At 72.9% G+C, this 112,467-nt stretch carries 104 protein-coding genes, 1 pseudogene and 1 riboswitch (2 of these 106 only partly in view); of the genes and pseudogenes, 73 read left to right on the plus strand and 32 right to left on the minus strand.

Going from position 1 to position 112,467, the window contains the following annotated elements:
• Positions 1-374 carry the 5' portion of a hypothetical protein gene (locus LIX60_RS28150; protein ID WP_227961801.1) on the minus strand. 244 nt of this gene lie to the left of the window's left edge, so 374 of the gene's 618 nt are visible here — the first part of the coding sequence; its start codon is at positions 372-374; the stop codon falls past the left edge of the window.
• A 247-nt stretch (positions 375-621) separates the two neighbouring features.
• Between LIX60_RS28150 and rpe the strand changes: the two genes are divergently transcribed.
• From rpe to LIX60_RS28180, 6 genes are all read left to right on the plus strand, one after another.
• Entirely contained in the window at positions 622-1,308 is a 687-nt protein-coding gene (rpe, locus tag LIX60_RS28155; protein ID WP_227961803.1) for a ribulose-phosphate 3-epimerase, read from the plus strand.
• 170 nt (positions 1,309-1,478) lie between these two features.
• Entirely contained in the window at positions 1,479-2,483 is a 1,005-nt protein-coding gene (locus tag LIX60_RS28160; RefSeq protein WP_185831356.1) for a sugar-binding transcriptional regulator, read from the plus strand.
• A gap of 206 nt (positions 2,484-2,689) precedes the next feature.
• Positions 2,690-4,153 carry a GuaB1 family IMP dehydrogenase-related protein gene (locus tag LIX60_RS28165; protein ID WP_227961805.1) on the plus strand — a complete coding sequence of 488 codons (1,464 nt, stop codon included), beginning with the start codon at positions 2,690-2,692 and terminating at the stop codon, positions 4,151-4,153.
• Positions 4,154-4,355: 202 nt separating this feature from the next.
• Positions 4,356-4,811, plus strand: coding sequence for an Lrp/AsnC family transcriptional regulator (locus LIX60_RS28170; protein ID WP_019708705.1), 456 nt, complete (start codon positions 4,356-4,358; stop codon positions 4,809-4,811).
• Between the two features lie 247 nt (positions 4,812-5,058).
• The gene (locus tag LIX60_RS28175; RefSeq protein WP_227961807.1) at positions 5,059-5,862 is read left to right on the plus strand and encodes a carbon-nitrogen hydrolase family protein; all 804 of its coding nucleotides are present in this window, start codon (positions 5,059-5,061) and stop codon (positions 5,860-5,862) included.
• A 142-nt stretch (positions 5,863-6,004) separates the two neighbouring features.
• The gene (locus LIX60_RS28180) at positions 6,005-7,726 is read left to right on the plus strand and encodes an NAD(P)/FAD-dependent oxidoreductase (RefSeq protein WP_227961809.1); all 1,722 of its coding nucleotides are present in this window, start codon (positions 6,005-6,007) and stop codon (positions 7,724-7,726) included.
• 106 nt (positions 7,727-7,832) lie between these two features.
• On the opposite strand, the gene LIX60_RS28185 is transcribed toward LIX60_RS28180, so the two are convergent.
• On the minus strand, positions 7,833-8,519 hold the full coding sequence (locus LIX60_RS28185; protein WP_227961812.1) for a DUF5995 family protein: 687 nt from the start codon (positions 8,517-8,519) through the stop codon (positions 7,833-7,835).
• A 198-nt stretch (positions 8,520-8,717) separates the two neighbouring features.
• A complete protein-coding gene (locus tag LIX60_RS28190) occupies positions 8,718-10,130 on the minus strand; it encodes a uracil-xanthine permease family protein (RefSeq protein ID WP_227961814.1) in 1,413 nt (470 codons plus the stop codon).
• Positions 10,131-10,294: 164 nt separating this feature from the next.
• Here LIX60_RS28190 and LIX60_RS28195 point away from each other — a divergent pair, with 164 nt between their 5' ends.
• From LIX60_RS28195 to LIX60_RS28250, 12 genes are all read left to right on the plus strand, one after another.
• Positions 10,295-10,510, plus strand: coding sequence for a hypothetical protein (locus LIX60_RS28195; RefSeq protein WP_227961816.1), 216 nt, complete (start codon positions 10,295-10,297; stop codon positions 10,508-10,510).
• A 396-nt stretch (positions 10,511-10,906) separates the two neighbouring features.
• Positions 10,907-11,037, plus strand: a riboswitch (FMN riboswitch).
• 192 nt (positions 11,038-11,229) lie between these two features.
• The gene (ribD, locus tag LIX60_RS28200; RefSeq protein WP_227962955.1) at positions 11,230-12,372 is read left to right on the plus strand and encodes a bifunctional diaminohydroxyphosphoribosylaminopyrimidine deaminase/5-amino-6-(5-phosphoribosylamino)uracil reductase RibD; all 1,143 of its coding nucleotides are present in this window, start codon (positions 11,230-11,232) and stop codon (positions 12,370-12,372) included.
• A gap of 1 nt (position 12,373) precedes the next feature.
• Positions 12,374-13,042: a riboflavin synthase gene (locus LIX60_RS28205; RefSeq protein WP_227961818.1), complete on the plus strand. Its 669-nt coding sequence runs from the start codon at positions 12,374-12,376 to the stop codon at positions 13,040-13,042.
• Positions 13,039-13,734, plus strand: a complete 696-nt coding sequence (locus LIX60_RS28210; RefSeq protein ID WP_227961820.1) for a nicotinamide mononucleotide transporter family protein — start codon at positions 13,039-13,041, stop codon at positions 13,732-13,734. Before LIX60_RS28205 ends, LIX60_RS28210 begins: the two co-directional genes overlap by 4 nt.
• Before the next feature lie 116 nt (positions 13,735-13,850).
• Positions 13,851-15,155, plus strand: coding sequence for a bifunctional 3,4-dihydroxy-2-butanone-4-phosphate synthase/GTP cyclohydrolase II (locus LIX60_RS28215; protein ID WP_227961822.1), 1,305 nt, complete (start codon positions 13,851-13,853; stop codon positions 15,153-15,155).
• A 164-nt stretch (positions 15,156-15,319) separates the two neighbouring features.
• The gene (gene ribH, locus LIX60_RS28220) at positions 15,320-15,850 is read left to right on the plus strand and encodes a 6,7-dimethyl-8-ribityllumazine synthase (protein WP_019711914.1); all 531 of its coding nucleotides are present in this window, start codon (positions 15,320-15,322) and stop codon (positions 15,848-15,850) included.
• 5 nt (positions 15,851-15,855) lie between these two features.
• Positions 15,856-16,128: a phosphoribosyl-ATP diphosphatase gene (locus LIX60_RS28225; protein WP_019711913.1), complete on the plus strand. Its 273-nt coding sequence runs from the start codon at positions 15,856-15,858 to the stop codon at positions 16,126-16,128.
• Positions 16,129-16,339: 211 nt separating this feature from the next.
• Positions 16,340-17,188: an ATP phosphoribosyltransferase gene (hisG, locus tag LIX60_RS28230; RefSeq protein ID WP_019706495.1), complete on the plus strand. Its 849-nt coding sequence runs from the start codon at positions 16,340-16,342 to the stop codon at positions 17,186-17,188.
• Between the two features lie 99 nt (positions 17,189-17,287).
• Positions 17,288-17,779 (plus strand): PH domain-containing protein, encoded by a 492-nt coding sequence (locus tag LIX60_RS28235; RefSeq protein ID WP_227961824.1) that lies wholly within the window; start codon positions 17,288-17,290, stop codon positions 17,777-17,779.
• 271 nt (positions 17,780-18,050) lie between these two features.
• Positions 18,051-19,595: a hemolysin family protein gene (locus LIX60_RS28240; RefSeq protein ID WP_227961826.1), complete on the plus strand. Its 1,545-nt coding sequence runs from the start codon at positions 18,051-18,053 to the stop codon at positions 19,593-19,595.
• Positions 19,592-20,818 carry a hemolysin family protein gene (locus LIX60_RS28245; RefSeq protein WP_227961829.1) on the plus strand — a complete coding sequence of 409 codons (1,227 nt, stop codon included), beginning with the start codon at positions 19,592-19,594 and terminating at the stop codon, positions 20,816-20,818. Before LIX60_RS28240 ends, LIX60_RS28245 begins: the two co-directional genes overlap by 4 nt.
• Before the next feature lie 99 nt (positions 20,819-20,917).
• Positions 20,918-21,319 (plus strand): cupin domain-containing protein, encoded by a 402-nt coding sequence (locus LIX60_RS28250; RefSeq protein WP_227961830.1) that lies wholly within the window; start codon positions 20,918-20,920, stop codon positions 21,317-21,319.
• Between the two features lie 60 nt (positions 21,320-21,379).
• Here LIX60_RS28250 and LIX60_RS28255 read toward each other — a convergent pair whose 3' ends face one another.
• Positions 21,380-23,323 carry an AAA family ATPase gene (locus LIX60_RS28255; RefSeq protein ID WP_227961832.1) on the minus strand — a complete coding sequence of 648 codons (1,944 nt, stop codon included), beginning with the start codon at positions 23,321-23,323 and terminating at the stop codon, positions 21,380-21,382.
• A 471-nt stretch (positions 23,324-23,794) separates the two neighbouring features.
• Entirely contained in the window at positions 23,795-24,391 is a 597-nt protein-coding gene (locus LIX60_RS28260) for a uridine kinase (RefSeq protein ID WP_227961834.1), read from the minus strand.
• A gap of 338 nt (positions 24,392-24,729) precedes the next feature.
• On the opposite strand from LIX60_RS28260, the gene leuA reads away from it, so the two are divergent.
• The gene (gene leuA, locus LIX60_RS28265; RefSeq protein WP_227961836.1) at positions 24,730-26,493 is read left to right on the plus strand and encodes a 2-isopropylmalate synthase; all 1,764 of its coding nucleotides are present in this window, start codon (positions 24,730-24,732) and stop codon (positions 26,491-26,493) included.
• A gap of 66 nt (positions 26,494-26,559) precedes the next feature.
• Here the strand turns inward: leuA and LIX60_RS28270 are convergent, their stop codons facing one another.
• Positions 26,560-28,068, minus strand: a complete 1,509-nt coding sequence (locus LIX60_RS28270; RefSeq protein ID WP_227961838.1) for an MFS transporter — start codon at positions 28,066-28,068, stop codon at positions 26,560-26,562.
• Positions 28,069-28,206: 138 nt separating this feature from the next.
• Between LIX60_RS28270 and LIX60_RS28275 the strand changes: the two genes are divergently transcribed.
• The 12 genes from LIX60_RS28275 (at position 28,207) to LIX60_RS28330 (ending at position 38,958) form a co-directional block, all read left to right on the plus strand.
• Entirely contained in the window at positions 28,207-29,064 is an 858-nt protein-coding gene (locus LIX60_RS28275) for a helix-turn-helix transcriptional regulator (RefSeq protein WP_227962956.1), read from the plus strand.
• Positions 29,065-29,289: 225 nt separating this feature from the next.
• Positions 29,290-30,444 (plus strand): alanine--glyoxylate aminotransferase family protein, encoded by a 1,155-nt coding sequence (locus LIX60_RS28280; protein ID WP_227961840.1) that lies wholly within the window; start codon positions 29,290-29,292, stop codon positions 30,442-30,444.
• A gap of 145 nt (positions 30,445-30,589) precedes the next feature.
• Positions 30,590-31,489, plus strand: coding sequence for a 4-hydroxy-tetrahydrodipicolinate synthase (gene dapA / locus LIX60_RS28285; RefSeq protein WP_227961842.1), 900 nt, complete (start codon positions 30,590-30,592; stop codon positions 31,487-31,489).
• A 12-nt stretch (positions 31,490-31,501) separates the two neighbouring features.
• Positions 31,502-31,879, plus strand: a complete 378-nt coding sequence (locus LIX60_RS28290) for a cupin domain-containing protein (protein ID WP_227961844.1) — start codon at positions 31,502-31,504, stop codon at positions 31,877-31,879.
• A 5-nt stretch (positions 31,880-31,884) separates the two neighbouring features.
• A complete protein-coding gene (locus LIX60_RS28295; RefSeq protein WP_227961846.1) occupies positions 31,885-33,138 on the plus strand; it encodes a Gfo/Idh/MocA family oxidoreductase in 1,254 nt (417 codons plus the stop codon).
• Positions 33,138-33,686, plus strand: coding sequence for a VOC family protein (locus LIX60_RS28300; protein WP_227961848.1), 549 nt, complete (start codon positions 33,138-33,140; stop codon positions 33,684-33,686). The genes LIX60_RS28295 and LIX60_RS28300 overlap by 1 nt, the downstream gene beginning before the upstream one ends.
• Entirely contained in the window at positions 33,683-34,861 is a 1,179-nt protein-coding gene (locus tag LIX60_RS28305; RefSeq protein ID WP_227961850.1) for a hypothetical protein, read from the plus strand. The genes LIX60_RS28300 and LIX60_RS28305 overlap by 4 nt, the downstream gene beginning before the upstream one ends.
• 57 nt (positions 34,862-34,918) lie before the next feature.
• Positions 34,919-35,284: a putative quinol monooxygenase gene (locus LIX60_RS28310; protein WP_227961853.1), complete on the plus strand. Its 366-nt coding sequence runs from the start codon at positions 34,919-34,921 to the stop codon at positions 35,282-35,284.
• On the plus strand, positions 35,281-35,736 hold the full coding sequence (locus LIX60_RS28315; RefSeq protein WP_227961855.1) for a VOC family protein: 456 nt from the start codon (positions 35,281-35,283) through the stop codon (positions 35,734-35,736). Before LIX60_RS28310 ends, LIX60_RS28315 begins: the two co-directional genes overlap by 4 nt.
• Before the next feature lie 112 nt (positions 35,737-35,848).
• Positions 35,849-36,409 carry a thioredoxin family protein gene (locus tag LIX60_RS28320; protein WP_227961857.1) on the plus strand — a complete coding sequence of 187 codons (561 nt, stop codon included), beginning with the start codon at positions 35,849-35,851 and terminating at the stop codon, positions 36,407-36,409.
• Positions 36,410-36,483: 74 nt separating this feature from the next.
• A complete protein-coding gene (locus tag LIX60_RS28325; RefSeq protein WP_227961859.1) occupies positions 36,484-37,926 on the plus strand; it encodes an MFS transporter in 1,443 nt (480 codons plus the stop codon).
• 372 nt (positions 37,927-38,298) lie between these two features.
• Positions 38,299-38,958, plus strand: a complete 660-nt coding sequence (locus LIX60_RS28330; protein WP_227961861.1) for a class I SAM-dependent methyltransferase — start codon at positions 38,299-38,301, stop codon at positions 38,956-38,958.
• A 114-nt stretch (positions 38,959-39,072) separates the two neighbouring features.
• Here LIX60_RS28330 and LIX60_RS28335 read toward each other — a convergent pair whose 3' ends face one another.
• Positions 39,073-39,384, minus strand: coding sequence for an AzlD domain-containing protein (locus tag LIX60_RS28335; RefSeq protein WP_227961863.1), 312 nt, complete (start codon positions 39,382-39,384; stop codon positions 39,073-39,075).
• Complete coding sequence (locus LIX60_RS28340) at positions 39,381-40,220, minus strand: AzlC family ABC transporter permease (RefSeq protein ID WP_227961866.1); 840 nt, start codon at positions 40,218-40,220, stop codon at positions 39,381-39,383. Before LIX60_RS28340 ends, LIX60_RS28335 begins: the two co-directional genes overlap by 4 nt.
• 199 nt (positions 40,221-40,419) lie before the next feature.
• On the opposite strand from LIX60_RS28340, the gene LIX60_RS28345 reads away from it, so the two are divergent.
• From LIX60_RS28345 to LIX60_RS28385, 9 genes are all read left to right on the plus strand, one after another.
• Positions 40,420-41,403: a pyridoxal-phosphate dependent enzyme gene (locus tag LIX60_RS28345; RefSeq protein WP_227961868.1), complete on the plus strand. Its 984-nt coding sequence runs from the start codon at positions 40,420-40,422 to the stop codon at positions 41,401-41,403.
• A gap of 78 nt (positions 41,404-41,481) precedes the next feature.
• Positions 41,482-43,221 (plus strand): tetratricopeptide repeat protein, encoded by a 1,740-nt coding sequence (locus tag LIX60_RS28350; protein ID WP_227961870.1) that lies wholly within the window; start codon positions 41,482-41,484, stop codon positions 43,219-43,221.
• 135 nt (positions 43,222-43,356) lie between these two features.
• Complete coding sequence (locus LIX60_RS28355) at positions 43,357-43,827, plus strand: DUF2000 domain-containing protein (protein WP_227961872.1); 471 nt, start codon at positions 43,357-43,359, stop codon at positions 43,825-43,827.
• Between the two features lie 51 nt (positions 43,828-43,878).
• Complete coding sequence (locus tag LIX60_RS28360) at positions 43,879-44,898, plus strand: 2,3-diaminopropionate biosynthesis protein SbnB (protein ID WP_227961874.1); 1,020 nt, start codon at positions 43,879-43,881, stop codon at positions 44,896-44,898.
• Between the two features lie 159 nt (positions 44,899-45,057).
• Positions 45,058-46,251, plus strand: a complete 1,194-nt coding sequence (gene metK / locus LIX60_RS28365; RefSeq protein WP_227961876.1) for a methionine adenosyltransferase — start codon at positions 45,058-45,060, stop codon at positions 46,249-46,251.
• Between the two features lie 58 nt (positions 46,252-46,309).
• Positions 46,310-47,293 carry a carbohydrate kinase family protein gene (locus LIX60_RS28370; RefSeq protein ID WP_227961878.1) on the plus strand — a complete coding sequence of 328 codons (984 nt, stop codon included), beginning with the start codon at positions 46,310-46,312 and terminating at the stop codon, positions 47,291-47,293.
• Between the two features lie 76 nt (positions 47,294-47,369).
• Positions 47,370-48,275, plus strand: coding sequence for a methylenetetrahydrofolate reductase [NAD(P)H] (gene metF, locus LIX60_RS28375; protein ID WP_227961880.1), 906 nt, complete (start codon positions 47,370-47,372; stop codon positions 48,273-48,275).
• 120 nt (positions 48,276-48,395) lie between these two features.
• A complete protein-coding gene (locus LIX60_RS28380) occupies positions 48,396-49,223 on the plus strand; it encodes an IclR family transcriptional regulator (protein ID WP_227961883.1) in 828 nt (275 codons plus the stop codon).
• A gap of 287 nt (positions 49,224-49,510) precedes the next feature.
• Entirely contained in the window at positions 49,511-50,932 is a 1,422-nt protein-coding gene (locus tag LIX60_RS28385) for a peptidase C39 family protein (protein WP_227961885.1), read from the plus strand.
• A 141-nt stretch (positions 50,933-51,073) separates the two neighbouring features.
• Here LIX60_RS28385 and LIX60_RS28390 read toward each other — a convergent pair whose 3' ends face one another.
• The 4 genes from LIX60_RS28390 to LIX60_RS28405 form a co-directional block, all read right to left on the minus strand.
• The gene (locus tag LIX60_RS28390) at positions 51,074-51,340 is read right to left on the minus strand and encodes a DUF4190 domain-containing protein (protein ID WP_227961887.1); all 267 of its coding nucleotides are present in this window, start codon (positions 51,338-51,340) and stop codon (positions 51,074-51,076) included.
• Between the two features lie 3 nt (positions 51,341-51,343).
• On the minus strand, positions 51,344-51,526 hold the full coding sequence (locus tag LIX60_RS28395; RefSeq protein WP_227961889.1) for a hypothetical protein: 183 nt from the start codon (positions 51,524-51,526) through the stop codon (positions 51,344-51,346).
• 180 nt (positions 51,527-51,706) lie between these two features.
• The gene (locus LIX60_RS28400) at positions 51,707-52,375 is read right to left on the minus strand and encodes a cyclopropane-fatty-acyl-phospholipid synthase family protein (protein WP_227961891.1); all 669 of its coding nucleotides are present in this window, start codon (positions 52,373-52,375) and stop codon (positions 51,707-51,709) included.
• A 120-nt stretch (positions 52,376-52,495) separates the two neighbouring features.
• Positions 52,496-53,506, minus strand: a complete 1,011-nt coding sequence (locus LIX60_RS28405; protein ID WP_227961892.1) for an alpha/beta fold hydrolase — start codon at positions 53,504-53,506, stop codon at positions 52,496-52,498.
• Positions 53,507-53,669: 163 nt separating this feature from the next.
• Between LIX60_RS28405 and LIX60_RS28410 the strand changes: the two genes are divergently transcribed.
• A complete protein-coding gene (locus tag LIX60_RS28410) occupies positions 53,670-54,248 on the plus strand; it encodes a helix-turn-helix domain-containing protein (protein ID WP_227961893.1) in 579 nt (192 codons plus the stop codon).
• Between the two features lie 176 nt (positions 54,249-54,424).
• Here the strand turns inward: LIX60_RS28410 and LIX60_RS28415 are convergent, their stop codons facing one another.
• Genes LIX60_RS28415 through LIX60_RS28425 form a run of 3 tightly spaced genes read right to left on the minus strand, consistent with a single transcriptional unit; the run spans position 54,425 to position 57,569 of the window.
• Positions 54,425-56,050 carry a CotH kinase family protein gene (locus LIX60_RS28415; protein WP_227961894.1) on the minus strand — a complete coding sequence of 542 codons (1,626 nt, stop codon included), beginning with the start codon at positions 56,048-56,050 and terminating at the stop codon, positions 54,425-54,427.
• Positions 56,050-56,727, minus strand: coding sequence for a DUF4956 domain-containing protein (locus LIX60_RS28420; protein WP_227961895.1), 678 nt, complete (start codon positions 56,725-56,727; stop codon positions 56,050-56,052). Before LIX60_RS28420 ends, LIX60_RS28415 begins: the two co-directional genes overlap by 1 nt.
• Positions 56,724-57,569 carry a polyphosphate polymerase domain-containing protein gene (locus LIX60_RS28425; protein ID WP_227962957.1) on the minus strand — a complete coding sequence of 282 codons (846 nt, stop codon included), beginning with the start codon at positions 57,567-57,569 and terminating at the stop codon, positions 56,724-56,726. Before LIX60_RS28425 ends, LIX60_RS28420 begins: the two co-directional genes overlap by 4 nt.
• Before the next feature lie 420 nt (positions 57,570-57,989).
• On the opposite strand from LIX60_RS28425, the gene LIX60_RS28430 reads away from it, so the two are divergent.
• Positions 57,990-59,351 (plus strand): hemolysin family protein, encoded by a 1,362-nt coding sequence (locus tag LIX60_RS28430; RefSeq protein WP_227961896.1) that lies wholly within the window; start codon positions 57,990-57,992, stop codon positions 59,349-59,351.
• Between the two features lie 31 nt (positions 59,352-59,382).
• Here LIX60_RS28430 and LIX60_RS28435 read toward each other — a convergent pair whose 3' ends face one another.
• Positions 59,383-61,449 (minus strand): ABC transporter ATP-binding protein, encoded by a 2,067-nt coding sequence (locus LIX60_RS28435; RefSeq protein ID WP_227961897.1) that lies wholly within the window; start codon positions 61,447-61,449, stop codon positions 59,383-59,385.
• A gap of 351 nt (positions 61,450-61,800) precedes the next feature.
• Here LIX60_RS28435 and LIX60_RS28440 point away from each other — a divergent pair, with 351 nt between their 5' ends.
• The 3 genes from LIX60_RS28440 (at position 61,801) to LIX60_RS28450 (ending at position 65,101) form a co-directional block, all read left to right on the plus strand.
• Positions 61,801-63,822 (plus strand): NADPH-dependent 2,4-dienoyl-CoA reductase, encoded by a 2,022-nt coding sequence (locus LIX60_RS28440; protein WP_227961899.1) that lies wholly within the window; start codon positions 61,801-61,803, stop codon positions 63,820-63,822.
• Between the two features lie 168 nt (positions 63,823-63,990).
• Positions 63,991-64,524, plus strand: a complete 534-nt coding sequence (locus LIX60_RS28445) for a PadR family transcriptional regulator (RefSeq protein ID WP_227961901.1) — start codon at positions 63,991-63,993, stop codon at positions 64,522-64,524.
• Between the two features lie 136 nt (positions 64,525-64,660).
• Positions 64,661-65,101, plus strand: a complete 441-nt coding sequence (locus LIX60_RS28450) for a nuclear transport factor 2 family protein (RefSeq protein ID WP_227961903.1) — start codon at positions 64,661-64,663, stop codon at positions 65,099-65,101.
• A gap of 374 nt (positions 65,102-65,475) precedes the next feature.
• On the opposite strand, the gene LIX60_RS28455 is transcribed toward LIX60_RS28450, so the two are convergent.
• Complete coding sequence (locus LIX60_RS28455; protein WP_227961906.1) at positions 65,476-65,673, minus strand: hypothetical protein; 198 nt, start codon at positions 65,671-65,673, stop codon at positions 65,476-65,478.
• A gap of 574 nt (positions 65,674-66,247) precedes the next feature.
• Here LIX60_RS28455 and LIX60_RS28460 point away from each other — a divergent pair.
• Positions 66,248-66,688, plus strand: a complete 441-nt coding sequence (locus LIX60_RS28460; RefSeq protein WP_227961909.1) for a hypothetical protein — start codon at positions 66,248-66,250, stop codon at positions 66,686-66,688.
• Between the two features lie 131 nt (positions 66,689-66,819).
• Here LIX60_RS28460 and LIX60_RS28465 read toward each other — a convergent pair whose 3' ends face one another.
• Entirely contained in the window at positions 66,820-67,494 is a 675-nt protein-coding gene (locus LIX60_RS28465) for a response regulator transcription factor (RefSeq protein ID WP_043468427.1), read from the minus strand.
• Positions 67,491-68,726, minus strand: a complete 1,236-nt coding sequence (locus LIX60_RS28470) for a sensor histidine kinase (protein ID WP_227961912.1) — start codon at positions 68,724-68,726, stop codon at positions 67,491-67,493. Before LIX60_RS28470 ends, LIX60_RS28465 begins: the two co-directional genes overlap by 4 nt.
• Before the next feature lie 293 nt (positions 68,727-69,019).
• Between LIX60_RS28470 and LIX60_RS28475 the strand changes: the two genes are divergently transcribed.
• A complete protein-coding gene (locus tag LIX60_RS28475; RefSeq protein WP_227961915.1) occupies positions 69,020-71,197 on the plus strand; it encodes an MMPL family transporter in 2,178 nt (725 codons plus the stop codon).
• A gap of 225 nt (positions 71,198-71,422) precedes the next feature.
• Positions 71,423-72,262, plus strand: a complete 840-nt coding sequence (locus tag LIX60_RS28480) for an alpha/beta fold hydrolase (RefSeq protein WP_227961917.1) — start codon at positions 71,423-71,425, stop codon at positions 72,260-72,262.
• A 100-nt stretch (positions 72,263-72,362) separates the two neighbouring features.
• Here the strand turns inward: LIX60_RS28480 and LIX60_RS28485 are convergent, their stop codons facing one another.
• The gene (locus LIX60_RS28485; RefSeq protein ID WP_227961919.1) at positions 72,363-73,412 is read right to left on the minus strand and encodes a LysR family transcriptional regulator; all 1,050 of its coding nucleotides are present in this window, start codon (positions 73,410-73,412) and stop codon (positions 72,363-72,365) included.
• Between the two features lie 182 nt (positions 73,413-73,594).
• Between LIX60_RS28485 and LIX60_RS28490 the strand changes: the two genes are divergently transcribed.
• The 6 genes from LIX60_RS28490 (at position 73,595) to LIX60_RS28515 (ending at position 79,834) form a co-directional block, all read left to right on the plus strand.
• Positions 73,595-74,290 carry a type 1 glutamine amidotransferase domain-containing protein gene (locus LIX60_RS28490; protein ID WP_227961921.1) on the plus strand — a complete coding sequence of 232 codons (696 nt, stop codon included), beginning with the start codon at positions 73,595-73,597 and terminating at the stop codon, positions 74,288-74,290.
• 2 nt (positions 74,291-74,292) lie between these two features.
• A complete protein-coding gene (locus LIX60_RS28495) occupies positions 74,293-74,925 on the plus strand; it encodes a TetR/AcrR family transcriptional regulator (protein ID WP_227961923.1) in 633 nt (210 codons plus the stop codon).
• Between the two features lie 149 nt (positions 74,926-75,074).
• Positions 75,075-76,433, plus strand: a complete 1,359-nt coding sequence (locus LIX60_RS28500) for an aldehyde dehydrogenase family protein (protein ID WP_227961925.1) — start codon at positions 75,075-75,077, stop codon at positions 76,431-76,433.
• Positions 76,434-76,529: 96 nt separating this feature from the next.
• Positions 76,530-78,203, plus strand: a complete 1,674-nt coding sequence (locus LIX60_RS28505; RefSeq protein WP_227961927.1) for an MFS transporter — start codon at positions 76,530-76,532, stop codon at positions 78,201-78,203.
• Positions 78,204-78,246: 43 nt separating this feature from the next.
• Complete coding sequence (locus tag LIX60_RS28510; RefSeq protein WP_227961929.1) at positions 78,247-79,047, plus strand: ANTAR domain-containing protein; 801 nt, start codon at positions 78,247-78,249, stop codon at positions 79,045-79,047.
• A 79-nt stretch (positions 79,048-79,126) separates the two neighbouring features.
• Positions 79,127-79,834 (plus strand): AAA family ATPase, encoded by a 708-nt coding sequence (locus LIX60_RS28515; RefSeq protein ID WP_227961931.1) that lies wholly within the window; start codon positions 79,127-79,129, stop codon positions 79,832-79,834.
• A 59-nt stretch (positions 79,835-79,893) separates the two neighbouring features.
• On the opposite strand, the gene LIX60_RS28520 is transcribed toward LIX60_RS28515, so the two are convergent.
• Both LIX60_RS28520 and LIX60_RS28525 read right to left on the minus strand, forming a co-directional pair.
• Positions 79,894-81,360, minus strand: coding sequence for a glycoside hydrolase (locus tag LIX60_RS28520; protein ID WP_227961946.1), 1,467 nt, complete (start codon positions 81,358-81,360; stop codon positions 79,894-79,896).
• A gap of 302 nt (positions 81,361-81,662) precedes the next feature.
• On the minus strand, positions 81,663-82,097 hold the full coding sequence (locus LIX60_RS28525; RefSeq protein WP_227961948.1) for a peptidase inhibitor family I36 protein: 435 nt from the start codon (positions 82,095-82,097) through the stop codon (positions 81,663-81,665).
• Positions 82,098-82,338: 241 nt separating this feature from the next.
• Here LIX60_RS28525 and LIX60_RS28530 point away from each other — a divergent pair, with 241 nt between their 5' ends.
• From LIX60_RS28530 to LIX60_RS28545, 4 genes are all read left to right on the plus strand, one after another.
• Positions 82,339-83,793: a helix-turn-helix domain-containing protein gene (locus tag LIX60_RS28530; RefSeq protein WP_227961950.1), complete on the plus strand. Its 1,455-nt coding sequence runs from the start codon at positions 82,339-82,341 to the stop codon at positions 83,791-83,793.
• A 188-nt stretch (positions 83,794-83,981) separates the two neighbouring features.
• Positions 83,982-84,500, plus strand: coding sequence for a YrhB domain-containing protein (locus LIX60_RS28535; protein WP_308101897.1), 519 nt, complete (start codon positions 83,982-83,984; stop codon positions 84,498-84,500).
• Positions 84,501-84,626: 126 nt separating this feature from the next.
• A complete protein-coding gene (locus LIX60_RS31845; protein ID WP_308101899.1) occupies positions 84,627-85,487 on the plus strand; it encodes a DUF6879 family protein in 861 nt (286 codons plus the stop codon).
• Positions 85,488-85,951: 464 nt separating this feature from the next.
• Positions 85,952-86,857 (plus strand): endonuclease/exonuclease/phosphatase family protein, encoded by a 906-nt coding sequence (locus LIX60_RS28545; protein ID WP_227961954.1) that lies wholly within the window; start codon positions 85,952-85,954, stop codon positions 86,855-86,857.
• A 904-nt stretch (positions 86,858-87,761) separates the two neighbouring features.
• Here the strand turns inward: LIX60_RS28545 and LIX60_RS28550 are convergent.
• Positions 87,762-88,358 (minus strand): annotated as a pseudogene (locus tag LIX60_RS28550) (transposase); the annotation flags it as partial.
• Positions 88,359-88,745: 387 nt separating this feature from the next.
• Between LIX60_RS28550 and LIX60_RS28555 the strand changes: the two are divergent.
• Positions 88,746-89,882: an amidohydrolase family protein gene (locus LIX60_RS28555; RefSeq protein ID WP_227961957.1), complete on the plus strand. Its 1,137-nt coding sequence runs from the start codon at positions 88,746-88,748 to the stop codon at positions 89,880-89,882.
• Positions 89,883-90,020: 138 nt separating this feature from the next.
• Here LIX60_RS28555 and LIX60_RS28560 read toward each other — a convergent pair whose 3' ends face one another.
• The gene (locus LIX60_RS28560) at positions 90,021-90,926 is read right to left on the minus strand and encodes an AraC family transcriptional regulator (RefSeq protein WP_227961959.1); all 906 of its coding nucleotides are present in this window, start codon (positions 90,924-90,926) and stop codon (positions 90,021-90,023) included.
• Positions 90,927-91,157: 231 nt separating this feature from the next.
• On the opposite strand from LIX60_RS28560, the gene LIX60_RS28565 reads away from it, so the two are divergent.
• The 4 genes from LIX60_RS28565 to LIX60_RS28580 all read left to right on the plus strand — a co-directional run bounded on the left by LIX60_RS28565 (position 91,158) and on the right by LIX60_RS28580 (position 96,000).
• Positions 91,158-91,700, plus strand: a complete 543-nt coding sequence (locus tag LIX60_RS28565) for a (2Fe-2S)-binding protein (RefSeq protein WP_227961961.1) — start codon at positions 91,158-91,160, stop codon at positions 91,698-91,700.
• On the plus strand, positions 91,697-92,686 hold the full coding sequence (locus LIX60_RS28570; RefSeq protein WP_227961963.1) for a xanthine dehydrogenase family protein subunit M: 990 nt from the start codon (positions 91,697-91,699) through the stop codon (positions 92,684-92,686). Before LIX60_RS28565 ends, LIX60_RS28570 begins: the two co-directional genes overlap by 4 nt.
• A gap of 52 nt (positions 92,687-92,738) precedes the next feature.
• Entirely contained in the window at positions 92,739-94,916 is a 2,178-nt protein-coding gene (locus tag LIX60_RS28575) for a xanthine dehydrogenase family protein molybdopterin-binding subunit (protein ID WP_227961965.1), read from the plus strand.
• A 97-nt stretch (positions 94,917-95,013) separates the two neighbouring features.
• Positions 95,014-96,000: an XdhC family protein gene (locus tag LIX60_RS28580; protein ID WP_227961967.1), complete on the plus strand. Its 987-nt coding sequence runs from the start codon at positions 95,014-95,016 to the stop codon at positions 95,998-96,000.
• A gap of 77 nt (positions 96,001-96,077) precedes the next feature.
• Here the strand turns inward: LIX60_RS28580 and LIX60_RS31615 are convergent, their stop codons facing one another.
• The 4 genes from LIX60_RS31615 to LIX60_RS28595 all read right to left on the minus strand — a co-directional run bounded on the left by LIX60_RS31615 (position 96,078) and on the right by LIX60_RS28595 (position 98,446).
• The gene (locus LIX60_RS31615; protein ID WP_265584955.1) at positions 96,078-96,212 is read right to left on the minus strand and encodes a hypothetical protein; all 135 of its coding nucleotides are present in this window, start codon (positions 96,210-96,212) and stop codon (positions 96,078-96,080) included.
• Complete coding sequence (locus tag LIX60_RS28585; RefSeq protein WP_227961969.1) at positions 96,209-97,210, minus strand: NAD-dependent epimerase/dehydratase family protein; 1,002 nt, start codon at positions 97,208-97,210, stop codon at positions 96,209-96,211. Before LIX60_RS28585 ends, LIX60_RS31615 begins: the two co-directional genes overlap by 4 nt.
• 136 nt (positions 97,211-97,346) lie before the next feature.
• Complete coding sequence (locus LIX60_RS28590) at positions 97,347-97,559, minus strand: DUF397 domain-containing protein (protein ID WP_227961971.1); 213 nt, start codon at positions 97,557-97,559, stop codon at positions 97,347-97,349.
• Positions 97,556-98,446 carry a helix-turn-helix transcriptional regulator gene (locus tag LIX60_RS28595; RefSeq protein WP_227961973.1) on the minus strand — a complete coding sequence of 297 codons (891 nt, stop codon included), beginning with the start codon at positions 98,444-98,446 and terminating at the stop codon, positions 97,556-97,558. Before LIX60_RS28595 ends, LIX60_RS28590 begins: the two co-directional genes overlap by 4 nt.
• Positions 98,447-98,697: 251 nt before the next feature.
• Here LIX60_RS28595 and LIX60_RS28600 point away from each other — a divergent pair, with 251 nt between their 5' ends.
• From LIX60_RS28600 to LIX60_RS28625, 6 genes are all read left to right on the plus strand, one after another.
• The gene (locus LIX60_RS28600; protein ID WP_227961975.1) at positions 98,698-99,174 is read left to right on the plus strand and encodes an ATP-binding protein; all 477 of its coding nucleotides are present in this window, start codon (positions 98,698-98,700) and stop codon (positions 99,172-99,174) included.
• A gap of 157 nt (positions 99,175-99,331) precedes the next feature.
• Positions 99,332-99,937, plus strand: a complete 606-nt coding sequence (locus LIX60_RS28605; protein WP_227961977.1) for an ATP-binding cassette domain-containing protein — start codon at positions 99,332-99,334, stop codon at positions 99,935-99,937.
• Positions 99,934-100,800 carry an ABC transporter permease gene (locus LIX60_RS28610; protein ID WP_227961979.1) on the plus strand — a complete coding sequence of 289 codons (867 nt, stop codon included), beginning with the start codon at positions 99,934-99,936 and terminating at the stop codon, positions 100,798-100,800. The genes LIX60_RS28605 and LIX60_RS28610 overlap by 4 nt, the downstream gene beginning before the upstream one ends.
• Positions 100,801-100,815: 15 nt before the next feature.
• Entirely contained in the window at positions 100,816-102,681 is a 1,866-nt protein-coding gene (gene uppS, locus LIX60_RS28615; protein WP_227961981.1) for a polyprenyl diphosphate synthase, read from the plus strand.
• Between the two features lie 255 nt (positions 102,682-102,936).
• Positions 102,937-103,788, plus strand: a complete 852-nt coding sequence (locus tag LIX60_RS28620) for a hypothetical protein (protein ID WP_227961984.1) — start codon at positions 102,937-102,939, stop codon at positions 103,786-103,788.
• A gap of 360 nt (positions 103,789-104,148) precedes the next feature.
• Positions 104,149-105,300, plus strand: a complete 1,152-nt coding sequence (locus tag LIX60_RS28625; protein WP_227962958.1) for an alpha/beta hydrolase — start codon at positions 104,149-104,151, stop codon at positions 105,298-105,300.
• 152 nt (positions 105,301-105,452) lie between these two features.
• Here the strand turns inward: LIX60_RS28625 and LIX60_RS28630 are convergent, their stop codons facing one another.
• Positions 105,453-106,193, minus strand: a complete 741-nt coding sequence (locus LIX60_RS28630) for an SDR family oxidoreductase (protein WP_227961986.1) — start codon at positions 106,191-106,193, stop codon at positions 105,453-105,455.
• Between the two features lie 94 nt (positions 106,194-106,287).
• Here LIX60_RS28630 and LIX60_RS28635 point away from each other — a divergent pair, with 94 nt between their 5' ends.
• The gene (locus LIX60_RS28635; protein WP_227961988.1) at positions 106,288-107,160 is read left to right on the plus strand and encodes a LysR family transcriptional regulator; all 873 of its coding nucleotides are present in this window, start codon (positions 106,288-106,290) and stop codon (positions 107,158-107,160) included.
• A gap of 49 nt (positions 107,161-107,209) precedes the next feature.
• Here the strand turns inward: LIX60_RS28635 and LIX60_RS28640 are convergent, their stop codons facing one another.
• Both LIX60_RS28640 and LIX60_RS28645 read right to left on the minus strand, forming a co-directional pair.
• A complete protein-coding gene (locus LIX60_RS28640; RefSeq protein ID WP_227961990.1) occupies positions 107,210-108,088 on the minus strand; it encodes an LLM class flavin-dependent oxidoreductase in 879 nt (292 codons plus the stop codon).
• Between the two features lie 249 nt (positions 108,089-108,337).
• On the minus strand, positions 108,338-109,357 hold the full coding sequence (locus tag LIX60_RS28645) for an aldo/keto reductase (RefSeq protein WP_227961993.1): 1,020 nt from the start codon (positions 109,355-109,357) through the stop codon (positions 108,338-108,340).
• A 194-nt stretch (positions 109,358-109,551) separates the two neighbouring features.
• Here LIX60_RS28645 and LIX60_RS28650 point away from each other — a divergent pair, with 194 nt between their 5' ends.
• Positions 109,552-110,139, plus strand: coding sequence for a TetR/AcrR family transcriptional regulator (locus LIX60_RS28650; protein ID WP_227961995.1), 588 nt, complete (start codon positions 109,552-109,554; stop codon positions 110,137-110,139).
• 75 nt (positions 110,140-110,214) lie between these two features.
• Here LIX60_RS28650 and LIX60_RS28655 read toward each other — a convergent pair whose 3' ends face one another.
• Positions 110,215-111,012, minus strand: a complete 798-nt coding sequence (locus LIX60_RS28655; protein ID WP_227961997.1) for an inositol monophosphatase family protein — start codon at positions 111,010-111,012, stop codon at positions 110,215-110,217.
• Between the two features lie 413 nt (positions 111,013-111,425).
• Between LIX60_RS28655 and LIX60_RS28660 the strand changes: the two genes are divergently transcribed.
• Positions 111,426-111,821, plus strand: a complete 396-nt coding sequence (locus LIX60_RS28660) for an OsmC family protein (protein ID WP_227961999.1) — start codon at positions 111,426-111,428, stop codon at positions 111,819-111,821.
• A 255-nt stretch (positions 111,822-112,076) separates the two neighbouring features.
• Positions 112,077-112,467 carry the 5' portion of a pirin family protein gene (locus LIX60_RS28665; RefSeq protein WP_227962000.1) on the plus strand. 563 nt of this gene lie beyond the right edge of the window, so the window shows 391 of its 954 coding nt (coding positions 1-391); its start codon is at positions 112,077-112,079; its stop codon lies off the right edge, out of view.

Here is a 112,467-nt window from a genome sequence, read left to right on the forward strand (position 1 = left end):
ACCTTGCAGTTGAGCCCGACCTGCGCGTGGTACGCGAGCGATCCCAGGTTCGCCGAGTTGGTGGTCGGCTGGGCCCGCTTCACGACGCCGCTCGGGCTGATGACGGTGCCGTACGGCTGGGCCGGTGTCCCGACCTCCTCGCCGGCCCCCACCCCGCTGGTGTCGCTGTGGCCCGAGCTGACGACGCCGTCCCGGCCGATGACGTTCTCGTCTCCCACCGCGAAGTGGTTGTTGTCCCCGTTCACCACGAAGGTGGTGCCGCCGTGGTGGTCCTTCCCGTACCCGTCGTGGGCCTGGGCGGCCGACACGCCTCCGCCCGCCAGGGCCAGTGCCGCCAGGACCGTCAGGCCGAGCCGCATCCCGTTCTGCTTCACAGATGTTCCTTTCCATCCGGTGGAAATCGCACAGATCGGAACCGTATAGGCCGATAATCGGCTTAATGCCGGATTGGTTCGACGGTGGGCGTGTGGAACGCGGACGGCTGCGGCGGTTCCCGGTCCGCGCCGCGGACACCGGACGGACACCGTCACGAAATCGTTCTCGGGCGGTTGGGGAGGGAGGGTCACGGAATGCCGGAAACGGGCGTCGGCGGACCTCTCCCGCGCATGGCAGGCTGTCCCCATGGCCGTGCAGATCAGTCCCAGTATTCTCTCCGCCGACTTCTCCCGCCTCGCGGAGGAGGCGAAGGCCGTCCAGGGCGCCGACTGGCTCCACGTCGACGTCATGGACAACCACTTCGTCCCGAATCTCACCCTCGGCGTGCCGGTCGTCGAGTCGCTGAGCAGGGCGACGGACACCCCGCTGGACTGCCACCTCATGATCGAGCAGCCGGACCGCTGGGCCCCCGCCTACGTCGAGGCCGGCGCCGGCTCGGTCACCTTCCACGCCGAGGCCGCCGCCGCGCCGGTCCGGCTGGCCCGCGAGATCCGGGCCAAGGGGGCCAAAGCCTCGATGGCGCTCAAGCCCGCCACCCCCGTCGAGCCGTACGAGGATCTGCTGCCCGAGCTCGACATGCTCCTCGTGATGACCGTGGAGCCGGGCTTCGGCGGACAGGCCTTCCTCGACATCATGCTGCCGAAGATCCGCCGCACCCGGGAGCTGATCTCCCGGTACGGCCTGGAGATGTGGCTCCAGGTCGACGGCGGTGTCTCGGCGGACACCATCGAGCGCTGCGCCGAGGCCGGCGCCGACGTCTTCGTCGCCGGGTCCGCCGTCTACGGTGCGGACGACCCGGCCGCCGCGGTGCGCGCCCTGCGCCGCCAGGCCGAGGAGACCACGGCCAAGGCGGGGTGGGCCCGCGGGCACTGACACCCGGCCCCGGAGGACACGGAGCGATGAACTCCGGTGAACTCTCCGGTGGAGTGGAGCGCGAGGACCGGCCGGCGACCGCCGCTTCTGACAGGATGGCGGCGGGTTCACGAATGGGACAGTGAACAGTGAAGGAGAAAGCGGTGTCGACGGGCCGATCAGCCATGCGGATGGGACCCGCGGAGCTGGTGCAGGCGGCGGCCATGGCCCGCCGCTTCTATCTCGAGGGAAAGTCCAAGATCCAGATCGCCGAGGAGTTCGGCGTCAGCCGCTTCAAGGTCGCCCGCGTGCTGGAGACGGCGCTCGAACGCGACCTCGTCCGGATCGAGATCCGGGTGCCGGCCGAGCTGGACGCCGAGCGCTCCGACGCGCTGCGGGCCCGTTACGGCCTGCGCAACGCCGTCGTCGTCGAATCGCCCTCCGACGCCGAGGACGACGGAGTGGACCCGGAGAACCTCGGCGAGGTCGCCGCCGATCTGCTCGGCGAACTCGTCAACGAGGGCGATGTGCTCGGCCTCGCCTGGGGCCGCTCCACCATCCACATGGCCGCCGCCCTCAACCGGCTGCCGCCCTGCACCGTCGTCCAGCTCACCGGGGTCTACGACGCCGGCACCGCCGAACGCGGCTCCGTGGAGGCCGTCCGCCGCGCGGCGACCGTCTCCGGCGGCGAGGCGCACCCCATCTACGCGCCGATGCTCCTGCCGGACGCCACCACCGCCGCAGCCCTGCGCGCCCAGCCCGGCATCGCGCGTGCCTTCGAGTACTTCGACAAGGTGACCGTCGCGGCCGTCTCCATCGGCTCCTGGGAGCCCGGCATCTCCACCGTCCACGACATGCTGTCGGACGAGGAGCGTGCCCACTACGCCTCGCTGGGCGCCGCCGCCGAGATGTCCGCGCACCTCTTCGCCGCCGACGGCCGCCGGATCGGGCGCGACCTGGGCGAGCGCTGCATCACCGTCGAGGCCGACCGGCTGCGCCGCATCCCCGAGGTGGTCGCCATCGCCGGCGGGCGGCGGAAGGCGGCCGCGATCGACGCCGTGCTCCGCTCCGGCCTGGTCACCAGCCTGGTGACGGACACGGCCGCCGCGGACCACCTCCTCCAGGAGACGGGCCCCAAGCCGCGGCCCGCACTCGACCGCGCCGACCCCGACGGTGCGGAGCCCGCGAACACGTGACGGCCCGCGGGCCGGGCGCCCCGGGCCGCGTGCCCGGGCCCGTGGTCGGATGATCCGGTAAAATTCCGGAGCAAGGCAGGTCTCACTGCCTGGCACGGAAACCCCCGCCACGCCCGCCCCCGCGGAGGAGCGGAACGGAAGCCGGGGGTCCTTTGCCGTGTCCACGTGGGAGCCACCTGCGCCGTTCCACCCGAGAAGTGAGACCTATGCGTTTCCTCGAGCCCGGCACGGGGCGCCCCGTAGAGACAGCTCCGGTCCCCTACGACCTGACGTACGACGACGTCTTCATGGTGCCGAACCGTTCCGCCGTCGGTTCCCGGCACGGCGTGGACCTCTCCACCCCCGACGGCACCGGCACCACCATCCCCATCGTCGTCGCCAATATGACGGCGATCGCGGGCCGCCGGATGGCGGAGACCGTGGCCCGGCGCGGTGGTCTCGTCGTCATCCCGCAGGACATTCCGCTGGACGTCGTCACCGAGGTCGTCTCCTGGGTGAAGCAGCGCCACCGGGTCTTCGACACCCCGATCACCCTCGGGCCCACCGGGACCGTCGCCGACGCGCTCTCCCTGCTCCCCAAGCGGGCGCACGGCGCGGGCATCGTCGTCGAGGACGGCCGGCCCGTCGGCGTCGTCACCGAGTCCGATCTGAACGGGGTGGACCGCTTCACCCAGCTCTCCGAGGTCATGTCCCGGGAACTGGTGCTCCTGGAGGACGGCGTCGACCCGCGCGACGCCTTCAACCGGCTCGACGCCGCCCACCGCAAACTCGCCCCGGTGGTCGGCGCGGACGGACGCCTCGCCGGCATCCTCACCCGCAAGAGCGCGCTCCGGGCCACGCTCTACACCCCGAACACCGACGCGGACGGCCGGCTCCGCATCGCCGTCGCCGTCGGCATCAACGGCGGATCCGTGCGCCGCGCCGAAGGGCTGCTGGCCGCCGGGGTGGACACCCTGGTCGTGGACACCGCGCACGGCCACCAGGACAGCATGATCAGCACCCTGAGGGCGATCCGCGCCCTGGGCCCCCGGGTGCCGGTCGTCGCGGGCAACGTGGTCTCCGCCGAGGGCGTGCGCGACCTGGTCGAGGCGGGCGCCGACATCGTCAAGGTCGGGGTCGGTCCGGGCGCCATGTGCACCACGCGCATGATGACCGGTGTCGGCCGCCCCCAGTTCTCCGCCGTCCTCGAATGCGCGGCCGAGGCCCGCAGGCTGGGCAAGCACGTCTGGGCCGACGGCGGGGTGCGGCATCCGCGCGACGTCGCCATGGCGCTGGCCGCGGGAGCGTCCAACGTCATGATCGGCTCCTGGTTCGCCGGTACGCACGAGTCGCCGGGCGATCTGCAGCAGGACCCCGACGGCCGCTTCTACAAGGAGAGTTACGGCATGGCGTCCGCGCGGGCCGTGCAGAAGCGCACCAGCGAGGAGTCGGCGTACGACCGGGCCCGCAAGGGCCTCTTCGAGGAGGGGATCTCCACCTCCCGGATGTACCTCGACCCGGCCCGCCCGGGCGTCGAGGACCTGATCGACGCGATCGTCGCGGGCGTGCGCAGCTCCTGCACCTATGCGGGCGCGGGCTCCGTGGAGGAGTTCCACGAGCGCTCCGTCGTCGGCGTCCAGAGCGCCGCCGGCTACGCGGAGGGCCAGCCGCTCCACGCCAGCTGGCTCTGACCCGGCCCGCGCCGGAGCGACGGCGACGGGCCCCGCCGTTCCCGCGGACGCCGCGGCGGCGGCGCGGGAACGGCCGGGCGCCCGCCGTCGGCCGGGGCGGGGCGGACTGTGCTGTACTGCGGCTGCGGCGCCCGCCGCCCCGCGCCCGCCCCGCCGGGGCGCCGCGCGCGGCCCCACCGTCCAGAGAAGTGATCCATCCGCAGTGCGACTCAACGAGCTCGACGAACGCATCGTCCACGCCCTCGCCGGGGACGCCCGCCGCTCCTACGCCGACATCGGCGCCGAGGTCGGCCTCTCCGCCCCGGCCGTCAAGCGGCGGGTGGACCGGCTGCGGGCCGAGGGGGCGATCACCGGGTTCACCGTCCGGGTGGACCCGGCGGCGCTCGGCTGGGCGACCGAGGGGTTCATCGAGATCTACTGCCGGCGCCACACCACCCCCGAGGCGATCCGGCGCGGTCTCTCGCGCTACCCGGAGGTGGTGTCCGCCTCGACGGTGACCGGTGACGCGGACGCCATCGCACAAATCTTCGCCTCCGACATGCGGCACTTCGAACGGGTGCTGGAACAGATCGCGGGCGAGCCGTACGTGGAGCGCACCAAGTCCGTGCTGGTGCTCTCCCCGCTGCTGCGGCGCTACGGCAACGGGGCGCCCCGGTAGCGGCGGCGGGGGAGAGGACGGCGGTCGGCGGTCCCCGCCGCCCGGCGGCCGGAGGGTGCCCGGGGCGCGCACCCGGCGGGCGCCGACCGCACGCGGACCCCACCACGCAACGAATCGCCGGACCGGGCCCGGCAGGCGCAACGAATCGCCTGCCGGTGGCAACGGAAGCGGCTTGTCCGGCCGGATCGGGCGACCGTACCGTCTTTCCGTCCCCTCATCGCCCGTTTCGTACCTCCCGAGGACCTCCATGCCGCCGCTGCGCACCGCCCTGCTCCAGAGCTCCGGCCGCCCCGGCGACGTGCCGCACAACCTGCGGCTCCTGGCGGACGCGGCCCGCCGCGCCGCCGCCTCCGGCGCCCGGCTGCTGCTGACCTCCGAGCTGTTCCTGACCGGATACGCCGTCGGCGACCGGCTGCCCGGGCTGGCCGAGCCCGCCGACGGGCCGTCCGCCGACCGGGTCGCCCGGATCGCCGCCGACCACGGGCTCGCCATCGGCCTCGGCTACCCGGAGCGCGACGGTGACGCCGTCTACAACGCCGTCCGGCTGACCGGCCCCGACGGCACCCCGCTCGCCCACTACCGCAAGACCCATCTCTACGGGGAGTTCGAGACCACCCACTTCACACCGGGCGGTGAGCCGGTCGTCCAGGCCGAGCTGGACGGCACCCGGCTCGGGTTGCTGATCTGCTACGACGTCGAGTTCCCGGAGACCGTGCGCGCGCACGCCCTGGCCGGAACCGAACTGCTGCTCGTCCCCACCGCGCTGATGCGCCCGTATGAGATTGTCGCGCGCACGCTGGTCCCGGCGCGTGCCTACGAGAGCCAGCTGCACATCGCCTACGTCAACCGCTGCGGCCCCGAAGGGGAGTTCGACTTCGCGGGGCTCAGCTGCCTCGCCGCCCCCGACGGCACCGTTCCCGCCCGCGCCGGCTCCGGTGAGGACCTGCTCGTCGCCGACGCCGACCGGGAGCTGCTCGGCCGGTCCCGCGCCGCGAACCCCTATCTGCGCGACCGGCGCCCCGAGCTCTACGGATCGCTCACCGAGGGCTGACGGCCCCCGTTCCCGACCGGATCCGCTCCGTCCACCGGGCCCGCCCCCGTACGGGCCCCGCCCCGGCGCCGCGCGCCCGGCACCACACACACCGCACCCGCACCCGCATCCGCCGTACCGCATCCCCAGGAGACCCCAGCCGATGACGTCCGTGCCCACCGCCGTCCACGACGAGCAGCACGCCGAGGCCCAGTCCCAGCCGCCCATCACCATGTTCGGCCCGGACTTCCCCTATCCGTACGACGACTTCCTGGCCCACCCGGCCGGGCTGGGCTCCGTGCCCGCCACCGAGCACGGCACCGAGGTCGCCGTCATCGGCGGTGGCCTCTCCGGCATCGTCACCGCGTACGAGCTGATGAAGATGGGCCTCAGGCCGGTCGTCTACGAGGCGGACCGGATCGGCGGCCGGCTGCGCACCGTCGGCTTCGAGGGCTGTGACCCGGGTCTGACCGCCGAGATGGGCGCCATGCGCTTTCCGCCGTCCTCCACCGCCTTCCAGCACTACGTGGACCTGGTGGGGCTGGAGACCCGGCCCTTCCCCAACCCGCTCTCGCCCGCCACGCCCTCCACGGTCGTGGACCTCAAGGGCGAGTCCCACTACGCCCGCACCCTGGACGACCTCCCCGAGGTCTACACGCAGGTGATGAACGCCTGGAACGCCTGCCTGGAGGAGGGCGCCGACTTCTCCGCCATGCAGCGCGCCCTGCGCGAGCGGGACGTCCCGGTGATCCGCGAGATCTGGTCCCGGCTGGTGGAGAAGCTCGACAACCAGACCTTCTACGGCTTCCTCTGCGCCTCCGACGCCTTCCGGTCCTTCCGGCACCGGGAGATCTTCGGCCAGGTCGGTTTCGGCACCGGCGGCTGGGACACCGACTTCCCCAACTCCATCCTGGAGATCCTGCGCGTCGTCTACACCGGCGCGGACGACGACCACCGCGGCATCGTCGGCGGCAGCCAGCAACTCCCGCTGCGGCTCTGGGAGCACCGGCCCGAGAAGCTCGTCCACTGGCCGCACGGGACCTCGCTCGCCGAGCTGCACCCCGACGGGGAGCCCCGCCCGGCCGTGACCCGGCTGCACCGCACGGCGGGCAACCGCGTCACCGTCACCGACGCCCGCGGCGACATCCGCACCTACCGGGCGGCGGTCTTCACGGCGCAGAGCTGGATGCTGCTGTCCAAGATCGAGTGCGATGACGCGCTCTTCCCGATCGACCACTGGACGGCGATCGAACGCACCCACTACATGGAGTCCTCCAAGCTGTTCGTCCCCGTCGACCGGCCGTTCTGGCTGGACGAGGAGGTCGACGACCGGGGCGAGCCGACGGGGCGGGACGTGATGAGCATGACGCTCACCGACCGGATGACCCGGGGCACCTATCTGCTCGACGACGGCCCGGACCGGCCCGCCGTGATCTGCCTCTCCTACACCTGGTGCGACGACAGCCTGAAGTGGCTGCCGCTGGACGCGAACGAGCGGATGGAGGTCATGCTCAAGTCGCTCGGCGAGATCTACCCGAAGGTGGACATCCGGCAGCACATCATCGGCAACCCGGTCACCGTCTCCTGGGAGAACGAGCCCTACTTCATGGGCGCGTTCAAGGCCAATCTGCCCGGCCACTACCGCTACCAGCGCCGGCTGTTCACCCACTTCGTGCAGGACCCGCTGCCCGAGGACCGGCGGGGGCTGTTCCTCGCGGGCGACGACATCTCCTGGACGGCCGGCTGGGCCGAGGGCGCCGTGCAGACCGCCCTGAACGCCGTGTGGGGGGTCATGCGCCACCTGGGCGGCAGGACGGACCCGGCCAACCCCGGCCCGGGCGACGTCTACGAGGAGATCGCACCGGTCGAACTGCCGGAGGACTGAGCGGAGGTGCGCGGGGGCGGGCCGGCGCGGGCGCGGCGGGGACGGGACCGGTCGCGCGGCCCGGCGCCCGCTGCCCGCCGCGCCCGCGCCGGGCCGCCCCGCCCCGTCACCCCAGCGGGGTGAGAAGGAAGCGGCCGACCATGCCGGTTCCCGTGTCGAGCCGCTCCCGGAACTCCTCGCGGAGCCCGTCCGCCCCGCGCAGTTCCCACAGCACGCGGGCGGCGGCCCAGGCGCCCTCCCGGGCCCGGGCCAGACACCAGGAACCGGTGAGATGGGTCAGCGGGTCGGCCACGTCCAGCAGGTCCGGGCCGGGCATCAGCTCCTCCCGGATCCGCTCCTCCAGCTCGGCGAGGACCTCGTCCACCCGCTCGTAGTCGCTCCGCAGGGCCTGCGGTTCGCAGCCGCGCGCCGTACAGGTGTCCACGACGGCCAGCGCGAGGTCGTGCCCGACATGGGCGTTGACCCCGGCGAGGGCGAACTGCACGGGCAGCACGCCGGGATGACGGCGCTGCTGGAACAGCGGGCGCCAGCAGGCCGGCGGGCGCCGCCCGGCCCCCTCGGCGTCCACCGCCGCCAGGTAGCGCCGGGCGAAGCGCGCCGCGAACCCGGCGGTCAGGGACGGATCGCGGAAGTGGCCCGCCGCGATGCGCCGCTCCAGTTCCCGGGTGACGGACAGGTAGACCCGGTTGAAGACGGCCACCCCGTCCTGCCGGGGGAGGGCGGCCTCCAGGACCCGCATCCGCTCCATCGCGTCCCGCACATCGGCCGCAGCCAGTGGTTCGGTTGTGGTCATGCACGCACGGTGACATTCCGCGGCGCAGCTGTCCCGCGATGTCACTGTTTGTGACCGGAACGGCCTAATGGTGGCGGCCTTCACTGGTCAACTCCCGATTGACCGAGGCGACTTGGGCTCCCCCGTGACCACCGTGGGGAACGGGCCCGCCCTGCCCGGCGGCACCGGGGATTCCCACCGCCCGGCGGGGAGCCCGGGTCACTTCGCGGGGGTGCCGGTGCCCTCCGGCTCCTCCCGGGCCGCGTCGTCGTAGGAGGTGGTGCCCTCGTCCAGCAGCGGCTCCTCCGCCTTCATGTGCGCCGGGGCGAGCGCCCGCAGCACGTGGTAGCCGCTGAGCACCACGATGGTGCCGAGCGCGATGCCGTTCAGCTCGAAGTCATCGGTGATCCGCAGGCCGACCCCGCCGACCCCGATGACGACGCCCGCCGCCACCGGCACCAGATTCAGCGGATTGCGCAGGTCCACCTTGTTGTGCACCCAGATCTGCGCGCCGAGCAGGCCGATCATGCCGTAGAGGATGACGGTGATGCCCCCGAGCACGCCCCCCGGGATCGCGGCCACGACAGCGCCGAACTTGGGGCAGAGGCCGAAGAGCAGGGCGAAGAGGGCCGCGGCCCAGTAGGCGGCCGTCGAGTAGACGCGGGAGGCGGCCATCACGCCGATGTTCTCGGCGTACGTGGTGGTGGCCGGGCCGCCGACGGCGGTGGACAGCACGGTGCCCGCGCCGTCCGCCGCGATCGCGGTGCCCAGCTGGTCGTCGAGCGGGTCGCCGGTCATCTCGCCAACGGCCTTCACATGGCCGGCGTTCTCGGCTATCAGCGCGATCACCACGGGCAGGGCGACCAGGATCGCCGGCAGTTCGAACGCCGGGGCGTGGAAGGACGGCAGCCCGAACCACGCCGCGTCGGCGACGCCGGACAGGTCCAGCCGCCAGTGGTCCACGGCCTCGGTGCCGCCCTGCACCGAGTGGATCCTGCCGAGGCCGAGGTCGAAGAGCCAGGAGACGCCGTATCCGAAGGCGAGACCGAGGAAGATCGCGATCCGCGACCAGAAGCCGCGCAGCACGACCACGGCCAGCCCGGTGAAGAGCATGGTCAGCAGCGCCGTCCACTGGTCCTGAGGCCAGTACACGGAGGCGGTCACCGGGGCCAGGTTGAAGCCGATCAGCATCACGACGGCGCCGGTGACGACGGGCGGCATCGTCGCGTGGATGACCCGCGCCCCGAACTTCTGGACGACCAGGCCGCTCAGGAAGAGCACCACACCGACGACCAGGATCGCCCCGGTGATCGTCGCGATGCCGCCGCCCTGCGCCTTGATCGCCGCCGCCACACCGACGAAGGAGAGGCTGCAGCCGAGGTAGCTGGGCACCCGGCCGCGCGTCGCCAGCAGGAAGATCATGGTGGCGAAGCCGGACATCATGATGGCCAGATTCGGATCCAGACCCATGAGCACGGGCGCCACGAAGCTCGCCCCGAACATGGCCACCACATGCTGCGCGCCCAGCCCCGCCGTCCGCGGCCACGACAGCCGTTCGTCCGGCCCGACGACCGCACCGGGTGCGGGAACCCGCCCGTCACCGTGCAGTTTCCAGCCCACGCCGAGGCCCATGACCACTCCGTTTCCTCTGCCCTGCCGCCGGTGCCGACGGCGATGAAATCCCGCCAATGTTAAGGGGGGTGCTCCGGGGGCGCTCCAGGGGTGTTACGGCCGTGCGCGGAGTGACGGCGGTCACCGATGTGCGGGGTGCCGGGGTCGGGGGCAGGCTGGAACACATGAACGACAAGCCGCCTGTGCTCGTGCACCCGCCGGTCGGCACCGGCCGGCGGGTCGAGATCCGCGGCCGGCGTGCCGGTACCGCGACCGGCCCCCGCGATCTCCTCGAATTCCTGCGCCGCGCCGGACTCGATCCGGACGAGGTGCGCCTCGACGACCCGTCCCTGATCGAGTGGCGCGGCGGCGGCCCGGACAACTGGCCCGGGCAGCTCTGACGCGACGACGCCGGCAGCGGCCGCGAACAGGGCCGCGGCGGTACGGGCCGCAGCGGTGCGGGTCACGGCTGTCCGGAGCGGTGCCGCGGCGGGCGGGTCCGGTACGGCCCCGGCCGCAACCCCGGATCCGGCCATTCCGGCCTCCGGCCCCTCCGCCACCGCCCCCGGCCGTCGCGAGCGGGGTCGGTGACGCCCCGCCGGCCTCGTCGCTCCCCGCCGGCTGCCGCCCGTTTCCGCAGCTCACCGCCAGTCGCCCGGCCGGCCCCGCCGCCGTGCCCGCGGCTCCCCGCCCCGCCGGAGCGTGACGCCCGCGGTGCGCGCTGTGAGCGATGACACAGGGCACGCCCGGGCCGGCGCCGCCGTCGCGTGGCAGACTGGGGGCCGTACCAGTGACGTCAGCGCACTCCGGGGTCGGTGAAAGTCCGAACCGGCGGTTAAAGTCCGCGACCCGGCCACTGCCAGTGGCCGGTTGACCAGGTGAGATTCCTGGACCGACGGTTAAAGTCCGGATGGGAGGCAGTGCGCGGCGGTCGAGCACCGGTGCGCCGCCGTCCGGCGGTGCGGTCCGCCCCGTCGGGGGTGAAGCCGTACGGCCCTACCCGCGTCGCCCCGTGTGTGTCGTCCGCCTCTGTCCTCGTCGACAGCCCCGGAGTCCGTGCCCGCAGAGGCAGGAGGACCCGGTGGCCACCGAAGCGCCCCGCACGGCCGAGACCCGTGCCATGCGGCGTGCCGTCGCGCTCGCCGCCCGCGGCACCGGCTCCACCAGCCCCAACCCCGTCGTCGGGTGTGTGATCCTCGACACCGCGGGCGAGCCGGCCGGTGAGGGGTACCACCAGCGGGCCGGCGGGCCGCACGCCGAGATCCACGCCCTCCGCGCGGCCGGCGAACGCGCCCGCGGCGGCACCGCCCTCGTCACCCTGGAGCCCTGCGACCACACCGGCCGCACCGGCCCCTGCACCGGCGCGCTGATCGACGCCGGGATCGCCCGCGTCCTCTACGCCGTCGCCGACCCGCACGACGAGGCCGCCGGCGGGGCCGCCACCCTCGCCGCCGCCGGGATCGAGGTCGAGCGCGGACTGCTGGCCGCCGAGGCCGAGGAGGTCAACCTCCCCTGGCTGACCTCCGTACGCCGCCGCAGGCCGTTCGTCCGCTGGAAGTACGCGGCCACGCTCGACGGCCGGACCGCCGCCGCCGACGGCACCAGCCGCTGGATCTCCTCGCCCGCGTCCCGCGCGGACGTCCACCGGCTGCGCGCCGAGGCGGACGCCGTGATCGTCGGCTCCGGCACCGCCCGCGCCGACGACCCCCAGCTCGCCGTCCGCCACCCCGATCTGCTCGACACCCTCGGCGCCGGGCTCCGCCAGCCGCTGCGCGTCGTCGTCGACAGCAACGCCTCCGCCGTCAGGCCGGGCGCCCGGGTCCTGGACGGCAGCGCGCCCACCCTCGTCGCCGTCGCCGAGGACGCCGACGCCGCGCACCTGGAGGGCCTCGTCCCCGTGGTGCGGCTGCCGCGTGCCCCCGGCGGACGCGGCCTGTCCATCCCGATGCTGCTGCGCACCCTCTACGAGCGCGAGGTGCGCTCCGTGCTGCTGGAGGGCGGGGCGACCCTCGCCGGAGCCTTCGTCGCCGCCCGCTCCGTCGACCAGGTCGTCGGCTATCTGGCCCCCGCCCTGCTCGGTGCCGGTCCGGCCGTCCTCGCCGATGCCGGAATCGGCACGATCACCGACGCGTTGCGTCTGGATGTGACCGGTGTCGACCGCCTGGGTCCGGATCTGCGGATCACCGCCGTTCCCGGAGGGCCGGCTCCGGCCGCCGCCCCCGCCTCCGCCACTTCCGCCGTTCCCGCCTCCGAGGAGAACTGACGTGTTCACAGGAATCGTCGAAGAACTGGGCGAGGTCGCCGCCGTCGAGGATCTCGGGGACTCCTCCCGCTTCCGGCTGCGCGGCCCGCTGGTCACCCGGGACGCCAAGCACGGCGACTCGATCGCCGTCAACGGCGTCTGCCTGACCGTCGTCGACACCGCCGCCGGCGAGTTCACCGCCGATGTGATGGCCGAGACCCTGAACCGCTCCAGCCTCGGAGCCCTCGTCCCCGGCAGCCGCGTCAACCTCGAACGCCCCATGGCGCTCGGCGGGCGCCTCGGCGGCCACCTCGTCCAGGGCCACGTGGACGGCACCGGCACCATCACCGAGCGGGTACCGGGCGAGCACTGGGAGCTGGTCACGGTCTCGCTGCCGCCCCGGCTGGCCCGCTACGTCGTCGAGAAGGGCTCCATCACGGTCGACGGCGTCAGCCTCACCGTCGTCGCGGCGGCGGACGACCACTTCACCGTCAGCCTGATCCCCACCACCCTGGAACTCACCACCCTGGGGAGCAAGAAGGCGGGCGACCCGGTCAACCTGGAGGTCGACGTCCTCGCCAAGTACGTCGAACGGCTGCTCGGCGCGGGCGCCGTCCCGGCCGGAGCGCACGCCCCCGGGGCCGTCGCCCGAGCCGCCACCGGAGCCGTCGCCGGGGAGACCGCCGTATGAGCACCTTCGACTGGCTGAACGGCCACGCCTTCACCGTCCTCGGCCAGGAGGTCATCTGGTCCGACATGGTGGGCAACACCCTGGGCCTGATCGCCCTCGCCCTCGGCTGGCGCCGCTCCCTGTGGACCTGGCCCGCCCAGCTTCTCTCCGGCGTCGTCCTCGTCGCCGCCTACGCCTCCGCGCAGCTCAGCGGCGGCGTGGGCAAGCAGCTGCTGGTCATCGGCGTCGCCGTGTGGGGCTGGCGGCAGTGGCAGCACGGGAAGCGGCGCACGGGGGACGGCACCCTCGCGGTGCGCTTCGCCACCCCGCGGGAACGCGGCCTGCTGGCGGCCGGTACGGTCCTCGGCACCCTGGCCGTCGGCGGGCTGTTCACCGCCGTGCCGTCGCTCTCCTGGAGCCCCTGGCCGGACGCGTACATCTTCGTCGGCACCCTCGCCGCGATGGTCGCCCAGGCGCGCGGGCTGGTCGAGTTCTGGTTCGCCTGGATGCTGGTCGACGTGGTCGGCGTGCCGCTGGCGTTCAGCAGCGGACTGCCGTTCTCCGGCCTGGTCTACGTCATCTACTTCGTCCTCGTCCTGTGGGGCCTGCGCGACTGGTGGCTGCACACCCGCCGGCAGCCGGCGCCCGCCGCGGCCGGGGCCCCGCCCCGGCCAGTGCCGGCCGGGGCCGCCGCCACGGAGACCTCCGCATGACCGCCCCCGCGCGGCCCGCCGCACCGGCCGCCGCCCGCGCCGCCGCACCGCCGCTCCGCCCCGCGCGGGCCGGCGACACCCCGGGCCCCGGCCCCTGGAGCACCGAAGGAGCCAGCATGACCACCGCACTCCAGGACACCCACGACCGGTTCACGGACGACGGGTACACGGACGACCGGATCGTCCTCGACCCCGTCGAGCGCGCCATCGCCGACATCGCCGCCGGCCGCCCCGTCGTGGTCGTGGACGACGAGGACCGGGAGAACGAGGGCGACCTGATCGTCGCCGCCGAGAAGGCCACCCCCGAGATCGTCGCCTTCATGATGACCGAGTGCCGCGGCCTCATCTGCGCCCCGATGGAGGGCGACACCCTCGACCGGCTCGAACTGCCGCAGATGGTGCGGGAGAACACCGAATCGATGGGCACCGCCTTCACCGTCTCCGTGGACGCCTCCGGCGCGCACGGCGTGACCACCGGCATCTCCGCCGCCGACCGGGCCACCACCCTGCGCCTGCTCGCCTCCGGGGACAGCACGCCCGGCGACTTCGTCCGCCCCGGCCACGTCTTCCCGCTCCGCGCCCGGCCCGGCGGCGTCCTCACCCGCAACGGGCACACCGAGGCCGGTGTCGACCTCGCCCGGCTCGCCGGGCTGCGCCCCGCCGCCGCGATCGTGGAGATCGCCGCCGAGGACGGCACCATGATGCGCCTGCCCGAGCTGGTCCCCTTCGCCCGCAAGCACGGCCTGTCGATCATCTCCATCGAGGACCTGATCGCCTACCGCCGGGCGGCCGAGCCCACCGTCCGCCGCGAGGCCGAGACCCGGCTGCCCACCGCCTTCGGGGACTTCCGCGCCTACGGCTACCGCTCCACGGTCGACGGTGTCGAGCACATCGCCCTGGTGCGGGGTGACATCGGCGACGGGACGGACGTCCTCGTCCGGGTGCACTCCGAGTGCCTCACCGGCGACATCTTCGGCTCGCTGCGCTGCGACTGCGGCCCCCAGCTCCAGGAGTCCCTGTCCCGGGTCACCGAGGAGGGGCGCGGCGTCGTCCTCTACCTCCGCGGCCACGAGGGCCGGGGCATCGGACTGCTGTCCAAACTCCGGGCGTACGAACTCCAGGAGCACGGCCGGGACACCCTCGACGCCAACCTGGAGCTCGGCCTGCCCGCCGACGCCCGTGACTACGCCGCCGCCGCGCAGATGCTCACCGACCTGGGCGTGCGCAGCCTGCGGCTGATGACCAACAACCCCGAGAAGACCGCGGCGCTGCTCGCGCACGGGCTGCGGGTCGTCCGGGAGCCCGCGCCGGTGGCGGCCGGGGAGCACAATCTCCGCTATCTGCGCACCAAGCGCGACCGGATGGGCCACGACCTGCCCTGGCTGGACGACGGCCGGCCGCCGGCCCGCCACGTCCAGTAGGCCCCGGCCGGAACCGCCGGAACCGCCGGAACCGCCGGAACCGCCGGAACCGCGGGAACCGCCGGAACCCGCCGTACCGGCGGGAGACCCGGCCGCCCGGCGGAACGCACGACACCGACAACAGGCCCGCCCCGGCGGGCACGACGCGAGGGAAGACAAGAGACGTGAGCGGTAAGGGTGCCCCCGAACTGTCCGTGAAGGACTCCGGCGATCTGCGCGTGGCCGTGATCGCCGCGCAGTGGCACGAGCAGGTGATGGACGGCCTCATGGACGGCGCCCTGCGCGCCCTCGGCGAACTGGGCATCGAGGAGCCCACCGTGCTCCGCGTCCCCGGCAGCTTCGAACTGCCGGTCGTCGCCAAGGTGCTGGCGGGCCGCGGCTACGACGCCATCGTGGCCCTCGGCGTCGTCGTCCGGGGCGGCACCCCGCACTTCGAATACGTCTGCCAGGGCGTGGCCCAGGGGCTCACCCAGGTCTCCGTGGACACCGGGGTCCCGGTCGGCTTCGGGGTGCTCACCTGCGACACCGAGGAGCAGGCCCTGGACCGGGCCGGCCTGGAGGGCAGCCGCGAGGACAAGGGCCACGAGGCCGTGATGGCCGCCGTCGCCACCGCCACCACGCTCCGCACCGTCGCCGAACCGTGGCGGCGCACCGAGGCGCCGGGCAAGCAGGGGACGCGACCCGGTAAGTTGTAGCCACCATGGCGAACAAGACATTCGAGGAGCTCTTCACCGAGCTCCGCCACAAGGCCGCCACCGGCGACCCCGCTACCTCCCGCACCGCCGAGCTGGTCGCGCAGGGCGTGCACAGCATCGGCAAGAAGGTCGTCGAGGAGGCGGCCGAGGTGTGGATGGCCGCCGAGCACGAGGGCACCGACCGCACGGCCGAGGAGATCTCCCAGCTCCTCTACCATCTGCAGGTCATGATGGTCGCCCGGGGCATCTCCCTGGACGACGTGTACGCCCACCTCTGAGCTGCGCCGCGCCGGGGCCCCGCCCCGGCGGCGCGCTCCGCGGCCGCCCGCCGCCCGCCCGGCCCCGCCACGCGGCCGGCGCCGCGGACAGCCGCCCGCGACAGCCCCCGAAGTACCCGTCCGACGCCCCGCGACGGACGGACGAACGTCCCGAAGAACGCCGCCCCGCCGCCCCGAAGAACGCCGCCCCGAAGAAGCGAAGGAACGCCTCATGCTGCGCATCGCCGTCCCCAACAAGGGTGCTCTCAGCGAGCCTGCGTCGGAGATGCTCCAGGAGGCCGGTTACAAGCAGCGCAAGGACCGCCGTGAGCTGGTCCTGGTGGACTCCGACAACGACGTCGAGTTCTTCTTCCTCCGCCCCCGCGACATCGCCGTCTACGTCGGCTCCGGCCGGCTCGACATCGGCATCACCGGCCGCGACCTGCTGCTCGACTCGGGCGCGGACGCGGAGGAGATCATGCAGCTCGGCTTCGCCGGCTCCACCTTCCGTTACGCCACCCGGCCCGGCACCGCCCAGGAGGTCGGTGACTTCGGCGGCATGACCGTCGCCACGTCGTTCGCCGGGCTCGTCACCAAGCACCTCGCCGACCACGGCGTCGACGCCTCCGTCGTCCGCCTCGACGGCGCCGTCGAGACCGCCATCCAGCTCGGCGTCGCCGAGATCATCGCCGATGTCGTGGAGACGGGCACCACCCTCCGCAACGCCGGCCTGGAGATCATCGGCGAGCCGATCCTCCGCTCCGAGGCCGTCGTCGTCCGCCGCACCGGCGAGGACGGCGAGGACCCGAAGGTGCGGCAGTTCCTCCGCCGGATGCACGGCGTCCTCGTCGCCCGCCGCTACGTGATGATGGACTACGACATCCGCGTCGAACAGGTGGAGCGCGCCGTCGCCCTCACCCCCGGCCTGGAGTCGCCGACCGTCTCCCCGCTGCACCACGAGGGCTGGGTCGCCGTCCGCTCGATGGTCCCCTCCCAGGACGCCCAGCGGATCATGGACGAGCTGTACGACCTCGGCGCCCGGGCGATCCTCACCACCGGCATCCACGCCTGCCGCCTGTAGAACCGCCGCCCACTGCCCGCCCGGGCGGCCTGCCCGCGCCGCAGAACAGCGGCCGGGCTGGGGCCCGGGCGGCACGGGCCCGAACCTCCGGAGACCCCTGTGTCCTCCTCCACCCCCGGCGGGGAGCCCGCCGGCCGGCCCGGCCCGGACGGCCTGCCCGCGCTGCCCGTCACCTTCCGGCCGACCCGCACCCGGGTGATCCTGCTGAGCGCGGGCGCGGCGGTGCTCGCCACCCTGACGACCCTCGCCGTGGTGCTGCCGTCCCTCGGCCCGGTCGAGCGCTTCAGCTTTGTCTTCACCGGGCTCCTCGGCCTGGGCGTCATGGTGCTCCTCAGCCGCCCCCGCGTCGACGCGGACGAGGAGGGCATCACGGTGGTCAACCTGACCGCCCGGCGCCGCCTCTCCTGGGCGGAAGTGCTCCGGGTCAACCTCAGGCCCGGCGACCCGTGGGTCCATCTGGACCTCGCCGACGGCACCCATCTGCCCGCCATGGGCATCCAGCCCGGCATCGCCCGGGACAAGGCGATCGCCGACGCCCGCGCGCTGCGCGCCCTCGCCGACCACCACGGCAGCGGCCGGGCGGCGGACTGACGGAACGCCGCCTTCCCTCCGGTCCGCCGCGGCCGGCGCGGACCGGACCCGCCGGCGGAAGCCGGATCGCACGTCCGTGCGCCTTCGCAGGCCCGGGAGCAGTGATTACCCTGTCCCGTGGCGGCGCGACGCGCGCCCCGCCCCGCACCGGACGGGCACCGCGGCAGCGTACGTGCCCCGCGGGGCACCTGCGAGCCGAGGAGTGAATTCCTTAGCCCATGGACGGTCCGTCCTGTAGTACCCGCGCCGCCCCCTCCCCGGAGGCGGCGGCATGATCGTTCCCCTTCTCCTGCTCGCCGCGGCCCTGCTGCTGATCCTCGCCAACGGCTTCTTCGTGGCAGCCGAGTTCGGCCTCGTCACCGTTGAACGCGCGGACGCCGAACGGGCCGCCGCCGAGGGCGACCCGCGCGCCCGCACCGTCGTCAAGGCCCTGCGCGAGCTCTCCTTCCAGCTCTCCGGCACCCAGCTCGGCATCACCATCACCTCGCTCGTGGTGGGCATGCTCGCGGAACCCGCGCTCGCCCGGCTGCTGGCCGGCCCGCTCACCGCCGCCGGGCTGCCCCCGGGCGCCGTCCCGGGCGCGGCCGTGGTGATCGGCGTCCTCACGGCCTCCGCCCTGCAGATGGTCGTCGGCGAACTCGTGCCGAAGAACTGGGCGGTGTCGCGGCCCTTCGAGGTCGCCCGGTTCGTCGCCGGACCGCAGTACGCCTTCGCCGCCTTCTTCCGGCCGGTGATCGCCCTGCTCAACGGGGTGGCCAACCGGCTCGTCCGCGGCATGGGCGTGGAGCCGACCGACGCCCTGGAGTCCGCCCGCACCCCCGGTGAACTGGTCTCCCTCGCCCGGCACTCGGCCCGCGCCGGGGCGCTGGAGCAGGACACCGCCGATCTGTTCGTCCGCACCCTGTCGCTGGCCGGGCTCTCCGCGCAGCACGTCATGACCCCGCGCGTGCGGGTCGCCGCCCTGCAGGACTCCGCCACCGCGGCGGACGTCGTCAACCTCACCCGGGCCACCGGGCTCTCCCGCTTCCCCGTCTACCGCGAGCGGCTGGACGAGGTCGTCGGGATGGTCCACCTCAAGGACGCCCTCGCCGTACCGGCGCACGAGCGGCGGCGCACGCCGGTGGGGCGCGTCAGTGTGCCCCCGCTGATGGTGCCGGAGACCCTGCCCGTCCAGCGGCTGCTGGAGCGGCTGCGCCGGGAGCAGCCGATCGCCGTCGTCGTCGACGAGTACGGCGGCACGGCCGGGGTCGTCACCCTGGAGGACATCGTCGAGGAACTGGTGGGCGAGGTGCGCGACGAGCACGACGCCGCCGGACGGCCGGAACTGGCCCCCGCCCCGGCCGAGGAGGGCCGGCCCGCGTGGGACGCCGACGGCGGCTGCCGGATCGACACCCTGCGGCCCATCGGCCTGGCCGCGCCCGACGGGCCGTACGAGACCGTGGCGGGACTCGTCGCCGACCTCCTCGGCCGCATCCCGGCCGTCGGGGACACCGCCGAACTCCCCGGCTGGCGGCTGCGGGTGCGCCGGGTCGGCCACCACCGCGCCGAGTCGGTACGGCTGGTGCGGACGGCCGGCGCGCGCGGTCGGGGCGCGCCGGACTCCGGCGGGCCCGATCCGGTCCGGGGCGGCGGCGCGGCCGGCGCGACGGGCGCGGCCGGGGCCGAGGCGTCCGCGGCGCGGGGTGTTCCGCTGTCCGCCGCGCCCGCTCGGGGGGCTCCCGTCCGCACGGCGGTGGCCCCGGCGACCCCGGTCCACACGGACCGGGACCGTGCGGCCCGTGACCACGCACCGGTCCGGGCGGGAGGGGCACGATGAGTCTGCTCCAGCTTCTCTTCGCCGCCGTGCTGGTGCTCGGCAACGGCTTCTTCGTGGGCGCCGAGTTCGCCCTGGTGTCCGTACGCCGCAGCCAGATCGAGCCGCTCGCCGCCGCCGGCTCGGTCCGCGCCCGCACCGTGCTGACGGGCCTGGAGAACCTGCCGCAGATGATGGCCGCCGCCCAGTTCGGGATCACGGTCTGCTCGCTGACCCTCGGCGCCGTCGCCGAACCGACCGTGGCCCGGCTGCTGGAGCCCGTCTTCCACGCCGTCCGCCTGCCGGAGCCGCTGGTGCATCCCCTGGGCTACGCCATCGCCCTGGCCCTGGTCGTCTTCCTCCACCTGGTCGTGGGGGAGATGGTGCCGAAGAACCTCGCCATGGCCGCCCCCGAGCGGACCGCCCTGCGGCTGGCCCCCGCCCTGGTCGCCTTCGCCCGGCTGTGCCGTCCGGTGACGGCGCTCTTCGGCTCCTGGGCCCACCTGGTGCTGCGGCTCTTCCGGGTGGAGCCCAGGGACGAGGTCGAGGCGGTCTTCACCAGTGAACAACTGGGCCGCCTCGTCGCCGACTCCCACGAGGCGGGCCTGCTCGCCCCGGAGGAGCAGGAGCGGCTCGCCGACGCGCTGGACCTGGGCAGCAGACCGGTGACCGAGGTGCTGCTCGACCCGGCGGCCCTCGTCACGGTCGGTCCGGGCGCGACCGCGCGGGAGGTCGAACAGCTGACCGTGCGCACCGGCTTCTCCCGCTTCCCCGTACGCGACGGCACCGGGCCGTCCGCCGGCCCCGGCACGGGCTTCCTCGGCTACGTCCATGTGAAGGACGTCCTGGACACGGACGATCCCGAGGCGTGCGAAGCCCCTCTCCACCCGCCCGGCGCGGCCGGCGCACCGGCCGGAGACGGCCCGGACGGGGGAGACGGCGGGCCCGGGACCGGCCGGGCGCTCCCGCGCCATGTGCTGCGCCCCATGCCGGTGCTCCGCGCGGAGACGCCGCTCGACGACGCGCTGACCGCGATGCGCCGGGCCGCCGCCCACCTCGCCCAGGTATCGGACGCCTCCGGGCGGGTCCTGGGCCTGGTCGCGCTGGAGGACGTCCTGGAGACCCTGGTCGGGGAGGTCCACGACCCGGCACACCGCTCGCGCCGTCTCACGGCCCAGCGGGGAGCCCGCGTCGTGGCCCGGCGCCCCCGGCCGGCTCCCTCCCAGGAGGCGCCCGTCCGGGGCTGAGACGGAAGGCGTCCGGCCCGCCGCCGTACGCGCCGCGCGCCGCCGGGTACGGCGGAAAACCGCGCGACGCGCGGCGGCGGGCCGGACCAGAATCGGGGCATGGACGCGAACACGGAACCCGTCAACCTGACCGACGCCCTGGCCTCCTTCACGGAGATCTACAGCCCCCGGATCGTGACCCGGGTCAACGACTACGACGTACGCATCGCCCATGTGGAGGGCGAGCACGTCTGGCACGTCCACGAGGACACCGACGAGTTCTTCCTCGTCCTCGACGGCCGGTTCGACGTGGCCCTGCGCGACGGCGACGGCACGGAGCGGACGGTCGAACTGCGCAAGGGCGACACCTTCGTGGTGCCCCGGGGCACCGAGCACAAGCCGTCGTCGCCCGGCGGGTCGATCATGATGTTCGAGCCCAGCGGGACCCTGACGACCGGCGACCGCCCGGAGGACGAGATCCCGGAGAACGTGGACAGCACCACGGGACACCGACTCGCCTGACCTGTACGGGCCTACCTCGCCCGGCACGCCGCGGCGCCGCGCCGGGACGGTCTCAGAGCCTCAGAGGGGTGACTGCGGGCCGGGGCCGAGCGGGCCCCGGCCCGACAGGACCTCGCCGTAGGCCTGCATCAGGTCGGGCAGCCGCAGTGTGGCCAGGTCCTCCCGGGTCGGGGTGCCGGCGTAGCCCGCGAGCCGCAGGTCGCGGTAGGCGCAGCTCTTCTCGTACAGGGTGCGCAGGAAGCGGCCGTTGCCGAGCTCGTCGATCCAGCCCTGGTCGACCACGTGGCCGCAGATGCTGCGCAGTTCCTCGACGGCCTCCTCGTCCCAGCCGTCGCCGTTCTCGGCGGCCAGCACCTCGCCGATCCTCGTCAGCTCCAGCGGCCGGTAGCTGGGGAAGTCCACGCGGGTGGTGAAGCGGGAGCCGAGGCCGGGGTTGGCGGCGAGCAGCCGGTCCATGCCCTCGGGGTAGCCGGCGAGGATGACGACGAGGCGGTCGCGGTTGTCCTCGGCGCGTTTGAGGAGCACCTGCAGGGCCTCGTCGCCGTAGGCGTCGCCCTTGCTGTAGGCGGAGTTGGAGAGGCTGTACGCCTCGTCGACGAAGAGCACCCCGCCGAGCGCGGAGTCGATCAGCTCATTGGCCTTGACGGCGGTCTGGCCGAGGAACTCGCCGACCATGTCGGCGCGCTGGGCCTCGACCAGGTGGTCGCCGCCGAGCAGGCCGAGCGCGTAGAACACCCGGCCCAGGATGCGGGCGACCGTGGTCTTGCCGGTGCCGGAGGGGCCGGAGAAGACGAAGTGCCGCTTGGGCGGCTGGACCGGCAGCCCTTCGCCGGCGCGCAGCCGCGCCATGTGGAGCTGCGCGGAGAGCGCCCGCACCTGGCGCTTCACCGGCTCCAGCCCGACCATCCGTTCGAGCTCGTCGAGCGCCTGGGCCAGCAGGACCGGGTCCGGAGGCCCGTCCGGCAGGGGCGAGGCGGGGCGGGGCTGGACCGGCAGCACCGCCTTCTCGCGGATGCCGTCGGCGTCGACGGGGGCCAGGCCGGGCAGCGGGCCGTCCGGGTCGCCCGCCGGGTCCTGGCCGGCCGGGGGCGCCGCGGCCGGTGTGGCGGGCGGGAAGTCGCGTCCGGGGTCGGCGGGCGGGTCGGAGCCGTAGCCCTCGGGGTCGGCCATGGCGTCCAGCAGGTCCTGGCCGCCGGTGCCCGCCAGGGAGACGGCCGCCAGGTCGCCCGCCTCCAGGCCGTCGCCGTCGGATATCGCGGCGAGCCGGGCGGCGGTGTCCATGAACGCCGGGTCCACCCGGTGCACGGCCCGGTAGAGGGGGAGCGCGGCGGCGCTGCGGCCGGTGCCCTCGCGGGCGCGGGCCAGCCAGTAGCGCAGCTCCTTGCGCTGCGGCTGCTCGCTGCGGCAGCGCATCAGGGCGGCCGAGAGCAGCGGCTCGGCCTGCCCGTACATCTCCAGCCGGACCCGGGCCATGCCGCCGAAGAGGCCGGCCTCGATGCCGAGCAGCGGGTCGTCGAGCAGGGGACCGGTGTGCCGGATGAGCAGCTCCCAGTCCTTGACGAGATAGGCGCGGCAGGCGTGCAGGAAGCGCACCTGCGGGTCCGCGTCGACGGGTGGGCAGCCCGCCAGGGCGCGGTCCAGTTCGGGGACGTGGCGGCCGTCGAGCCAGTGGGAGGCGTGCGCCAGCAGCAGATCGCGGGGGCTCTCCAGCACGGGCTGGACCCACCAGCCCAGCCAGTACCAGGAGTTGAGCTTGCGCCGGTGCCGGGCGCGCTGCTCGCCGAAGCGGTCGCGGTGGCGGTACATCCGCAGCAGGGCCGTCGCCGGGTCGACGCGCAGGGCGTGCAGCCCGAGCCAGGCGTCGGCCATCCCCGGGTCCCTCCGCACGGCGGCCCGGAACTCGTCCTCCGCCTGCGCGTAGGCGCCCATGGTGTACGCGTCGAGGGCGCGCAGCCAGGCGAGATCGGCCGGTGAGTCGTCCCGGTCCCGGATGCCGAAGTCCATCGCGTCCCCCACAAACTGCCCCCGTGGTGGCGGCCGGCGGACGCCGGGCCGCAGCCTTTCAACCACCGCGCTGCGGGAGGGACTTGCGGCTCCTCCCGCTGGGCATCGTACCCGCGGCGGCAGGGCACGCCGAAGGGCGCCGCGCAGGTGAGGGGCGGTATCGGCCCTTCACGGGGGCGCCGCGGGGGAGGGGGCGCACGATCACCGAGTGTGATCGTCGGCGGCGGATTCCTGTCCGGAATGCGGTTTTTGAGAGGTGTCGGGGCAGAACGAAGCCCCCGATCACGGGGGAACAACCGGGGGCTTCGCGTCTGGGTGCGGCCCCGAAGGGGCGCACACTGAGAACGTAAGACCTGTCCGGCCGCCAGGTCAAGCCGAGTTCGCGGACTTCCGGCCCTCCCGCGGCGGCTCCACCGGGGCCGGACTGCGCAGCGAGTGGATTTGGTCACTTTCCGTGAGATCGGAAGGGAGTCATTCCGGTCCCGGAAGCCTCCTGAACCACACGAAGCCCTCAGATCCCTGCCGCACCAGAAGATCGGCATGGGGGCGCGTGGGGTCGTATCCGAAGTGGTCCCGCTCCGACCGGGTCCAGCCGTCCCAGAACGCGGACAGCTCCGGTCCGTCGCGCCGCCGCCCCCGCTCCCAGGCCGTGTCGCGGGGCGTCTCCATCCAGATCAGCAGCGCCAGATACGGCCGCAGGGCCCGCCGCCCGGCACCGACCCCCTCCACCAGGACCACCGGCGCGGCCGGCAGCTCCCGCTCCGCGGCGAAGCGCCGCAGACGCCAGTCGTAGACCCGGTGGCGGGCCGTCCCGCCGCGGCCGAACGGGACCAGCACCTCGCGGACGAGCCGGTCCGTCCAGCCGAACGGCTCGTCATGGGTGGCGAGATCGTCCAGATGCAGCACCGGCGCCCCGCCCAGGGCGGCGGCCAGCCGCCCGGCGAAGGTGCTCTTGCCCGACCCGGCGTGGCCGTCGACGGCCACCAGCCGGACCGGGCCGCAGGACGGCGGCAGGCCGCGCAGCCACCGGGCGAGGGCGGCGAGGTCCGAGTGCTCGGCGGAGTCCACCCCGCCACGGTACGGCTCCCGCCGGGCCGGGTTCCGTCCGGCCGCGCGTCCGCCGGTCCGCCCACGGTCTGCCCGGGGCTGCCCGCGCGTCCGCCCGAGGTCTGCCCGCCCGTCCGTCCGCACGGATCCGGACGGGCGGCTTTCCGGCGGAATGGCGAAACACCGGCCACGCTGCGGAACGTAGCTGTAGGGTGACGCTCGATGTCCGACATGTGCTCGTGGAACCTCCTCCTTAGGTGCCGCGACGAGGGCCGCCCGGGCCGACCTCCTCGTCGCGGTGTCGGTCCTGTGCCGTAGGAGTCGGCCGCCCTGACGCAGAGTCGAGAGAGAGCCTCCCGATGCACAGCCGTGTCCAGCACGCCTCCGACCGGTACCCGGTCTTCCCCGAACAGCAGCCCTCCGGCATGCCCGCGGGGCGCTACACCCCCTTCGCCCCCATCGACCTCCCCGACCGCGGCTGGCCCTCCCGCGTGGTCACCCAGGCGCCCCAGTGGTGCGCCGTCGACCTGCGCGATGGCAACCAGGCGCTGATCGACCCGATGGGCGCCGAGCGCAAGCTGCGCATGTTCGAACTCCTGGTCTCCATGGGCTACAAGGAGATCGAGGTCGGCTTCCCGTCCGCCAGCCAGACCGACTTCGACTTCCTCCGGAAGATCATCGAGGAGGACCGCGTCCCGGACGACGTGGCGATCCAGGTGCTGGTGCCGGCCCGGACGGAACTCATCGAGCGCACCTTCGAGGCGGTGCGGGGCTCGCACCACGCCATCATCCACCTCTACAACTCCACCTCCACCCTCCAGCGCCGGGTCGTCTTCGGCATGGAGCGGAGCGAGATCACCGCGCTCGCCGTGCGGGGCGCCCGCACCTGTGCCGATCTCGCCGAGCGGACGCCCGGCACGGGCATCAGCTTCCAGTACTCGCCCGAGTCGTACACCGGTACGGAGCTGGAGTTCGCCGCGGAGATCTGCAACGCGGTCACCGACGTCTGGCAGCCCGACCGGGACCGCAAGGCCATCGTCAACCTGCCGGCGACCGTCGAGATGGCGATGCCCAACGTCTACGCGGACTCCATCGAGTGGATGCACCGCAACCTCGACCGGCGTGACGCGCTCGTCCTGTCCGTGCACCCGCACAACGACCGCGGTACGGCGGTCGCCGCCGCGGAACTCGGTTACCTGGCGGGCGCGGACCGCGTCGAGGGCTGCCTCTTCGGCAACGGGGAGCGCACCGGCAACGTCTGCCTGGTGACGCTCGGGCTGAACCTCTTCAGCCAGGGCATCGACCCGATGATCGACTTCTCACGGCTGGACGAGATCCGCCGCACCGTGGAGTTCTGCAACCAGCTCCCGGTCCACCTCCGCCATCCGTACGGCGGCGACATGGTGTACACCGCCTTCTCCGGGTCCCACCAGGACGCGATCAAGAAGGGGTTCGAGGCCCTGGAGCGGGAGGCGCGGGCAGCGGGCCGCCCGGTGTCCGAGCACACCTGGGGGGTGCCGTACCTGCCCATCGACCCCAAGGACGTCGGCCGCGACTACGAGGCCGTCATCAGGGTCAACTCCCAGTCGGGCAAGGGCGGGGTGGCCCACCTGATGAAGACCGAGCACCAGATGGAGCTGCCGCGCGGGCTGCAGATCGAGTTCTCCCGCGCCGTCCAGACGCGCACCGACGTCCAGGGCGGGGAGGTCACCCCCGGCGAACTGTGGCAGGTCTTCACCGAGGAATACCTGCTCGACGAGGAGGGCGGCGCGTCCGCCGGACGCCGGCTGCGCCTGCTGTCCCACACGGTCAGCGACTCGGTCGACGGGAAGAGCAGCCTCACGGCACAGGTCCTCGACGGCGGCACACCGGTGGACCTGGAGGGGGTGGGCAAGGGCCCGATCGACGCCTTCACCACGGCGCTCAGCGGGATCGGCATCGACGTCCGGGTACGCGACTACCAGGAGCACGCGATGTCCGAGGGACGTGACGCGCGGGCGGCCGCGTATGTCGAGTGCGCCGTCGACGGGCGGGCCCTGTGGGGCGTCGGCATCGACTCCAGCATCGTCGCCGCGTCCCTGAGGGCGCTGGTCTCCGCCGTCAACCGTTCCTTCCGGAGCTGACCCCGGGTCACCGGAAGCCGGCCCCGCCGGGTGGCGGGGCCGGCACCGCGGCGGTGGCGGGTGCGGTCAGGAGCGGTCCGCGGACCGGCGGCGCCGGAACAGGCCGTACCCGATCAGCAGGGACGCCGCCAGCACCACGGCGGCGTCCACGGCGAAGGCCAGCCGCACCCCGCTCAGCAGGGCGAGATCGGCGGCGGTGCCCGTCTCGCGCAGCGCGTGCACCCGGCTCGCGGACAGCGCGCCCAGGACCGGGATGCCGATGGTGATGCCGAGCTGCTGCGAGCTGGTGATCAGCCCGGTGGCCAGCCCCTGCTCGTGGTCGGGGAGCCCCGAGGTCGCGTTGACGCCGTACGAGACCACGGCCGACATGTGCCCCGCGGAGGCGAGGCAGAGGGCGGTCAGGGCGAGCCAGGCGCCCTGCTCCGCGCCGACGAGGACCAGCGCCGTCGTGCACGCGCCCTGCACCGCCAGGCCGCCGGTGAGCGTGGCACGGGCCCCGATGCGGCCGATCACCCGGGACGAGACGGCTCCGGTGAGGGCCAGCACCACCCCTTGCGCGCCGAAGACCAGGCTGGTCTGGAGGGCGGAGAGGCCCAGGACCACTTGGAGGTAGAGGGTGAGCAGGAAGATGACCGAACTCATCATGGAGAACGTGATCACACCGCCGAGGTTGCCGAAGGCGACGGTGGGGCGGCGCAGCATGCCCAGGGAGACCAGTGGCTGGGCGGCCCGCGACTCGATGACCACGAAGGCCGTCAGCAGGGCCGCCCCCGCCGTGACCGCCGCCACCACGTCCGGCCGGCCGAAGCCCTGCTCGGCGGCCGTGGACAGCGCGTAGATGACGGAGAGCAGGCCGCCGGTGACCGCGAGGGCTCCGGGCAGGTCCAGCCGGGGCCGTTCGGGGGTGCGGCTCTCCGGCAGCAGGAAACCGGCGCCGACCAGCACGGCGGTTCCGGCGAGGGCCAGCAGCGCCATGGTGGAGCGCCAGCCCAGGGCCTCGGTCATACCGCCGCCGAGGAGCATGCCCGTGGTGTAACCGAGGGACAGCAGGGTGCCGTTGATGCCGAGGGCCCGGTTGCGCCGCGGCCCCTCCGGAAAGATGGTGGTCAGCAGCGACATGCCGGTGGGCACGACGGCGGCCGCGCCCAGTCCCTGGAGGGCGCGGGCGCCGAGGAACAGCCCCGGGCTCCAGGCGAGTGCGGCGAGTACGGACGCGACGGTGAACACCGCGACACCGGTGAGGAAGAGCCGCCTGCGTCCGTACAGATCGGCGATCCGGCCGAAGAGCAGCAGGAAGCCGCCCGAGGGCAGGGCGAAGGCGGTGACCGCCCACTGGAGGTCCGCCGGGCCCATGCCCAGGTCCCGGCCGAGGACCGGCAGCGCCACGTTCAGGATGGAGAAGTCCAGGGAGATGAAGAACTGGGCGGCGCACAGAACGAGGAGGATCAGCCGGGCCCGGGGCGTGAACCGGCCGGAGCCGGCGTCGGGCCCGGCGGCAGGTCCGGCGGCGGGCCCGGGGGCGGGACCGCTCCGGAGAGCGTCGTCCGCGCCGGTCGACGAGGGTGCTGTTGTCATGCTCCCAGGCTTCCGGCCGCGGCCGCCGGCTGGGGAGTCCGTGTTTCCACTGGTGGTGGCACCACCAGGCAGAGCGAGAGGGTGGGCGTGGTGAGCGCAGAAGAGGCCGGCCGGCGGCGCGAGTTGCGGAACTTCCTCATGAGCCGCCGGGCGCGGATCAGTCCCGCGGAAGCCGGGCTGCCCACGGCGGGCCGCCGGCGGACCCCGGGGCTGCGCCGTGAGGAGGTCGCCGTGCTGGCCGGGGTGGGCCCGTCCTGGTACCAGTGGCTGGAACAGGGGCGGGACATCAACGTGTCGCCCCGGGTGCTGGACGCGGTGGCGCGCGTCCTCTGCCTCGACGACGTCGAACGGCGCCATCTGTATACGCTCGCCGGGCTCAACCCGCCGCTGCCGGAACCCGCCCGGACGGTGGCCTACTGCGAGGGGCTGCAGCGGCTGATCGACGCGTGGGGGCCGAACCCCGCCACCATGCTCGACCCCTACTGGAACCATGTGGCCTGGAACGAGTCGGCGCGGCTCGCCCTCGGCATGACCGGGGCCGACCGCAACTGCCTGGTGGGCTTCTTCCGCGACAGAGCGTTCCGCAGCCGGGTGCGGGCGTGGGAGGAGCTCGCGCCGACGGTGGTGGCGGCCTTCCGCGCCGCGGTGTCCGAGCGCCCCGGCGACGAGGGGTTCCGGGCGGTGATCCGCGAACTCACCCGGACCAGCCCGGAGTTCGCCGAGCTGTGGGCGCGGCAGGAGGTACGGGCCGCCGGCGTGCTGGTCAACGAGGTGGAGCATCCGGTGGTCGGCACGATGAGGTTCGAGGCGAGCCAGCTGCGGATGCCGGCCCGCCCCGACCTCACGGTCGTGCTCTACAACCCGGCGCCGCACACCGACACCGCGGACAAGGTGCGATGGCTGCTGGACGCCCCCGCGTCCCCGGGCGCACGGGCGCCCGGCGAGTTCTCCGCGGAGGGCTCGGCCGCCCGATTCCCCGGAGCGGCGCTGAACTGAATCCGCCGCCGTGGCCTGCCGCTTTCCGTTGAGTGGAACGGGGGGCGGCGGCTGATCATTGCGGCGTGACCGGCCGTGTGCCAGGGTTTTCGATGCGCGCCCGGTACCGACCGAACCGGATCGTCTTCCCGGGGATCCGGATCGTATTCCTCTTTTTCGGTCGTCCTGTGCGGTACCGGAGTGCTGTCGCGCGGTCTGCGTCTTTCCTGAGCGGGGGAAATCACGATGCACGATGTCGCCATGTTCACGCCCGGCCCGACGCATATTCCTCTGGCCATGAGAATGGCCTCGATATCCCGGCTGACACATCACCGCTCCCCGGAATTCACCAAACTCCACGACCGCATTCACAGCGGTTTGCAGAGCCTGTTCGCCACCGGCGGCCGGATCCTCATGCTGCCGGCCTCGGGGACCGGCGCGATGGAGGCCGTCGTGGCGAACACCGTGGAGCCGGACGACACCGTCCTGGTCCTGGCCGCGGGCAAGTACGGCCGCCGCTGGGCCGAGCTGTGCCGCACGTACCGGGCGGACGTACGGCTCCACGAAGTGCCCGACGGGGCCACCTTCGACGCCGCCGCCGTGGAGCGCGCACTGCGGGACGCCCGGCCGCGGCATCTCTTCCTGACGCACTGCGAGACCTCGACCGGAGCCGTCCACGACGTGCGGACCCTGGCCGCGCTGGGGCGCGAGTACGGGGCCACCGTCGTCGCGGACACCATGACCTCCATCGCCGTGGAGCCCTTCCACATGGACGACTGGGGGGTGGACTTCGCCGTCACGGCCTCGCACAAGGGCCTGATGAGCCCGCCCGGGGCCGCGTTCGTCGCGGTCGGCGACCAGGCGTGGGAACGCGTCCGGCCCGCACAGGGCTACTCCTACTGGAGCTTCCCCATCCTGCGCGCGAGTGCCCTGGAGAGCACCGTGCCCAACACCCCGCCCACCACGACCCTGTTCGCGGTCGCCGCCGCCCTCGACGCGATCGAGGCCGAGGGGCTCACGCAGGTCTGGGAACGGCACGCGCGCAGTGCCGCCGTGTGCCGTGCCGGGGTCGGAGCCCTGGGGCTGGAGCTGTTCCCCCGGTCGGCCCCGTCGAACGCCTTGACCGCGGTGCGTCTCCCGGAGCGGGTGCGGACGGACGGGCTGGTGGAGGAACTGCACGACCGCTTCGGCTTCCGCGTGGCCGGCGGGCAGGGGGGCCTCAAGGGCCGGATCGTCCGCGTCGGCCACATCGGCGCGGTGACCCCGCTCCAGCTGATGCCGGTGCTGACCGCCCTGGAGATGCTGCTTCTCGAACGCGGGCTCGACCGGCGCCCCGGCACGGCGTCCGCCGCGATGGCCGGCGAGCTGTGGGACGGGCTCGCGCCCGGCCGGGCCGCCTGACCCCGCCCCCGCTCCCGCCCCGGCCGTCCGCCGGCGCGGGCCCCTGCCCCGCCACCCCGTAACGAGCCCACCGCCGCCCCCGCCCGCGCCGGGCGCCCGCCCGGCGCCGCACCTCATCCCTCCTGGAGACCCTGGAGACCTGGTCATGATCAGTACCGCGAACCACCGCTTCATCGGGGCGTACACCACACTCCTGACCCCGTTCCAGCCCTCCGGCGCGCTGGACGAGGACGCGCTGCGCCGCCTCGTCGACTTCCAGATCGCCAACGGGGTCACCCGGCTCTGCCCCAACGGGGTGACCGGGGAAGCCGCCGCGCTGACCGACGAGGAGAAGCTGCGGATCACCGAGATCTGCGTCGAACAGGCCGCCGGCCGCGCGATGGTCATCCCCGACATCGGCACCGAGTGCCTGGCCCGCACCGTCGAGCTGGCGCAACGGGCCGAGGCCCTGGGCGCGGACGCCGTCCTCGCGTTCACCCCGTACCTCGACCCGCCCACCGAGCGCGGACTGGTCGCCTACTTCCGGCAGGTGGCCGACTCCGTCGGCATTCCGCTGATGATGCACAACCTGCCGGGACGCACCACCGTCGACACCTCACCGGAGCAGGTCGCCGAACTGGCCGCCCACCCCAACATCGTCGGGATGAAGGAGGGCAACCAGGACATCGTGCGGATGCGCCGGGTTCTGCACCTGGTCCGTGACGCGGACTTCGTGGTGCTCTCGGGCAACGACTTCACGGCGCTTCCCACCCTGCTGCTCGGCGGCCACGGGCACATCTCCGTGGCGGCCAACGTCATGCCGCGGCAGAGCCGTTCGATCGTCGAGGCGGCGCTCGCCGACGATTACGTGACGGCTCGCGATCTCTACCTCAAATTCGCCGAGTTCTACCGCGGAATCTATTTCGCGACGAACCCGATAGCGCTCAAGAAGGCTTTCTCGCTGGCGCACTTCGACGCCGGTGAGCCGCGGCTTCCGCTCACCCCGTTCCCCGAGGAGCGGACCGGCGAACTCGAAACGATCATGAAGAGCTGCGAACTCCTCTGAAGGCGAGCTGTGATGAACCCGATGATCGACGTGGATTCCCTGACGGAATCGGTGTACGGCGGCGACGTCGTCCGCTCCCTGCTCTACGCGGCCTCCGAACAGCCCGGAACCCGCGTGGTCCGGGTCGCGATGGCCAGCGCCGAGCCCGGCCGCGGCGGCCAGCTCCACCACCACCCCCGGACGGACGAGACCTACTTCATCATCTCCGGGAACGCGGAACTGGAACTCGACGGCGAGCACTACGCACTCGCGCCGTCCAGCTGCGTGCGCATCCCCCGGGGCACCAGGCACCGGATCACCAACAGCGGCACCGAGACCCTGCGCTACCTCGCCTTCCACACCGGGGACGCGGAGTTCGCCGACGCGGTCGAGCACGTGAAGGCGGTCTAGCCGCCATGGACGTGGTCATCGTCGGCGCGGGCAAGGCCGGATCACTGCACTACCGGGCCTACTCCCGGCTGGGCCGGTCCGGCGTGCTCGACCGCACCCGGATCCGGTTCGTCGACCCCAGGGAGCGGGCGGGCGCCGAACTGGCGGCGCTGCTGCGCGCCGACGGCCTCCCCGAGAACGTGGTGGCGGCCCGGGAGAAGCTGGAGCCGGCCGCCCCGGAGACGACGATCGTCGACCTGTGCCTGCCCAGCCGCACCCTGGCGCCTGCCCTGGTGGACTGGTGGCGCGCCGGCTACCGCAACTTCGTCATCGAGAAGCCGTTCATGGTGCCGCAGGAGCTGGCCCGCGAGGTGGGGCAGGTCCTCGCCTCCTCGCGCGCCGTGCTCGTCCGCAACTATCTGCACTCCCGGGTGCACGCGACCGTGCGGGAACTGCTCGATCTGTACGACCTGGAACCCGTGCTGTGCGTCACCAACTTCTCCAAGGACCGCCGGGCCGACAACCTCCGCGGCCGGGGCGCCTCCGCCGACGGCCTGCCGACGGTCTACGAGGTGGAGATGCCGCACCAGCTCTACATCGGGGACGACCTGCTCGGAGCGGCCCGCTCCCTGGACCACGCCGAGGACCTGGACCCCATGGCGGGCGAGGACGGGCGGCTCCGGCTCGGCGAGGGCCTGCTGGTGGGCCGGGCCGCCTCCGGCGCCGCCTTCGTCCACTACTCGAACCTCCACCACCCCACGGTCGTCCGCAGCCTGGACCTCTTCTGCCGCGGCCGGCTCTCGGTCCACGCCACCTACGCGCCCATCTGCGAGGAGTTCACCGACATCAAGGCCGGGGTGATCCTCGGCCGCGGGGACGCCGTGCTGGCCAAGCAGCTCTTCACCGAGGACGACAACATGCACGGGATGATCTCCTCGGCCTACCACACCCTCCGCGGCGGGACGGGCGGCCGGCTCGGTCTGGACGAGGTGCTGCGCAGCGACGGACTCATCCGGTCCGCGATCGCGGGCGGCCCCGGATCCGGCCCCGGCGCCGCCGCCCCCGCCGTGTCCGCGCCGCGCACCGACCTCCTGCAGGAATGGGTGGTCGACTCCTTCCGGTCCGGGCTGGAGAACGGCACCGGCCGGTCCTTCCTGCGGTTCCTGGAAGGGCGGCAGCGCACGCGGCTGTCCGGCGTGCTGCCGTCCCTGGACCCGGCCCGCGACGCCGTACCCGGCCGCGGCACGCCCGGGCACGCGGTGAGAGGAGCCCTGGTCTGATGGCGATCGCAGTCGGCGGCCTGCTGCACGTGGCGGTGGTGACCCCGGACCTCGACCGCATGGCGGCGTTCTACACCGGCCTCTTCGGGGCCGAGGTGGTGAAGGACCTCTCCCTGACCACACCGGTGTTCGGGGAGGGCGTCGGTGTCCCCGGGGCCACCGCGCGCACCGTCCACCTGCGGCTCCCCGGCGCGTCCACCGTGGTGGAGCTGACCCAGTACGCGGCACACCACCCGGCGGCCGACCCGCGCGCCCCCGCCAACGCCCCCGGCCTGCGCCACCTGGCGCTCCGCGTGGACGACATCGGGGCCGCGGCCGGCGAACTGCGGGCCCGGGGCCACGAGGTGGTGGGCGGCCCCGTCGAAGTGGACCGGCCCGCCGCCGCACGCGGCACCCGGTTCCTCTACTTCCGCGACCCGGACGGCAATCTCGTCGAACTCATCGAGCCGCCCTCCCGCACCGCGGCGGCCGGGGAACCGGACACGCGCACCCGCCCGGCCGGGACCGGGAGCCCAACCGAAGCCGAGAGCGAAGGGAACCGCACATGAAGATCGGCCCAGTGCAGCGCACGCACGACGGCGAGACGACGGAGATCGCCGTCGAGGTGACCAGCGAGGCGAAGCCCACGGGGGACCGGCTGTGGTACCGCGTCGAGCGGCGCCACGAGCCGATGCTCACGGACACCATGGACCCCTTCCTGCTGGCCGCCCTCTTCGTCGCCATGCGGACGGGCGAGAGCCTGCACGCGGCCGGCGGGGTGACCGCCACGCTGCTGGAGAACCTGGAGGAGTTCCAGTCCGCCTGGCTGCAGTGGCGGCCCGAGCGCTACACCCGGGTGGAGATCACCGCCGACGAGGAACTCCCCGACCGGCCCGGCCCGGACGACCGCTCGGCGCTGCAGACCTTCTCCGGCGGGGCGGACAGCGCCTACACCACCATCCGCCACGTCAGCGGCGCGGCCGGGCGGGGATCGCTGCGCCTCAGCGGAGCGGTCATGGTGCACGGCTTCGACATCCCGCTGGAGGAGCGCGGATCGTACGAGACCCTCCGCGACCGCAGCGCTCCGCTCCTGGCCGGACAGGGCATCGAACTCCTGCCCGTCACCACGAACTTCCGCCAGTTGTGGCACAGCGACCTCAGCCACTGGGAGGACGCCTTCGGGACCGGTATGACCTCGGTGCTCACCCTCTTCAGCGGCCGGTTCCGGCACGGCCTCATCGCCAGCTCCGAACCGTACGGATCGCTGCTGCTGCCCTGGGGCTCCAACCCGGTGACCGACTGGATGATGTCCGGCGGGCGCCTGCGCGTGCACCACGACGCGACCGGCGTGGACCGCAACGACAAGGTGGCGGGGCTCGCCCGGCTGTGGCCGGAGGGCGCCGACAACCTGCGGGTGTGCTGGCAGGGGGAGCAGAAGGACCGCAACTGCTGCCGCTGCGAGAAGTGCATCCGCACGATCCTGAACTTCAAGGTCAGCGGCGCCGCGGTCCCGGCCTCCTTCCCGCTGGAGGTCACCCCCGGCCACATCAGGAGCCTGCGCGGCCTCTCGGAGGCCCACATCAACCCCCTGCGGCAGATCCTCACCGCGGCGCACGCCCGCGGCGCCGAGGAGGACTGGGTGGCGGCCCTGGCGGACTGCGTCGCGGCGAACGAGGACGAACTCGCGCGCGGTGTCTCGTACGAGGGCGGCTTCCCGCTGCTCGCGACGGACACCCCCCGGTAGCGGAGCCGGCGGCCGGGACACCCGGCGGTACCACGGAAGCAGAGCGGAGGAGCACACGTGTACGCAGTGGTCGCACGCTTCGAGGTGAGACCCGAGAGCGCCGAGGAGTTCGACGCCCTGGCCCGGTGGCGGATCGCGGAGGCCGCGGCGGAGGAGCCGGGCCTGGTCGCCTACGCGATCCACCGGGTCGACGGGGAGCCGCTGGCCCGCGTCTTCTACGAGATCTACCGCGACCGCGACGCGTTCGCCGAGCACCGCGCCACGCCCCAGACCGCGGCGTTCCTCGCCCGGCACGCACCGTACGTCCAGGGGCCGCCCCGCATGGAACTCCTCGAACCGCTGCACACCGCGGGCCGGCTCGGCGGGGACCCCCCGCGCGTGCCGTTCCCCCTCGACCGGACCACGACAGGCAGGGAAGCATGACCACCTTCGCACCGCACCACATCGCCCTCAGCGTCGGCGACCTCGACCGCTCGAAGGCCTTCTACGGCTACTTCGGCTTCCGGCCGGTCGCCGAGTGGAGCAAGAGCGACAAGTCGCTGACCATCTCCCATCTGCGGCAGGACGACGGCTTCGTCCTGGAACTGTTCCACTACGCGGACGACGGCGCCCGGCCGCGCCCGGCCTTCACCGTGGGCAACAACCTGCCCGAGATCGGGGTGAAGCACGTGGGATTCACCGTGCCGGACCTGGCCGCCACCCGGGCGGAGATCATCGAGGCCGGGATCGGGGAGGTCACCGAGATCGCCCGCGGCCGGACCCTCGTCGACTACTTCTTCGTGATCGACCCGGACGGCATGTACGTCGAGGTCGTGAACGACGCGCGCGACCTCGACCCGGAGCGCCCGCTGCTGCTCGGCGACGCCCCGCGCTAGCCGCCCGCCCCCCCGGCCGGGCACCCGATCCGGCCCGTGCCGCCGCGCGGACCCGCGCTTCCGCAAGCCAGGCCGCCCGGCCCCGTCGATCCCAAAGAAAGGTCACCCCACCGTGCCCGTGTCCTCCTTCATGGTGCCCCTGGGCACTCCGGCCCCGGACTTCGCTCTGCCCTCGCTCGACGGACGCACCGTCCGGCGGGCGGACTTCGCCGGGGCGCCGGCCCTGCTGGTCGCCTTCATGTCCAACCACTGCCCCTTCGTCCGGCACCTGGAGAAGCACTTCGGCGAGCTGGTGGCGGAGTTCCCGCGGCTCGCGGCCGTCGCCGTGTGCAGCAACGACACGGGAGTGGCCCCGGACGACGGTCCGGACGGCCTCCGGGACCAGGTCGAACGGACCGGCTGGGACTTCCCCTATCTGCTCGACACCGGACAGCGGGCCGCCCTCGCCTACCGGGCCGCCTGCACCCCGGACTTCTTCCTGTACGACGCGGATGACCGGCTCGTCTACCGCGGCTCCTTCGACGACTCGACGCCCGGCAACGGCCGTCCGGTCACCGGAGCCCGGCTCCGGACCGCCGTGGAGCAGGTGCTGGCGGGCCTGCCGGTGCCCGAGCCCCACCACCCCTCCATGGGCTGCTCGATCAAGTGGAGCCCGGGCAACGAACCCGCCTGACCCCGGTGCGGGTCCGCCCGCGCGGACGGCCCCGCACCACCGTGAGCGGCACACCACCCCGACCGAGGAGAGCCATGGACCAGGGCTCCGCCGCCATCGCGGCACGGCTGAACCGGCTGCCCCTGACCCCCACCCTGCGGCGTGTGATCGTCACCGTCGGAATCGCCCTGTTCTTCGACATGTTCGAGATCTTCATGTCGGGCGTGCTGGGCGCCGTGCTGGCCGAGGAGTATCGGCTCAGCCGTACCGAGGTCTCCGCGGTCATGGCCTCCGTCTTCGTCGGCATGTTCATCGGCGTGCTCGCGATGGGGCGGCTGGCCCACCGCCTAGGCCGGCGCCGCGCGCTACTGCTGGCGGTCGCCGTCTACACGGTGTTCTCCGCTCTCGGGGCGGTGGGCGACGAGGTGTGGATGGTGGTCGGCGCGCGGTTCCTCGCGGGACTGGGCATCGGCCCGGTGCTCCCGCTCGCCGACGCCTATCTCGGGGATCTGCTGCCGTCCCGTTCCCGCGGCCGGTACACCGCGTGGGCGTACACCATCGCCTTCACGGGCGTACCGGCGGTCGGTCTGCTCGCCCGCTGGCTGGAGCCGATGGACCCGCTCGGACTGGCGGGCTGGCGCTGGCTGTTCCTGACCGGCGCGGCCGGCGGCCTCTCCGTCCTGCTGCTCCGGCACCGGCTCGTGGAGTCACCCCGCTGGCTGGCGTCGGTGGGACGCACGGCGGAGGCGGAGGCCGTCCTGGCCCGGCTGGAGGCCGAGTCGGGGGACCGGGCGGGCCCGCCCGCCGCCGGGCCCGCCGGGACGGAGGTGCCGCCGGCCCGGCGCCCCGCGGCCGTGGTGAGGACCAGGCTCAGCCCGGTCCACCGGCGCCGGGTCGCGATGCTGGCCGTGTTCCACCTGCTCCAGGCGTTCGGCGGCTACGGCTTCGGGACCATGGCCCCCCTCGTGCTCGCCGACAAGGGGTACTCGATCGTCAACTCGCTGCTCTTCAGCGCGGTGACGTTCGTGGGGTACCCGCTCGGCTCGCTGCTGTCCGTCCCGCTGATGGAGCGGGTGGAGCGGAAGCACCTCATCGTGGCGACGTCCCTGGCCATGGCCGGCTCGGGTCTGCTCTTCGGGTTCGCGCGGGGCGAGCCGATGATCATCGTCTCGGGGCTCTGCTTCACGGCCGTGACCAACGTCTTCTCGAACGCCTACCACGTCTACCAGGCGGAGATCTTCCCCACCGCCGCCCGGGTCTCCGCGGTGAGCTGGACATATTCGCTCTCGCGCCTCACCACCGCGGCGATGCCCTTCATCATGGTGCCCTTCCTGGCCGCCCACGGGCCCGGGGCGCTGTTCGCCGGAGTGGCCCTGACGCTGGTCGCCATCGCGGTGAACATCGGAGTGCTCGGCCCGACGACCAACGGGCTCGCCCTGGAGGAGATGAACGAGGCCCTCGCCCGGCCGCCGGCCGGGACGCGGCTGCCGGTGCCCGGTGCTCCCGGCGGCGGAAAACCCGTGCGGGACCCCCGGTGACGTTCCGCCGAGAGGGCCGCGCACCACCCGGGGCTGCACCGTCTGCCGGGAAGCGCACCGGCCCGGCCGTACTCCGGCCGGGCCATCGGCATGACCGCGGTCCGGGACGGTGCGGGGGAGAGCCCCGGGGAATCCGGAAAAACGGCTCCCGGAAACCGGGAACGAGCAAAGAATTGCTGCCGGGCCGGCCGGCCCGGGAATGCGGAATATTGAAATCCGAAATACCCGGAGCGGAGTGAAAGGTGACCCTCCAATTCCGGATTTCCTGTTCACGCAGAGTTTTGGTTCACATACCGAGACGCCCTTTGTTTTGTCAACTCGGGTCGATAGGATGATTTTCATCAGTCATCCTATGGAGGTCAGGTGACAGGCATGCCCGAGTTTTCGGAGCTCCAGTACGGCTGGGAGAAGGCGTACCAGGAGCAGAGTGAAGGACCGTTGTGGCAGGAGGACCCGATTCCGGTGATCCCGCCGGCGATCGAGGCACTCAAGAAGCGGAATATCCGTACGGTGGTCGATCTCGGGTGCGGGGACGGGCGCAATCTGGCGGCCCTGGCCGACGCGGGCTTCAACGCGACGGGCGTGGACATCGCGCCCACGGGCCTGGCCCACGCGCGCCGGGTGATCCGCCGGCGGGCGTTCCTGTTACGGGCGGACGCCACCACACTGCCGCTGATCGACGCCTCGGTCGACGCGGTGACCTGTTTCGACGTGTTCGGGCAGATCCAGGACCCGACCCAGCTGATCGCCGAGGCCCGCCGGGTGGTCCACCCGGACGGACTGTTCGTCACCAACGCCTTCACGCTGAAGGACGAGACCTACGGCGAGGGCACCGAGATCGCCCCGCACACCTTCGCCTACAAGGACACGCTCTTCCGGTACTACGACGAGGACGAGATGCGGACCCTGTTCGCCGGCTGGAACATCCTCGAGATGGACCGCATCTCCTGGGACGACCCGCCGCACGGCGACTTCCGTCCCTACCCGCACAAGCACGACAACTGGGTGGTCTACGCGACTCCCAGGAGCTGAGCGTCCGCCGGGGCGCCACCGCGGGGCCGCCCGGGCGGCGCGGTCCGGCCGCCGTGCCACCCGGGCGCACCGCCGCGGGGCGGCCGCTCCGCGGCGGCCCGGACGCGGGCGCGGTCAGCCCGCCGCCCCGGCCCAGCGCAGCAGCGCCGTGACCGCGGCCGCGGCGACCACCGTGACGAGGAACGGGGCCTTCTTCCAGATGCACAGGGCCGCGACGGCGATCCCGGCGACCCGTGCGTCCAGCGCGATCTGCTGCTCCGCGGTGAAGGTCTGAACGGCGATCAGCGCGGCGAGCAGGGCGACGGGAACGGCCTCGGCCGTCAGGGAGACGGCCGGGTGCTCCAGCGTCCGCTGGGGGACGAGCAGCCCCAGCAGCTTCAGTGCGAAACAGGCCGCGGCCGCGGCGGCGATCCAGGCCCAGCTCATGCCGCACCGTCCTTCTCCGTCGTGCCGCCGTCGTGCCGTGTGCCGTCCGGGTCCTCCGGGCGGGCCGCCGCCGCGCCGCCGGGGGCCGGCGGCGCCGTGCGCAGCGCGGCCCGGGCGCGGGGGGTGAGCAGCACGCTCAGCGCGGTCAGGCCCGCGAGCACCACCGGGAGCCCGGCTCCCACCAGGGGGGAGACACCCACCGCCACTGCGCAGGCCAGAACGAAGACCATCCGGTTGGCGCGTTCCCCGAGCCGGGGTGCCACCAGCGCGAGGAAGGCGGCGGAGGACGCGGCGTCCAGACCGAACGCCTTGGGGTCCGCCATGAGGGAGCCGGCCAGGGCGCCCGCCAGCGTCGCGAGGTTCCAGCACAGGAAGACCACGCCGCCGGTGGCCCAGTAGGCGTAGCGCGCCGTGGCCCGGTCGGGCCGGCCGATGGCCATGGCCGCGCTCTCGTCGCTCAGGAGGTGGGCGGCGGGCAGCAGTTGGCGGCCGCGCAGCCCGAGCACCGGGCGGAGGCCGACTCCGTAGAACAGGTTGCGCGCACCGAGCAGCACCGCGGTGGCACTCGCCGTCGCGCCCGTACTGCCCGCGGCGAGTGCTCCCACCAGGGCGAGCTGGGAGGAGCCTCCGTACAGGAGGAGGGAGAGGAACTGGGTCTGTGCCACCGTCAGGCCGGAGGAGACGGCCAGGGCACCGTAGGAGAGCCCGTACGCGCCGACTGCCAGGCCGATGCCCAGGGCATCCCGCAGGAGCGCCGGCCGGCCTAATCGCGTCGCAGGTCCCCTCGTTGTCTCCGGAGTCCCAACGGACTCTGCTGTCTCTGCTGACTCGCTCACGGGTCGCCTTTCTCGGGAGCTCGGCATTCCGGTTCCGGTTTCGGCTCAGATCCTGAGACGGTGCTTTTGGCGGTCAGACATCATGCGTAGGCTGACCGAGCAATGTCATTCAGCTGCATCAGTATGACATGCGCGGTCGTCGGATTTGGTAGCCGTTCGGTCGAACGGCGAACGAATCGAGGGGAAGGTCCGCAAGTCCATGCAGCACCTCTTGGAACGGTTCGAGGCCCTGCTCGGCCCGACGCCCGTGAAGACGATCGAACTCGACGTCCTCGGACGGCCGCGCAGGCTGCATCTGAAGCTGGAGGGTTACAACATCACCGGCTCCATCAAGGCCCGCACGGCCTATGGGCTGGTACGGGGACTGGTGCAGGACGGCCGGCTGTGGCCCGGCGCCGAGCTCCTGGAGTCGACCTCGGGGAACCTCGGCGTGGCGCTGGCCAGCATGGCCAGATATCTGGGCGTCGGATTCACCGCGGTGGTCGACCCGTTGTGCACCGCGGAGAGCCGCTCCCGCCTCCGGGACCTGGGCGCACGGGTCGTCATGGTGGAGGAGGCCGACCGCGCGGGGGGCTATCTGCTCTCCCGGCTGGCCAAGGTGCGGGAACTGCTGGAAACCGATGACCGGTACGTCTGGGGCAACCAGTACGAGAGCCGGCGGAACCCCGGGATCCACCGGGAGATGACGGGCCCGGAGATCCTGGGCCAGATGCCGATTCCCCCGGACGCGCTGTTCGCGGCCGTGTCGACCGGCGGGACCTTCGCCGGTCTGAGCCAGTGCTTCCGGGAGCGGGGACTGGCCACCCGGATGGTGGCCGTGGACATCAGCGGCTCGGCCGCGTACGGCGGCCCGCCCGGGAAGCGGTACCTCTCCGGCATCGGCGCCAGCCGCCCGTCCTCCTTCCTCACGGACGAACTGATCGACCACTACCTCTATGTGGACGTGGACGAGACCGCCCGCTACTGCCGGAAGGTCCTGCGGGAGGCCGGGATCCACCTCGGCGCCTCCTCCGGGGCGGTCGTGGCGGCCTGTGTGCGCCACCTCGGGGAGAACCCCGATATAACTGACCCGTTGTGCATCTGCGCCGACGGTGGAGAGAAGTACGAGAGCACGGTCTACAGCGACAGGTGGCTGGAGACGGTCGGCGGAGTGCCGCAACCGGGCGGTGGTGTGATCAGGTGACCGCCCCCGGGGATGTCCGGCAGGCGGTGGTTGTCGCTCCCCGGCGGAGCGATGCAGGGACGAAGGCAGACGACGAGGATGAGAAGAGTGTCCGAGGTGCGCCAGGCGCTGGAGGAACGGGTGCTGCGCGGAACGCGCCTCGCCGCCGGGGAACTGGCGGATCTCTCCTCCGTCGATCTCCGGCAGGAGAGCGAGCACGACGTCTCGGTTCTGCTCCTGCTGGGCGCGCTGAGCTCCCGGATGGGAGGCGGGGAGCCGGTCACCCCCGCGCTCTTCGACGTCGCCCGGCGCTACATGGAGACCTCCCTCCTGTACACCGGGCGCATCCTCCCGCGGACCAAGGAGATCATCGAACTCCTCGACGGGGGAGTGGACGAGAGGTCCCCCGACCTCCTGGTGGAGGTGGCCGACCATCTCAGCCAGGGATGGCCGACCTACCCCGACTCCGTCTTCCCGGCCGGCCTGGCGCGGCTCTCCGAGGGGCTGGGGCTGGGAGGCGAGCCGGCACGGTACACGCGGGTCTCGTTCGTGCTCTGGTGGCAGGCGCTGGGGGCGGCCGCGGCGGGCGACCACGACCGGGCGCTGCCGCTGATCCACGACTCCCTGGAGCGGTACCGCAAGTACCTCTACTACGCGGACGCCGCCTGGCTCTACACGGACATCGTCATCAACCACCTCACGGCCGGCCGTCTGGAGGAGGCGGTGACCGCGCTCGGCAGCCAGCGGCACTACGTGGAGGAGGTGTACGCCTCCCACCCCTCGGCCACCGGGGCCCGTTCCTTCGCCTTCTCACTGGGGGACGTGCAGAGCGGCAGCTACAGCACCTTCATCGAGTCCTCGTCGCTGCGGCCCAAGGAACTGTCCGACCAGGACCGCGCCCTGCTCAAACGCTATGTGCGCACCAGCGAGTTCCTCATCGCCGCCTGCCGTTACGGCTCCCGCCGGGACTTCGACGCGGCGCTGGACGTCTTCTCCTTCGGCTGGGTCACCTTCCAGCAGTCGCCGTATCCGCGGATCTTCAGGCATCTCGCGGACCGGTACGGAGGGCGGGCCGGCTCGTGGAGCGTTCATCTGACGGCGCACGAGCAGTGGCACCGGATGCTGCGCACCTACCGGGTGCGGACCAAGGCCCGCCAGTTGATCGACGTGGCCGTGACGCTGCACGACCGGCTGGCGTACGCGGGCCTGGAGCAGCAGGCCGACCTGGTCCTGCTGGACGCGGCCGTGCTGCACGAGCGGCTGCACGGAAAAGGTGCCGCCGTGGAGTGGATAACGCGCTATCTGATCGACATCAGACCGAGCATTCCGGAGATCCTTCAGGTTGCCGTCGATTATCTGCAGGCGCCGCAGAATATCGCCGGGCGGAGATTTCTTAGCAAATACATCGGGCTCCGTACGGATTTCCTGGTGCCCGAGATCCTGCCGGTCGTGCTGCTCGACGAACCGGGTACGGGCTCGCCGTCATGGGAGGTCGCACTGTATGGAAACCTGTTGTCCGTGGAGGGGGTGACGGTATACGAAGAAACTCCGCCGCCACTCCTTGACATTCTGCGGGTACTCGGAGAAGAATTCATGCGGAGTCGTGAGAAGAATGAGGAACCCTCATTTCTCTCCGCGTCGGAACTGTCGGCCCGTACCCACCGCACACCCGCGGCCCTGGCGCAGTCCGTCCGCAGATTCCGCATGGCGTGCCGGGACAGATTCGACGAGGTGGCGGACTGGGACATCGCGTCGGACGCGGTGATCCAGGGGCGTCCGGGCTACCGCATGAATCCACAGAGCGTCCGCAAATTCACGTCGTATTCGACCATCGACTGACCATCGAATAACTATTGCCCGATCGCCCGCCGGCCACCGGCCGGGCACGACCGACAGCAATTCCGGGTGCGAAGCAGCGCCCATTCCGTCCGCCGTTCACGCGGCATCACAAGAGAAGCGTTCCGGGGTACCGCCATGTCCGAATCACTCTCCACCACCGTCGAGCCGGAAAACGTCGACACCGACTGCAAATTCGTGGTCGCGGTCAGGGCGAAACTCGATCACGGGGTGGCCATGAACGCCACAGCCCACCTGTGCCTGGGACTGGTCGCGAAGGCCGCCCAGGAGCGTCCGGAACTGCTTCCCCGCATGTCGTTCCTGCGCTTTCCCGACGCCGGGGGCGAGGAGCACTGGCCGGTGTCGGGCCTCTCCCTGGTCGTCCTCGAAGGCCGCCCGGCCTGGCTGCGGCGGCTGCGCTCCGAGGCCGCGGAGGCCGGACTGCTCTGCACGGACTTCACCTCGGCCATGACCGGCGGCACCTACGCCGACCAGCTCGAACGGATGGAGCGGACCGCGGAGGCGGACCTCGACTACTACGCCGTCGCGGCGTTCGGGCCGCGCGACGTCCTCGACCCGCTGACCAAGAAATTCTCGTTGCTGAGGTGACGTCAGGCGCCGCGGCGCCGGGCCACCGAACCGACTCATGAGGGGGAACTCATGCAGGAAGCACGTCACTCCGGGAATCTGGTGATCGTCCCGGGCACCGTCGTCGAGACGGTCCTGGCGGAGCTGGGCAAGGAGTGCAGGCAGGTCGTCGAGGACGTGTACATCGAGGCGGCCCGGGGCGGCCTGGTCAACCCCGACAGCCTGTTCCTGCGCCCCGACCCCGACCGCCGCGAACGCGCCATCGCCCTCCCCGCCTATGTGCCGGGAGCCGCGCCCGCCATGGGCGTGAAGTGGATTTCGAGCTTCCCCGGGAACCTCGCTCTCGGACTGCCCCGGGCCTCCGCTCTCATCGCCCTCAACGACGTCCGCACCGGTCTGGCCACGGCCGTACTGGAGGGGTCCCGGATCAGCGGCCACCGTACGGCGCTGTCCGCCGCGGTGGGTGCCCGGGCCCTGCGCGGGGGCGACAGCCGGATCGGGAAACTGGCCGTGATCGGCACCGGTTACATCTCCGCCACCACCCTGGCGGTCATGGCCGGTGAGGGCTGGACCGCCGGTTCCCTGGCGGTCCACGACCTCGACGCGGACCGGGCCCGCGCCTTCGCCGCGGAGCACACCCACGGCCTCGCCCCCTCGGTCTCCGTCGCCGGCACCCTCCGGGAGGCGCTGGACGACGCGGACGTCGTGCTCTTCGCCACCACCGCCGTCGTCCCGTACGTCACCGACGCCGGGTGGTTCAAGCCCGGGGCCGTCGTGCTGCACATGTCGCTGCGCGACCTGGAGCCGGAGGCCATGGCGGACGCGGCGCACGTCGTGGACGACGTGTCGCACGCGCTGCGGGAGAAGACCTCCCTGGCCCTGGCGGTCGAGCGGGGAACCGTACGGCGCGAGGACATCACCGCCATCGGCGACCATCTGCGCGGTGCCGCCCGCCCCTCCCCCGGGAGGACCGTCGTCTACGCCCCGTTCGGTCTCGGCTCGCTGGACATCGCCATCGGCGCCCTCGTCCTGGAGCGTGCCGCCGGCAGGGAAGGCGTCGTCACCGTCCCCGACTTCGCCGGTCTGCTCTGACCCCGGCTCTGACCCCGCGCCCCTGATCCGCGCCCCGTCCCCGGGACGCGCCGGCCGCCGTCCCGCGCGTCCTCCGCGTCCCGTGTGCCCACCCCGTGTGCCCACCCGGCGTGCCGTCCCCGGCACCCGGTCCTGCGCTCCACCGGAGGAGGAACCGCCATGTCCCGCCGCCTGTTCACCTCGGAGTCCGTCACCGAGGGACATCCCGACAAGATGGCCGACCAGATCAGCGACACCGTCCTCGACGCGCTGCTCCGTGCGGACCCGGGCTCCCGGGTCGCCGTGGAAACCCTGATCACCACGGGCCTGGTGCACATCGCCGGCGAGGTCACCACCCGCGCCTACGCGCCGATCGCCCGGCTCGTCCGCGAGAAGGTCCTGGAGATCGGATACGACTCGTCGGCCAAGGGCTTCGACGGCGCCTCCTGCGGTGTCTCGGTGTCCATCGGCGCGCAGTCCCCCGACATCGCCCGCGGCGTCGACACCGAGGGCAAGGAGGGCGACGACCTGGACCGGCAGGGCGCGGGCGACCAGGGCCTGATGTTCGGCTACGCCTGCGACGAGACCCCCGAGCTGATGCCGCTGCCCATCGCGCTGGCCCACCGTCTGGCGCGCCGCCTCACCGCCGTCCGCAAGGACGGCCTGGCCCCCTATCTCCGCCCCGACGGCAAGACCCAGGTCACCGTCGAGTACCGGGGCAGCCGGCCCGTGCGCCTGGACACCGTCGTCGTCTCCGCGCAGCACGCGGCCGACGTCTCGCTGGGCTCGCTGCTCGCCCCGGACATCCAGCAGCACGTCGTGGAGGCGGAGTTGAAGCAGCTCGCCGAGGACGGCATCGCGCTCGACACCGACGGCCACCGGCTGCTGGTGAATCCGACGGGGCGGTTCGAGGTCGGCGGGCCGATGGGGGACGCGGGTCTGACCGGACGCAAGATCATCATTGACACCTATGGCGGTATGGCCCGGCACGGTGGCGGCGCCTTCTCGGGGAAGGACCCGTCGAAGGTGGACCGTTCGGCGGCGTACGCGATGCGCTGGGTGGCCAAGAACGTCGTGGCGGCGGGGCTGGCCTCGCGGTGTGAGGTGCAGGTGGCCTACGCCATCGGCAAGGCCGAGCCGGTCGGTCTGTTCGTGGAGACCTTCGGCACCGCCACGGTCGCGGTGGAGCGGATCGAGCAGGCGATCGGCGAGGTGTTCGATCTGCGTCCGGCCGCGATCATCCGCGACCTGGACCTGCTCCGCCCGATCTACGCCCGAACCGCCGCCTACGGCCACTTCGGCCGGGAGCTGCCCGAGTTCACCTGGGAGCGCACCGACCGCGTCGAGGCGCTGCGCAAGGCGGCGGGGGCGTGACCGGGCCGGTCCATCGGCCCCCGGCACGCGTGCGGACCACGGACGGGCGGGAGTGAGGATGCGTATCGCGGTAGCGGGTTCCATAGCCACCGACCACCTGATGACCTTTCCCGGGACCTTCGCGGAGCATCTGCTCCCGGAGGAGCTGGACAAGATCTCCCTCTCCTTCCTCGTCGACGAACTCGACGTGCGGCGCGGGGGAGTGGCGGCCAACATCGCGCTGGGCCTGGGGCGGCTGGGCCTGTCGCCGGTGCTCGTCGGGGCGGTGGGCGCCGATTTCGCCGACTACGGCGTCTGGCTGAAGGAGAACGGCGTCGACATCGACTCCGTCCGGGTGTCCAGCGCCCGCCAGACGGCCCGGTTCGTCTGCCTGACCGACGGAGACGCCAACCAGATCGCCTCCTTCTACGCGGGCGCGATGGCCGACGCCCGGCACATCGACATCACCGAGGTCGTGGCGCGCATGGGCGGGGCGGACCTCGTCCTGGTCTCGCCGGACGACCCGGTGGCCATGCTCCGTCACGCGCGCCGGTGCCGGCGGGCGGGCATCCCGTTCGCCGCCGACCCCTCCCAGCAGCTCGCCCGCCTCACCGACGCGGAGGTCCGGGATTTTGTCACCGGGGCCGCCTGCCTCTTCACCAACGCCTACGAGGCGGCCCTGCTCCTGCGGCGCACCGGCTGGAGCGAGCGGGAGGTACTGGAACGCGTCGGCACCTGGGTCACGACCCGGGGCGGGGACGGGGTGACCGTCACCCGGGCCGGGCGGCGCCCGCTGCACGTCCCGGCGGTACCGGTCACCGAAACGGCCGACCCGACCGGCGTCGGCGACGCCTTCCGCGCCGGCTTCCTGGCGGGCACCGCCTGGGACTGGCCCGACGAGCGCTCGGCCCAACTGGGCTGCGCCCTGGCGTCCGTGGTGATCGGCACGGTCGGCACCCAGGAGTACGAGCTGTCCGCCGGAGAACTCCTGGGCCGCGTCTCCCGGGCCTACGGCGCCGCCGCGGCGCACGCCATGGAGCGGGCCCTCGGAGGCACGGGATGACGGGACCGGACCCGGGCCCACCCGGGGCGGGGGCGGACAGGACGGCGCATGCGGCACGACGACCGGAGGGACAGACGTGAGCACACTCGGCGAGATTCTCGCGGCGGGTGAACGGACGTACTCCTTCGAGTTCTTCCCGCCCCGGACGGAGACCGGAGAGCGCACCCTGTGGCACGCCGTCCGCCGGGTCGAGGCCCTCGCACCGACGTTCGTCTCGGTCACCTATGGCGCGGGAGGCTCTTCCCGGGACCGCACGGTGCGGATGACCGAGCGGATCGCGGCCGAGACGACCCTCCGCCCCGTCGCCCATCTGACCGCCGTGGGGCACTCCGCCGCCGAACTGCGCCGGATCATCGGCCAGTACGCGAGTGCGGGGGTCCGGGATGTGCTGGCCCTGCGCGGCGACCCGCCCGGTGACCCGCGCGGCCCCTGGATCCCGCACCCGCACGGCTTCCGCCACGCCGGCGAACTGGTGCGCCTGGTACGGGAGCTGGGGGACTTCGGAGTGGGCGTCGCCGCCTTTCCCGAGCGCCACCCGCGGTCCCCGGACTGGGAGAGCGACATCCGGCACTTCACCGCCAAATGCCGGGCCGGGGCCGATTACGCCATCACCCAGATGTTCTTCCACGTCGAGGACTACCTGCGGCTGCGGGACCGGCTGACCGCCGCGGGCTGCACCACCCCCGTCATCCCGGCGATCATGCCGGCCACCGACGTGCGGCAGATCGCCCGCTTCGCCGAGCTCAGCGGGGCCGCCTTCCCACCGGACCTCGCGCGGCGCCTGGAGGCGGCCCGGGACGACCCCGCCGAGAGCCGGCGGATCGGTGTGGAGCACGCCACGGAGATGGCCCTCCGGCTGCTGGCGGAGGAAGCACCCGGACTGCACTACATCACGCTCAACCGCTCCACGGCGACGCTGGAGATCCACCGCAATCTGGGCCTCCCGCGCGGCGGCCCGCGGACGGCGCCGGCCGCCGCCTGAGCACCACCGTGCCCCCGTGTCCCCATCCGCCCGCCCGCCCTCCCGGAGCAACCGATTCCTTGGAGTCATCGATGAACGACGTCCGCCCTCTCCCCGCGACTCCCGGAGCGGAGGGGAACGATGGCCGGTAACGCACGGTCCGCCGGCGCGTCGGTGACCAGCAGAGCCCTCTCGATACTCGGTGCCTTCGACCCCCTCCACCCCAGCCTGACCCTCTCGGACATCGCACGGCGGACCGGGATCCCCCTCGCCACCGTGCACCGCCTCTCCGGAGAACTGGAGACCTGGGGCGCCCTGCGACGCGGCTACGACGGCCGGTACCGCATCGGCCTGCGGCTGTGGGAGCTGGGTTCGCTGTCCCAGGCCCTGACCTCGGCCCGGGAGGTGGCACTGCCCCACCTGCGGAAGCTGTACGAGCGGACGGGCGAGGACAGCTATCTGGCCGTCCCCGACGGCTCCGACGCCGTGTTCGTGGAGTATCTCGGCGGCCGGCGCGCCGGTACGGCCGGGCCGCGGCGCAGACTGCGCCATCCCCTGACCGGGTCCGCGGCCGGCCTCGCCCTGCTCGCCCACCGCGGCGCGGGCGCGTCCGGCCCGCGCACCCGGCTCGCGGACGTACGCCGCCGCGGCTGGGCGCTGACGCGGGACCACGAGGTGCCCGGCCTGCTGGCCCTGGCCATGCCGGTGGTGGCCGTCACCGGCACGGCCGACATGGCCATCGGGCTCTGCGCGCCGACCACGGACCGGCTGGCCCGGTGGCGCGAGGAACTGTCCCTGACCGTGGCCGCGGTACAGCGGGATCTGGCCTGCCGGGACTCTCTCGCTCCCGTCGGGCCGGTGACGGAGGACGACGGCGCCGACGACTTCACCGCGGGTCTTCCGGGCCTGCCGGAGAGCGGACGCGGGGAGCGGATGGCGGTGCGCCTGTCCGTACGGCTGGGCGGCTGACGACCGGCGGCCCGCGGGGGGAACGCACTCCGGCGAACCGGGGGAGGGGGAGAGGGAGCAGCGGGAGAGGGAGCAGGGGGAGGGGAAACCGCCGGTCACTCGGCCGCGTGGCCGTACCGTCCGGCAATCGGGCCGACATCCGCGCACGAGCGCTGGTCGGCGGGTATCACGACGGGGATAGTGGAAGACCCCCGCGGCGGCGCCGGAACGCGCCAACGCGGGCCGCACAGCCCCGTACCCGTGCAGCAGACCAGTGGCCCGACCGGCCCATGACTGGGGGAATCCGCATGACCTCACCCACACCACGGCGCACCCTCCTCGCCGCCGCACTCGCCACGGCGGCGGGCGCCGCGGCGGCTCCCGCCGCGTTCGCCGCCCCCGGCGGAGGCCGCGCCCCCGCCCCGTCGGGCCCGGGCACCGCCACCGCCGCCGCCAACCCGTCCGCCACCACCGCCGGGAGGGGCGTGCCCCGCGTGGACTACCACGGCTGGACCACCGCCTCGGACTGGCGCCGCGGCGCGGCCGAGGGCACCGCCGTCCGCACCGGCCGCAGACCTGGTGTCGCCATCGGTCGCCCGGCCGGCCGCACCGACTACACCGACCCGCACACGCAGCAGACCGCCACCTGGGAGTACGCCACCTGGACCGGCCCGGTCCGCCGGCTCTCCGTCCCGGCGAACGAGGTGGTCCCCTCCTGGAACGCCCACACCCCGGCCGGCACCTGGCTCCAGGTCGAGCTGCGCGGCACCTACACCGACGGCACCGACACCCCCTGGTACGTGATGGGCCGCTGGGCCGCGGGTGACGGCGAGGGCGACATCCGCCGCACCTCCGTCGACGACCAGTCGGACGGCAGGAGCAGCATCTGGACCGACACCTTCTCCGTCAACAGCTCCGCCGGCGACCTGCGCCTCGCCTCGTACCGGCTGCGGCTCACCCTCTACCGCAAGCCGGGCGGCGACCGCACCCCGGTGGTCTGGCGGCTCGGCGCGATGGCCTCCGACATCCCGGACCGCTTCACCGTCCCGGCCTCGGAGCCCGGCGCGGGGGCCGCCCGCGAGCTGGAGGTGCCGCGCTACTCGCAGAACATCCACATCGGCGAGTACCCCGAGTACGACAACGGCGGCGAGGCGTGGTGCAGCCCCACCTCGTCCCAGATGATCATCGAGTACTGGGGCCGCAAGCCGACGAAGAAGCAACTGGCCTGGGTCAACCCGGAGTTCGCCGACCCCCAGGTCTGCCACGCCGCCCGCTACACCTTCGACTACCAGTACGACGGCTGCGGCAACTGGCCCTTCAACGCCGCCTACGCCGCGACGTACCGCGACATGCAGGGCATCGTCACCCGCCTCGGCTCCCTGGGCGACGTCGAGAAGCTGATCGGCGCGGGCATCCCGGTGATAACGTCCCAGTCCTTCCTGGAGCCGGAGCTCGACGGCGCCGGCTACGGCACCGCGGGCCACCTGATGTGCCTCATCGGCTTCACGGAGGACGGCGACGTCATCGCCAACGACCCGGCGAGCGACAGCAACGACGCCGTGCGGCACGTCTACAAGCGCCGCCAGTTCGAGAACATCTGGCTGCGCACCAAGCGCTACAACGCCTCCGGCAAGGAGGCGAGCGGCACGGGCGGCATCTGCTACCTCTACTGGCCGGCCCGCCCCACGGCCGTCCAGCGGCGGACCCTGGCCGCGCTCGGCATCTGCTGAGACGAAGCACAACGATACGGAACAGGGACGGAACGGGGCGCCGGGCGGCTCGGGCCCGGCGCCCCCGTCCCGTGCGGGTTCGCCTTTCGGGGCTGCGCCCGAGGAGCGAGCCGGTCGTGCCGCGTGACGGCGCGCGTGCCGTCAGAATGCCCAGGACGCCGACGTGTCGAGTCCGGCCAGCACGGCGAAGACCACCAGATCGGCGATGCCGAGGGAGAGGCCGAGGAACGCCCGGCCCCGGCGGACGGTGCCCCGGCGGAGCGCTGTGACGGACAGCGCCACCGCCATGGGGCCGAGAACCACGTTCATCACGAGCAGGCCGAGGAGCCCGAGGACGAAGGACGCGACAGCCATGTCGTTCGGATCGCGGGGCCGGGAACGCCCCTGGGCGTAGACGGGGGACGCCATCGTTCACACCACCCCTTCCGGTTCCGGCTGCCGAGCCCGGTGGCGCCGGTCCCGTTCGCGGGCGGCGAAGACGAGCAGCCACACGGCGATGACCACGGCCGCCGCCAGGGAGACCGGGGCGGGGAGATGCGCGAGCGAACCCATGAGGAGTCCGAGAAGTGCCAGGGCTGCGTCGAGGAGGAACACGATCTGCCTTTCTGGTAGCGGATCTTCCGTTCGCGGCGCAGGTGCGGACACCAAGAAGCCGTCCCTGTGCGGGTGTTCGCCGCTCGCCGTCCCCAAACGCCGATGATGGCGAAGGCTTCGCGCCCCCGGGGGTGCGCCGGCCCCGGAGGCGGGACGCCGCCCCGGGTCCGGGGCCGGCGCTCATCCGCCGGCCCGCCGGAGGACGAGGACGTGGTCGGTGACGGTCGCGGTCTCGCCGGAGGGACCGGTCGCCCGGCGCCGCGGCCTGTCCGCCCGCAGGACGGGCCACTGCCCGGGGTCGAGATCCAGCCCGGCGGCGATCTCGGCGGGGGTGGGGTGGTGGACGCCGGGGTCCTGGTTCCAGGACCAGGGCGCGGTGGAGCCGTGGTCGACGATCAGCAGGAGACCCCCGGGCCGCAGAGCCTGTGCGGCCGTGCGCAGGATCCGGCCGCGGGGCAGCGGGAACGGGGTGTGGAGGTACTGCGCGGAGACGAGGTCGAACTCCCCGCGCGGGAAACTCCGGGCCAGATCGTGCCGTTCGGTGGTGACCCGGTCCCCGACACCCAGTTCACGGGCGCGCTCGCGTACCCGTTCGACGGCGGTGGCGGAGACGTCCACGGCGGTGACCTGCCAGCCGTGCCGGGCGAGCCAGAGAGTGTCGCCGCCCGCACCGCAGCCCAGGTCCAGCGCGGCTCCGGGGCGCAGGGGCCCGGCGGTCTCGGCGAGCAGGGGGTTCACGCGCTCGCCCCCGCCGCTCCGGGCGGCGTAGTGCCGCTCCCAGAACAGCTCGGCCTCGTCGTCCGCGGGGTCCGCGGGGCCGGTGTGGTCATGGCTTCGTGTGGCGTCCATGCGCGGTGGCTCCTTCTTCTCGGTTCTTCTCGGGTGGACGTGCCGTGCTGTGGGACCGGGCCCGCGGTGCCGGCGGGGTGTCGTTTCCCGGCCGTGACGGCCGTGGTGTGACGGCCGTGGTCACCGGGCTGCCCGGCCGCCGAAGAACGCCAGCAGCTCGGCGGTGACGAAGGCCGGGTTCTCCTCCGGCAGCCAGTGGCCCGCTCCGGGCACCTCGACCGCCCGTGTGATGCGGGACATGCGGGGCTCGGCGGTGGACCGGGTGAACTCCAGAAGGCCCTCAGCGGTCATGATCATCGTCGGCACGGAGACCGGCGCGGCGGCGGTGTTGTCGCGCTCGTCCCGGTCCAGCGTCCGGTAGAGCTCGAACCCGCCGGTCAGGACCCGCGGCCGGCGGTAGGTGCGGGCGAACTCGTCGACCTGCTCGTCGGTGAAGGGGGACTCCGCGCCGGGCCCGCCGAAGCTCGTCCCGCCGTGGGCGACGTACGGGTAGAACAGGTCGAGGTACGCGCGCACGTCGTCGGCCACCAGCGTCTCCGGGAACGTCTCCTGGTCGTGGAAGGCGACATGCCAGCTCAGCGACCGGTACCGGTCGGCGCTGAGCCCGGGGCCCGGAAGGGGATAGTCCAGATGGGCATAGCGGGCGACCTCGTCCGGGTACTGCGCGGCGTACTGGAAACCGACGCCGGCGCCGAGGTCGTGCCCGGCGAGATGGATGCCGCGCAGGCCCAGGTCGCCGGCGACCAGGCCGTGCACGTACCGCGCGAGGGTGGCCTTGTCGTAGCCGGAAGGCGTTCCTCTGCTGTCCCCGAGTCCCGGCAGGTCCAGCGCGTACACCGTGTACCGCTCGGCGAGCGCCGGCATGATGCCGCGCCATGCGTACCAGGACTGCGGCCAGCCGTGCAGCAGGACGAGCGGCTCGCCGGTTCCGCCGGTGACGTAGTGCATGCGCACCCCGTCGACGAGGGCGAACTCATGGCGGAACAGGCGGTTGAACTCGGCGTCGTCGCGGGTGGCGGAGTCGAAGGACGGGGTACCGGCCGCGGCGGCCGGACGGTGTGGTGCCTCCTCCCGCGCCTGTCCGGCGCCCGTCGCACACCCGGACGCCAGGACGAGAACGGCCACGGCCATGGCCGCGCCCCGCCTCCACCGTGACCCGGCCGGGCGGACGACGGCCGTTCCGCTCCCGTGAGCTGTCGTGGCCTTCGTTGTCATGCGGCCTCACCTCCGCGGGCAGCATCTCCAGCCTCGTTACGGGCTTGCAAGAAAAGTTGCGGATCCGCATGATGGCCGGATGAGCAGAACCGGAGAGGACGTCCTGGCGGGGGTCGGGCCGCGCCTGCGCGCCCTGCGCAGGGCGCGGGGCGCCACGCTGAAGGACCTGGCCACCGAGACGGGCCTGACGCCGAGCACGCTGTCCCGGCTCGAGAACGGCAAACTCCGCCCCACGCTGGAGCAGTTGCTGCCCCTGGCCCGGGCGCACGGCGTTCCGCTCGACGACCTCGTCGCGGCACCGCCGACCGGGGACCCGCGCATCCACCTGCGGCCGGTGCGGCGTTCCGGGCTGGTCCTGGTGCCGCTCACCAGGCGGGCCGGGGGCGTCCAGGCGTACAAGGTGATCCACCCGCCCGCGGGCCGGGCGCCCACCATGGAACTCCAGACCCACGACGGATACGAGTGGTTCTACGTCCTCAACGGACGGGTCCGGCTCGTGCTCGGCGAGCAGGAGTTCCGCCTCGGGCCGGGGGAGGCCGCCGAGTTCGACACCCGCGTGCCGCACTGGATCGGCAGCGCCGGCGGCGAGCCCGCGGAACTGCTCACCCTGTTCGGCCCGCAGGGCGAGCGCGCCCACGTGCCGGCGTCCGGCGCCTGACCCTACGGACCTCGGCGCGGTCCACCGGCTCCGGCGGCGCAACCCCGCCGGCACGCTCCGGAGCCGCGATCCGCCCCGCCGGACCGGGCTGACGGGCCGCCGCCACACCACCACCGTCACCGCACGGCCACGCCGCCGCCGGACCGCGGGGCCCGGCGGCGGCGTGCTGCGGGGGATCAGCCGGTGACCTCCTCGTCCCGGGCGAGGGCCTCGGTCCGCGCGGACACCGTCTCGCGCAGCCTCGCCACGGCGGTGGACAACTCCCCGGTGTCCGCGCCCGCCGCGCGCGCCCCGTCGGCGACGCGGTCCAGGGCCCGGAGCGCGGTGCCGGAACCGTAGAACTTCTCGTACAGCTCGCGGTAGGCCGTCTTGTACACGCCGTCGAAGGCATCCAGTTCGAGGAAGCGGTCCTTGAGGGGGTGGCCCGTCATGCCGCCGGGCATACCGCCCTCGCCCCCGTCGTCCGGCCCCCTGCCGTTCTGCCCGTCCGGGGCTCCGTCCGGCACGTCTTCGGGCCAGCCCTCCGGCGGCTGTGCCTGCTGTCCGGCCCGGCCGTCGGCCGCGTCCGCGCCTGTGCCCTCCCGCCCGGCAGGGACGCCGCCCCTGCCGAGCGAGTCGTCCGGTCCGGCCGCCGTGTCGCCGCCGAAGGCCAGGTTGTAGTCCCAGCCCAGGACGGAGAACTTCTTCGTGCCCAGGTCGTACCGGAGGAGGTAGTTCTTGCCCGGGCCGCTCATGTCGTCGAAGTTCAGCAGCAGGTTCTGCGCCGCGGTGTACGCGGCGAGGGACTCCACGTCCACGTACCGGCCGAGCTCCTCGGCGAACTCCTCGTCGGACGCCCGGTCGGCCCACCTGATGAGCCGGATCACCGGGGTGAGGTCCTGGCTGCCGGCTTTGTTGAGCTGGCGGAACGACGTCTCGTACGCGGACGGGTCGTCCCCGCGGTAGGCGAAGCTGCCGCCGGCCCGCGCCTTGTACAGCACGCCGTTGCCGTCGCCGACGGCCTCCGCGTACTCGGTGTCGGGGTTCTCGACCATGAGCCGGGTGACCTCCGGCCGGTCGTTCACCTTCACCGAGGAGAAGGCGTACCGCTCCGCCGGTTCCCCGGCGGCGGCCGTCAGCGACAGGGACAGCGCCTCGTTGAGCGGTACCGCGCCGCCGCTGCCGGGGCGCAGGGAGATCTCCCGCTCGCCCTGGTAGGCGCGGCCCTCGATGTACTCGTCGATCTTGATCAGCCAGGGCAGTTCCTCGGGCTTGTCCGGCGACAGGTCGTACATCGTCATGCCGCCCGCTCCGCCGGGGCGGCGCCCGCCGTCCGGCGCGCCGTCCGGTGCGGCGCCGTCCGGCGCGGTCCGGCCGCCCCCGGGCATGGCGCGGTCGCCGCCGCGCAGGGACATCAGAGTGGAGTTGCCCTTCAGGCGGATGCCGACATCCTCCAGGTGGACCCCGTCGATGGTGAGATCCGCCTCGATGTACTCCTTGCGGCCCTCCTCGCGGAACTCCTTCATCATCTTCTCGAACTCGGTCCGGTCGTACTCGAGCCGGATCGTGTGCGCCACCGAGTCGTCGTACAGGCCGACCGTGCCGCGGACGTTCTGCGTGATCACGTCGGCCTCCACGGCGGAGGCCGAGGTGACGTACGGCGAGACGCGGGCGTCGCCGATCGTGTACACCATCACCGCCAGCCCCGCGCACAGGGCCGCCACCGGCCGCCAGTGGTGCCGCAGCCGCACCGGGACGCGGTCCCGCAGCCGCCGCCGGCGCGCCGTCCCGGGCGCCCGCCGCGTCTCCCCGCCCCCGGGCATCACAGGTCGGTCTGGTCGTAGCCGGTGAGGACCGTCACCCGCTGCCCGGCGGTGCGTTCCTGGAGCGCGGCCACCAGGTCGGCGGGTTCGGTGCCCTTCTTCATGCGCACCGTGTAGAAGATCTCCACGAGCGCCCCGCCGCGGATCGTCTCGGTGCTCACCAGCTCGAATTCGGTGGTGTAGCGGATGAGGACGTCGCGGACGGCCGGCGTGTAGTCCTCCCCGGCCGGGACCTGGACCTTGACGACCTGGCGCTGGATGTTCAGGCGGAACCAGTTGAACTTGTACATCACGACGACGACGGCGCAGATCACCACCGCGGCGACCGCGGCCAGGGTGTAGAACCGGGCACCGCAGGCCATGCCGATCGCCATGGCCAGGAAGACGAAGCCGACGTCCCGGGTCTCCTTGATGGCGTTCCGGAACCGGATCACGGACAACGCGCCGACCAGGGAGAACGCCCGGGCCAGATTGGAGCCGACGACCAGCATGATCAGCGCGACGATCATGCCGACCAGGACCAGCGTCTGGACGTAGGACTGGCTGTAGGAGATGTTGCGGTGCGTGTACCGGTAGACGTAGCCGATCATCGTGCTCAGGACGAACGAGAGCGACATGGCGGCGACCACGTCGAGGACGCTGAACGTCGCGCTGAGTTCCTGCAGTTCGAAGTTCACTGTGCTCCTGCTTTCACGGTCGCGTGCGGGTGCCGCGCCGCCGGCTGCCCGTGCGGCGGCCGTGGGGTCGGGGCGGGGAGGGGGAGGTCCGCCCCGCCGATGTGGAAGACGGACCGGGGGGCCCGGCCGAACGCCTCGATGGACTGGACGTACTTGGAGACCCGCACGAGAGCGAGGTTCCGGCGCGCGGCCAGATCGCTGATCCAGTACGGCGTGCGCTCGTTGACCTTGACCTCCATGACGGCCAGGTGCGGCGGGATCGTGAACCGGTTCTCCGGGTCGGCGGTTCCCAGGTGGAAGTCGCGGTCCCGGCCGCGCACCCGCCGGTCGAACGTCACCCGCAGCCCGGTGTCCGTGCCGGTGCCGACCAGGGCCTCGCGCTGGTATCCGGTAATCGCGGTGGCCCGCAGGTTCAGCCGGACGAGGAGCTCCAGCACCTCCTGGACGAACGCGTTCTCCTCCGGGGCGTGTTCGATCAGCTCCCGGCCGTCGCAGAGCCGCCGGGCCGTGCCGTAGGGAAGGGTGATGCGGCGTTTTTGGGTGACCCGGTTGACGCGCTGCTTGATCTCCACGCACACCGGGGACGCGTCGGTCACGCCGGAGGGGTCGCCGTAGTGGCGGATGCGGAGTTTCCGGCGGAACTTCAAACCCTCGATCTTCTCCCAGTAGAAGCGGAGCTGAGGGGAGTCGTAGTAGAGACTCCAGACTCCGTAGCCGCCGGCCGGGCTGTGGGGGTCGGGGTCCATGCGTTCGGCCAGCTCCTCCCGGATGCCGGCGGCCTGCTCCACCGGGACCAGGTACTTGAGCTCGAAGCGGTTGAACGCGTGCGGCCGGCCGGCCACCCGTTCCGGCGGCCCGCCCTCCCGCTCGGCCGCCTCCTCCGCGGTGGCCTCGCCCGCCTGGTCTCCTCCGTGTCGTCCGCCCCGCGGTGCGGACGTTCCGGGTCGCGACACCCTGCGCCTCCTTCGTTCGTACGTTCCGGATCTTCCGGCTCCGGACAAGCAACCAGCGGCGTATGAGAGGGCGATGAGAATTGCGCGAGGATTGGCCGAGAAAGCGGGGTGACCGCGGAGCGAACGCCCGGTTGCGGAGGGCCCGGCCGGGAGACGGCCCCCCGGGGCTCCGGAGACCCCGCGCGCGGCAGGCGGCCGCGCTGCGCGCCGCACCCCCGTCCCCCGGACGGCGCAGCGCCGCAGCGGTGCGGGGGGCGGGCGGCGGAGGGCACCGCCGCCCCGCGCCCGGGGCGTGGCAGGGTGGCCGTCATGGACGGCTACTGGTGGGAGCTGGCGCTGGTCGCCGCGCTGATCGTGCTGAACGCCCTGTTCGCGGGCAGCGAGATCGCGCTGATCTCGCTGCGGGAGAGCCGGCTCCGCCGGCTGCGGCGCCGAGGCGGTACGACCGCGGCCCGCCTGGTGCGGTTGGCCGAGGACCCGAACCGCTATCTGGCGACGATTCAGGTGGGGATCACACTGGCCGGGTTTCTCGCGTCGGCGACGGCGGCGGTGTCCCTGGCCGAGCCGGTGGTACCCCGGCTGTCGTTCCTGGGATCGGCGGCCGAACCGGTGGCGATCGCCCTGGTGACGCTGGTGCTGACGTTCGTGACGCTGGTGGCCGGGGAGCTGGCGCCGAAACGGCTGGCCATGCAGTTCGCCGAACGGTGGGCGCTGCTGGCGGCCACCCCGCTGACGGTGCTCTCCACCGCGTCCCGGCCGGTGATCTGGGCCCTGGGCCGCTCCACAAACGCCCTCGTCCGGCTGCTGGGCGGCAATCCGCGGGCGGGGCAGGAACCCCCGACCCCCGACGAGCTCAAGGACATGGTGGTCGGCCAGCGCGGCCTGACGGCCCAGCAGCGCAGGATCCTCGCCAGTGCCCTGGAGATCCACGAGCGCATCCTGCGGGACGTCCTGGTGCCGCGCCGCTCGGTGTTCACGCTCGCCGCGGCACTGCCCGCCGCCGAGGCGCGCGCCGAGCTGGCGGGCGCCGGCCACTCCCGCGCGCCGGTCGTCCGGGCCGGGCACTTCGAGGACGTGGTCGGCGTGGTGCGCCTGCGGGACCTGACGACGAGCGACGACACGGTCCCCGTCGCCGAGGTGGCCCGGCCGGCCGTGGTGTTCTCCGACTTCATGCGGGTGTCCGAGGCGCTGCGGCGCTTCCGGGCGGACCGCCAGCAGTTCGCCCTGGTCGTCGACGAGTACGGATCGGTCCAGGGCATCGTCACGATCGAGGATCTGCTGGAGGAGATCGTCGGGGAGATCTACGACGAGACGGACCGCGACGTGCTGTCCGTGCGGCGGCAGCCGGACGGCTCCCTGCTCCTGCCGGGGGCCTTCCCGGTCCACGATCTGCCGGACATCGGCGTCGACATGGGCGACCTGGCGGCGCGGGGGCGGTTCACGACCGTCGCCGGCCTCGTACTGGACCGGCTCGGCCGCATCCCGAGGACGCCGGGGGAGCGGCTCCCGGTGGGCACGTGGGAGATCGAGGTCACCGAGGTGGACCACCACGCCGTCACGGGCGTCCGGCTCCGCCCCCGGGCCGCCGCCGACCGGGAGAGCGGGGACGGGGAACGCGGGGGCGGGGCCGGGAACGGGGAACGCGAGAGCGGGGCCGGGAGCGGGGCCTGAGCCGCGGGCAGCCCCGGGACGGGACCGGGGCTCAGCCCCGGGCGGCGCCGTCCTGCTGGGGCGGGATGCCGTTCGGCGTGCCGTTGCCGGAGGGCCGCTGCTCCCGGTCGAAGGCGGCGGCCTGGAGTTCGTACAGCTCGCGGAAGTGGCCGCCGGGCCGGGCCAGCAGCTCGGCCGGCGGGCCGGATTCGATCAGACGGCCCTCGTGGAGGACGTGGACGAGGTCGGCGTGACGGACCGAGGCCATGCGGTGGGTGATGAGCACGATCGTCTGCCCGGCGTCGGCGAGCCGGCGGATCTGCCGGAAGACCCGCTCCTCGGCCTTGGCGTCCAGGGCGGCCGTGGGTTCGTCCACGACGAGGATCTCGCCGTCCCGGTAGCGGGCGCGGGCGATGCCCAGGCGCTGCCACTGGCCGCCGGAGAGCTGGTGGCCGCCCTTGAAGGTGCGGGAGAGCAAGGTGTCCCAGCGGCGGGGGAGCTCGTCGACGAAGTCGACCCCGGCGTGCTCGGCGGCCTCGGCCAGCCGCCGTTCGCACAGCGGCACCGAGGTGTCGGAGATGGCGACGTTGACGCGGGCGGTCATCGGCCAGCGGAAGTGGTCCTGGGCGACCACCGCGAACCGTTCGAAGACGGCCTGCCGGTCGGCGTCGGCCGCGTCCACGCCGTCCCACAGGATGCGCCCCCGCTGCGGCGCGTAAAGCCCGCACAACAGCTTGACCAGGGTGGACTTGCCGGAGCCGTTCTCACCGACCAGGGCGACGACGCCGCCGAGCGGGATGGCCAGGCCGACCTCGCGCAGGACGGGGGTCTCCTCGCAGCCCGGGTAGGCGAAGGTGACGTCCTCCAGCCGGATCTCCCGCACCCGGGCGGGCAGTTGCCGTCCGCCGACGGGGATCTGGCGGTCGGCGGACTCCTTCAGCAGCCGGTTCAGATCGGCGACGTGCATCGACTCCTCGTGCAGGTAGTTGACGCGCCGGATCAGCCCGTCGAGGGCGCCGGTGCCGGTGCGGATCGCCATGACCGCGGCCCCGGCGCCGGCCAGGGCCATGGCGCCGGTCCACAGCAGCGCGCCCAGCAGCAGATACGTGGCGAGGGTGACCAGCCCGGTGAGGGCCGAGGCCAGCAGGCCCGTACGGGCGGCGAGCCGGGCCAGCCGGGTCTGCTCCTCCTCCGCGGCCCGCGACATGCCCCGGAAGTGCTCCAGGATGAACGGGCCCGCGCCGTGCACCCGGACCTCCGCCGCCGCGTCCGTGTCCGTCAGCAGCTGGGAGAGCATCGACGAGGCCCGTACGTGCTGGAGCCAGCGGTGGAACGACCGGTACCGGCGGCGCGCGACCGTCAGCGAGGCCCAGGCGCTCGGCACCACCATCACCACCAGCATCGGCAGCAGCACCGGATGCAGGACGGTCAGCACCCCGGCCGCCGCGACCAGCGACAGCAGACCCGAGATGACGGCCACGCAGTGACCGACCATCCGCCGCGCCGAGTCGGCGCCGAACTGGGCCGACTGCAGCAGCCGGTGGAACTCCTCGTCCTCCATGGCCGCCATCTCGACCCGGTACGCCCGCTCCAGGTACATCTCCCGCGCCAGCCGCTCCACCCGCGGCTCCAACGGGCCGGTGAACCGGATCGACGCGGCCGAGCACAGCGCCCCCACGGCGGCGGCCCCCGCGACGAAGAGGACCACGGGGAAGGACTCCCGCAGCCGGCCGTCCAGGGAACCCGGTCCGAGCAGCACCGCGAGCAGCGCGTTGACCCCGAGCAGGCCCACGGCCTGCGCCACCCCCCGGCCGATCTCGGCGAGCGCGACCGCCGCGGTGGCGCCCCGTCCGGCCTGCCAGGACAGCCGCACGGCCATCCCCATCAGCCGGGGCAGCGTGGCCGCCATGGTGCGCAGCGTGAGGGCGTACCGGGTCTCCTCGTACGAGGCCCAGCTCGTGTCGTACACCAGCCGCCCGCCGAACAGCAGCCGCTCACTCTCCGAGACGTCGCCGGCGCCGGTCCCGGCGCCGCCGCCCGGGCTCCCGTCGGGTTTCGCGGCCTGCTCGCCGCCCGGCCCCTGGTTCTCCGACGAGCCGGCCTGTGCCGATGCCGTCATCCCATCCCCCTCGTGTGGTCGGTCCCGCCCTGCCGGGCTTCGGTGGCGGCCGCGGCCGCGGGGCGCGCACCATCCGGCTGCGGACGCGCAATCAAACGGATGCTCGGTTCAACGGCCGGGACGGGCCGTACGTCACGGGCCGGACGCGGCGGAGGCGCCGCGTCTGTCGCGAAGTGCCCTCGCCCGGCCGCCCAACCGGTTGATCGTCCACAAGCACGCGCCCGTGACGCGCCGGGCCCGTGGCGCGCCGGGCCCGGGCCGGGAGTGACGGAGACCTCTTGTGCAACTAGTTGCACAAGAGCGGGGAGTCCTCTACAAAGGGCGTACCACCCGCGCGCGAGGAGACGACGGATGACCGCGTACCCCCACCTGCTGAGCCCGCTCGACCTGGGCTTCACCACCCTGCCCAACCGTGTGCTGATGGGCTCGATGCACGTCGGGCTCGAAGAGGCCGAACGCGGCTTCGAGCGCATGGCCGCCTTCTACGCGGCGCGGGCGCGCGGCGGTGTCGGGCTCATCGTCACCGGCGGCATCTCCCCGGACGACCGCGGCCGGCCGTACGAGGGCGGCGCCAAGCTCACCACGGAGGCGGAGGCCGAGCAGCACCGGGTGGTCACCGAGGCCGTGCATCGCGAGGGCGGCCGGATCGCGATGCAGATCCTGCACTTCGGGCGGTACGCCTACCACCAGGACCTCGTCGCGCCCAGCGCCATCCGCGCCCCCATCAACGCGAACGTCCCGCGCGCCCTCACCGAGGACGAGATCGAGGAGACCATCGAGTCCTTCGTCCGCGCCGCCGGGCTGGCGCAGTCGGCCGGTTACGACGGCGTCGAGATCATGGGCTCCGAGGGCTACCTCATCAACGAGTTCATCGTCTCGGCGACCAACCACCGCACCGACCGCTGGGGCGGCTCGTACGAGAACCGGATGCGCTTCCCCGTCGAGATCGTCCGCCGGGTCCGCGAGCGCGTCGGCCCCGACTTCATCCTGATCTACCGGCTCTCCATGCTCGACCTCGTCCCCGGCGGCTCCACGCTGGACGAGGTGATCACCCTCGCCCGGGCGGTCGAGGCGGCGGGCGCGACGATCATCAACACCGGCATCGGCTGGCACGAGGCCCGGGTCCCCACCATCGCCACCTCCGTGCCGCGCGGCGCGTACACCTGGGTCACCGAGAAGGTGATGGGCGCGGTCTCCGTCCCGCTGGTCACGACCAACCGCATCAACACGCCCGAGGTCGGCGAGCGGCTCCTCGCCGAGGGCCGCGCCGACATGGTGTCGCTGGCCCGGCCGTTCCTCGCCGACCCCGACTTCGTGGCCAAGGCCCGCGCGGGCCGCCCCGAGACGATCAACACCTGCATCGGCTGCAACCAGGCCTGCCTCGACCACACCTTCAGCCTCAAGATCACCTCCTGCCTGGTGAACCCGCGGGCCTGCCACGAGACCGAACTCGTGCTCACCCCCACCCGGCGCGGCAAGCGCGTGGCCGTGATCGGCGCCGGTCCGGCGGGCCTCGCCCTGGCCGTGTCGGCCGCCGAGCGCGGCCACACCGTCACCCTCTTCGACGCGGCCGACGAGATCGGCGGCCAGCTCAACCTGGCCCGCCGCATCCCCGGCAAGGAGGAGTTCGACGAGACCCTGCGCTACTTCCGCGTCCAGCTGGAGGAGCACGGTGTGGACGTCCGGCTCGGTACCCGGATCGAGGCCGGGGACCCGGCGCTCGCCGCGTACGACGAGATCGTCGTCGCCACCGGTGTCACCCCCCGCACCCCGGACATCCCCGGCATCGACCACCCCAAGGTCGTCAGCTACCTCGACGTCCTCCGCGACAGCGCGCCGGTCGGGGACCGGGTCGCGGTCATCGGCGCGGGCGGCATCGGCTTCGACGTCGCCGAATACCTCACCGACGGCGGAGAGAAGACGAGCCTGGACCCGGACGCCTACTTCCGCCAGTGGGGCGTCGACACCGACTACCGCGAGCCGGGCGGCCTCGGCACCCCCGAACGCCCGCAGCCGCCGCGCACCGTGCACCTGCTCCAGCGCAAGACCGGCAAGGTCGGCGCCACCCTCGGCACCACCACCGGCTGGATCCACCGCGCCGAGCTCAAGCACCGCGGCGTGACGACGGTGGCGGGAGCGGCGTACGACCGCATCGACGACGAGGGCCTGCACATCACGGTCGACGGCACCGCGAGCGTCGTCCCCGTCGACACGGTCGTCCTGTGCGCCGGCCAGGAACCGAACCGCGGCCTGTACGAGGAACTGCGCGCCGCGGGCCGCCCGGTGCACCTCATCGGCGGCGCGGACGTCGCCGCCGAACTCGACGCCAAGCGGGCCATCCTCCAGGGCACGGAACTCGCCGCCGCGCTGTGAGACGCGGACGCGCCGCACGCCGCGGACCGGCGGCGGGAGCCACCGGTCCGCGGCCCCGGCTCCAGCCGCGGGCCGCGGCGTGCGGGGCCCCGGACCGGCCGGTCAGCCGCCGGAGGGGACGGAGGACGGCGGGGCGGCCGCCCGGGAGACCGTACCTAGGATGCCCGTATGTCCCTGCCGCACGCGATCCTCACCGCCCTCCTGGAGAAGCCCTCCTCGGGCCTCGAACTGGCCCGCCGCTTCGACCGGTCCATCGGCTACTTCTGGTCGGCGACGCACCAGCAGATCTACCGCGAGCTGGGACGCCTGGAGGAGAAGGCCCTGATCCGGGCCCTGCCGTCCGACCGCCCCGCGCAGGGCAAGCGCAAGGAGTACGAGGTACTGCCCGCCGGCCGCACCGAGCTGACCGAGTGGGTGGCCCGCAGGGAGGACCCCAAGCAGATCCGCGACCCGCTGCTGCTGCGCATGCGCGCGGCGGCGGTGGTGGGGACGGCCGGCCTGGAAGCCGAACTGGAACGCCATCTGGAGCTGCACCGGCGCCAGTTGGCCGAGTACGAGGACATCGAACGCCGCGACTTCGGCGAGGCACCGGCGGACGAGCCGGACCGGCTGCGGCACCTCGTCCTCCAGGCCGGCATCGACCAGGAGACCTTCTGGATCGGCTGGCTGACCAAGGCCCTGGCGGGCCTCCGCACGACCTGAGCACCCCGGGCCCGCCCCACGCGGCGCCGCCGGGGGAGCCCCGAGCACGCCCGGGGCAACCGCGGGCCCGCCGCCCGGGGCCGACGCCCGCCGCCATCGGGGCGACGGCGCGCACCGAGAGGAACGAGGAGAAGCCATGTCCACTCAGACCCAGAAGCGTTTCCGCGCGGCCGCGGAGCAGCGGGACCTCGCCACCCTGGAGGAGCTGTTCACCCCCGACGCCCGCCTCTACAGCCCGGTGAAGTTCCGCCCCTTCGAGGGCCGGCCCATGATCATGGGCGTGCTGGGCGTCCTGATGCGCGTCTTCGAGGACTTCCGCTACGTCGGCGAGTTCACCGGCACCTCCGAGCGGAACGCCACCGGCGAGGAGACCGACTCGGCCGTCCTGATCTTCCGGGCGACCGTGGACGGCAAGGAGATCCACGGCATGGACCTCTTCACCTTCGACGATGCCGGCCTGATCACGGAACTCACCGTCATGGTCCGCCCGCACTCCGCCGTCGTCACCCTCGGCCAGGCGGTCCTGGCGGGCCTGGCGGAGGACGGCCTGGCCCCGGCGCCCGCACCCGGGGCCTGACCTTCACGGTGGGTGCCGCACGGGTGCAGGGGGCCGGTCTCTACGGCGAAAGCACGCTGGTCGAGCGGAGGCCGGTGGGGAGTTGAGCGGTACGTCCATGTGCTCCACCGTCCGGAACGAGCGCATGAGGAAGCCCCTGCCGCGCGGGCTACCGCCGTGGCAGGGGCTTCCCACTGCCTCTGCCACGGGGGAACGGGCGGGCGGTGCGCCGGTCACGGCGTGCCTTGCGTACGGCGGTGGTCCGGGCGCGTACAGAATCCGGGGTGGGCGGCGACTCGGCCGCTGCTCACGGCCCGACCGGGAGTTCTGGACGACCGTGCAGCGCGGGAGTTGAGACAGAGGAGCGCCGCGGCGCCGCACACCCCACCGCGGTCTCAGTCGTCCGAGCCTCCGCCTCCGCCCGGGCTCGAACGCCGGCCCGAACGCCCCAGCAGGCTGACCACCTGGGCCACCGCCAGGGTCACTCCGGCGACCGCGCGCACCCAGCGCGGGCCGCCCCGCGCCGCCCACACGACGCAGGCGCATCCTCCGGCGACGAGCACGAGAATCCCGGACAGGACGAGTACGGCCATGTCCATCCCCCTCTTCTGTTGCGGTCGGCGCGATGCGGCAGCCCGGCGTGGTCGTCGCCGGACCGGTTCCCCGCTGCGGCCCCCGGCGCCGTATCGGAGGCCGCAACACAAGATCAGGACCCCGGAACCGTATGGCCGCCCGGCATGCGGTGGCTACACCGGCCGCTGGGCGGCGCGGCCGTGGTCCCACCTCCTCGGGCTCGTCGCGCCCGGTACACGCGTGCCCATGGTGGGGGAGCGCCGCGTGGCGCGGGTGCACCGGCGCACGGGCCGGGGTACGGGTGCGCGCGTGCGCCGCTCCCTCGCACACCGGTCCTCCGTACGGCGCGTACCGGTGGGGTGCCGCGCCCGTACAACCCCCGGGTGACGGTGCGCCACCTCTGGTCAACGCGGCGTGGGAACGGCAGGGTTCGGGGACGTGGCCAACGACCTCCACCTCCCCCCATGCCCCGCCCGACTCCCGGTCCCCGTACGGCACTTCGGGGTGCGTCCGCCCGCCGGCCCGGCGGCCGGGACGCGCCCCGCGGCTTCCGCCCGGCGCCGTGCGCTGACGTTCGCGCCGCACGGGGTGGCCGTGGACGGCGGGCCCCTGCCGGGCGCGTCCGTGGCCTGCGTCTACTGGTCGGAGGCCACCGCCGAGGGCCCGGTGAACGGTCGCACCGTCGCCGTGCGGCTCGGCGGCTACGCGGCGCCCACCCGCCGTCTCGCGCTCCGCTGGCTCCGCGCCCAGGCGCACCGGATCGCCGACGGGCTCGACCCCGACCCGGCCGAGCCGTGGGCCGGTGAGGGCGTCCTCTGCCCCGTACCGGAGCGGTACGCCGACGCGCCGGCCGAGCTGCGCCGCTGGGCCGCCGACGACCTGCGGCAGCAGGCCGCCGCCCTCCGGCTCGCCGAGGGCCTGCCGTTCCGGCTCACCGCCGCCGACCACACGGGGCGCTACTCGCTCCTGGCCCGTCCCGTGGCCGTCACGGCACTGCCGCGCGTCGCCGCCGCCCCGGGGCCGGCCGCGGCGTAGCGGCCGCGCCTCCGGCGGGCCGGAGGGCACGGCGGGTCCGCGGACCGTTGGGTGGGTGGACCGGTGGGCGCGTGGTCCGGTAGGTGTGTGGACCGGTAGGCGTGTGGTCCGTGCAGGTCCGCGGTCCGGGATCAGTGTCCGATGTCCCGGTCGCCCGCCTCCACCAGTCCGCTCTCGTACGCGAAGATGACGATCTGCACCCGGTCGCGCAGGCCGAGCTTGCCGAGGATGCTCGACACATGCGACTTGACGGTGGCGGGGCCGATGAAGAGCTGGGCGGCGATCTCCGCGTTGCTCGCGCCCCGGGCGGCGGCGACCACGATCTCGCGCTCGCGCTCGGTGAGCCGTTCCAGGCGGCCCGCCACCGCGGTGTTGACGCGGCGCTCCGCGAACCGGTCGACCAGGCGCCGGGTGATCGAGGGGGCCAGCAGCGCACCGCCCCCGGCCACGGTGCGTACGGCGGTGGCGAGTTGCTCGGGCGGGATGTCCTTGAGCACGAAGGCGCTGGCACCGGCGCGCAGCGCCTCGTACACGTACTCGTCCGGGTCGAAGGTGGTCAGGATCAGCACCCGGACGTCCCAGTCCGCCTCCCGCAGGATCCGGGAGGTGGCCTCGATGCCGTCCATGCCCGGCATGCGGATGTCCATGAGGACGACATCCGGACGGTGCCTGCTCACCGCCTCGACGGCCTCGAGTCCGGTCCCGGCCTCGGCCAGGACCCGGATGTCGTCATGGACCCGCAGGATCATGGCGAAGCCCCGGCGGACCAGCGCCTGGTCGTCGACGACGACGACACCGATGCTCACGCGGGCTCCCCTCCCGTGGGCAGACGGGCCGTCAGCCGGAATCCGCCGCCGGGACGCGGCCCCGCGTCGAGGCTTCCGCCGAGGAGGAGCGCTCTCTCCCGCATGCCGACGATCCCGTGGCCCGCCACACCGCCGTGGGCACCGGCCGACACGGAGGGGACGGCGGCCCCACGGCCGTCGTCGACCACTTCTATGGTCAGGTCGCCGCCGTCCCTGCGCAGGCGCACCTCGGCGCGGGTCCGCGGCCCGCTGTGCTTGAGCACGTTGGTCAGCGCCTCCTGGACGATGCGGTACGCCGACAGCTCCACCCGGGCCGGGAGAGCGGCCCCGGCACCGCCGCCGGCCGGGACGACCGAGACGTCCAGCCCCGCCTCGCGCACCTGCTCGACGAGCCGGGGGAGGTCGTCCAGCCGGGGCTGCGGGCCCAGCCGGTCGCGGTCCGCCTCCGGCCGCAGCACTCCCAGCAGGTGACGCAGCTCGTCCAGCGCCTGGCGCCCGGCTTCCTCCACCGCCGCCATCGCCTCGCGGGCCTCCTCGGGATCGTGGGCGGCCACCATCCGGGCCGCACCCGCCTGCACCGTCATCATGCTCACCCGGTGCGCGACCACGTCGTGCAGTTCGCGGGCGATGTGGCCGCGCTCCTCGGTGACGATCCGGCGCGCCTCGGCGGCCTGCTCGTAACGGAGTTGGACGGCGCGCTCCGCCCGCAGCCGCAGGCGCCGGCCGATGTACCAGGCACCGGCCATGACCAGGACGCCGAAGCCGATGTCCCCCCACGGGACGGAGTCCAGCAGGCCGTCGGCCACCAGCGCGGCGAGGGCCGCGGCGACGGCGAGCCGGTTCCCCCGGGTGGCACCCGCGTACTTCCCCACGCCGTACAGGGCGACGACCACCATCCCACCCATGGTGGCGTAGCTGCTCCCCAGCGTCGGGGCCCAGGCGACGAGCACCACCACCAGCACCGCGGCCGGTTCGCGGCGGCGCCGGTACAGCGCCGCGCCGGCCACGGCGAACAGCAGCAGGACGGGAAGGGGGACGTCGGCGACCGGGCGGAGGGCGAGCGCGTCGCCCGGCGCCTCCTCCACGAACACCGTCAGCAGGAACATGACGGCCGCGAGCACGGCGTCCGCGGTGCGCGGCCGGCGGGTGAAGGGCCCGCGGAACCCGCCCGGTACGCCGGGGAGGGGTACGCCGGGGAGCGGAACACCGGAAAGCAGCGCCGTGCGGTTCATCATCGCTCCCGGGGAGGCTTCGGTGCCCCGGCGAGCCGCCGGGATCCACCGGGCACACCATCGTAGGACCAGGTCGGAGACGCGGTCACCCGCCCGTGGGCGGGTGCCTCCTCCGTCGCGCGGGGGAGACGCCGCCCCCCTCCCCCCGCCCCGCGGAGGAGGGGCGAACCCGTCCGGCGGCGGGGGACAGCCAGCGGCCGGGCGCCCACGATGGAACCGCCTCACGGCCCCTGCCCCCGCCGCACCGACGAGAGACGGCGGATGGCAGTCATCTCACGGGAGCACACACCTTCATGAACCGATTCACGCGCCGTATCGGCGGCGCGAGCGCCCGCCGGCCCCGGGCCACGATCGCCGCCTGGGCGGTCGCCCTCCTCCTCCTGCTGCCCCTGGCCGGCACGTTCGGCGGGGCGTTCGCCGACGACCTCGTCGCTCCCGGCAGCCGGAGCGAGAAGGCGATGGAACTGCTCGAAGAGCGCTTCCCGGAAGCGTCCGGCGGCAGCGCCATGGTGGTTTTCGCCGCGCCGGAGGGGGACCGGCTGCAGCGGCACCGGGACGCCGTCGACGCCGCGGTCGTCCGGATCGCCGACGTGGAACACGTCGCCTCGGCGGCCGGCCCCTTCACCGGCGGCGCGCTCTCGCCCGACGGACGCATCGGCTTCGCCCGGATCACCTTCGACGTGCCCGTGATGGATGTGGACCCCGGGCAGATCGAGGCCATGGCCGACGCGATCGAGCCCGCACGCGGTGAGGGCCTCGTCGCCGAACTGGGCGGTGACGCCGTCTTCCTCAACGCCGAGACGGAGACCTCGGGCGCGGAGGCGGCTGGCCTGCTGGCCGCACTGGTCGTTCTCGTGGTGGCGTTCGGCACGCTCGTGGCCGCCCTGGTGCCGGTCGCGCTCGCCCTGGTGGCCGTCGCCGCGGGCCTGGGCAGCGTCCTGCTGCTGGCCAACGCGATGGACGTCTCCACCGCCGCCCCCACGATCGGCGCGATGATCGGCCTGGGCACCGGCATCGACTACGCCCTGTTCATCGTGGCCCGTCACCGCGAGAACCGCACCGCGGGCCAGGACAACGCCACCGCCCTGTCGAACGCCATGGCATCGGCGGGCGCGGCCGTGCTGTTCGCGGGCGGCACCGTCGTCGTGGCGATGGCCGCCCTCGCGCTGACCGGGCTGAGCTTCCTGACGTCGATCGGCCTGAGCACCGCCCTGGTGGTCCTCTTCGCCGTGGCGGCCGCCCTGACCCTCCTGCCGGCCCTGCTCACGCTCCTCGGCGACCGTGTCCACAGCAGGCGGCGGCTCCGGGGCCGCGAGCGCCCGGCGAAGAAGTCCGAGGACACGGCGTGGTGGCGTTTCGCCCACCGTGTGTCCGCCCGGCCGTGGCGCCATCTGCTCGCCGCGTCCGCGGTGCTGCTCACCCTGGCCGCCCCCGCGCTGAGCATGGAGACGGGCTTCCCCGACGCCGGTGACGACTCGGCGACCACCACCCACCGGCGTGCCTACGATCTGCTCGCCGAGGGGTTCGGTCCCGGCGTCAACGCACCCCTGGTCATCGTCGCCGATCTGCGCGGCCCGGGGGCCGGTGCCGAGGACATCCCCGGGCTGGCCCGGCGCATCGCCGCCGACCCCGGCATCGTCACGGTCGGCGAGGCGCGGACCTCCGCGGCCGGGGACACCGTCGTGTTGCCCACGATCCCGGCCACCGGCCCCGCGGACTCCGCTACCGCGCAGACTCTCGAGCGGGTTCGCGGCCTCGTCCCCGGCAATGTCGCCGTGTCCGGTGTGACCGCGGTGACCGACGACCTCACCCGGCAACTCGCCGATACGCTACCGATTCTGATCAGCGCGATCCTGGCGGCGTCCTTCCTGCTGCTGATGCTGGTGTTCCGCTCCGTCGCGCTCCCCGTGAAGGCCGTCGTGGTGAACCTGCTGTCCATCGGCGGGGCCTACGGCGTGGTGGTCGCCGTCTTCCAGTGGGGCTGGCTCGGCGGCCTGTTCAACCTCGACGGGACCTTCCTGATCGCCTCGCCCCTGCCCACGATCTTCTTCGCGGTCCTCTTCGGACTCTCCATGGACTACGAGGTGTTCCTCCTCTCCCGCGTCCGGGAGGAGTACGAGGCCACCGGGGAGACCACCGAGTCGGTGGCGCGCGGCATGGCGGCCACCGGCCGGGTGATCACCTCGGCCGCACTGATCATGACCGTGGTGTTCCTCGGCTTCGTCGCCAACCCCTCACCCCTCGTCAAGATGATGGGCCTGGGTCTGGCGACCGCCATCGTGCTCGACGCCACGCTCGTCCGCATGGTCCTCGTGCCCGCGGCCATGGCCCTGATGGGACGTGCCACCTGGTGGCTGCCCCGGCGGCTCGGCCGCCGGCTGCCCCGGATCAGCGTGGAGGCCGCGGATCCGGATCTCCCGCCCGGGCCGGAGCCCGAGCCGGCGCTCGCCCCGGGGCCCGGGAACCGCTGAGGCGAGGAGGGGCCTGAGGCCCGGGGCCCGGGCCGGGCGGGGCCGGAGTCGGAGTCGGAGCAGGGGGGCGGGGTCGGGGTCGGAATCGGGTGGATTGCCCGTTGGGTCCCACGGTGCCGTGAGCGCCGGCCGCCCTCCGGGGGTCCGTGTGTGCGCGCAGCTCGCTTGACAGATCACCGCCGCTGCAAAAGGCTGGACCGACCAGTCGGTATGAAGGGGTGGCGCATGTCAGGTCAGGTGAGGATCCCGACCTCCCGGGGAGTGTTCGACGCGATCACCGCGGGGCCCGAGGACGGCCGCCCGGTCCTCCTGCTGCACGGATTCCCGCAGACCGGGCTCGTCTGGGAGCGGCAGATCGCCGCGCTGGCGGACCGGGGGTTCCGGGTGGCCGCACCCGACCAGCGCGGGTACTCGCCCGGCGCCCGCCCGGAGGACCCCGCCGACTACGCCATGGACGCCCTCGTCGCCGACGTGGTGGCGATCACCGGTGAACTCGGCTGGCCCGTCTTCGATCTCGTCGGCCACGACTGGGGCGGCGCGGTGGCCTGGTGGACCGCCGACGCCCACCCGGACCGGCTGCGCACCCTGGCGGTCGTCTCCACCCCGCACCCCGGCGCCCTGGCGAGCACCCTCCGCACCGACCCGGACCAGCGGGCACGCTCGCGGTACATGACGGAGTGGCGGGACCCGGCGACCGAGCGGCGCATGCTCGCGGACGGCGCGCGCGAACTGCGCGCCCTTTACGGAGACGCGGTCCCGGCGGACCGGGTCGAGGAGTACGTGCGGCATCTGTCGCCGCCGGGCGCCCTCACCGGGGCGCTGAACTGGTACCGGGGCGGCCGCCCCGGCCACGCGATCGGCACCACCGGCGTGCCCACCCTGTACGTCTGGGGCACGGAGGACACGGCCTTCGGCCCGGCCGCCGCCGAGGAGACCGGGAGCCGGGTCGAGGGGCCCTACCGCTTCGAACGCCTTCCGGGCGTCAGCCACTGGGTCCCCGAGGAGGTCCCCGGAGTGCTGAACCGTCTGCTGCTGGAACACCTGCGGGCGCACCCCGGTGAATGATCTCCCCCGGACGGCACCGGCACCGGCCCCGCCCGCAGCCGCTCCACCTGATCCGGCTCCCGCGCCGCTCCCGCCCGCGCCGGCTCCCGGGCCCGCCCGGTCACCAGGTGCGGGACTCCCTCAGCAGGTGGTCGCGGACCAGTGCCACATGCGGGTTGTCCGCGGTTCCGGGCCGCTGCACGAGATAGGCCGTGTTGATGGGCGGGTCCTCCGGGCTGAGCAGCGGGACGAGGGCGCCGGAGGCGAGTTCGGCGCGGCAGAGGTAGTCCGGCAGGACGGTGACGCCGGCCCCGGCGGTGACCGCCGTCAGGACACCCCGCAGATCCGGCATGGTCAGCGCGGCCTGCCCGGTCAGGCGCCGGCCGAAGACGTGGCGCCAGTAGCGGCGGGCGATGGGCAGGTCCTCCGCGTACGTCACGAGCGGCACCCCGGACAGGGCGGCCGGGCCCTCGGCGGCGACCCGGTCCGGGCCGATCCGCTCCGCCCACTCGGGCGAGGCGACCAGGACGAACTCCTCGTCCGCCAGCGGTACGGACGCCAGGGTGCGGCCGCGCGGCCGGCGGGAGGAGACCACCAGGTCGTGGCGGCCCGCGCGGAGCCCCTCCAGCAGGTGGTCGGAGAGACCGGTGGCGACTCGCAGCCGCACGCCGCGCGCGACCAGCGGCGCGAGGACGCGCAGGGCGCAGGAGCTGAGGAAGTCGGCCGGCCCGGCGAGGTGCACCGGCGCGGCGGTGTCGCCGTCGAGCGGCCCGCGGTCGGCGACCGCGGCGAGGGCGTCGATCGGTCCGGCGACCCGGTCCGCCAGCTCATCGGCGAAGGGGGTGGACGCCACCCCGCGCGACTGCCGCTCGAAGAGCTGGCGCCCGAGGTGCCGCTCCAGCGCGCGGATCTGTGTGGTCACGGTCGGCTGGGACAGGCCGAGCAGGGGCGCGGCGGCCGTGTACGAGCCGGTCCGGTGCACGGCCAGGAAGGTGCGGAGGAGGGAGAGGTTCACGGGCGCGGCCGGGGCCTGCCGGGGTCCGGACGGTGCCGCCGGCCGGCCCGGCGGGTCCTGCCGGTCCTGCGGGTCCGCCGCCGGGGAGCCCTGCGCGGGCTCGGGCGGAGTTCCCTCCGCTCCGTTCCGCGACCCATTGGATTCCCTATTTCTCATCTTGCGAACTCTATTGGATCGCCGAAGCGGAGGCGGCCTACGGTCGGGGGTGCCGGTGGGCTGACGATCTGAGTCCAGAACGTCAGACCGTCACCCGAGAACACCGGAACACCCCCATCCGGAACCGGAACCGTGGAGGAACCCGGAACCGGAACCGGAAACCGGAAAGAGAGAGCACCACCATGGCAAAGATCCTGTTCGTGATGACCGGCGCCGACCACTGGACGCTGGCCGACGGCACCCGGCACCCGACCGGCTTCTGGGCCGAGGAGGCCGTGGCCCCCTACGAGGTGTTCACCGCCGCGGGCCACGAGATCGTGGTCGCCACCCCGGGCGGCGTCGTGCCGGCGGTCGACCGCGCGAGCCTCGCCCCGGAGGCCAACGGCGGCCGGGAAGGCGCCGACACGATGGCGAAGAGGCTCGAGTCGATCGGCGAACTGCGGCGGCCCGTCAAGCTGGAGGACGTGGACCCGGCCGGCTACGCCGCCGTCTTCTACCCCGGCGGCCACGGCCCGATGGAGGACCTGGCCGTCAACGCCGACTCCGCCGCCGTGCTGACCCGGACCCTGGAGTCGGGCCGCCCCCTGGGCGTGGTCTGCCACGCCCCCGCCGCGCTGCTGGCCACCGTCGGCGCGGACGGCGGCTCGCCGTTCGCGGGCTACCGGCTCACCGGTTTCAGCAACGCCGAGGAGCGGCAGGCGGGCCTGGCGGACCGGGCGAAGTGGCTGCTCCAGGACCGTCTCGTCGCGATGGGCGCGGAGTACGCCGAGGCCGAGCCCTGGTCCCCGAACGTCGTCGCCGACCGCAACCTGTACACCGGGCAGAACCCGGCCTCCTCCGGCCCGCTCGCGGCCGAGCTGGTCAAGGCCCTGGGCTGACCATGGGCGGCGACCGGCTCACGGAGGTCCTGGACGCGACGTACGACTGCCTCACCCGGTACGGCGTACGGCGCACCACGGTGGACGACATCGCCGGTGCGATGGGCGTGTCCCGGTCGGCGGTCTACCAGTACGTCCGCGGCAAGGACGACGCGGTCCGCCGGCTCGCCGAGCGCCTGCACACGCGGGCGCTGGAGCGGGCCCGGCGGGCCGCGTCCGCCGACGCCCCGCCCGCGGCCCGGGTCCGGGGCGTCCTGGAGGCCAAGCTCGGCCTGGTCCTGGAACTGGCCGGCGACTCGCCGCACACCGCCGAACTCCTCGACGAGAAGGCCCGGTTGTTCGGCGACATCTGCCACGGGTTCACCGCGGACCTGCGCACGCTCCTGATCGGCGTCTTCGCCGGGGCGGGCCTCAGGGGCGCGGACCCGGCCGAGGAGGAGGCGGACGACGCCGGGGCAGCCGATCACGCCGGGGCGGCCGATCACGCCGGGGCGGTCGATCCGGCCGAGGCGGCCGACATCTGCATCGCCCTCGTGCTCGGCCTGGAGTCCGTATCCGACGGTGAGCAACTCCTCCGCCCGGCGGTGGACGCGCTGCTCGCGGGACTGCTGGGCGACGCGGGCGCCGCCCCCTGATCCGCGCACCCGGCGGTGAACCCGCCCGTACCGCTCGTTCCCCCGGCCCGACCGCCGCCCGCCGACCGCCGGCCTCCGCCCGTCCCTCCGGCTCCCGTCCCCGCCCGGCAGCCCCTCCCACGACCCCTCCGACAGAACGGGACACCACCATGACAGCGACCCCGGCCACCCACCAGGACACCGGCACCGCATTCACCACCGAGCACGCCGCGGCCCTCACCGGCCGTCTGCGCGCCACCTTCCGCAGCGGGCGCACCAAGCCGCTCGCCTGGCGCAAGCAGCAGCTCTCCCGGCTGCGCGCGCTGCTGACCGAGAACGGCGACGCCATCGCCGCCGCCCTCCACACGGACCTCCGCAAGAGCCGCGCGGAGTCCGACTCCATGGAGATCGCGAGCACCGTCACCGAGATCGACCACTACCTGGAGCACCTGGAGGACTGGCTGCGCCCGCGGCCCGCGGGCGTCCCCGAGGCCGCCTTCCCCGAGGGCACCACGGCCCGCACCCAGTACGACCCCCTGGGTGTGGCCCTGGTCATATCGGCCTGGAACTACCCCGTCAACCTGCTGCTGGTACCGGTCGCGGGCGCACTGGCCGCGGGCAACGCGGTGGTGGCCAAGCCGAGCGAGCTGTCCCCGGCCACGTCGGCGCTGATGGCCCGGCTGCTGCCGGAGTACCTGGACGCCGACGCCGTCGCCGTGGTGGAGGGGGCCGTCCCGGAGACCACCGCCCTGCTGGCCCAGCGCTTCGACCACGTCTTCTACACCGGCAACGGCACGGTCGGCCGCATCGTCATGAAGGCGGCCGCCGAGCACCTCACCCCGGTGACGCTCGAACTCGGCGGCAAGTCACCGGCGTTCGTCGACCGCGACGCCGACGTCGCAGCGACGGCCGCGCGGCTCACCGCCACCAAGTTCGCCAACGCCGGGCAGACCTGCGTCGCCCCGGACTACGTCCTCACCGACCCCGCCACGGCCCGCGCCCTGGAAACGGCCCTCACCGAGGTGATCGGGCAGCTCTTCGGCCCGGACCCGCAGTCCTCCGACGCGTTCGCGCGCATCGTCAACGAGCGCCACTTCGACCGTGTGGCGGCGCTCCTCGACTCGGGGCGGACGGTGACCGGCGGCACCCACGACCGCGCCGACCGGTACATCGCCCCCACGGTGCTGGCCGACGTGGACCCGGACGCACCGGTGATGCGGGAGGAGATCTTCGGCCCCGTGCTGCCCATCGTCACCGTGGACGGTCTCGACGAGGCGATCGCCTTCATCAACGAGCGCGACAAGCCGCTCGCCCTCTACGCCTTCACGGACAACGACGTCACGCGGGAGCGGCTCGCCGCCGAGACCTCCTCCGGGGCGCTCAACTTCGGCCTGCCCATCTACCATCTCGCCGTCCCCGAGCTGCCGTTCGGCGGCGTCGGCCCCAGCGGCATGGGCAACTACCACGGCCGCCACTCCCTCGCCGCGTTCAGCCACCACAAGGCCGTCCTGGACGTGCCGCTCGCCTGAGTCCCCGCACCGGCCCGGCCGGCGTCACCCGCGCTGCCGGCCGGTCCGGCCCCGGACCCGGCCGGGTCCGCACGCCCAGAAAGCACCGACACCGACATGCCACCAGCACACCGCACGCGGCGGCCCCGGGGCGTCCTGTCCCCGTTCCGGGGCCGCGTCCGGGGCCGGGACCGGGGCCGCGGCTCCGTCCCCGGCCGCGTCCGCATCGCCCGCCCCGCCCCCGGCTCCGTCCCCGCGCCCGTTCTCGTCCTGGCGCTCGGACCGGCCGCCATGGTCGTCTCCACGATGCAGACCCTGGTCGTGCCGATCCTGCCCGTCATCCGGGACGAGCTGTCCCTCACCTCCTCCGCCGCGAGCTGGCTGATCACCGCGACCCTGCTCTCCGCCGCCGTGTCCACCCCGCTGCTGGGGCGGCTCGGCGACCAGCGCGGCAAGCGGCCCGTCCTCCTCGGCGTTCTGGCGCTGGCCGTCGCCGGTTCCGTCCTCGCCGCCACGGCCGGCTCGCTTCCCCTGCTGATCACCGCCCGCGTGCTGCAGGGAGCCTCCACCGCGATCTTCCCGCTCGCCCTCTCCGTCCTCCGCGACGAGCTGCCGGCCGGCCGGCTGCCCGGCGCCATGGGGTTCGTCAGCGGAACCCTGGCGTTCGGCAGCGGATTCGCGCTGGTCGGCGCGGGACTGCTCACACGGGGCCCGGAGGCCGGCTACGACCGGGTCTTCTGGTTCGCCGCGGTGCTGTCGGCCGTCGCCCTGGCGGCCGTGGCCCTGGCCGTCCCGCCGTCACCGCACCCCGCGGGCGGCCGCACGGACTGGGCGGGCGCGGCCCTCCTCGCCACCGCCCTGGTCCTCTTCCTGCTGCCGGTCTCCCAGGGCAACGCCTGGGGCTGGGGCTCGCCCCGGGTGCTCGGCTGCCTCGCGGGCGCGGCGGTGGCGACAGCCGTGTGGGCGCTGGTGGAGCGCCGGGTGCGGGAGCCGATGGTGGACATGCGGATGTTCGTGCTGCGGCCCGTGCTCTTCACCAACATCGCCGGAGTGCTGCTCGGCTTCGGCCTGTTCACCCAGTTCATCGGCGTCTCGTACCTGGTGCAGACACCCCCGGAGATCGCGGGGTACGGCTTCGGCGCCTCCGTGCTGCGGACCTCCGTCGTCTATCTGCTGCCCGGGGCGACGGCCTCACTCCTGGCGGCCCAGCTCGGCGGGGCGCTGGTCCGCCGGATCGGCGCCCGGATCACCCTGGCCGCCGGAGCCTGCGCGGGAGTCACCGGCTTCGCCGTGCTCGCCCTCGCCCACGGCACGCCCGCGGCGGTCGTCACCGGAGGCGCCCTGACCGGCATCGCCGTGGCCTTCGGCTTCGCCACCCTGCCCGCGTTCATCGTCGCCGGCGTACCGGCGCACCAGAGCGGTATCGCCAACGGCATCAACTCCATCTCCCGGTCGGTGGGCAGCTCCGTGGCGAGCGCCGTCGTCACCACGCTCCTCGCCGCCAACACCCTCCCCGGCCTGCCGCCGGGCGCCCCCGCGCTGCCCGCCGAGACCCAGTACACGCTCAGCTTCGGCCTGGGCGGCGCCGCCTTCGCCCTCGTCGTGCTCGTCGCCCTGGCCGGGCTGCGCCGCGACCGGCCGCCCGCCGTCGTCGTCCTGGAGGCGGGACCGGCGGCGGACCGGCCGGCCGGGGCGGCGGCGGTGTCCGCGGGCGGCGCGGAGACGACGGGGACCGGGACGGCGCGCGGGGCCCCGGCCGGCTGTGACGCAGAACGCCGTGTCGCCGGGTGAGCGGAGCGTGGGCGGCGGCGGTGCGGTCGAGTACGTTCGGCACATGGCACCGCTCGACTCCCCCCGCACCGGCTTCGCGTCGCCCCGCACCGACTTCGAGGCCGTCTTCCACGCCACCGCGTCGCCGCTGCTCATACTCGGGACGGACCTGGTGATCCGCGACGCCAACCGCGCCTACGCGGCCGCGACGTTCCGGGAGCGGGAGGAGCTGACCGGGCTCCACATCTTCGAGGCGTTCCCCGACAACCCCCACGATCCGGAAGCGGACGGCGTGCTCAACCTGAGTGCCTCGCTGCGCCGCGTCCTGGCAGGAGGGGGCGTGGACACGATGAAGGTCCAGAAGTACGACGTCCCCTTCCGCGACAGTCCGAACGGCTTCCGCGAGAAGTACTGGAGCCCCGTGAACAGCCCGGTGCTGGACGAGGACGGGCAGGTCACGGGCCTTCTCCACCATGTGGAGGACGTCACCGGCCTCCACGAGGAACTGAGCACGGTGGAGAACGCCTACCAGCAGGCCGACACCCCCACGGCCCGCACCCACACGGCGTTCGCCCAGCGCCGCTACGCCCTCCACCTGGTGCAGACAGCGGACGACGCCCGGCGCCGGGACGAGCTGCGGAGGGAGGTGGCCCAGCTCCGGGAGGCCCTGCGCTCCCGTGCGACGATCGACCAGGCCATCGGCATCATCCAGGCCGAACGCCGCTGCGGTCCCGAGGACGCGTTCCAGCTGCTGGTCAACGTCTCGCAGCGCACCAACATGAAGGTCCGCTCCATCGCCGCCGCCCTGGTGAGCCTCGCCGAGACGGCCCCGCCGGGACCGCTGCTGCCGGGCGAACCGCGGTAACCGGACCGGGCGCGCCCGGCACGCCCGGTACACCCGGCACCCCCGGCGAGCCCGGCGAGCCCTGTGCGAGACTCGGCCCGTGATCGTCGAACGCGCGTACGCACATGTGGAATCGCACGACGAGGGGGAGTGGCCCTGGTCCGTGCCCTGTGTGCGCGGCCTCCTGACGGACGGGCTGCGCTTCACGGCACCGGTGACCTTCCTCGTCGGCGAGAACGGCTCGGGCAAGTCCACCCTCGTCGAAGCCCTGGCGGAGGGCTTCGGCCTCGACCCCTACGGCGGCTCGCACGAATGGCGCTACGCCAGCCACCGCGGCAAGTCGGTCCTCGGCGAGCGCATCCGCTTCGAAGCGGCGCCGCGCGGACGGCGCATGCTCGGCAACTGGTCCGCACGCACGGGCTTCTTCCTGCGCGCCGAGACCGCCCTCGACGCGCTCGACCGGGAAGGGTTCGCGCCCGACTCCGTCAGCCACGGCGAGGGCTTCCTCGCGGCGTTCCGGGGCAAGTTCCTCCGCCCCGGGCTGTATGTCATGGACGAGCCGGAGGCCGCGCTCTCGTTCTCCTCCTGCCTCGAACTCCTCGGCCATCTCGACCAGTTGGTGAAGAACGGCGGTCAGGTCATCTGCGCCACCCACTCCCCGCTGCTCACCGCCCTGCCGGGCGCGGACATCGTCGAGGTCGGCGACCACGGCCTGCGCCGGACGGAGTGGAGCGACCTCGCCCTCGTCGACCACTGGCGCCGCTACCTCAACGACCCGCGCGCGTATCTGCGGCACATCCTCGACTGAGCGCGGGCCCGGCCCACGGCCCTGGCCCATGGCCGTGCGCCGGGCCCGCCCGGCCGCCCCTACTCCGTCACCTCGGTGATCTCCAGCGTCTGGATCTGGCCCGCCGCGAACGGCACGCTCACGGACTTCCCCGTCAGACGGGTGTCGGTGCGCCGGACGTAGAGGTCGCCGCCGCCGGAGGTGTGCGTGGACCAGCGCGTCACCCGGCCGTCCGGCCCGCCCGCCGCCCGTCCGAAGAGCGAGAGGTCGAAGGTCAGCGTCTGCGCCTGGTCCGGGTTGACCGCCACGACGACCAGCCGCCGCGCGTCCGGATCGTACGCGGCGATGCTGTTGCCCGCACTCGTGGAGAGAATCCGCATCCCGGGCCGGATGTGCCGGGTGAACTGGGCGAACACGTAGTACTTGGTCTGCACGGCCCCCGGCCGCAGGGTGTCCGGGTCGTACGCGATCATGGCCCAGCCCGGGCTGGGGTCCATCACCTGCCAGTAGACCCACGCGCTGGGATGCAGCCAGCGGAAGTCCAGGAAGAGATTGGTGGCCATCGACAGGCCCGAGGCGTCGTTCTGACCGGTCTCGGAGTTCCACAGCGCCTTGCCCGCGCCGGTGACCTCCTGGTGCAGCAGATCCCGGCGGCCCCCCGAGCCCTGGTAGCCGTGGACGTTGACCCGGTCCACCAGCGCCCGGGTCCCCGCGTCGAAGGACGCCCAGGTCGTGCGGGCCAGGTCGTAGCTCGTCTCGTCGGACGCGGCGATCGGCGTGCCCGACAGCCCGAGACGGTCCAGCTCCGCACGGAGATGGCCCAGCACCGTGGCCTGGACGCCGGCGTCGATGTGGCAGCCCTCCTGCCGGCCGTCCGCCCGCCACCAGTCGGAGGACGGCTCGTTGAACGGCTCCACGGAGACGAACGGCACGCCCCAGGCGTCACGGGACCGCTGCGCCGTGACCGCGAGATAGGTGGCGAACTGCCGGTGGTTCCACGGCTGGAGGTTGTTGCCGCCGTCGGCCGCCCCGGACGGGTTGTGGTTGAGGCACATCCACCACATCGGGGCGTTGGAGAACAACTCCGCCTTGGCGCCGCGGCGGTGAGCGCGGAGCAGGGCACCCCGCTGCCTGGCGTCGACGTTCCAGTTCCAGGCGGCGGAGTCGGGATTCTCGTCGCGCCAGTCCTGCCAGAAACCCTCGATCTGCTTGAAGCGGGGGATGTTGGGCGAGACCGCCATCGACTCGCCGTCCACGCTGTTCCAGCTGCACGCGCCGAGGTTGTAGCGCGCGATGTTCAGCCCCAGGCCGGGGAGCGTACGGCCGTCGTACGGGACGTCGCCGAGGGTGAAGAAGGCGTCGGCGAAGTCGTCCCGGTCGCCGAAGACGTTCGCCCACCAGGCGAGCGAGGTGCCCCAGCCCTCCCAGGCCCCGTAGTCGGTGCCCGGCTCCACCCGCACCGTCGCGTCGGCGTGCGCCGTGCCCGGGGCCGCGGCGGTGCCCAGCAGCACCCCGCCGGCCGCCGTCAGTAACGTCCTGCGCCTCACGGGCGTCTCCTCTCGTCCGTCCCCCGGCCGGGTAGCAGCCTGGTGGGGCGGGAGGGGGTTGTCGAGAGGGCGGGAAGCGCTTTCTGCCAACGGGGAGCGGGAAGGGGGCGGTCCGCCGCGGCCGCGTGGTCGGTGCGGCCGCGGCGGGAGCCCCTACGGACGGCGGCGGCGTGCAGGCCCCCCGCGCCCGCACGTCGTGCGCCGCCCGTCGTCCGCCGCCGCGGCGCCCGGCCGGCCGGGGCCGGACCCGGTGGGGTCGGGTCCGGCCCCCTCCCGGGGAGGCGGGTCATCCGGGGCAGCCGTCAGCCGCAGCTACCGGTGATCCACTTGTGGGAGCGGACCTTGTAGGTGCCGGCCAGATTGCCGCCGTGCTGGTTCCGGGTGCAGCCCACCCGGTCGGTGTAGTTGGCGCCCTTGTAGTAGGCCACGCCCGAGTAGCTGCCGGTCCCGGCGTTCCACACCGACTTGACGTTGGTGGTGGCGGCCCAGGAGCACTTGACGGCCCCGTTCTGCCAGTCGGGGTCGGCGATGTCCCAGGCGCACTTCTTGCCGGTGAAGTCGTAACCGGTCCAGAAGCACACGTCGCCCGTCGCGCAGTCCACGGCCGCGGGCGCGGCCGGCGCCGCGGTGGCGGAGGACGCCGGCAGGACGAAGGCCGTGGCGGCCGCCGCGCTGAGGGTGAAGGCGGCGAGCAGGGGCGCGGTCCGGCGCCCCTTGAGTACGGAAAGGAAGTGCATGGGCCCGTCTCCTCGGAGTTCGTTGGCTCGTGCGGAACGGGCTAGACGCTCGCAACCGGGCGCCGGAACGGGCAAGGAGATCGGCCGGGACGGGACGCCTGGGACGGTGCGGCGGTCCCGCCTGGCACGTTGCGGGACGGCTGGGACGGAAGTGGGATGCGCTGTCGGCGTTCCGTGGCAGAGTGGGGCCGGGGGCGGGCCGACCACCGTCCCGCAGGGTGTGGCAAGGGGGGGTGCGCCGATGACGGCGTGCGGGGAAACCGAGCGGTTCGCCGCGTTCTTGCGTTCGCTCAAGGACCGGTCCGGAATGAGCTACGAGGCGCTGGCCAGGAAGTCCGGGATGAGCGGCTCCAGCCTGCACCGCTACTGCCGGGGGACCTCCGTCCCGCAGGACTACGGAAGCCTCCACCGGCTCGCCGTCGCCTGCGGAGCGGCCCCGGACGAGCTGCGCACGCTGCACCGCCTCTGGGCCCTGGCGGACGCGGCCCGGGAACGGGACGCGGCGGGGGAACGAGAGGGGGACGCGGCGGGGGAGAGGCGCGGCCGGGAGACGGCGGGGGAGCCGGTCCGACCGGGGGCGGCGGGGCGGACCGGCACACGCCAACCGGCGGAGCGGGGACGCCAGTCGGCGGATGGGGCCGGGGCGGCCGGTTCCGCCGAAGGCGCCAGATCTGCCGAAGCCGCCGCCGAGGCAGACACAGGCACCGCACCGGCCAGTGACACCGGACCCGTCGGCGACACCGGACCGGCCGGCGGCACCGAGGCGGGCGGCGGAACAACGCCCTCCCCGAAGAGCGGGACGGAGGGGGACGCCCGGCCCGAAGAAGCCCCCCGGACCGGCACAGTCCCCCGGACGGAGGACGCCCCGGACAGCGCCGCCGAGCACACCGGGACTACCGCGTCCCCCGCTCCCACCGCTCCCACGGCTCCCTCCGCTCCCGCCGATGACCACCGGAACGAGCGCGCACCCTCCGCCTCCCCGGGACGGCGCCGGATCCGGGCCGCCGTCGGGGTCATCGCCGCGGCCCTCGCCCTGAGCGCCACCGCCTGGACCGTGGCGACCCTCACGTCCTCGTCCGGGAACGGCGGAAGCACAGGCAGCACCGGCGAGGCCGCCGAGAACGGCCGGCGGCTGCTCTTCACCGCCTCCTGCAGCCCTGTCGTGGCCATGGGCCAGCACGACGCCTGCGCACGGGAGGTGCAGCAACTGCTGCACGCCAAGGGCGCGGACATCGACGTGGACGGGAACTTCGGCCCGCAGACCCAGCGAAGAGTCACCGCCTTCCAGGTGCTCGCCGGCCTCAAACCCAACGGGGTCGTGGGCGACGCCACCAAGAAGGCGTTATACGAGCAGCCGGTGAAGATGAGCGTGTGGCCGCCGGAGAAGGTGCGCCAGCGCATCCGCGAGGTGTTCACCGAAGCACCGGACCGGGCCGTCGTCATCGCCGACTGCCAGTCCTTCCTCGACCCGCTGCACATCCTCCCGAACACCAACGGCTCCAGGAACTGGGGCGTGTTCCAGATCTCCGACATCCGCCTGCGCGACCTCGGCGGCACCCCGCGCCAAGCCCTGGACCCGGAGTGGAACATCCGCGCCGCCAAGCGCCTGTGGGACCAGCACCGGGACTTCCGCGACTGGCCGCACTGCGACCGGGTTTTCACCCCTTCCCCGGAGTCATCGGACACGGCACGCTGACCGGGAGCCGGGGACGCCCAGCGATGTACCTTCGCGGCCGGTGTCCACTCCCCCTCCAGGCACCGATGACGTCCGAGGGGGCGCCGCGTTTGAGGTCTCGATCTGGGGATGTGCGACTGGTCCGGTCGGAATCGAAACCGGTTGCGCTGTGGTGAAAGATGAGGGATGTGGTCACCAAGGAACGCGCCGTGGAACTGGTCGAGGACCTGCTGTCGAGAGAGCGGCAGAAGTCACCATGGATGGCAGGGCCGCCCGAGCTCGCTGTCCTCGATGTGGAGGAGCACGCCCTCGGGTGGCTGGTCTTCATGCAATCGGTGGAGTACATCCGCAGCCGCGATATCGGGAAGATGTTGGTGGGCCATGGTCCCTATCTGGTGGACCGACAGGACGGGAGCATTCACCACATCCCTGTCACTACGTTCGTCGGCGAAGGCTGGGAGGAGCTCTACCTCCAACAGGTCAGAGGCGTCCGACCACCCGATCCGCTGATCACAGATGTCCTGGCACTCGTGTGCTCCGACGGGACCATGGCCGCGATACGCCACCTACGGAAGCAGGCCCCGTTGTTGGGACAACAGCAGGCGAAGGCCTATGTCACGGCTGTCCGGGACGGAAAACAACCTGCAGAGGAACTGGTGGGCCTCACCCGGAAGCCGCAGATGTGCCCTCCGCTACCCATCAGTACGTTGGCGGGCCCGGCTCGGTAATGGCCAGGCAAAGGGGAGGCCCGCGACACTCGTGTCTTCCTGCACGAGGTCGCGCATCTCGCTGTGGCAAGGGCTGCGGACGTTCCCGGGAGGATAAGTTTCGGAACGCGGCTTCAATTCCGTGTGATGCAGACCGATATCAGCGGTATCGAACTCGCTCCCCGCCGCCATCGACTGACCGTCTACCTCGCCGGTATCGGGGTCAATCTCGCTGTCGCCTCCACGGCGGTTTTGTTGCTTGCCCTGGTGCCGCCGAACACAACGGCGCACCGTATCCTCGCGGCCGTGGTGCTGTGGGCGGCCCTGCCCCTCACCTTCCCGTTCATGGTGTCGGTCCCGGCGAGCCACTGTGAAGGAGAGGAATTCCCCGTAATGCATGAGATTTTCGATGGTGCCCACGGAACCCGGCTTGAACAGGCGTCCTACACACCCGACTTCATGGAGCGCTTCTGGCGTATCGGGGCCGAGGGCTTCTGGAAGCTGGAGCGTATGCAGCATTATGACGAAGGTGACTTCCCAAGCTATGTGGCATTCCGCAGTGGCGACTGGGGGCACTCGCTGCAATTGATCGAGGAGTTGCGCCCGGCGTACGAGGAGGAGTTCGGGAAGATCACCGAATCGGGTATCGGCCTGCACCGGGTGCGGGTCGTCGAGCGGCCCGTCACGCCGTATATCCAGTGGGAGCTGAACGTCCTGCATGTCAAGCAGGAGTACGGGGAGCAGGTGTCCGTGCTCGAAGCGGAGCGGGTCGCGTCGTACGAGCGGGAGGAGCCCTTGCCCGAACTGTGCGTGCTGGGCTCCGAGGCCGTCTACGTTCTCGACTACACCCCTGCGGGCGCGCCCGACGGCGCCACGCGCTTCACCCAATCGGACGTCGTGGCGCGGTCCCGTGCCTTCCTGCGCGAGTTGTACGCGAAGGGGGAAGGGGTGGAGGCCTACTTCCCCCGGGAGATCGCACACTTGGAAACGCCGGACCCAGGGTTCTGAGCAGGTTCAGCGGTTACGGCGATGACCGTCGGCCCGCCCCATCACCGGAGCGGGGTGCGGCGGGACGGTCACGTTTGGCCGGGCGGAATGGGCGTGGCCTGGTGGTAGTACATCTGCCACTGTCTGTCCGTGCCACTGAGACCGGGTCTTCACCCCCGTCTCCCGAGTCCTCCGGCACCGCGAACCGCTGATCTCCCGGACCCCGGACGCCCGGACGGCGGGCTCCGTTCCGCCTCCCGGGCCCCACGGATGTGCGCCGTCCCACCCGCGGAGAACAGAACCCGCCGCACCGGGCGGCTCGTCCTGACGGGCAGGAACGAAGGCACAGGCCAAGCGGACGGGAAACCATGGGAGAGCGGAACAGCAGCGCGACATCGGCGGCGGGGAGAGCAACACCCGAGAGGGCCAGGTGGTGGTCGGCGGCCGGGAAGGCGGGCAACCGGTCATCCCGGACACGGGGGCGGATGCTCGCCTTTCCGGCCGTGCTGACAGCAGTGCTGCTGGCGTTCCACCGGCTGGTCCCGAACACCCCCGGCCGCCTGGGGAGCCTGCTCGAATCCTTCCTGCCCTGGTCCGGCCTGGTGATCGCGGTGCTGCTCGGCCTGGCACTGCTGCGCCGCTCGGCTGTCGCACTGCTGGCCCTGCTCCTGCCGGTGGCGGCCTGGACGTACCTCTTCGGCGGCCTGCTGCTGCCCGGGGACGAGCCCGGTGCGCACAACCTGGTCGTGGTGCAGCACAACGTCAGCGACGAGAACATCGACCCCGCCGGCACGGCCCGCACCCTGGCCGATGCCGAGCCCGACCTCATCGCCCTGGAGGAACTGCTCCCCGCGGCGCTGCCGGTCTACGAGAGAACCCTCGCCCCGCACTACCCGTACCACGCGGTGGTGGGCACCGTCGGGCTCTGGTCGCAACACCCGCTCACCGATGTCGAAGAACTGGACATCAAACCCGCCGGGATCACAGAACCCTGGAGCCGCGGACTACGGGCCGCCGTCCGAACTCCGCACCGTGAGGTCGCGGTGTACGTCGCGCACCTGCCCTCGGTCCGCCTCCACGCGGCCGGCCTGGCCTCCTCCCGGCGCGACGAAAGCGCCGACCTGCTGGGCAAGGCCGTCGCCGCCGAGGAACTCGGCACGGTGATACTCCTCGGCGACCTCAACAGCACGGTCGACGACCGCGGGCTGGCCCCGCTGACCTCGCAGATGAACGTGCCGGCCCGGGGCTTCGCCTTCAGCTTCCCCGCCGCCTTCCCCGTGGCCCGGATCGACCAGATCATGGCCCGCTCCGCGACCGTCGGTCACATCGGAACCCTGCCGACGACCGGCGGCGACCACCTCCCGGTCATCGCCGGGATCGGACTGGGCTGAGGGGTCTCTTCCCGGGCGGCAAGTCTGCGCACGCGACAACTGCCGTGCTGTGACGCAACCAGCCGGATCGGCCTCCCCGGCCGGCCCGCCGGCTCGCGCTTTTACGGAACGCCGTGTCCGACGGGCGGCCTGCGGAGCGTCAGTAATGCCAGGGCTGGTCGTTCGGCCGGAGAACCCAGAGCCTGTCGGACGACGGGTAGGAGGTGTCGAGGTAGAGCGTGTTCCAGCTGCCGTTCCCGTACTTGTCGAGCGTCAGCGCGAGACGCTTGTTGACGACGGGACGCCAGATCTGCCAGCGCGAGTTCGTGCCGGAGATCGTCTCGTGCTGGAGGTTCCACTTCTGGAGCTCCGACCCGTTGCAGGTCTTCACGACGACTCGCATCCCGCGCGTCGGCGAATCGGTCAGCGGCTGAAGGCACTTGTTCGCCGCCACGTTCCTGAGGACGCGGTTGTACGTGTCGTCGTGCTGACGGTCGCCGACGACCTGTGACGTCCATTCCTCCGTGCTGTACTTCCAGCCCGGGTCCCGCAGGCTGTTGGCGAAGGCGCCCTCGGCCACGGTGTTGTTGTCCACCAGGGCGAGACGCGAGCCGTCCTTCTTGTTGATGAGGTCGAAGGAGCCCGGCTCGGCCGAGGCGGGCGCGGTGCCGGCGGCGACAAGGCCGGACAAGGTCAGTACGGCGGTGGACGCGGCGACGGCGGTGCGACGAATCCTGGGCATGGATGTGCCTTCCTTCCGAGGGGGTGCGGCCTGGACCATGTGGCCGAGTCTGCCCGGCAATTGCCGCCTATCGGGGCTTTCGGGGTGAGACTCCATTCCATGGTGTAAATCCGGCAGTGGAGAGGCATTCACCCCGGGCAGGTGGGGTAGCTTCGCTGGCTTGGCGGCGACAACGCGGCTGCCGACGAGCGTGGTGCGGGCGGTGCGGCTCAGTTTCGCGGCGACGTGCAGCAGCCGGTAGCGCAGCTTCTTCGGTTCGGCCGTGGCGAGGGCGCCGTCCAGGAGCAGGGTTTGGGTCCAGGCGAGCAGGTCGATGCCGGTCAGAGCGCGTTCGAGCCACGCTTGGTTGATGGCGAACTGCCGCGACGGGAACCGGCCGAACCCGGTGGTCTTGCCGGTGCGGATGCGGTCCTCGACGCGGGCGTGGCAGCGGTGCTGCACTTCAAGGAATGGGACCGAGCCGCCACCGTGGGGTGTGTCAGTGGCGAAGACCTGATGCCGCATACCGTTGACCTGGTCGAACAGTGACAGTTGCGCGCCGGGGTGGGGGTGTTCCCGGCGGCAGACCAGCCGGGTGCCGGCCGGGAACGCGGCCAGCACGCCGGGGTCGGGATGGTCGGTGAGCTCGACGACCTGGGCGCCGTCACACAGGCTGCCGCCGCCGTCGGGCGCGGGCATTGCCAGGTCGACCGCGACGCGGCCTGGTTCGCGCGTTGGCCGGCGCTGCCGGTTCAGGCCCAATGCTTGGACGAACCCGCTGGTCAACCCGGTCTTGTCGGCCAGATCGGTGAGCAGACGGGCGCCGGCTGGGAGATCGTGTCAGGAGCCTTCTAACGGTCGTCTCAGATTCGCTTGGTACGAAGTCGGCGTCAGATGAGCGAGGCAACTCGTGTGTAGGAGGCGTTGATGGTTGTCAAGGTAACGCCGTCAGGGAAAGCGCCGCCCGGGCGGTTGAGATCCTGGGTGGGCGCCATGGCGCTGGTGACGGCGTTCCCTGTCGCCGCCCGCGGGTCGCACGCCGACAACAGCGCGGGGCCCGGCGCGGCCGGCCCGCACAGCGCGCACGCGGGCGGGTCGTCAGCTCCACCACAGCCGCCGTACTGAAGCATCTCGCAGACGGATGCCGTACGGATACCACACCACACAAACACCTGAGGAGAGACTGACATGAAGTCTATGGGACGCCGCGGCTTTCTGGCCGCTTCCACGGCACTTGGCGCTGGTGCCGGCTTGTCCGCGTATGCCGCCGTTTCGGCAGTGGACGGGAACAAGGCTCCGGACAAGAATCCGGACATTGCATTGCGAGACCGGGACCTGCCCTTCATCGGCACGGAGGAGACCTTTTCGACTCCCGCGTTGATGAAGCTGAACTCCATCAATCAGGAACACATAGCGTTCCTTGAGGAAATTGGTCTTTCGGATCTGGGTCAACGCCGCATCGGCGCTATGGATGCGGGGGGACTCAACGTTCAAATCCTCTCTGCTCATACACCCTCCGTACAAAATGTCCCTGGGCAAAGGGGCATCGACCTTGCCTATCGTCTTAACCGGCAACTTGTAGACGGGCCAATCGCCAAATATCCGGGCCGCTTCAAGGCTTTCGCCACCTTGCCCTTGCAGAGCCCGGAGGCGGCGGCGGACGAACTGGAACGCTCGGTTCGGGAAGATGGCTTCTTGGGCGCACTGACCAACGGACACATCGCGAAGAAGTATCTCGATCATCCCGATTTCGAGCCTGTGCTGGCACGTGCCGTTGCTCTCGATGTGCCGATCTACCTGCATCCCGGCTATCCGGCTGACGAGGTCTTCAAGATCTACTACAGCACCACACGGTCTGAATACACGGAAGAGTACCAGGACTACATTTTCAGTGGGTCTGGATATGGCTGGCACCAGGAGGTGCTGACCCAATGCATTCGGATGATCGCGTACGGGGTTTTCGACAGATTCCCCAAACTGAAAATCATCATCGGCCACATGGGCGAAGGTCTTCCCTTCTACTACGAGCGGATCGTCAATGACATGGGCGAGCCGACCGAAGACTCGCTCGAGAAGCCCCTCGGGCAATACTTCCAGGACAACTTCTGGGTCACAACCAGCGCATTCCCCCAGACCGAACTGCTCGATCTCCTGCTGAAGTACATAAGCGTGGATCGAGTGATGTTCGCAACCGACTACCCGTTCGCGGACATAAAAGAGCAGACGGACTGGTTCCGCGGAGTCGATTTGCCACGCGAAGACAAGGAAAAGATTGCGTTCCGAAATGCAGAGAAACTATTCGGAATGAAAGTGCCCGTGAAGTGATACGCCGGCGTCGGCCGGAGTGAAAGAATGCTTTGCTGTAAGGCGAGAGTACGGCCGAAGTGTGCGATGCGCGGCTGCCCCATAACGCGGTCTCATACAGGCTCTTCTAAGATGGAACGGGGTTCACGCCCGGACCGTTCACCGGTGGGGCGCGGCTCCGTCCGCCGGACCGGTTGACCAGCGAACGGCGTCATGGCTCGGTGGGGCACCGAAGAGGCGCCGGTATTCGCGGCTGAACTGGGACGGGCTGTCGTAGCCCACGCGGTAGCCGATATAGGCGATGTCCCTGGGATGTGTGGCGAGCAGCAGCCGGGCTTCGTGCAGACGTATCCGCTTCTGGAACTGAATCGGGCTCATTCCCGTCACAGCCTGGAAATTGCGGTGCAGCGTCGAGGAACTCACGCCGATGACCGCCGCCACGTCCTCCACACGGAACGGGTTTCTGTAGTTTTCCCGGATCCACTGCACGGCCCTCGCGATGTGGGAGAGCTTGCTGTCGGCGAGGCCGATCTGGCGGACCGTCGCCCCCTGCTCGCCGGTGATCAGCCGCCACAGGATCTCCCGCTTGACCAGCGGCGCGAGCATGCCGGCGTCGCGAGGGCGGTCGAGCAGGCGGACCAGCCGCACCACGGCGTCGAGAAGCTCGTCGGACGCGTCGCTGACGGCGATGGCCGGGGCTGCGGAGCCGTTCCGCGGAACGGTGCCGGGAGCCGCTTGCAGCAGCATCTCGGCGATCGTCGACGACTCCAGCAACAGGCCGAAACCCAGAGCCGGTTCGCGCGGGCCGGCCTCGGTGAAGTGGCCGGTGACGGGCAGGTCGACCGATGCGACGAGGTACTGCCCGGCGTGGTAGTCGAAGACGCGGTCGCCCAGCGCGAGACGTTTGGCGCCCTGGGCGATCAGCGCCATGACCGTTCCGCTCATCGACGCCGACGGCGCGTCGGCCCGCTCCGCCCGGCCGATCTGAACCCCCTCGATGGCGGTGGTGTAGCTGTCGGATCGCGCGTGACGGGCCAGCAGGGTACGGAGCTCATCCAGCGACATGGCCCGATTGAAGCACTCCGGTGGAGGAGGGCCAACAATCCGTTCACCGTCCGGTGCGGACGAGAGGATCGGGCAAGGGTCCGCCAGTTCTGGGCAATTCTTTCGCCTGCGGCGTCGGCAGAATGGACACCGCCTCGAAGGATTTCCCCGGGGACGAATGCTGTGGATGTTCCCGGCATGTGCGATGCACTGCACACGCATGGCTCCGCCGCATGCGACGAGAGGAAAAGGATGACGGACGACACCCGCAGCGAGATCTCGCTCCGCGTGAATGGCGTGGTGTGCGGCCTGAGTGTCGACAATCGCAGGACGCTGCTCGACGTATTGCGTGAGGACATCGGCCACACCGGTTCCAAGAAGGGCTGCGACCACGGGCAGTGCGGTGCCTGCACGGTGCTGGTCGATGGCCGGCGGGTGGTGTCGTGCCTGACACTGGCGGTCGCCGCGGAGGGCACGGAGGTCACCACGGTGGAGGGCCTTTCCGGCGATGGTGGACTGTCGCCGCTCCAGGAGGCGTTCGTGCGGCTCGACGGCTTGCAGTGCGGATACTGCACTCCCGGGCAGCTCTGCTCGGCTGCCGGGATGCTGGCCGAACACGCGGAGGGCCGGCCGAGTGCGGTGACCGCCGAACTCCCCCCGGGCGCTCCCGCGCCCGAGCTGGATGCCGCCGAGGTGAGGGAGCGCATGAGCGGCAATCTCTGCCGGTGCGGCGCCCACCCGTCCATCGTGCGTGCCGTGCTCGAGGCGGCGGCCCGCCAGGAGGTGGCGAGGTGAAGGAGTTCGCCTACCACCGGCCCGCCCGGGTGCGGGAGGCTCTCACCCTGGTCGCCGGGGACGACGGCGCCCGGTATCTGGGTGGCGGTACGAACCTCGTCGACCTGATGAAGGACGGGGTGGAGGCACCCACCCGGCTGGTGGACGTACGTCACCTGCCGCTCGGCGGTGTCCGTGAGGCGCCGGACGGCGGGCTCGTCATCGGGGCGACGACGAGCAACAGCGATGCGGCTGCCCACCCCGGGGTGCGCGCCCGCTATCCGGCGCTGAGCCAGGCCGTGCTGGCGGGGGCCTCGGGCCAACTGCGCAACATGGCCACCGTCGGCGGCAACCTGCTGCAGCGGACCCGGTGCGCCTACTTCGCCGATCCGTCCCAGCCCTGCAACAAGCGGGCTCCCGGCAGCGGGTGCTCCGCGCTCCTCGGGGAGCACCACAACCACGCCGTCCTCGGCTGGTCCGAGCACTGTGTGGCCACCCACCCGTCGGACATGGCGGTGGCCCTGACCGCGTATGACGCGGTGGTGCACTACGAGACGCCGGACGGATCCGGTGAGATCCCGCTGCCGGAGTTCTATCCACCGGTCGGCGGCACACCGCGGCGTGAGACGGTGCTGCCGCCGGGCGCCCTGATCACCGCGGTCGGCCTGCCGTCCTCCGCGGCTCTCCCGCGAGCGCGCTACCGCAAGATCCGCGAACGCGCGTCCTACGCCTTCGCCAACGTGTCGGTCGCAGCGGCCCTCGACGTGCGTGAGGGAAGGGTCGCAGACGTGCGGATCGCTCTCGGCGGGCTGGCTTCGAAGCCGTGGCGGGCCCGGACCGCCGAAGCCGTCCTGCGGGACGGGTCCGCCACCACCGGCAGCTTCCGCGCCGCCGCCGACGCGGAACTGTCCGCCGCCAGGCCGCTGCGCGACAACGCGTACAAGGTCACCCTGGCCCGCAATCTCATCGAGGCCGTCCTGACCGAACTCGCCGACCGGACCGAGTGACGACCGGACCGAGTGACGACCGGCCACACGGCCATCAAGGAGAGAGCCACGCATGAACCCCATCTCTGCCGGCGCGTCCGCGGACGCGGAGAAACCGGCCGGGCACCCCACCGCCGCCCCGCGCACAGACCCGGCGGACCGGCCCATGTCCCCCGTGGGAACGCCGCAGGCCCGGGTGGAGGGCCCCGCCAAGGTCACCGGAAGCGTGCGCTACGCAGCCGACGAGCCGATGGAGAACCTGGCCTTCGGCCACGTCGTCACCTCCACGGTGAGCCGGGGACGCATCGCCGGCATCGACGTCTCCGCCGCGGAGGGCATGCCCGGGGTGCGGGGCGTGATCGACCACCGCAACGCGCCCCGGCTCAACCCGGAGGCGGGATCGTTCTTCGGCCCCGACGGCGGCATGCACCTGCTGCAGAACGACGAGATCCCCTGCTCCGGCCGGCCGATCGCGCTGGTGGTGGCGGAGACGATCGAACAGGCCCGGGCGGCGGCCGCTGCGCTGCGGGTGACGTACGAGGAGGCACCGCACGACACCGGTTTCTCCCTCGACCACCCGGCCGGCCGGCCGGCGGTGTCGTTCTTCGGCGAGGACGCGACCATCGGCGACGTCGACGCGGAACTGGCCGCGAGCCCGGTGGTCGTCGACGAGCGCTACCACACGCCCCAGCAGCACGGCGCCGCCATGGAACCGCACTCCGCGACCGCCTGGTGGGAGGACGGACGTCTGCAGATCCTGGACTCCACCCAGGGGCCCTTCCTGACCGCCATGACCGTGGCCACGCTGTTCTCCCTCGACCCGCAGCAGGTGCGGGTCCGCGCCGCGCACGTGGGGGGCGGTTTCGGTTCCAAGTCGGCGGGCTGCGGCCCTCAACTCGTCCTCGCGGCCATGGCCACGACGGTGCTCGGCCGTCCGGTACGGGTCACCCTCACCCGGAAACAGGTCTTCCAGGCGGTGTCGCCCAGACCGGCGACCGATCAGCGCATCCGCATCGGGGCCGGAACCGACGGCCGTCTCCGGGCACTCGACCACGCCGCGGCCTTCGAGGTCTCCAAGCTCGCGGAGTACCTCGAGAACTGCACCGAACTGTCCAACACCCTCTACGCGGCACCGGCGATCCGCACCCGGCGCACCGCGGTCCCGCTCGACATCCTGCCCCCGTACTCGGTACGCGGTCCCGGCGCGACACCCGGCTCGTTCGCGCTGGAATCCGCCATGGACGAGGTGGCCGAACGCCTCGGCATGGACCCCCTTGAACTCCGGCTGCGCAACGAGCCCACCGTGGGCCCCGTATCGGGCCTGCCGTTCAGCAACCGCAACCTCGTCCCGTGCCTGCGCGAGGGCGCCCGCCGGTTCGGCTGGGCCACGCGCGACCACCGCCCGCGCAGGCGGAGAGAGGGACGACTGCTGGTCGGCACCGGGCTCGCGGCCACGTCCTTCTCCGCGGGCGCCCTGCCCTCCTCGGCGTCGGTCACCGCCGAGACCGACGGAACCTTCACCGTGGCCGTCGGCGCCACCGACATCGGAACGGGCGCACGCACCGCGCTGACCGCGGTGGCGGCCGAGGCGCTGCACACCGGTCCCGAGCGGATACGGCTCGTCATCGCGGACAGCGACCTCGGACCGGCCTGGAGCGCCGGCGGATCCCGGGGAACGACGTCCTGGTCATGGGCGATCACCGAGGCCGCAGCGGAACTGCGCTCCCAACTGCGCGGCGCCGCACTGCCGTTGACCGTCACGGCCGACACCACCGCCTCACTCGGCAAGCTGCCCCCCATGGAACGGCACGCGTACAGCGCCGTGTTCTGCGAAACGACGGTCGACCCGGCCACGGGCGAAGTGCGCGTCCGGCGGCTGCTGGGCATGTTCGCGGTGGGCCGGGTGGTCAATCCGCTCCTGGCCCGCAGCCAGGTCATCGGCGGAATGATCACGGGACTGTCCATGGCCCTGCACGAAGAGGGCAGCCGTGACCCCGTCACGGGCCGGCACGTCAACGCCGACTTCGCCGGGTACCACATCGCCGCCCACGCCGACATCCCCGATATCGAAGCCGACTTCGTCCAGGACTACGAACCCGGCGACCCGTCGGGCATCAAAGGCGTCGGCGAGATCGGCACCGTGGGCACCGCGGCCGCGATCGCCAATGCCGTCTGGCACGCCACCGGCACCCGCCGGCGGTCCCTCCCGATCCGCCTGGACCGGGTCCTGGAGGAACACCCTCCGCGGTGACTCACCGCGGTGACTCGTCCGCGTCGATCGGCGGTCCAGCCGCGCCGGGGGACCGCCATCCGTCCCGCCGCAGACCCCGCCAGGAGAGGAGGTACATGTGCTGCGCGAGATCTGGCCTTTCGCCGACGCCCATCACCGCGCGGGCCGGCCGGTGGTGCTGGCCCGGCTGGTGGGCCGCGACGGCCCCGGATCACGGCCACTCGGCGCCACCATGGCGGTCGCCGGGGACGGTACGTGGCGGGGCTCGCTGTCGGGCGGCTGCGTCGAGGGCATCGTCCTGGAGAAGGCCCGCGAGGTCCTGGCCGGAACGGCGCCGCACGTGACGACCGTGTCGCCCGGGGAACACCTGCTGCCCTGGGAGGAAGCGCCCGCCTGCGCCGGTGACCTGCGGGTCCTGGTCGTGGCCGCGCCGCCCGAGCCCGTCCACTCCGCGATCACCACGGCACTGACCGAGGACCGTCCGCTCGCGGTCCGGGTCCAGCTGCGGCCGCCGTACACCTGGTCGGTGGCCGCCACCGTGAGCCGGCTGCCCGACGACGGCCCCGCCCACACGGAAGAGCTGGGGCAGCGGCCGCGGCTGCTGCTGGTCGGTGCCACCGACCTCGCAGCGGTACTCGCCGCTCTGGCCGCCCCGCTGCACCGCAGGACCGTCGTCCTCGACCCCCGGCCCGCCCATGCCGCCTCCGGAGCCTTCCCGGCCCCCGTCACGGCCGTCCGCACCTGGCCCGACGAGTGGATCACCCGCCACCCGCTCGACGCCCACGACGCGGTCGTCGCGCTCAGCCACGACCCACGCATCGACGACCGCGCCCTCCGCGCCGCCCTGACCGGCCCGGCCGGATACGTCGCCGCCCTGGGCAGCCGGACCACCCATGCCCAACGCCTGCGGCGCCTGGCAGGCACCCCGGGGCTCGACCGCCTGCACGGGCCGGCCGGCCTCGACCTCGGCGGAACCTCCCTCGCCGAGAGCGCCCTGTCCATCCTCGCCGAGCTCGTCGCGGCCGGCAACGGACGCAGCGGACGGCCGCTCCGCGACGGCGACCTGCCCATCCGGGCCACCGCTCTCTCACACGGCGGTGCGTGAGGCGATGTCCGGACCAGCAGGTTCCGTCCACCGGCTGCGGCTCCGGTCCGCACCACCGAGCCTCCGGATCAACCGGATCACGGCCCGCTCGGCGACCATCGGTCACATGACACCCTGCGCGCCACCCGCAGCACAGCGATCACCTCCCGGCAGGCCGTGCCGGTGCCGGAGCGGCGTACGGCCGCGCCCACCTCGTCTTCTTCCCGGGTCATGACGGCGCCGTCTTCCGCCAGGCGTCCAGCAGTTCGCGCTCGCGGCCCGCGCTCAGGCCGGCGCGGCGGGGCCGGGCGAGGCCCTGCTCGCGTTCCCAGCGCAGGGTGTCGGTCAGCAGTTCTGCCCGGGGGCGGTGGCGGAGGCCCGCGGCGCGCGCCGCCGAGCCGTCACGGGCGGACCAGCCCTCCCAGCCCGGCTCGACCAGCCACATCGGCAAGGACTCGTCCCCCATGTACTCGGCCACGCCGTTCGCGAGCAGCCATGCCGAGTCGGCCGTCACCACCGGGCCGGTGTGCCCACCGATGCTTCGGGACAGCTCGATCCACTCGCTGAACGGGCCGACCGGGCCGACGGCGTTGTACGTGCCGGTGGCCCCCGCCTCCGCGCTGTCGAGCAGCCATGCGGTGAGGTCCCGTACGTCAACTACCTGGGTGGGCAGGTCAGGTGTGCCGGGAACCAGCATCGGCCCGTGTGGATCGCGCGCGGCGCGGGCCGCCCAGTAGCCGGAGCGCCCGGTGTGGTCGCCCGGGCCGCCGATGAGGCCGGAGCGCGCGATGAGCAGGCGGTCGCCCACGGCTGCCGCCGACGCCTGCTCGCAGGCGACCTTCGCCTCCCCGTACAGCGAGCGGTCCACCTCGCTCCGGTCGGTCGGGGCGAGCAGGGCCGCCGACTCATCCGCGCCGGGGGTGCCGTGGGAGGTGTAGGCATTGCAGGAGGAGACGTAGGTCCAGTGCCCGGCCCTGCCACCCAGGGCGTCGAGTGCCCCGCGGACGAAACCCGGCTGCCACGACACCTCGACCACGGCGTCCCACTCGCGGTCGAGCAGCGGCTCGTACGCACCGGGTTCGCGCCGGTCGGCGGCCACCAGCCGCGCCCCGTCCGCGACTTCGCCGCTCTCGCCCCGCGCGAGGCACGTCACCCGGTGACCGCGCGCCAAAGCCAGCCGCGCCACCTCCCGGCCCACCCACGCCGTTCCACCCAGTACCAGGATCTCCATCCCGCCACCCAAGCACCACGCGCGGGGAACGCCCAGGCGTATTCGCTGACAGCGGACCCGGAACGGCGAGGGCCCTGCCGGGCGGGTGAACACGCGCGGCAGGACCCTCACTGTGCGGGCGGGCTGTGCTCTCCGGTCAGGCGGACGGGCCGGTGACGAGCCCGACGAACGACGCCCAGACGTCCGGGGACACGGTGAGTGCCGGACCGGTGCGGTTCTTGGAGTCCCGGACGTGGACGGAGGCCGTCATGGCGGCCACCTCCACGCACTCACCGCCTCCGCCCGTGCTGTAACTGCTCTTGAACCATGCTGCCTCGGGCACGGCCGACTCCGAGCGCTCAGCGTTCATGACTCTCCCAACAGTCTCTCGACGAAAGTCGATGACTCACGCGGTGTGAGTGCCTGAGACCGGAGAATGCCATAGCGGGTTTCGAGTTCGCGGATCTTTGCCTGCTCCATGTACAGGCGGCTGTCGTCCTGCACCTCGGTATAGGCGACGCGCCGCCCCGTCGATGTGTCGATCAGTGTGAACGGCCCTCCCAGAGCCGCGTGATCCTCCCGCTCGGTCGGCATGATCTGGATCTCCACGTTGCGAAGCTGCCCGAGGCGAAGCATCTTCTCCCACTGCTCCCGCAGCGTTGTACGCCCGCCGATGGGCCTGCGAACGGCTGCCTCCTCGATGATGAAACTGAGAAGCGGCGCGGGCCGCCGGGCGTGAACCTCCTGGCGCGCCATGCGCGCGCTCAGGCGCTGCTCGATGATGTCCTCGTCGAGCAGCGGCCGTTGGAGGCGGAACCCGGCCCGTGCGTAGTCCTCGGTCTGCAGCAGCCCGGGTACTGCGTAGACCGCGTAGACGTACAGGGCCGTCGCGCCCGCCTCAAGGCGCGCGGCGTCGCGGAAGAAGCTCGGGTACTGGGCCCGCTCGACCTCCTCTTTCAGCGCTTTGAGGAGACCGCCCGCCCCCAGCACCTCGTCCGCCCTGTCGATGAACCGGGGCAGCGGGATCCGCCTGCCCTGCTCGAACGACGCGATGGAGGACGCCGAGTAGTTCGTGAGGGAGCCGAGCTGTGGACGTTCCAGGCCCGCCCGTGTGCGCAGCAGCTTGAGCTGGCGGCCGAACGCCGTCACGATGCCCGTTCCCGCCCCGTCGTCCCGGTGCTCGAAGTCGTCGGCCGCCGGGTGGCCTTGGTTCCGGGCCGCGGCCGTCGTCTCCTGTCCCGTCGGTTCCTCGCGCATGTCGTCCCCCTCGTGCACGTGCCCCCACCGTCCTTCCAGCCGGCCGTATGCTCAGCACTGTCCAACCGGACAGGCCCGGGCCCGGTAACGCCGCACAGCGCGTACAACGCCGCGAGCGGTGTGCGTGCGCGGCGTACAGCACACCGCTCCGGCTGTTTCTGCCCGCACAACGGTGGCCGGTGCGGGGACAATGGAGCGGACGGGGCGCGTCACCGCTGGTCACGCCGGTCTTCAGCCGCCAGCGTGGCGGCATGAACAGCGAGACCGGGCAGAACGCGGCCCTTGTCGGAATCCCTTCCGTCGCACAGGACTTGACCCTGCGCTTCAGCTCCACCCCGCGCGGTGCGCGGCTCGCGAGGCGGCTTGCCGGACAGTGGCTGGACGAGCGGGGCGTGCCGTACGGGAGCGAGACGCACGACGCCGTGACGCTGGTGGTGGCCGAGTTGGCGTCCAACGCAGCACGGCACGGGTGCGTCCCCGGACGGGACTTCCGGCTCGGGATGGCCATCGGCCGCGGTGGCGTACGCGTGGAGGTGACCGACACCCGGGCGGAACGGCTGCCGGTTCCGGCGCGGCCGGGGGAGCGGGACGCGGACGCGGAGTCGGGTCGGGGCCTGCTGCTGGTGGCGGCGCTGGCCGACCGGTGGGGCTGGGAGCCCCGGAGCGACGGCCCGGGGAAGACCGTGTGGGCGGAGTGCCGGCTGCCCGGCCGCCGGAGGGCCGGGTGATCGCCTGCTTCCGCGAGGCGGCGGTCGTCCACCGGGCGCCCACTGTCGCCGTGGGAGGACCCGTCGCGGTGTAACGCCGGCACAACGTGCCGTTTCGGCCCCGTGGTCGTTGTGCAGTCGGCGTAGGGCCGGTTGCGGTATGTGGGGGAGGGCGGCCATGGAGGTCGAGGGCGTGCATCACGCCTACGGTCGGCGTGTGGTCCTGCGGGGCGTGGACATGCGGCTTCGGGCGGGGTCCCTGTGCGGGATCGTCGGGGAGAACGGTGCGGGCAAGTCAACGCTGTTGAAGATCCTTTCCGGTGAGATGCGGCCCGCGCGGGGTGTGGTCCGGCATGGTGGCCGGTTCGGTTACTGCCCGCAGCACGTGGTTCTCAACGACGCGCTGACGGTCCGGCAGCATCTGAGGTTCTTCCAGAGGGCCTACCGGCTGGCGGATCTGCGGTACGCCGAGGAGGTCATGGAGGTGCTGGGGTTCGCCGGTTACGCGGGTGAGCGGGCCGGGGTGCTCAGCGGCGGGACGCGGCAGAAGCTGAACGTGACGCTGGCGCTGATGCACGACCCCCAGGTGTTGTTGCTGGACGAGCCGTACCAGGGTTTCGACTGGGACACCTACCAGCGGTTCTGGGATCTGGCCGTGCGGTTGCGGGACGCGGGACGCTCCGTCCTGGTCGTCTCCCACCTGGCGTACGACACCGAGCGCCTGGACGCGCTGTGGCGTCTGGACGGCGGGTTGCTCCGTCAGGACCGGGCGGTGGCCGCGTGAGGTTCCACCTGTCCCGGTTCGCCCTCGCCACCGGCTTCGCGTTGACCGAGCACGGCCGTAACCGGTTCGCCCTGCTCCTCGTGGTCCTGTTCGTTCCGCTGTGGACGACCCTTGCCTACCTGGTGATGCCCGACACCCCGGCCCCCATGCAGTTGCACGCCACGGGCGAGAGGCTGTCCCCCCGTGGCAACGAGCTGACCGAGATCAGCGGCGCGCTCAACGCCATCACCCTGATCACCGGCTTCATGATGTTCTCCGCAACCTTCTCCGGCAGCAGCTTCGACCGCCGCCTGGCGGTGGCCGGCTACCCCCGCGTCCACCTCGTCCTGGCCAAGGTCACCGCACTGGCTCTCATCTCGGCGGTGGTCGCCGCTTACGCCACCGCCGTCACCTGCCTGGCATGGACGCCCCGCCAGCCTCTGCTGCTGGCCGCCGCACTGTTCAGCGCCGGCCTCACCTACGGCGCGCTGGGAGTCGGCTTCGGCTCGGTGCTGCGCCGGGAAGTCGAGGGCATGTTCGCCATCGTGATGACCAGCATCATCGACCTCGCACTGCAGAACCCGATCTCGAGTTCCGGGGCCGACAGCCCGGTCATGCGCTACCTGCCCTCCTACGGCGCCATGCAGGCCAGCACGGCGGCAGGATTCTCCACCACCCCGGTGCCACGCCACCTGGCCATCGAGTTCGCCTGGTTCGCGGGCGCAGCCCTGATCGCGCTACTGGGCTTCTGCCGCAGCACGCGCAGCACCCTGCCCGCCGGCCCGCACCGCCCTGAACCCGGTCCGGAAAGCGGTGCTGCCCACCTCCCCACGCCGCGCCGGGCTGCCGCGCCGGCAGCCACAGCCGACACGGAAACACCCTGAGGTCCACGCCCCGAGATGCCCACGACACCACATCCCGCCCCCGCCACCCCCGACACGGCCACGCACACGCGGCCCGGCCGAGCCACCACCCGTGCACTGACGGGTGCGGACCCTGCCCTGCGGGCGGCGTACCGGGTGTGCCGCCGCACCACACGGCGGCACGACCCCGCGATCCACGCGCTCATCCAGCTGATGCCGGCCGTGCTGCGCCCGGCGTGCTGGGCGTTGTGGGCGGCCGCCACCGCCCTTGACGACCTGGCGGACGAACCGGATGTGGCACCGGCCGAGCGCGTGGCCCGCGTCGAGGCGTGGACCAGGGCACTGAAACACGACCTGGCGGCGGGCACGAGCACCGATCCGATCCGACAGGCCCTGGTGGACACGGCGGGACGGTGGCGTCTGGACCTGACCAGCCTGCAGAGCGCCATGGCCCAGACGCGGGAGGACGCCCACGGGCTGCGCTTCGCCGACTGGCCCGCCTGGCGGGCCTGGTGCAACAAGGGGGTCGTGCCCTGGGCCGACCAGGTACGGAACCTGTTCGAGCAGGTCGGCGCGCCCATGCCGCTACGGCTGGACCGACAAGCCGACTACGAACACTTTGTCGCCGGTGCCCAGCTCACCGACGTCCTCACCGACCTGAGCACCGATCTCGCCCAGGGCCTCCTGCTCCTGCCGCGAGAAGCGCTGGAGCCCTTCCCCGGTGCGGAGACGGACCTGCTCCAAGGACGCTGGAGTCCACCCGTCGCGGCCTTGATCACCGAGCTGACGGCCCTGGCGCGCCGACGGGTGACCAGGTCTGCCATGACGAGAGGGATGCACCCCGGAGCGGCCATCGTGCTGGACACGGCGGCCGGCCTGATGCGCGCCCAGCTCGACGCCATCGACGCGGCCGGTCCCGCCCTGCTGCAACGTGCCCCGCGCCCCTCCCTCGCGACCCGCGCCCGCGTGCTGGCCCCCGGCCGCCTGCGCTCAGCCCTGGCCTGGAGTCTGGCCCCCCTGACCGTGCCGGGCCCCCGACGCCCCGCGGTCACCGCGAGCCTTCCGAGCCCGGCGGTCGAGGACACCGGCCTGCGACCACCCCCAGCCCACCCCAGCGGCGCCCGGCCCCCGCAGATCGCCGCCGACCGGATGCCCGCCCATGTGGCGGTCATCATGGACGGCAACGGCCGCTGGGCCGAGCAGCGCGGCCTGCCCCGCTCCGAAGGCCACCGCGCCGGCAGCGCCGCCGCGCACGAAATGATCTACGGCGCCCTGGAGATCGGCCTGCGCAACCTCACCCTCTACGCGTTCTCGACCGAGAACTGGAAACGCGGCACAGAGGAAACCTCGGTCCTCCTGGCCGCGCTCCGAAGCGAACTCGACGCGGACCTCTTCCGTGACCTCGACGTGCGCCAGCGCTGGTCGGGTAAACCCGGCAGACTGCCCGAAGAACTCGTCCAGTCCCTCATGCGCCAGGAACGCCGCACCCGTCACCGCACCGGCCTGACACTCACCGTGTGCGTCAACTACGGCGGCCGCGACGAGATCACCCGGACCGCCGCAGCACTCGCACAGGCAGCCCGCGACGGCGACGTAGACCCCACGCTCCTCGGCGAGGACGACTTCGCCCGCCATCTGCCCCACCCCGACATGCCGGACGTGGACCTGCTGTGGCGCACCGGCAACGAACAGCGCACCTCCAACTTCCTGCCCTGGCACGCCACCTACGCAGAGCTGTACTTCACCCCCGGCTGCTGGCCCGACATGGATCGGCGTGACCTGTGGAAGGCCATCACCGAGTACAGCCGCCGCCAACGCCGCCACGGCGCCGTTCCGGCCCCCGTCGCTTCCCGCGACACCACCGCCTGTCTGCTCACGCCCGAACGGCCCGCCCGTCCCTGACGCGTTCCGGCGCAGCGGTCTTTCTCCCTCCTGCTCCAGGATCGGCGTTTCGGCCGGTACGGAGAGGCAGTCCCTGGTCGTACCCGTGCGTCCATGTCGTGCGGACCTGCCATCCGCGAGCCGTCCGGCATTGCGCCGGACCGGGTGGCGGCCGGACCTCTCATCAGCGTCTCCGACGACACCTCCCGGCCCGGTGAGAGGTCACACGATCCGGTGAATGGGCTTCCTTTCACCAGGTGGCGTCGTTCACCAGGCATGACTTCCATCGACCGGCCGGCAATGCGCTCCCGTGGTTCCGGATTGTCATTGCTCCTGCGTACCGTCACGGCCGTGCAGAAGCGGGAGGACGCTCGCCCTCGCGGCCTGGGCGCACGGCACCGTTTGTCGCGCCGTTCGGAGCACCTGTTCGTATGCCTGTGGGCCGCCGGCATCCTTCCGATCTGCCTGATCGAGCCCCATTTCGGGACGTTCGGCCAACTGGTCATTGGGCTGGCTGTCGCCGGCGGTGTGACGTTCATGGTCTGGCACGAGAGCTCCTGGGTCCGGGTACAGGTCCTGTGCGCCGTCGCTGTGGCCTGCGCGGTGGAGTTCGTGGGAACCCACGGCATGGAGTGGTGGGACTACCGGCTCGGCAACCTCCCGGCCTGGGTTCCTCCCGGCCACGCGGGTATCTTCCTCATCAGCGTCATCCTCGCCCGCACACCAGCACCTCGATGGCTGCATCACGCCGCTTACGCCGGCCTGACGGCGTGGTCACTGTGGGGGCTCCTGCTGGCCGAGCGGACGGATTACAGCGGCGTCTTCGGTCTCCTCGTCATCGCCGCGGTCCGTCAACACCCCGTAATGCGAGCGCGTATTCCATGGATCATCGCGGTGACCGTTCCCTGTGAGTTCGCCGGCACCCTCTTCGGCCTCTACAGCTACCGGCCCCACGACGTCACCGGACTGCTCCTCATGGGCAACCCGCCCTCCGGACTTCCCGGCGGCTACGCCCTTGTCGACTTCGCGGCACTCCTCATGGCTGGCGCCGTGCACCAGGCGTGGCACCGGCACCGTGGCTCGGCCGAAGCCCGCAGCGAGCTCGCGTCCCCGCCCCCCGCACAGTGATCCCCGCAGGCGATCACCCGCTGAGAACAAAGAGTGCTTCGAGTTGCCGGCTGGGCCGGCCCGGCCTGCTCAGCCTTCGCCCGCGGGCAAACGATCACCTGGACGACCGTCCGGCGGCGGCGTGGTTCGAGGTCCAGCACGCCGACGTCCCGGCTCTCCGGCTGTACGAGCGGGCGGGGCTTCGGGAAATCCGCGGCTACCACTACCGGACCGCCGGGGGATGAGCCCCGGCGCCGATGCCCGGTTCCGGGTCTTGGGCGCCCGGTCCCGGGCACTGGCCCCGGCCCTGATCCCGGTGTGCCCGGGCCTTCGTGGTAGGACTCGAAGGGCGGCGTGAACGACGGGGAGTGGGGGAGCTTGGTGCCAGTCGGATATCTGATCAGCGTGGCCGTCATCGCGGCCGGAACGCTCTGCGCGCTGGCGCCGCTGCGGCGGCCACGGCCACTTGCCGAGCTGAGCTTCCGCTGCGGACTGCTGCTCAACGAGGCGCCGGTCATCGGCGGTTATTTTCTGCTGGCCTCGACGCTGCTGGCGTTCGCCCAGCGGGACATCGGAACTCCCGGCGCGTGGGCGGTTGTTGGGGCGGCGGCCCTCACGGGCGCCGGTCTCGTGGTCATCGTGCGGCGCGGTCTGCGGGCCGCCCCGGTGCTGGAGCGGGCTCTCGCCGAAGGGCTGGGTCCGGACGGGCGGGCGGCCGCCGGTGCCGGGCCGGACGGGCGGCCCCGCCACCGCCGCCGGCTCGCCCAAGCCCTGTTCGCACCGGTGTTCCCGCGCCGCCGGGACGTCGAGCGGATTCCGAACCTCCGCTACGGCGATGCCGGGCGCCGGAACCTGCTCGACGTCTACCGCCACCGCTCCCGCCCGGCGGGCGGCCCGGTGCTGATCCATCTGCACGGCGGGGGGTACCGCCAGGGCCGCAAGAACACCCAGTCGCTCCCCCTCCTGTACCGCCTCGCGGGCCGGGGCTGGGTCTGCGTGAGCGCCAACTACCGCTTGAAGCCGGCCGCGCGCCACCCCGACCATCTCGTCGATCTCAAGCGGGTGATCGCCTGGGTCCGTACCCGTGGACCGGAGTACGGCGCCGATCCGTCCCGGCTGTTCGTCGCGGGCAGTTCGGCGGGTGGGCACATGGCGGCCCTGGCCGCGCTCACCCCGAACGACGCCGCCTTCCAGCCGGGGTTCGAGGACGCCGACACCTCGGTCACCGCCGCCGTCTGCCTGAACGGCTACTTCGGCCCGTACTACGACGACCACAGGTCCTCGTCACCGGCGGCCCATGTCCGCGCGGACGCGCCACCGTTCCTCATCGTCCACGGTGACCGGGACACGGTGGTGCCGGCGGCGGAGGCCCGCCGGTTCGCCGACACGCTGCGCGCCGCGTCCGCGAGCCCTGTCGTCCACGCGGAACTCCCGGGCGCGCAACACGCTTTCGACCTCTTCCCCTCCGTGCGTTTCGAGGCGGTGGTGGACGCGGTCGAGGTGTTCGCGGACCGGGTCCTGAAGGGACGCTGAGCGCCGACCGGGATTCGGGCCACGGCCCGCCCCGGACCGGACCGGCCACGGAGCGGCGCCGAAGACCTCGGCCCGGGAGGTGGCCGAAGGGCGCCGGCCCCGGGTGCCGTGACCGCGCCCGGGCCCGCCGCGCGGTCACGGCAAGCCCGGAGTCACCAGGGGATGACGCCGTCGTCCTCGAAGAACGAACCGGTCGGGCCGCCGTCGGGCAGGGTGGCGAGCCGGATCGCGGTGGCCGCGCCCTGTTCGGGGGTGCGGGGTCCGTTGAAGCCGGTGAAGTCGGTCGCGACGAGGCCGGGGCAGGCGGCGTTGACGAGGATGCCCGTGCCGGCGAACTGCCGGGCGTACTGCACGGTGACGGCGTTGAGGTACGACTTCGTCGGCGCGTAGGCCGCCATGACGGGGCCGACGTCGATGTCCGGGTCCGCCTGGCGGGTCAGGGAGCCGACGGAACTGGAGACGTTGACGATGCGGGGCGACGCCGAGCGCCGCAGCAGCGGCAGCATCGCGTTGGTCACCCGGATGACACCGATGACGTTGGTCTCCACGACCGCGCGGACCGCGTCGAGGTCGAGCGCGGTCGGGTCCTGACCCCAGCCCGGCCCCGTCGCCTCTCCCGAGATGCCGGCGTTGTTGACCAGGGCGTCCAGACGCCCGGCCTGCTGTTCGACCCGTTCCGCGGCCTCGGTGACGCTCCGGTCGCCGGTGACGTCCAGCGGCACCCCGAACGCGTCCACCCCGGCCGCGCGCAACTTCTCCACGGCGGACTCGCGCCGGGCGTCGTCGCGGGCTCCCACTCCCACGCGGTACCCGAGGGCGCCGAGCCCGCCCGCGATCTCGTATCCGATCCCCTTGTTCGCGCCGGTCACCAGCGCGATCTTCGTTTCGCTCATGTCCTCGATGCTCGCCCTCCGGCGACTCCCGCATCCAACACCGATTCGGTGCTCTGTCATACCCGGCGGGTATCACCGGCGTACCCTCGTGGCCATGGACACCTGGGACACCCTGGAGACCCGCGAGCTGCGGTACTTCCTGGCCGTCGCCGAGGAACTGCACTTCGGCCGCGCCGCCGAGCGCCTCGGCATGGCCCAGCCACCGCTGTCCCGGGCGATCCAGCAGCTCGAACGGCGCCTCGGCGTCGTGCTGCTGGAGCGCAACCGCCGCGGCGTCGCCCTGACCGGTGCCGGAGAGGTCCTGCTGTACGAGGGCCGCGCCGCCCTCGACGCGGCCACCGCCGCCGCGCGCCGCGCCCGTCGCGCCGGTGGCGCGGGCACCCCGGGCGGCGCCCGCAACCGCCTGGTGCTGGCCGTGAAGGCCGCCGCCTCCCACGAGCTGCTGCAGAAGCTCCTCGCCGCCTACGCGGCCGAGCCCGGCGCCGCCGAGATCGAGGTGCTGCCCAGCGGCACGTGCGAGCAGGAGGACATGCTGCGCGACGGCCGCGCCGACGTGGCGCTCATGCACAAGCCGTTCAACTCCCTCGCCGGGTTCGACAGCGAGGAACTGCTGACCGAGGGGCAGATCGCGATCCTGCCCGCCGCGCACCCCCTGGCCGCGCGCCGGACCCTGTCCCTGGCCGACGTCACCGACATCCCCGGCCTGCCGCACGCCCGCTGGCCCCGCCGCGGCACCTACCCTCCCGGCCCGGGACCCGAGATCCACGACCAGACGCAGCTGGCCCAACTGATCGCCCTGGGGCGCACCATGGCCCTCTTCCCCGAGTCCGCCCGGGCCTGGCTGTGGGCCGAGCACGCCGCCGTCCCCGTCGTCGACGCGCCCCCCGTCGTCACCCACATCGCCTGGCCCGCGCACAGCCGCTCGCTCGCCCTCGCCGGGCTGATCCGCACGGCCCCCCGGCTCTGACCCGCCTCCTGTACGGGCATCTCCACGCGGGGCGCCCGCCGGCCGGCGGCTACCGGGCCGGTGTGCCGATGAGTTCGTCGGCGACCCACCGTGCGACACCGTCCGGGTAGGGCGAGGGCAGTCCGAGGACGATGTGCCCGAAGCCGGCGCCGACCGCCTCGGCGATCGCGTCCCGCGTGGCGGCGGGCCCGTCGTAGGAGACGGGCAGGTGGATCGAGCGGGTGATGGACGCGGGGTCGCGGCCGATGTCGGCGCAGTAGCGGTCCAGCAGTGCGCTGCGGCGGACGACGTCGTCGATGTCGCCGCCCGGGATGTTCCACAGGTCGGCGTGCTCGGCGGCCACGCGCAGCGTCGCGGACGAGCGTCCGCCGATGAGGATCGGCGGGTGGGGGCGCTGGACGGGTTTGGGGCTGCCGAACGCCCCGGTGAGCCGGTGGTGGGTGCCGTGGAAGTCGAAGGGTTTCTCCTCCGTCCACAACTGCCGTATCAGCGTGCAGGCTTCGGCGAGGCTCTGCACGGCGTGCGCGGTGTCGTGGAAGGGCAGGCCGTGGGCCGCGTACTCGCGCCGGGCCATGGGGGGTTCGGGGCGTGAGCCGACGCCGATGCCGAAGTCGAGCCGTCCGTCGGAGACGATGTCGACGGTTGTGGCGATCTTGGCCAGCATCGCGGGCGGCCGGAACCGGTTGCTGGTCACCATGACGCCGAGCCGCAGCCGCCGGGTGTGGGCGGCGAGGGCCGAGAGCAGCGTCCAGCCCTCGTGGGCGGGCCCGTTGGGGTCGCCGCCGATCGGCATGAGGTGGTCGAAGAGCCAGGCGTGCCCGATGGCCGGGATCGCGTCCGCCTCGCGCCAGACCCGCAGGATGTCGTGGTAGCCGACCTGCATGGGGGCGGTCATGATGCCGAAGCTGGGCGGGGGTGTGTGCGGCATGGAGGGGCCCTTTCGATGCCCACGGTGCCGGCCGGGGCACGAGGGCGAGAGGTGGTCCGGACGGGTGGGAAGGGTGCGGCCCGGAGCCGCGGAGTCGGTTGTGCCGCAGAAGTGGCGCTCGCACGCGACGGCTGCCCCGGGTCCGTATCGGCGGGTGCCGGCGAGCCGGCGGACGATCGCCGTCCCGCCGGGCACCCGCGCGATTTCCCGGATCTCGGGAAGCGGGAGTGCTACTCCTCTCCCGGAGGGTCAGCGGCGCCGCAGCGACGCGTCGAGCAGCGAGGGCGGGGTGTCGTGCTTTTCGTGCGGGGCGAGGTCGGTGCCCGGGGTGACGATGCCGTCGATCGCGTCGAGGACGTCGGCGGAGAGCACGGTGTCGGCCGCGGCGGTCTGCGCGTGCAGGTGGTCCAGGGTGCGGGGGCCGATGAGCGCGCTGGTCACGCCGGGGTGCGCGGTCACGAAGCCGAGGGCGAGCTGGATCATGGTCAGGCCGGCCTCGTCGGCGACCCCGGCCAGCTGCTCGACGGCGTCGAGCCTGGCCCGGTTGGCGGGGAGGGCGAGGTCGAAGCGTTCCGGCATGACCGCCGAGCGGCTGGTCGTGACCTCCCGGCCCGCGCGGACCGCGCCCGTCAGCCAGCCCGAGGCGAGCGGGCTCCACGCCAGCACCCCGAGCCCGTACTGCTCGGTCACGGGCAGCACGTGGGTCTCGATGCCGCGCTGGAGGATCGAGTAGCTGGGCTGCTCGGTGACGTACCGGCTCAGGCGGTGCTCGCGGGCGGCCCACTGGGCCTGCACGATGCGGTGGGCGGGGAAGGTGGATGACCCGAAGTAGCGAATCTTTCCGGCGCGTTGGAGGTCGGTGAGGGCCGACAGGGTCTCCTCGTCGCCGGTGTTCGGGTCCCACCGGTGGATCTGGTAGAGGTCGACGTGGTCGACACCGAGGCGGCGCAGGCTGTCGTCCAGCGCGGTGACCAGCCAGCGGCGTGAGCTGCCCTGGTGGTTGCGCTCCTCGCTCATCGGCATGTTCGCCTTCGTGGCCAGCACGATGTCGTCGCGGCGGCCGGCGATGGCCTTGCCGACCATCTCCTCCGACTCGCCCCTGCTGTACATGTCGGCGGTGTCGATGAGGTTGATCCCCGCCTCCAGGGCGGCGTCGACGATGGCGGTGGCCTCGTCCTGGGTGGTGCGCCCGATGGCGCCGAAGTTCATCGCGCCGAGCGCGAGGGTGCTGACCTGTACACCGGTGCGGCCCAAGGTGCGGTACTGCATGAGTGTTCTCCTCATGACGTCATGACGGGTGGGGTGTGCGGTGGCGTGGCGGCACGTCACGGCCGGCACCGCACGGCATGGCTTGGTGGCGGGCCCGCGCTCTGGCATCATGAGCAAACGGAACCTCGTTCCGGAACGACGATACGGAACAGTGTTCCGTTTTGGCAAGCGTGAGGGAGACAGGGAGTGGCGCGGTGAAAGGCGGCGGTGAGTGCGCGGGGCGTGCGGCCCAGCCCCGACGGGCGGACGCCCGGCGCAACCGGGAGGCTCTGCTCGACGCGGCCGCCGCGGTCTTCGTCAGATCGGGCGTGGAGGCGCCGGTCCGCGACATCGCGGCCGAGGCCGGCGTCGGGGTGGGGACGATCTACCGCCACTTCCCGAAGCGGGCGGATCTCATCATCGGTGTCTTCCGGCACCAGGTCGAAGCCTGCGCCGAGGCCGGCCCGGCCCTGCTGGCGGCCGGCCCGACCCCTTATGCGGCGCTGGGGAAGTGGATTGACCTCTTTGTCGACTTCCTGGTCACCAAGCACGGGCTCGCCGCCGTGCTGCAGTCCGACCACGCCGGTTTCGGGACGCTGCACGATTACTTCCTCGACCGGCTCGTGCCCGTGTGCACGGAACTGCTCGATGCCGCAGCCGAGTCCGGTGAGATCCGGTCCGACGTGAAGGCCCTCGACCTCATGCGCGGCGTCGGCAACCTCTGCGTCGGCGCGGACGACCCCCGCTACGACGCACGCCGCATGGTCGAGCTCCTCGTCGCGGGACTGGGCCGGCCGCGCTGAGGCCCGGCCGGGCCCCGAAGGTGAGAGCCCTGCCGCGGGCACACGCCCGGCAGGGCTCTTCCGTTCCGTGCCGGCTCAGGAAGCCCGCTCGGTACCCGCCCCGTCGTTCGCCGGAAGGGCCTCCCAGATCTCGACCAGTTCCTTGGCGAGGTCCGGGTGGCCGGCGGCCAGGATCGGGGAGCCGAAGGTGAAGTCGCGGCCCTCCGCGCCCAGGACGGTCAGGCCGTTCCGGCGCAGGAGCGTGACGCCCGCGGCCACGTCCCAGGGGGCGGGACCGAAGCAGACGCAGGCGTCGAGCCAGCCCTCGGCCACCGCGGCCAGGTCCAGGCTCATGCAGCCGTGCATCCGCACCCGGTACGCGACGCCGCCCAGCAGGCCGGAGAGGAAGGTGCCGGACCGGGAGCGGGGCGATCCGGTGCCCGTGACGGAGACGATGGCCCGGGAGACCTCGCGCACCCCGGACGGTTCCGTCGCCGGGGCGCTCCGCGGGCCGACGGACCAGCGGCGGTGCAGGGCCGGGGCGTGGAGCACGCCCACGGACGGGGTCCCGGCCTCCGCGTAGGCGAGGGAGACGGCGTGCAGGGGCGCGCCCCGGGTGTAGTTCATCGTGCCGTCGATGGGGTCCAGCAGCCAGCAGCGCTCCGGGAGCGGGCCGCCCTCGGCGGACTCCTCGCCGATGACGGGGATGTCCGGGGTGCGCTCGCGCAGCACGCGGGTCACCCGCCGTTCGACCTCGACGTCGGCGTCCGTGACCTCCTCGCCGGACTCCTTGAATCTCTTCTCGGACCACTCGTCCCCGGCTCGCACGAGCCATGCGACTCCCGCCTCGACGGCTTCCTCGGCGACAGCCTGCAGGTCGTGGTGCTCGTTCACTTCGGTCCAGGGCCTTTCCGGCAGAGTTCCCCATCGGGCTTCGGTGCGGCCCCGCCTCCCGGCGGGCCGCCGGCGGTGCGGGCGCGGGCGCCGCCGTACAGCCGTAACCGTATCGGGCGGCGGGGCCGCGCCCGTACGGCGAGTGGCGCGGTGCGGAGCGGAGGGGTTCCGGACGGGGTGGGGGAGTGGGGCCCCCGGCGGGCGGCCCGAGCACCACGCGCAGGGCCCGGCGGGAGCCGGAACGCCAGGGTCCGGCCGAGCCGCGGCCCGGTCCGGGCATCCGGGATGCCCGCCCACCGGACCCGGCACTCGCCCGTGGGAGGGGTCCGGGCGGCCCTCCGCCGTGCGGACGTTCGGCCCTGTGCGGCCTTGTCCGGTTCCGGTTGGCTGGAGGGGTATCGAGGAGGTACGTGATGCAGAAGATGACCGTGAACTTCCTGGACGGGGAGTCCTACTCGGTCGCGGTGCGCGGCCACGAGTTCACCGTGGACCAGCCCCTGGACGCCGGAGGCGACGACCTCGGCCCCACCCCCGTCGAGTTGTTCACCGCCTCGCTGGCCACCTGCGTCGGCTACTACGCCGGCCGCTATCTGGCCCGGCACGGGCTGCCGCGCGAGGGCCTGCGGGTGGAGACGGAGTTCGCGCTGGCCGAGGACCGCCCGGCGCGGGTCGGGGAGGTGCGGATGCGCCTCGTCGTCCCCGGGGAACTGCCCGAGCAGCGCCGCAAGGCGCTGGCGGCCGTCGTCAACCACTGCACCGTGCACAACTCGATCCGGCAGCCGCCGCACGTCGTGATCGACGTGGACTGAGACACGTCGTCGCGCCTGCGCGAAGCGCATGCGCCTGCTCGCGGACGGCATTCTCCTTCTTTTTGCCGGACGCGCACCCGGGTACGTGTGTTCCCGAACCGCACGCCGCGATCACCGCGGACCACCGCGGAGGCCCCGCGCGCCGTGCACCCGACCCGCCGCAAGGCACCGAAACGCCCCACGACTCCCGGCAGAACCCGCAGGCGATCCGCGTCCGGCGTACCCGGTGAAGGCAACAGAAGACGAGGTGCTGTGATGAGCGGACCGGTCAGTACGGTCGACGCCCCCGTGGCCCGGGCCGATACCGGCCACCCCGAGGCGCCGTGCGTGGAGATCAGCGACAGCCGCGAGGCGACGGTCGGGACGACCCGGGTGCGCCGCGCGCTGCCGCGCCGGGGCCGCCGCACGGTCGGCGCCTGGTGCTTCGCCGATCACATGGGCCCGGCCGACGTCACCGAGAACAGCGGCCTCGACATCGGACCGCACCCCCACATCGGCCTGCAGACCGTCACCTGGCTCACCGACGGGCAGGTGCTGCACCGCGACAGCCTCGGCTCCGAACAGGTCATCAAACCCGGGCAGCTCAACCTGATGACCGCCGGCGGCGGTGTCTCGCACGCCGAGGAGGCCACCGGCCACTACCGCG

The organism is Streptomyces sp. S07_1.15 (assembly GCF_020739505.1).
Classification (GTDB): Bacteria; Actinomycetota; Actinomycetes; order Streptomycetales; family Streptomycetaceae; genus Streptomyces; species Streptomyces xinghaiensis.

What these genes read in the sequence shown, in the direction of transcription:
- LIX60_RS28545 (WP_227961954.1), top strand. Translation starts at nt 85,952, where the DNA reads ATGCTCGCCTTTCCGGCCGTGCTGACAGCAGTGCTGCTGGCGTTCCAC.
- hisG (WP_019706495.1), top strand. Translation starts at nt 16,340, where the DNA reads ATGCTGCGCATCGCCGTCCCCAACAAGGGTGCTCTCAGCGAGCCTGCG.
- LIX60_RS28160 (WP_185831356.1), top strand. Translation starts at nt 1,479, where the DNA reads ATGGGACCCGCGGAGCTGGTGCAGGCGGCGGCCATGGCCCGCCGCTTC.
- dapA (WP_227961842.1), top strand. Translation starts at nt 30,590, where the DNA reads ATGATCAGTACCGCGAACCACCGCTTCATCGGGGCGTACACCACACTC.
- LIX60_RS28485 (WP_227961919.1), bottom strand. Translation starts at nt 73,412, where the DNA reads ATGAGAAATAGGGAATCCAATGGGTCGCGGAACGGAGCGGAGGGAACT.
- LIX60_RS28640 (WP_227961990.1), bottom strand. Translation starts at nt 108,088, where the DNA reads ATGCCGCACACACCCCCGCCCAGCTTCGGCATCATGACCGCCCCCATG.
- LIX60_RS28490 (WP_227961921.1), top strand. Translation starts at nt 73,595, where the DNA reads ATGGCAAAGATCCTGTTCGTGATGACCGGCGCCGACCACTGGACGCTG.
- LIX60_RS28370 (WP_227961878.1), top strand. Translation starts at nt 46,310, where the DNA reads ATGCGTATCGCGGTAGCGGGTTCCATAGCCACCGACCACCTGATGACC.
- LIX60_RS28195 (WP_227961816.1), top strand. Translation starts at nt 10,295, where the DNA reads ATGAACGACAAGCCGCCTGTGCTCGTGCACCCGCCGGTCGGCACCGGC.
- LIX60_RS28335 (WP_227961863.1), bottom strand. Translation starts at nt 39,384, where the DNA reads ATGAGCTGGGCCTGGATCGCCGCCGCGGCCGCGGCCTGTTTCGCACTG.
- rpe (WP_227961803.1), top strand. Translation starts at nt 622, where the DNA reads ATGGCCGTGCAGATCAGTCCCAGTATTCTCTCCGCCGACTTCTCCCGC.
- leuA (WP_227961836.1), top strand. Translation starts at nt 24,730, where the DNA reads ATGCACAGCCGTGTCCAGCACGCCTCCGACCGGTACCCGGTCTTCCCC.
- LIX60_RS28215 (WP_227961822.1), top strand. Translation starts at nt 13,851, where the DNA reads ATGACCACCGCACTCCAGGACACCCACGACCGGTTCACGGACGACGGG.
- LIX60_RS28595 (WP_227961973.1), bottom strand. Translation starts at nt 98,446, where the DNA reads ATGCGCGAGGAACCGACGGGACAGGAGACGACGGCCGCGGCCCGGAAC.
- LIX60_RS28385 (WP_227961885.1), top strand. Translation starts at nt 49,511, where the DNA reads ATGACCTCACCCACACCACGGCGCACCCTCCTCGCCGCCGCACTCGCC.
- LIX60_RS28250 (WP_227961830.1), top strand. Translation starts at nt 20,918, where the DNA reads ATGGACGCGAACACGGAACCCGTCAACCTGACCGACGCCCTGGCCTCC.
- LIX60_RS28430 (WP_227961896.1), top strand. Translation starts at nt 57,990, where the DNA reads ATGGACGGCTACTGGTGGGAGCTGGCGCTGGTCGCCGCGCTGATCGTG.
- LIX60_RS28400 (WP_227961891.1), bottom strand. Translation starts at nt 52,375, where the DNA reads ATGGACGCCACACGAAGCCATGACCACACCGGCCCCGCGGACCCCGCG.
- LIX60_RS28410 (WP_227961893.1), top strand. Translation starts at nt 53,670, where the DNA reads ATGAGCAGAACCGGAGAGGACGTCCTGGCGGGGGTCGGGCCGCGCCTG.
- LIX60_RS28480 (WP_227961917.1), top strand. Translation starts at nt 71,423, where the DNA reads ATGTCAGGTCAGGTGAGGATCCCGACCTCCCGGGGAGTGTTCGACGCG.
- LIX60_RS28500 (WP_227961925.1), top strand. Translation starts at nt 75,075, where the DNA reads ATGACAGCGACCCCGGCCACCCACCAGGACACCGGCACCGCATTCACC.
- LIX60_RS28330 (WP_227961861.1), top strand. Translation starts at nt 38,299, where the DNA reads ATGCCCGAGTTTTCGGAGCTCCAGTACGGCTGGGAGAAGGCGTACCAG.
- LIX60_RS28405 (WP_227961892.1), bottom strand. Translation starts at nt 53,506, where the DNA reads ATGGCCGTGGCCGTTCTCGTCCTGGCGTCCGGGTGTGCGACGGGCGCC.
- LIX60_RS28495 (WP_227961923.1), top strand. Translation starts at nt 74,293, where the DNA reads ATGGGCGGCGACCGGCTCACGGAGGTCCTGGACGCGACGTACGACTGC.
- LIX60_RS28445 (WP_227961901.1), top strand. Translation starts at nt 63,991, where the DNA reads ATGTCCCTGCCGCACGCGATCCTCACCGCCCTCCTGGAGAAGCCCTCC.
- LIX60_RS28380 (WP_227961883.1), top strand. Translation starts at nt 48,396, where the DNA reads ATGGCCGGTAACGCACGGTCCGCCGGCGCGTCGGTGACCAGCAGAGCC.
- LIX60_RS28315 (WP_227961855.1), top strand. Translation starts at nt 35,281, where the DNA reads ATGACCACCTTCGCACCGCACCACATCGCCCTCAGCGTCGGCGACCTC.
- LIX60_RS28270 (WP_227961838.1), bottom strand. Translation starts at nt 28,068, where the DNA reads ATGACAACAGCACCCTCGTCGACCGGCGCGGACGACGCTCTCCGGAGC.
- LIX60_RS28325 (WP_227961859.1), top strand. Translation starts at nt 36,484, where the DNA reads ATGGACCAGGGCTCCGCCGCCATCGCGGCACGGCTGAACCGGCTGCCC.
- LIX60_RS28630 (WP_227961986.1), bottom strand. Translation starts at nt 106,193, where the DNA reads ATGAGCGAAACGAAGATCGCGCTGGTGACCGGCGCGAACAAGGGGATC.
- LIX60_RS28360 (WP_227961874.1), top strand. Translation starts at nt 43,879, where the DNA reads ATGCAGGAAGCACGTCACTCCGGGAATCTGGTGATCGTCCCGGGCACC.
- LIX60_RS28530 (WP_227961950.1), top strand. Translation starts at nt 82,339, where the DNA reads ATGACGGCGTGCGGGGAAACCGAGCGGTTCGCCGCGTTCTTGCGTTCG.
- LIX60_RS28470 (WP_227961912.1), bottom strand. Translation starts at nt 68,726, where the DNA reads ATGAACCGCACGGCGCTGCTTTCCGGTGTTCCGCTCCCCGGCGTACCC.
- LIX60_RS28440 (WP_227961899.1), top strand. Translation starts at nt 61,801, where the DNA reads ATGACCGCGTACCCCCACCTGCTGAGCCCGCTCGACCTGGGCTTCACC.
- LIX60_RS28605 (WP_227961977.1), top strand. Translation starts at nt 99,332, where the DNA reads ATGGAGGTCGAGGGCGTGCATCACGCCTACGGTCGGCGTGTGGTCCTG.
- LIX60_RS28175 (WP_227961807.1), top strand. Translation starts at nt 5,059, where the DNA reads ATGCCGCCGCTGCGCACCGCCCTGCTCCAGAGCTCCGGCCGCCCCGGC.
- LIX60_RS28255 (WP_227961832.1), bottom strand. Translation starts at nt 23,323, where the DNA reads ATGGACTTCGGCATCCGGGACCGGGACGACTCACCGGCCGATCTCGCC.
- LIX60_RS28190 (WP_227961814.1), bottom strand. Translation starts at nt 10,130, where the DNA reads ATGGGCCTCGGCGTGGGCTGGAAACTGCACGGTGACGGGCGGGTTCCC.
- LIX60_RS28475 (WP_227961915.1), top strand. Translation starts at nt 69,020, where the DNA reads ATGAACCGATTCACGCGCCGTATCGGCGGCGCGAGCGCCCGCCGGCCC.
- LIX60_RS28505 (WP_227961927.1), top strand. Translation starts at nt 76,530, where the DNA reads ATGCCACCAGCACACCGCACGCGGCGGCCCCGGGGCGTCCTGTCCCCG.
- LIX60_RS28295 (WP_227961846.1), top strand. Translation starts at nt 31,885, where the DNA reads ATGGACGTGGTCATCGTCGGCGCGGGCAAGGCCGGATCACTGCACTAC.
- LIX60_RS28455 (WP_227961906.1), bottom strand. Translation starts at nt 65,673, where the DNA reads ATGGCCGTACTCGTCCTGTCCGGGATTCTCGTGCTCGTCGCCGGAGGA.
- LIX60_RS28350 (WP_227961870.1), top strand. Translation starts at nt 41,482, where the DNA reads ATGAGAAGAGTGTCCGAGGTGCGCCAGGCGCTGGAGGAACGGGTGCTG.
- LIX60_RS28590 (WP_227961971.1), bottom strand. Translation starts at nt 97,559, where the DNA reads ATGAACGCTGAGCGCTCGGAGTCGGCCGTGCCCGAGGCAGCATGGTTC.
- LIX60_RS28585 (WP_227961969.1), bottom strand. Translation starts at nt 97,210, where the DNA reads ATGGAGATCCTGGTACTGGGTGGAACGGCGTGGGTGGGCCGGGAGGTG.
- LIX60_RS31615 (WP_265584955.1), bottom strand. Translation starts at nt 96,212, where the DNA reads ATGACCCGGGAAGAAGACGAGGTGGGCGCGGCCGTACGCCGCTCCGGC.
- LIX60_RS28510 (WP_227961929.1), top strand. Translation starts at nt 78,247, where the DNA reads ATGGCACCGCTCGACTCCCCCCGCACCGGCTTCGCGTCGCCCCGCACC.
- LIX60_RS28555 (WP_227961957.1), top strand. Translation starts at nt 88,746, where the DNA reads ATGAAGTCTATGGGACGCCGCGGCTTTCTGGCCGCTTCCACGGCACTT.
- LIX60_RS28575 (WP_227961965.1), top strand. Translation starts at nt 92,739, where the DNA reads ATGAACCCCATCTCTGCCGGCGCGTCCGCGGACGCGGAGAAACCGGCC.
- LIX60_RS28435 (WP_227961897.1), bottom strand. Translation starts at nt 61,449, where the DNA reads ATGACGGCATCGGCACAGGCCGGCTCGTCGGAGAACCAGGGGCCGGGC.
- LIX60_RS28275 (WP_227962956.1), top strand. Translation starts at nt 28,207, where the DNA reads ATGAGCCGCCGGGCGCGGATCAGTCCCGCGGAAGCCGGGCTGCCCACG.
- metK (WP_227961876.1), top strand. Translation starts at nt 45,058, where the DNA reads ATGTCCCGCCGCCTGTTCACCTCGGAGTCCGTCACCGAGGGACATCCC.
- LIX60_RS28185 (WP_227961812.1), bottom strand. Translation starts at nt 8,519, where the DNA reads ATGACCACAACCGAACCACTGGCTGCGGCCGATGTGCGGGACGCGATG.
- LIX60_RS28210 (WP_227961820.1), top strand. Translation starts at nt 13,039, where the DNA reads ATGAGCACCTTCGACTGGCTGAACGGCCACGCCTTCACCGTCCTCGGC.
- LIX60_RS28240 (WP_227961826.1), top strand. Translation starts at nt 18,051, where the DNA reads ATGATCGTTCCCCTTCTCCTGCTCGCCGCGGCCCTGCTGCTGATCCTC.
- LIX60_RS28305 (WP_227961850.1), top strand. Translation starts at nt 33,683, where the DNA reads ATGAAGATCGGCCCAGTGCAGCGCACGCACGACGGCGAGACGACGGAG.
- LIX60_RS28660 (WP_227961999.1), top strand. Translation starts at nt 111,426, where the DNA reads ATGCAGAAGATGACCGTGAACTTCCTGGACGGGGAGTCCTACTCGGTC.
- LIX60_RS28225 (WP_019711913.1), top strand. Translation starts at nt 15,856, where the DNA reads ATGGCGAACAAGACATTCGAGGAGCTCTTCACCGAGCTCCGCCACAAG.
- LIX60_RS28345 (WP_227961868.1), top strand. Translation starts at nt 40,420, where the DNA reads ATGCAGCACCTCTTGGAACGGTTCGAGGCCCTGCTCGGCCCGACGCCC.
- LIX60_RS28390 (WP_227961887.1), bottom strand. Translation starts at nt 51,340, where the DNA reads ATGGCGTCCCCCGTCTACGCCCAGGGGCGTTCCCGGCCCCGCGATCCG.
- LIX60_RS28280 (WP_227961840.1), top strand. Translation starts at nt 29,290, where the DNA reads ATGCACGATGTCGCCATGTTCACGCCCGGCCCGACGCATATTCCTCTG.
- LIX60_RS28525 (WP_227961948.1), bottom strand. Translation starts at nt 82,097, where the DNA reads ATGCACTTCCTTTCCGTACTCAAGGGGCGCCGGACCGCGCCCCTGCTC.
- LIX60_RS28355 (WP_227961872.1), top strand. Translation starts at nt 43,357, where the DNA reads ATGTCCGAATCACTCTCCACCACCGTCGAGCCGGAAAACGTCGACACC.
- uppS (WP_227961981.1), top strand. Translation starts at nt 100,816, where the DNA reads ATGCCCACGACACCACATCCCGCCCCCGCCACCCCCGACACGGCCACG.
- LIX60_RS28300 (WP_227961848.1), top strand. Translation starts at nt 33,138, where the DNA reads ATGGCGATCGCAGTCGGCGGCCTGCTGCACGTGGCGGTGGTGACCCCG.
- LIX60_RS28290 (WP_227961844.1), top strand. Translation starts at nt 31,502, where the DNA reads ATGAACCCGATGATCGACGTGGATTCCCTGACGGAATCGGTGTACGGC.
- LIX60_RS28620 (WP_227961984.1), top strand. Translation starts at nt 102,937, where the DNA reads ATGACTTCCATCGACCGGCCGGCAATGCGCTCCCGTGGTTCCGGATTG.
- LIX60_RS28245 (WP_227961829.1), top strand. Translation starts at nt 19,592, where the DNA reads ATGAGTCTGCTCCAGCTTCTCTTCGCCGCCGTGCTGGTGCTCGGCAAC.
- LIX60_RS28565 (WP_227961961.1), top strand. Translation starts at nt 91,158, where the DNA reads ATGACGGACGACACCCGCAGCGAGATCTCGCTCCGCGTGAATGGCGTG.
- LIX60_RS28415 (WP_227961894.1), bottom strand. Translation starts at nt 56,050, where the DNA reads ATGCCCGGGGGCGGGGAGACGCGGCGGGCGCCCGGGACGGCGCGCCGG.
- LIX60_RS28180 (WP_227961809.1), top strand. Translation starts at nt 6,005, where the DNA reads ATGACGTCCGTGCCCACCGCCGTCCACGACGAGCAGCACGCCGAGGCC.
- LIX60_RS28645 (WP_227961993.1), bottom strand. Translation starts at nt 109,357, where the DNA reads ATGCAGTACCGCACCTTGGGCCGCACCGGTGTACAGGTCAGCACCCTC.
- LIX60_RS28560 (WP_227961959.1), bottom strand. Translation starts at nt 90,926, where the DNA reads ATGTCGCTGGATGAGCTCCGTACCCTGCTGGCCCGTCACGCGCGATCC.
- LIX60_RS28165 (WP_227961805.1), top strand. Translation starts at nt 2,690, where the DNA reads ATGCGTTTCCTCGAGCCCGGCACGGGGCGCCCCGTAGAGACAGCTCCG.
- LIX60_RS28635 (WP_227961988.1), top strand. Translation starts at nt 106,288, where the DNA reads ATGGACACCTGGGACACCCTGGAGACCCGCGAGCTGCGGTACTTCCTG.
- ribD (WP_227962955.1), top strand. Translation starts at nt 11,230, where the DNA reads ATGCGGCGTGCCGTCGCGCTCGCCGCCCGCGGCACCGGCTCCACCAGC.
- LIX60_RS28600 (WP_227961975.1), top strand. Translation starts at nt 98,698, where the DNA reads ATGAACAGCGAGACCGGGCAGAACGCGGCCCTTGTCGGAATCCCTTCC.
- LIX60_RS31845 (WP_308101899.1), top strand. Translation starts at nt 84,627, where the DNA reads ATGCAGACCGATATCAGCGGTATCGAACTCGCTCCCCGCCGCCATCGA.
- LIX60_RS28450 (WP_227961903.1), top strand. Translation starts at nt 64,661, where the DNA reads ATGTCCACTCAGACCCAGAAGCGTTTCCGCGCGGCCGCGGAGCAGCGG.